At 66.4% G+C, this 105816-nt stretch carries 91 protein-coding genes, 6 tRNA genes and 1 pseudogene; 50 read left to right on the plus strand and 48 right to left on the minus strand.

Features of this window, described 5'->3' with window-relative positions; all coding sequences use genetic code 11:
* The first annotated feature begins 368 nt into the window (after positions 1 to 368).
* Positions 369 to 1013, plus strand: coding sequence for a DUF1707 SHOCT-like domain-containing protein (locus tag CKJ82_RS09695; RefSeq protein WP_095537973.1), 645 nt, complete (start codon positions 369 to 371; stop codon positions 1011 to 1013).
* On the opposite strand, the gene CKJ82_RS09700 is transcribed toward CKJ82_RS09695, so the two are convergent.
* A complete protein-coding gene (locus tag CKJ82_RS09700) occupies positions 1010 to 1774 on the minus strand; it encodes a hypothetical protein (protein ID WP_095537974.1) in 765 nt (254 codons plus the stop codon). The genes CKJ82_RS09695 and CKJ82_RS09700 overlap by 4 nt on opposite strands.
* Positions 1775 to 2019: 245 nt before the next feature.
* Here CKJ82_RS09700 and CKJ82_RS09705 point away from each other — a divergent pair, with 245 nt between their 5' ends.
* The 4 genes from CKJ82_RS09705 (at position 2020) to CKJ82_RS09720 (ending at position 6655) form a co-directional block, all read left to right on the plus strand.
* Positions 2020 to 2985 carry a methylenetetrahydrofolate reductase gene (locus CKJ82_RS09705; protein WP_095275321.1) on the plus strand — a complete coding sequence of 322 codons (966 nt, stop codon included), beginning with the start codon at positions 2020 to 2022 and terminating at the stop codon, positions 2983 to 2985.
* Between the two features lie 44 nt (positions 2986 to 3029).
* Positions 3030 to 5300: a 5-methyltetrahydropteroyltriglutamate--homocysteine S-methyltransferase gene (metE, locus tag CKJ82_RS09710; RefSeq protein ID WP_095537975.1), complete on the plus strand. Its 2271-nt coding sequence runs from the start codon at positions 3030 to 3032 to the stop codon at positions 5298 to 5300.
* Positions 5301 to 5404: 104 nt separating this feature from the next.
* Positions 5405 to 5929 (plus strand): peptidylprolyl isomerase, encoded by a 525-nt coding sequence (locus CKJ82_RS09715; protein ID WP_095537976.1) that lies wholly within the window; start codon positions 5405 to 5407, stop codon positions 5927 to 5929.
* Between the two features lie 63 nt (positions 5930 to 5992).
* Positions 5993 to 6655 carry a rhomboid family intramembrane serine protease gene (locus CKJ82_RS09720; RefSeq protein ID WP_095537977.1) on the plus strand — a complete coding sequence of 221 codons (663 nt, stop codon included), beginning with the start codon at positions 5993 to 5995 and terminating at the stop codon, positions 6653 to 6655.
* A 352-nt stretch (positions 6656 to 7007) separates the two neighbouring features.
* On the opposite strand, the gene CKJ82_RS09725 is transcribed toward CKJ82_RS09720, so the two are convergent.
* The 9 genes from CKJ82_RS09725 to CKJ82_RS09765 form a co-directional block, all read right to left on the minus strand.
* A complete protein-coding gene (locus tag CKJ82_RS09725) occupies positions 7008 to 8453 on the minus strand; it encodes a hypothetical protein (protein WP_095537978.1) in 1446 nt (481 codons plus the stop codon).
* 317 nt (positions 8454 to 8770) lie between these two features.
* Positions 8771 to 9043, minus strand: a complete 273-nt coding sequence (gene crgA, locus CKJ82_RS09730) for a cell division protein CrgA (RefSeq protein ID WP_095275316.1) — start codon at positions 9041 to 9043, stop codon at positions 8771 to 8773.
* An 11-nt stretch (positions 9044 to 9054) separates the two neighbouring features.
* On the minus strand, positions 9055 to 11235 hold the full coding sequence (gene pknB, locus CKJ82_RS09735) for a Stk1 family PASTA domain-containing Ser/Thr kinase (RefSeq protein ID WP_095538040.1): 2181 nt from the start codon (positions 11233 to 11235) through the stop codon (positions 9055 to 9057).
* Positions 11235 to 12824, minus strand: a complete 1590-nt coding sequence (locus CKJ82_RS09740) for a serine/threonine-protein kinase (protein ID WP_095535825.1) — start codon at positions 12822 to 12824, stop codon at positions 11235 to 11237. The genes pknB and CKJ82_RS09740 overlap by 1 nt, the downstream gene beginning before the upstream one ends.
* Before the next feature lie 54 nt (positions 12825 to 12878).
* The gene (locus CKJ82_RS09745; RefSeq protein ID WP_095535826.1) at positions 12879 to 14324 is read right to left on the minus strand and encodes a penicillin-binding transpeptidase domain-containing protein; all 1446 of its coding nucleotides are present in this window, start codon (positions 14322 to 14324) and stop codon (positions 12879 to 12881) included.
* Entirely contained in the window at positions 14321 to 15685 is a 1365-nt protein-coding gene (locus CKJ82_RS09750) for an FtsW/RodA/SpoVE family cell cycle protein (protein WP_095537979.1), read from the minus strand. Before CKJ82_RS09750 ends, CKJ82_RS09745 begins: the two co-directional genes overlap by 4 nt.
* A 1-nt stretch (position 15686) precedes the next feature.
* A complete protein-coding gene (locus tag CKJ82_RS09755) occupies positions 15687 to 17057 on the minus strand; it encodes a PP2C family protein-serine/threonine phosphatase (RefSeq protein ID WP_095537980.1) in 1371 nt (456 codons plus the stop codon).
* The gene (locus tag CKJ82_RS09760; protein ID WP_095275311.1) at positions 17054 to 17503 is read right to left on the minus strand and encodes an FHA domain-containing protein FhaB/FipA; all 450 of its coding nucleotides are present in this window, start codon (positions 17501 to 17503) and stop codon (positions 17054 to 17056) included. Before CKJ82_RS09760 ends, CKJ82_RS09755 begins: the two co-directional genes overlap by 4 nt.
* A 25-nt stretch (positions 17504 to 17528) precedes the next feature.
* Positions 17529 to 18437 carry an FHA domain-containing protein gene (locus CKJ82_RS09765; protein ID WP_095537981.1) on the minus strand — a complete coding sequence of 303 codons (909 nt, stop codon included), beginning with the start codon at positions 18435 to 18437 and terminating at the stop codon, positions 17529 to 17531.
* Between the two features lie 171 nt (positions 18438 to 18608).
* On the opposite strand from CKJ82_RS09765, the gene CKJ82_RS09770 reads away from it, so the two are divergent.
* The 7 genes from CKJ82_RS09770 (at position 18609) to CKJ82_RS09800 (ending at position 25826) form a co-directional block, all read left to right on the plus strand.
* A tRNA-Leu gene (locus tag CKJ82_RS09770) sits at positions 18609 to 18693 on the plus strand.
* 207 nt (positions 18694 to 18900) lie between these two features.
* Complete coding sequence (locus CKJ82_RS09775; RefSeq protein ID WP_095537982.1) at positions 18901 to 20127, plus strand: IS1249 family transposase; 1227 nt, start codon at positions 18901 to 18903, stop codon at positions 20125 to 20127.
* A gap of 165 nt (positions 20128 to 20292) precedes the next feature.
* On the plus strand, positions 20293 to 21294 hold the full coding sequence (locus CKJ82_RS09780) for a S66 family peptidase (protein ID WP_095537983.1): 1002 nt from the start codon (positions 20293 to 20295) through the stop codon (positions 21292 to 21294).
* Positions 21295 to 21383: 89 nt separating this feature from the next.
* The gene (locus tag CKJ82_RS09785; protein WP_095538041.1) at positions 21384 to 22769 is read left to right on the plus strand and encodes an MFS transporter; all 1386 of its coding nucleotides are present in this window, start codon (positions 21384 to 21386) and stop codon (positions 22767 to 22769) included.
* Complete coding sequence (locus CKJ82_RS09790) at positions 22759 to 23289, plus strand: TetR/AcrR family transcriptional regulator (protein WP_095275308.1); 531 nt, start codon at positions 22759 to 22761, stop codon at positions 23287 to 23289. The genes CKJ82_RS09785 and CKJ82_RS09790 overlap by 11 nt, the downstream gene beginning before the upstream one ends.
* 37 nt (positions 23290 to 23326) lie before the next feature.
* Positions 23327 to 24631, plus strand: a complete 1305-nt coding sequence (locus CKJ82_RS09795; protein WP_095537984.1) for a copper oxidase — start codon at positions 23327 to 23329, stop codon at positions 24629 to 24631.
* Between the two features lie 115 nt (positions 24632 to 24746).
* The gene (locus CKJ82_RS09800; RefSeq protein WP_095537985.1) at positions 24747 to 25826 is read left to right on the plus strand and encodes an HNH endonuclease signature motif containing protein; all 1080 of its coding nucleotides are present in this window, start codon (positions 24747 to 24749) and stop codon (positions 25824 to 25826) included.
* Here the strand turns inward: CKJ82_RS09800 and CKJ82_RS09805 are convergent.
* The gene (locus tag CKJ82_RS09805) at positions 25765 to 26964 is read right to left on the minus strand and encodes a multicopper oxidase domain-containing protein (protein WP_095537986.1); all 1200 of its coding nucleotides are present in this window, start codon (positions 26962 to 26964) and stop codon (positions 25765 to 25767) included. The genes CKJ82_RS09800 and CKJ82_RS09805 overlap by 62 nt on opposite strands.
* Positions 26961 to 28016, minus strand: a complete 1056-nt coding sequence (locus tag CKJ82_RS09810) for a hypothetical protein (protein WP_133064064.1) — start codon at positions 28014 to 28016, stop codon at positions 26961 to 26963. The genes CKJ82_RS09805 and CKJ82_RS09810 overlap by 4 nt, the downstream gene beginning before the upstream one ends.
* A 122-nt stretch (positions 28017 to 28138) precedes the next feature.
* Here CKJ82_RS09810 and CKJ82_RS09815 point away from each other — a divergent pair, with 122 nt between their 5' ends.
* Positions 28139 to 28819, plus strand: coding sequence for a helix-turn-helix transcriptional regulator (locus CKJ82_RS09815; RefSeq protein WP_095535842.1), 681 nt, complete (start codon positions 28139 to 28141; stop codon positions 28817 to 28819).
* On the opposite strand, the gene CKJ82_RS09820 is transcribed toward CKJ82_RS09815, so the two are convergent.
* From CKJ82_RS09820 to CKJ82_RS09830, 3 genes are read right to left on the minus strand one after another with little or no spacing between them, the layout of a single operon-like run.
* Positions 28820 to 29992, minus strand: a complete 1173-nt coding sequence (locus tag CKJ82_RS09820) for a globin domain-containing protein (RefSeq protein WP_095537988.1) — start codon at positions 29990 to 29992, stop codon at positions 28820 to 28822.
* A gap of 52 nt (positions 29993 to 30044) precedes the next feature.
* Complete coding sequence (locus tag CKJ82_RS09825; RefSeq protein ID WP_095537989.1) at positions 30045 to 30527, minus strand: hypothetical protein; 483 nt, start codon at positions 30525 to 30527, stop codon at positions 30045 to 30047.
* 6 nt (positions 30528 to 30533) lie between these two features.
* The gene (locus CKJ82_RS09830) at positions 30534 to 30746 is read right to left on the minus strand and encodes a helix-turn-helix transcriptional regulator (protein WP_095535845.1); all 213 of its coding nucleotides are present in this window, start codon (positions 30744 to 30746) and stop codon (positions 30534 to 30536) included.
* Between the two features lie 128 nt (positions 30747 to 30874).
* On the opposite strand from CKJ82_RS09830, the pseudogene CKJ82_RS09835 reads away from it, so the two are divergent.
* A pseudogene (locus CKJ82_RS09835) lies at positions 30875 to 32116 on the plus strand (glutaminase); the annotation flags it as partial.
* Between the two features lie 18 nt (positions 32117 to 32134).
* Positions 32135 to 32542, plus strand: a complete 408-nt coding sequence (locus CKJ82_RS12060) for an SRPBCC domain-containing protein (protein WP_240510756.1) — start codon at positions 32135 to 32137, stop codon at positions 32540 to 32542.
* A 4-nt stretch (positions 32543 to 32546) separates the two neighbouring features.
* On the opposite strand, the gene CKJ82_RS09840 is transcribed toward CKJ82_RS12060, so the two are convergent.
* Positions 32547 to 33140 (minus strand): TetR/AcrR family transcriptional regulator, encoded by a 594-nt coding sequence (locus CKJ82_RS09840; protein WP_095275298.1) that lies wholly within the window; start codon positions 33138 to 33140, stop codon positions 32547 to 32549.
* 87 nt (positions 33141 to 33227) lie between these two features.
* On the opposite strand from CKJ82_RS09840, the gene CKJ82_RS09845 reads away from it, so the two are divergent.
* A complete protein-coding gene (locus CKJ82_RS09845; RefSeq protein ID WP_095537991.1) occupies positions 33228 to 34403 on the plus strand; it encodes an alpha-amylase family protein in 1176 nt (391 codons plus the stop codon).
* Here CKJ82_RS09845 and CKJ82_RS09850 read toward each other — a convergent pair.
* Positions 34400 to 34942: a hypothetical protein gene (locus CKJ82_RS09850; protein ID WP_095538042.1), complete on the minus strand. Its 543-nt coding sequence runs from the start codon at positions 34940 to 34942 to the stop codon at positions 34400 to 34402. The two genes, CKJ82_RS09845 and CKJ82_RS09850, sit on opposite strands and share 4 nt — an antisense overlap.
* A 50-nt stretch (positions 34943 to 34992) precedes the next feature.
* A complete protein-coding gene (locus CKJ82_RS09855; RefSeq protein WP_095537992.1) occupies positions 34993 to 36315 on the minus strand; it encodes a M20/M25/M40 family metallo-hydrolase in 1323 nt (440 codons plus the stop codon).
* Positions 36316 to 36543: 228 nt separating this feature from the next.
* Here CKJ82_RS09855 and CKJ82_RS09860 point away from each other — a divergent pair, with 228 nt between their 5' ends.
* A complete protein-coding gene (locus CKJ82_RS09860) occupies positions 36544 to 37128 on the plus strand; it encodes a TetR/AcrR family transcriptional regulator (protein ID WP_133064065.1) in 585 nt (194 codons plus the stop codon).
* A gap of 22 nt (positions 37129 to 37150) precedes the next feature.
* Positions 37151 to 37744: a TetR/AcrR family transcriptional regulator gene (locus tag CKJ82_RS09865; RefSeq protein ID WP_095537993.1), complete on the plus strand. Its 594-nt coding sequence runs from the start codon at positions 37151 to 37153 to the stop codon at positions 37742 to 37744.
* Here the strand turns inward: CKJ82_RS09865 and CKJ82_RS09870 are convergent.
* Entirely contained in the window at positions 37725 to 38561 is an 837-nt protein-coding gene (locus CKJ82_RS09870) for a serine hydrolase (RefSeq protein ID WP_095537994.1), read from the minus strand. The genes CKJ82_RS09865 and CKJ82_RS09870 overlap by 20 nt on opposite strands.
* On the minus strand, positions 38558 to 39550 hold the full coding sequence (locus tag CKJ82_RS09875) for an App1 family protein phosphatidate phosphatase (RefSeq protein ID WP_095537995.1): 993 nt from the start codon (positions 39548 to 39550) through the stop codon (positions 38558 to 38560). Before CKJ82_RS09875 ends, CKJ82_RS09870 begins: the two co-directional genes overlap by 4 nt.
* 20 nt (positions 39551 to 39570) lie before the next feature.
* Here CKJ82_RS09875 and amn point away from each other — a divergent pair, with 20 nt between their 5' ends.
* The 4 genes from amn to CKJ82_RS11865 all read left to right on the plus strand — a co-directional run bounded on the left by amn (position 39571) and on the right by CKJ82_RS11865 (position 43944).
* The gene (gene amn / locus CKJ82_RS09880) at positions 39571 to 40962 is read left to right on the plus strand and encodes an AMP nucleosidase (protein WP_095537996.1); all 1392 of its coding nucleotides are present in this window, start codon (positions 39571 to 39573) and stop codon (positions 40960 to 40962) included.
* 26 nt (positions 40963 to 40988) lie between these two features.
* On the plus strand, positions 40989 to 41894 hold the full coding sequence (locus tag CKJ82_RS09885; RefSeq protein WP_095538043.1) for a Sir2 family NAD-dependent protein deacetylase: 906 nt from the start codon (positions 40989 to 40991) through the stop codon (positions 41892 to 41894).
* A gap of 56 nt (positions 41895 to 41950) precedes the next feature.
* A complete protein-coding gene (locus CKJ82_RS09890) occupies positions 41951 to 42871 on the plus strand; it encodes a CAP domain-containing protein (RefSeq protein ID WP_095537997.1) in 921 nt (306 codons plus the stop codon).
* Between the two features lie 128 nt (positions 42872 to 42999).
* Positions 43000 to 43944 (plus strand): hypothetical protein, encoded by a 945-nt coding sequence (locus tag CKJ82_RS11865; RefSeq protein WP_095537998.1) that lies wholly within the window; start codon positions 43000 to 43002, stop codon positions 43942 to 43944.
* A 26-nt stretch (positions 43945 to 43970) separates the two neighbouring features.
* Here the strand turns inward: CKJ82_RS11865 and CKJ82_RS09900 are convergent, their stop codons facing one another.
* Positions 43971 to 45269, minus strand: a complete 1299-nt coding sequence (locus CKJ82_RS09900; protein WP_095537999.1) for a dicarboxylate/amino acid:cation symporter — start codon at positions 45267 to 45269, stop codon at positions 43971 to 43973.
* A 164-nt stretch (positions 45270 to 45433) separates the two neighbouring features.
* Between CKJ82_RS09900 and CKJ82_RS09905 the strand changes: the two genes are divergently transcribed.
* Positions 45434 to 45964, plus strand: coding sequence for a gamma carbonic anhydrase family protein (locus CKJ82_RS09905; RefSeq protein WP_095538000.1), 531 nt, complete (start codon positions 45434 to 45436; stop codon positions 45962 to 45964).
* Here CKJ82_RS09905 and CKJ82_RS09910 read toward each other — a convergent pair.
* Positions 45920 to 46990: an ROK family transcriptional regulator gene (locus tag CKJ82_RS09910; RefSeq protein ID WP_095535858.1), complete on the minus strand. Its 1071-nt coding sequence runs from the start codon at positions 46988 to 46990 to the stop codon at positions 45920 to 45922. The two genes, CKJ82_RS09905 and CKJ82_RS09910, sit on opposite strands and share 45 nt — an antisense overlap.
* Before the next feature lie 169 nt (positions 46991 to 47159).
* On the opposite strand from CKJ82_RS09910, the gene CKJ82_RS09915 reads away from it, so the two are divergent.
* Positions 47160 to 48863, plus strand: coding sequence for a DUF885 domain-containing protein (locus tag CKJ82_RS09915; protein ID WP_240510753.1), 1704 nt, complete (start codon positions 47160 to 47162; stop codon positions 48861 to 48863).
* On the opposite strand, the gene CKJ82_RS09920 is transcribed toward CKJ82_RS09915, so the two are convergent.
* Positions 48860 to 49873 carry an AbrB family protein gene (locus CKJ82_RS09920; protein WP_095538002.1) on the minus strand — a complete coding sequence of 338 codons (1014 nt, stop codon included), beginning with the start codon at positions 49871 to 49873 and terminating at the stop codon, positions 48860 to 48862. The genes CKJ82_RS09915 and CKJ82_RS09920 overlap by 4 nt on opposite strands.
* A gap of 26 nt (positions 49874 to 49899) precedes the next feature.
* Between CKJ82_RS09920 and CKJ82_RS09925 the strand changes: the two genes are divergently transcribed.
* Together CKJ82_RS09925 and CKJ82_RS09930 are read left to right on the plus strand one after the other, a co-directional pair.
* Positions 49900 to 50658: a TSUP family transporter gene (locus tag CKJ82_RS09925; RefSeq protein ID WP_095538003.1), complete on the plus strand. Its 759-nt coding sequence runs from the start codon at positions 49900 to 49902 to the stop codon at positions 50656 to 50658.
* Positions 50659 to 50680: 22 nt separating this feature from the next.
* The gene (locus CKJ82_RS09930; protein WP_095538004.1) at positions 50681 to 51283 is read left to right on the plus strand and encodes a TetR/AcrR family transcriptional regulator; all 603 of its coding nucleotides are present in this window, start codon (positions 50681 to 50683) and stop codon (positions 51281 to 51283) included.
* On the opposite strand, the gene CKJ82_RS09935 is transcribed toward CKJ82_RS09930, so the two are convergent.
* A complete protein-coding gene (locus CKJ82_RS09935; RefSeq protein ID WP_095538005.1) occupies positions 51276 to 52739 on the minus strand; it encodes an amino acid permease in 1464 nt (487 codons plus the stop codon). The two genes, CKJ82_RS09930 and CKJ82_RS09935, sit on opposite strands and share 8 nt — an antisense overlap.
* 34 nt (positions 52740 to 52773) lie before the next feature.
* Entirely contained in the window at positions 52774 to 54945 is a 2172-nt protein-coding gene (locus CKJ82_RS09940; protein ID WP_095538044.1) for an ATP-dependent RNA helicase, read from the minus strand.
* 25 nt (positions 54946 to 54970) lie between these two features.
* Between CKJ82_RS09940 and thpR the strand changes: the two genes are divergently transcribed.
* Positions 54971 to 55513, plus strand: coding sequence for an RNA 2',3'-cyclic phosphodiesterase (gene thpR, locus CKJ82_RS09945; RefSeq protein ID WP_095275281.1), 543 nt, complete (start codon positions 54971 to 54973; stop codon positions 55511 to 55513).
* Between the two features lie 6 nt (positions 55514 to 55519).
* On the opposite strand, the gene CKJ82_RS09950 is transcribed toward thpR, so the two are convergent.
* From CKJ82_RS09950 to CKJ82_RS09960, 3 genes are all read right to left on the minus strand, one after another.
* Complete coding sequence (locus CKJ82_RS09950; protein WP_095538006.1) at positions 55520 to 56800, minus strand: esterase-like activity of phytase family protein; 1281 nt, start codon at positions 56798 to 56800, stop codon at positions 55520 to 55522.
* A gap of 85 nt (positions 56801 to 56885) precedes the next feature.
* Positions 56886 to 58232 carry an HNH endonuclease signature motif containing protein gene (locus tag CKJ82_RS09955; RefSeq protein WP_095538007.1) on the minus strand — a complete coding sequence of 449 codons (1347 nt, stop codon included), beginning with the start codon at positions 58230 to 58232 and terminating at the stop codon, positions 56886 to 56888.
* A 116-nt stretch (positions 58233 to 58348) separates the two neighbouring features.
* Positions 58349 to 58651: an LbetaH domain-containing protein gene (locus CKJ82_RS09960; protein WP_095538008.1), complete on the minus strand. Its 303-nt coding sequence runs from the start codon at positions 58649 to 58651 to the stop codon at positions 58349 to 58351.
* A 168-nt stretch (positions 58652 to 58819) separates the two neighbouring features.
* On the opposite strand from CKJ82_RS09960, the gene CKJ82_RS09965 reads away from it, so the two are divergent.
* The 4 genes from CKJ82_RS09965 to CKJ82_RS09980 are packed head-to-tail and all read left to right on the plus strand — an operon-like array spanning position 58820 to position 60882.
* Positions 58820 to 59533, plus strand: a complete 714-nt coding sequence (locus CKJ82_RS09965) for an SDR family oxidoreductase (RefSeq protein ID WP_095538009.1) — start codon at positions 58820 to 58822, stop codon at positions 59531 to 59533.
* 19 nt (positions 59534 to 59552) lie between these two features.
* Positions 59553 to 59846 (plus strand): heavy metal-binding domain-containing protein, encoded by a 294-nt coding sequence (locus tag CKJ82_RS09970; protein ID WP_095275276.1) that lies wholly within the window; start codon positions 59553 to 59555, stop codon positions 59844 to 59846.
* Entirely contained in the window at positions 59839 to 60132 is a 294-nt protein-coding gene (locus tag CKJ82_RS09975) for an RNA-binding S4 domain-containing protein (RefSeq protein WP_165765424.1), read from the plus strand. The genes CKJ82_RS09970 and CKJ82_RS09975 overlap by 8 nt, the downstream gene beginning before the upstream one ends.
* Positions 60133 to 60156: 24 nt before the next feature.
* Positions 60157 to 60882 carry a VOC family protein gene (locus CKJ82_RS09980; protein WP_095538010.1) on the plus strand — a complete coding sequence of 242 codons (726 nt, stop codon included), beginning with the start codon at positions 60157 to 60159 and terminating at the stop codon, positions 60880 to 60882.
* Here the strand turns inward: CKJ82_RS09980 and CKJ82_RS09985 are convergent.
* From CKJ82_RS09985 to CKJ82_RS10015, 7 genes are read right to left on the minus strand one after another with little or no spacing between them, the layout of a single operon-like run.
* Complete coding sequence (locus tag CKJ82_RS09985) at positions 60851 to 61564, minus strand: alpha/beta hydrolase (RefSeq protein ID WP_240510754.1); 714 nt, start codon at positions 61562 to 61564, stop codon at positions 60851 to 60853. The genes CKJ82_RS09980 and CKJ82_RS09985 overlap by 32 nt on opposite strands.
* Positions 61558 to 63405: a M13 family metallopeptidase gene (locus CKJ82_RS09990; protein WP_095538012.1), complete on the minus strand. Its 1848-nt coding sequence runs from the start codon at positions 63403 to 63405 to the stop codon at positions 61558 to 61560. Before CKJ82_RS09990 ends, CKJ82_RS09985 begins: the two co-directional genes overlap by 7 nt.
* 18 nt (positions 63406 to 63423) lie before the next feature.
* Entirely contained in the window at positions 63424 to 64293 is an 870-nt protein-coding gene (locus CKJ82_RS09995; protein ID WP_095538013.1) for a cutinase family protein, read from the minus strand.
* Between the two features lie 5 nt (positions 64294 to 64298).
* Positions 64299 to 67646: an arabinosyltransferase domain-containing protein gene (locus tag CKJ82_RS10000; protein WP_095538014.1), complete on the minus strand. Its 3348-nt coding sequence runs from the start codon at positions 67644 to 67646 to the stop codon at positions 64299 to 64301.
* Positions 67647 to 67674: 28 nt separating this feature from the next.
* Positions 67675 to 69618 (minus strand): galactan 5-O-arabinofuranosyltransferase, encoded by a 1944-nt coding sequence (locus tag CKJ82_RS10005; RefSeq protein WP_095538015.1) that lies wholly within the window; start codon positions 69616 to 69618, stop codon positions 67675 to 67677.
* A 31-nt stretch (positions 69619 to 69649) separates the two neighbouring features.
* Complete coding sequence (locus CKJ82_RS10010; protein ID WP_095538016.1) at positions 69650 to 70303, minus strand: response regulator transcription factor; 654 nt, start codon at positions 70301 to 70303, stop codon at positions 69650 to 69652.
* Positions 70300 to 70992 (minus strand): sensor histidine kinase, encoded by a 693-nt coding sequence (locus CKJ82_RS10015; protein WP_095538017.1) that lies wholly within the window; start codon positions 70990 to 70992, stop codon positions 70300 to 70302. The genes CKJ82_RS10010 and CKJ82_RS10015 overlap by 4 nt, the downstream gene beginning before the upstream one ends.
* Before the next feature lie 93 nt (positions 70993 to 71085).
* On the opposite strand from CKJ82_RS10015, the gene CKJ82_RS10020 reads away from it, so the two are divergent.
* From CKJ82_RS10020 to CKJ82_RS10030, 3 genes are read left to right on the plus strand one after another with little or no spacing between them, the layout of a single operon-like run.
* The gene (locus CKJ82_RS10020; RefSeq protein ID WP_240510755.1) at positions 71086 to 71751 is read left to right on the plus strand and encodes an ABC transporter ATP-binding protein; all 666 of its coding nucleotides are present in this window, start codon (positions 71086 to 71088) and stop codon (positions 71749 to 71751) included.
* Positions 71748 to 73121 (plus strand): FtsX-like permease family protein, encoded by a 1374-nt coding sequence (locus CKJ82_RS10025; protein ID WP_095538018.1) that lies wholly within the window; start codon positions 71748 to 71750, stop codon positions 73119 to 73121. The genes CKJ82_RS10020 and CKJ82_RS10025 overlap by 4 nt, the downstream gene beginning before the upstream one ends.
* 11 nt (positions 73122 to 73132) lie before the next feature.
* On the plus strand, positions 73133 to 73522 hold the full coding sequence (locus tag CKJ82_RS10030) for a DoxX family protein (RefSeq protein WP_095538019.1): 390 nt from the start codon (positions 73133 to 73135) through the stop codon (positions 73520 to 73522).
* Positions 73523 to 73567: 45 nt separating this feature from the next.
* Here the strand turns inward: CKJ82_RS10030 and CKJ82_RS10035 are convergent, their stop codons facing one another.
* From CKJ82_RS10035 to CKJ82_RS10045, 3 genes are all read right to left on the minus strand, one after another.
* The gene (locus CKJ82_RS10035) at positions 73568 to 74332 is read right to left on the minus strand and encodes a decaprenylphospho-beta-D-erythro-pentofuranosid-2-ulose 2-reductase (RefSeq protein WP_095538020.1); all 765 of its coding nucleotides are present in this window, start codon (positions 74330 to 74332) and stop codon (positions 73568 to 73570) included.
* Between the two features lie 13 nt (positions 74333 to 74345).
* The gene (locus CKJ82_RS10040) at positions 74346 to 75725 is read right to left on the minus strand and encodes a decaprenylphosphoryl-beta-D-ribose oxidase (protein ID WP_095538021.1); all 1380 of its coding nucleotides are present in this window, start codon (positions 75723 to 75725) and stop codon (positions 74346 to 74348) included.
* A 109-nt stretch (positions 75726 to 75834) separates the two neighbouring features.
* A complete protein-coding gene (locus tag CKJ82_RS10045) occupies positions 75835 to 76071 on the minus strand; it encodes a hypothetical protein (protein WP_095538022.1) in 237 nt (78 codons plus the stop codon).
* A 44-nt stretch (positions 76072 to 76115) separates the two neighbouring features.
* Between CKJ82_RS10045 and CKJ82_RS10050 the strand changes: the two genes are divergently transcribed.
* Both CKJ82_RS10050 and CKJ82_RS10055 read left to right on the plus strand, forming a co-directional pair.
* Positions 76116 to 76877 (plus strand): hypothetical protein, encoded by a 762-nt coding sequence (locus CKJ82_RS10050; protein ID WP_095538023.1) that lies wholly within the window; start codon positions 76116 to 76118, stop codon positions 76875 to 76877.
* Positions 76878 to 76888: 11 nt separating this feature from the next.
* Complete coding sequence (locus CKJ82_RS10055) at positions 76889 to 77323, plus strand: GtrA family protein (RefSeq protein WP_205691158.1); 435 nt, start codon at positions 76889 to 76891, stop codon at positions 77321 to 77323.
* Here the strand turns inward: CKJ82_RS10055 and glfT1 are convergent.
* Positions 77320 to 78234 carry a galactofuranosyltransferase GlfT1 gene (gene glfT1 / locus CKJ82_RS10060; RefSeq protein ID WP_369825037.1) on the minus strand — a complete coding sequence of 305 codons (915 nt, stop codon included), beginning with the start codon at positions 78232 to 78234 and terminating at the stop codon, positions 77320 to 77322. The two genes, CKJ82_RS10055 and glfT1, sit on opposite strands and share 4 nt — an antisense overlap.
* A gap of 157 nt (positions 78235 to 78391) precedes the next feature.
* Between glfT1 and CKJ82_RS10065 the strand changes: the two genes are divergently transcribed.
* Positions 78392 to 79282, plus strand: coding sequence for a Fic family protein (locus tag CKJ82_RS10065; RefSeq protein ID WP_095538025.1), 891 nt, complete (start codon positions 78392 to 78394; stop codon positions 79280 to 79282).
* Here CKJ82_RS10065 and wzt read toward each other — a convergent pair.
* Positions 79279 to 80073 carry a galactan export ABC transporter ATP-binding subunit Wzt/RfbE gene (gene wzt / locus CKJ82_RS10070; protein WP_095538026.1) on the minus strand — a complete coding sequence of 265 codons (795 nt, stop codon included), beginning with the start codon at positions 80071 to 80073 and terminating at the stop codon, positions 79279 to 79281. The two genes, CKJ82_RS10065 and wzt, sit on opposite strands and share 4 nt — an antisense overlap.
* A gap of 37 nt (positions 80074 to 80110) precedes the next feature.
* On the minus strand, positions 80111 to 80959 hold the full coding sequence (wzm, locus tag CKJ82_RS10075; RefSeq protein WP_205691404.1) for a galactan export ABC transporter permease subunit Wzm/RfbD: 849 nt from the start codon (positions 80957 to 80959) through the stop codon (positions 80111 to 80113).
* 168 nt (positions 80960 to 81127) lie between these two features.
* Between wzm and CKJ82_RS10080 the strand changes: the two genes are divergently transcribed.
* Positions 81128 to 82339, plus strand: coding sequence for an aminotransferase class V-fold PLP-dependent enzyme (locus CKJ82_RS10080; RefSeq protein WP_095538028.1), 1212 nt, complete (start codon positions 81128 to 81130; stop codon positions 82337 to 82339).
* Positions 82340 to 82354: 15 nt separating this feature from the next.
* Here the strand turns inward: CKJ82_RS10080 and CKJ82_RS10085 are convergent, their stop codons facing one another.
* Complete coding sequence (locus CKJ82_RS10085; RefSeq protein ID WP_095538029.1) at positions 82355 to 83317, minus strand: NAD(P)H-quinone oxidoreductase; 963 nt, start codon at positions 83315 to 83317, stop codon at positions 82355 to 82357.
* Between the two features lie 54 nt (positions 83318 to 83371).
* Between CKJ82_RS10085 and CKJ82_RS10090 the strand changes: the two genes are divergently transcribed.
* A tRNA-Ser gene (locus CKJ82_RS10090) sits at positions 83372 to 83459 on the plus strand.
* 6 nt (positions 83460 to 83465) lie between these two features.
* Here CKJ82_RS10090 and CKJ82_RS10095 read toward each other — a convergent pair.
* Both CKJ82_RS10095 and CKJ82_RS10100 read right to left on the minus strand, forming a co-directional pair.
* Positions 83466 to 84599: an aminotransferase class V-fold PLP-dependent enzyme gene (locus tag CKJ82_RS10095; protein WP_095538030.1), complete on the minus strand. Its 1134-nt coding sequence runs from the start codon at positions 84597 to 84599 to the stop codon at positions 83466 to 83468.
* Between the two features lie 47 nt (positions 84600 to 84646).
* A complete protein-coding gene (locus tag CKJ82_RS10100; RefSeq protein ID WP_133064067.1) occupies positions 84647 to 85063 on the minus strand; it encodes a hypothetical protein in 417 nt (138 codons plus the stop codon).
* An 83-nt stretch (positions 85064 to 85146) separates the two neighbouring features.
* On the opposite strand from CKJ82_RS10100, the gene CKJ82_RS10105 reads away from it, so the two are divergent.
* Both CKJ82_RS10105 and CKJ82_RS10110 read left to right on the plus strand, forming a co-directional pair.
* Positions 85147 to 85238 (plus strand) — tRNA-Ser (locus CKJ82_RS10105).
* Positions 85239 to 85240: 2 nt separating this feature from the next.
* Positions 85241 to 85316: transfer RNA gene (locus CKJ82_RS10110), tRNA-Arg, on the plus strand.
* A 44-nt stretch (positions 85317 to 85360) separates the two neighbouring features.
* Here the strand turns inward: CKJ82_RS10110 and CKJ82_RS10115 are convergent.
* Positions 85361 to 87436, minus strand: a complete 2076-nt coding sequence (locus CKJ82_RS10115; protein ID WP_095538032.1) for a hypothetical protein — start codon at positions 87434 to 87436, stop codon at positions 85361 to 85363.
* 275 nt (positions 87437 to 87711) lie between these two features.
* On the opposite strand from CKJ82_RS10115, the gene CKJ82_RS10120 reads away from it, so the two are divergent.
* From CKJ82_RS10120 to CKJ82_RS10130, 3 genes are all read left to right on the plus strand, one after another.
* Positions 87712 to 87784, plus strand: a tRNA-Arg gene (locus CKJ82_RS10120).
* Positions 87785 to 88795: 1011 nt separating this feature from the next.
* Positions 88796 to 95698, plus strand: coding sequence for a carboxypeptidase regulatory-like domain-containing protein (locus tag CKJ82_RS10125; protein ID WP_165765425.1), 6903 nt, complete (start codon positions 88796 to 88798; stop codon positions 95696 to 95698).
* Between the two features lie 169 nt (positions 95699 to 95867).
* Positions 95868 to 98321, plus strand: a complete 2454-nt coding sequence (locus tag CKJ82_RS10130; RefSeq protein ID WP_095538034.1) for an LPXTG cell wall anchor domain-containing protein — start codon at positions 95868 to 95870, stop codon at positions 98319 to 98321.
* A 64-nt stretch (positions 98322 to 98385) separates the two neighbouring features.
* Here CKJ82_RS10130 and CKJ82_RS10135 read toward each other — a convergent pair whose 3' ends face one another.
* Positions 98386 to 99432 carry a prephenate dehydrogenase gene (locus CKJ82_RS10135; protein WP_095538035.1) on the minus strand — a complete coding sequence of 349 codons (1047 nt, stop codon included), beginning with the start codon at positions 99430 to 99432 and terminating at the stop codon, positions 98386 to 98388.
* A 42-nt stretch (positions 99433 to 99474) separates the two neighbouring features.
* Between CKJ82_RS10135 and CKJ82_RS10140 the strand changes: the two genes are divergently transcribed.
* The 4 genes from CKJ82_RS10140 to CKJ82_RS10155 all read left to right on the plus strand — a co-directional run bounded on the left by CKJ82_RS10140 (position 99475) and on the right by CKJ82_RS10155 (position 100818).
* Positions 99475 to 99966 carry a tRNA adenosine deaminase-associated protein gene (locus CKJ82_RS10140; RefSeq protein ID WP_095538036.1) on the plus strand — a complete coding sequence of 164 codons (492 nt, stop codon included), beginning with the start codon at positions 99475 to 99477 and terminating at the stop codon, positions 99964 to 99966.
* Entirely contained in the window at positions 99956 to 100423 is a 468-nt protein-coding gene (locus CKJ82_RS10145) for a nucleoside deaminase (RefSeq protein ID WP_165765426.1), read from the plus strand. The genes CKJ82_RS10140 and CKJ82_RS10145 overlap by 11 nt, the downstream gene beginning before the upstream one ends.
* Positions 100424 to 100467: 44 nt before the next feature.
* Positions 100468 to 100680 (plus strand): CsbD family protein, encoded by a 213-nt coding sequence (locus tag CKJ82_RS10150; RefSeq protein ID WP_095275245.1) that lies wholly within the window; start codon positions 100468 to 100470, stop codon positions 100678 to 100680.
* Between the two features lie 50 nt (positions 100681 to 100730).
* Positions 100731 to 100818: transfer RNA gene (locus CKJ82_RS10155), tRNA-Ser, on the plus strand.
* Between the two features lie 125 nt (positions 100819 to 100943).
* Here CKJ82_RS10155 and CKJ82_RS11560 read toward each other — a convergent pair.
* Positions 100944 to 101237, minus strand: coding sequence for a hypothetical protein (locus CKJ82_RS11560; protein ID WP_109561654.1), 294 nt, complete (start codon positions 101235 to 101237; stop codon positions 100944 to 100946).
* A 17-nt stretch (positions 101238 to 101254) separates the two neighbouring features.
* On the minus strand, positions 101255 to 101503 hold the full coding sequence (locus CKJ82_RS11695; RefSeq protein WP_415528549.1) for a DUF6973 domain-containing protein: 249 nt from the start codon (positions 101501 to 101503) through the stop codon (positions 101255 to 101257).
* 256 nt (positions 101504 to 101759) lie between these two features.
* Here CKJ82_RS11695 and CKJ82_RS10160 point away from each other — a divergent pair, with 256 nt between their 5' ends.
* Positions 101760 to 104183 carry an MMPL family transporter gene (locus CKJ82_RS10160; RefSeq protein WP_095538038.1) on the plus strand — a complete coding sequence of 808 codons (2424 nt, stop codon included), beginning with the start codon at positions 101760 to 101762 and terminating at the stop codon, positions 104181 to 104183.
* Positions 104180 to 105442 (plus strand): tRNA guanosine(34) transglycosylase Tgt, encoded by a 1263-nt coding sequence (tgt, locus tag CKJ82_RS10165; RefSeq protein ID WP_095538039.1) that lies wholly within the window; start codon positions 104180 to 104182, stop codon positions 105440 to 105442. The genes CKJ82_RS10160 and tgt overlap by 4 nt, the downstream gene beginning before the upstream one ends.
* Positions 105443 to 105816 lie beyond the last annotated feature (374 nt).

Raw genomic sequence — 105816 nt, forward strand, 5'->3', positions numbered from 1 at the left:
GTGGAAGGATTGTGATGTGCCGGCGTCACAGTGCGATGCGCATCATATGGTGGAGCATCAGCATGGGGGTGAGACTGAGGTGGGGAATTTGGGGTGGTTGTGTCGGTATCACAATTATCAGGCCGGTAGGCCGTCGCGTGGGCGGACGCAGCGTCGGGATGGGCGGATTGTGTGGGTCTCGCCGTCGGGTCGGGTCACGCCGACTGGGGTGGATCACGTGGCGCGGGCGCCGTTTCGTACCCCGGACCCGCCGGATGGCGGGTAGCGTGTCGTCGCTTTCGAGTCAGCGCCAGTGCCCCTGGCGCCAATACGCATGCCTGCCTGCGAAAATGGCCGCAGAAGACGGCGCCGGGTGTTAGCATCAAGGTATGAGCATTCGGTGTAACCACGACGACCGCAACCGCGCGGCCGAGGTCCTGTCCACTGCGCTTGGCCAGGGGCAGATTGACGTGAACGAGTTCGAGGAGCGTTCCTCGAAGTGCGAGGCGGCCACGACTCGCGACGACCTCGTGGCCCTCATCGCCGACCTTGTCGATGACCCCCAGAACCGCCTCTTCGGCCACCGCGAGCCGGCGCAGATCCCGGGCGCCGAGCTCGCCCCGCCTGTTGAGGCTGCGCTCGCACAGGTGCAGGCGGTCGAGCGCGGTCGGAGCGTCTCGCTCGGCGTGTTCGGCGGGTCGAAAGTCCGCGGCGACGCCATCGCGGCCACGCACACGGCGGTGGGCGTCTTCGGCGGCGTAGACATTGACCTGCGCGGTGCGCAGTTGGCGAAGCCGGTGACCACCATCAATGCGGTCGGCGTCTTCGGCGGTGTCGACGTGTACGTGCCCGAGGGCTTCCGCGTGCGCGTCAACGGGGTCGGGCTCTTCGGCGGCCACGACATGCAACTGGCGCCCGGCGTGATCGACCCGGCGGACCTGCCGGATTCCGCGCCCGAGATCGTGGTGCGCTGCTTCAGCCTGTTTGGCGGCGTCGACGTCCACGTGGTCAGGCGCGGCGACCCGCGCCTTTAGTCCTCGCGCAGCGAGTGGCGGCTCTTGCGGGTGGAGGTGCCGCGGGTGGCCTTGCGCTGGTCGTCCTCGAGCGTGTCCAGGGTGGACAGGCCCTCGCCAGTGCCCTCGGCGTGGTCGCGGGTGTCGTTGAGGCTGGTGGTCAGCACGGTCGAGCCAGTCGAGCCGGCGGAGTCTTTCGCGTGCGCGCCGGTGGCGGTGTCGTTGGCGGTGTCGGGGGAGTACACGCCGGTGCTCTCCTCGGCGTGCAGATCGTCCTCCGTGGTGGTGGAGTAGACCAGCTTCGCCTCGCCGGTGCTGGTGCGCGGCTGGGGGGCGGGCTCGGGGGCGTCGTTAAGCTTGTCCTTGAGCCAGAACTGCCAGCACGCCCAGCCGGCGCCGGCGAGCGCCGCGAGGCCGAAGATGCCGGCCGCGATCTTGCCGCCGTTGCCCTTGGCCTTCTTCTTGTGCTGCTTCGCCTCGGCCTTCCAAGCCTTGCGCTGCTCCTCGCGGGCCGGCAGCGCGGCGTTGAAGGCGGCGCGGCGGCGGTCCAAGCGCTTGTGGGCGGCGCGGGTGACGTCGCCGGCTTGGGTACGGGCGGCGTCGTAAAGCTCCTCCAGCTGCTCCTTGTCCGCAAGGTCGTGCAGGGAGTCGATGTTGTTGTTCTTCAGCGTGTCAACGAGCGAATCGTACAGCTCGCGCTTCTTCTTCTCGTCCTGCCCGCGCAGGTACTTCACGGTGTCGGAGATGCCGGTGAGCAGGACCTGGAAAATTTGCGTGTTCATTGTCGCTCCTCTGTGTAGGGGGTCGAGGTCGGTTCGCCCCAAGGCTACCCAAACCGCCGCCGCGCCCGCCCGGACCAAGCGTTACGCAAAAACATACCAAGCTGTTCATTTCTGCGATTAATATTCACGAATTTAACGCGCGTGGCCTGCCCGGATGTGCCCCCTCGTTGTGCCCCGAAAAACCGGCCCCTAGATTCTTGGACACCGTTGAAAAACGGCCCCAACACAGAGAAAGGCGGAAACCAATGCGCGGCACTTTTGCACCGACGCGGCTGTCTGCCTCCGCGCCGATCGACCGCGTCGGCGAGGACACCACGCAGCAGCGGCGGCGCACGCGCACCGCGTTGAGCTTCGAGCTGATCCCGCCCCGCCACGGCGCGGACGAGGGCAAACTCGACGAGCTCATCGCCGGCCTCGCGGCCTACCGCCCCGACTACGTCTCCGTGACCAGCTCACGGCGCAGCGACTGGCTCACCGGCACGGCCGCGCTCATCGCGCGCGTCGCCGAAACAACCAACCTGCGCCCGATCGCGCACCTCGCCTGCACCGCGGGCACGCGCGAGGAGCTGGTCACGTGGATTCGCACGCTCATCGACGCCGGCGTCCGCGGCTTCCTCGCCCTCCGGGGCGACCTGCCCGAGACCGGCATGCCAGCGGACCACCTCCAACACGCCACGGACCTGCTCAACCTGATCCAGGACGTGGAGGACGAGGAGGCGTTCCGCCTGGCCGCCGGCAAGCTGGCGCTGTCGGTGGCGTGCTACCCGTCGGGGCACGCGGAGTCCAAGAACTTCGACGAAGACCTGGACGTGCTGCTGTCCAAGCAGCGGCTGGGCGCGGATTTCGCCATCACGCAGCTGTTTTTCAACGCGCAGGACTACCTCGACTTTGTTGAGGTGGCCCGACTCGCCGGGGTCCGCATCCCGCTCATCCCCGGCATTATGCCCATGACCAGCCTGAAGCGTGTGCAGCGGATGGGCGAGCTCTCCGGCATCGAGGTGCCGGAGTGCGTGGCCCGTACGCTCGCGCAGGCCACGACGCCGGAGGAGGAGTACGAGCTGGGCATGCAGATGTCCGCGCGGCTCGCCAACACCATCCTGGACGCCGGCACCGGCGGCCTGCACGTGTACACGCACAACAACCTCGCTGTGACCCAGGACCTGTTGTCCCGCATCGGGATCCCGCAGCGGGCAGACCACTCACCCCAATAAACCCGAATTACCCGACCCACCCGTTTCCATGGAAAGGACCTACTGTGTCATCCTCGTCACCGTTCCCCAAGGCCACAATCGAGGGCTACCCGCGCATCGGCGCGAACCGCGAGCTGAAGCGCGCGCTGGAGAGCTACTGGGCGGGCCGCATCGACGCGGACACGTTCCGCTCCACCACGCATGCGCTGCGCATTGACAACTACAACCACCTGCGCGACCTCGGGCTGACCGAGGATTACGCCATCGCCGCCGACGTGGCCTACTACGACCAGGTCCTGGAGACGGCGCTGACCGTCGGCCTGATCCCGGGCGGCACCGACCTGGACGAGGAGTTCGCCCTCGCCCGCGGCAACGACACCCGCGTCCCGCTCGAGATGACCAAGTGGTTCGACACCAACTACCACTACCTCGTCCCGGAGATCGCCGCTGGCCAGGACATCGCGCCCGCCGCGGAGCGCATCGTGCGCATCTTCGAGGAAGCCAAGGAGGCCGGCCACACGGTCCGCCCGTTCCTGGTCGGCCCCGTCACCCTGATTGCCCTGTCCAAGCCGGCCGAGTGGTCGCTGTTGCCCTCGCTTATCGACGCCTACGCCACCGTCCTCGCAGCCCTCAAGGACGCCGGTGCCGAGTGGGTCCAGCTGGCGGAGCCCGCCCTGGTCGCCGACCTGTCCACCCCGGACGCGGAGCTGGCGCAGCACCTGCGCGAGGCGTACACGACGCTCCTCGGCGCGGACAACCGCCCGGCCGTGTACCTGACCACCCCGTACGGCGCGACCCGCGAGGCGCTGCCGGTCCTGGCGGAGCTCGCCCCGGAGGCGCTGCACGTGGACCTGGCGCCGTGGACCCTTGACCAGGACGCCGACTACCCGCAGCGCGTGGCCAAGGCGATCCCGGCGGAGACCCACCTGGTGGCGGGCCTGGTCGACGGCCGCAACGTGTGGGCCGCGAACCTGCGCGAGCGCACCGAGGTCCTCGAGGCCGTGGCCGCCGGCCGCGACGCCGTCTCGGTCTCCACGTCCACCTCGCTGCAGCACGTGCCGCACACCCTGGCCGCGGAGAAGAACCTGCCCGTGGACGTCGCGACCTGGCTGTCGTTTGCCGACGAGAAGGTCGCCGAGATCCAGGCGCTCGTCGCCGGCCCCGAGGCCGCCGAGGAGGCGTTCGCCCAGTCGGATCGTGCGGTCCGGACGAGGGCTGAGAGCGAGAAGATTCACAACGCGGGCGTCGAGAAGCGTGTGCAGGCGCTCCCCGAGGGAGCCGTGCAGCGCCAGCCGGAGTTCTCCGCGCGCCAGGCCGCGCAGCGCGAGGCGCTCGGCCTGCCGACGCTGCCCACGACCACGATCGGCTCGTTCCCGCAGACCCCGGAGATCCGCAAGGCGCGCGCCGACCACAAGGCGGGCGAGCTCGACGACGCCGCCTACCAGGAGGCGCTGCGCACCGAGATCAAAAACGTCATCGAGCTGCAGGAAGAGATCGGCGTCGACGTGCTCGTCCACGGCGAGGCCGAGCGCAACGACATGGTGCAGTACTTCGCCGAGCTGCTCGACGGCTTCGTTGTCACCGAGAACGGCTGGGTCCAGTCCTACGGCTCCCGCTGCACCCGTCCGCCGATCGTCGTCGGCGACGTCTCCCGCGCCGCCGCGATGACGGTCGAGTGGGCGAAGTACGCGCAGTCGCTGTCCGACAAGCCGGTCAAGGGCATGCTCACCGGCCCGGTGACCATCCTGGCCTGGAGCTTCAAGCGCGACGACGTCCCGCTCGCCGTCTCCGCCGACCAGATCGCGCTCGCGCTTGCCGACGAAGTCCGCGACCTCGAGAACGCCGGCATCAAAGTCATCCAGATCGACGAGCCCGCCCTGCGCGAGCTCCTGCCGCTGCGCACCGACGACCGCGCCGCCTACCTCGACTGGGCCGTCCGCGCGTTCCGCCTGGTCGCCCTGGAGGCGCAGCCCGCAACCCAGATCCACACCCACCTCTGCTACTCCGAGTTCGGGCAGATCATCGACGCCGTCGCCGCCCTCGACGCCGACGTCACCTCCATCGAGGCGGCGCGCTCCAAGATGGAGCTGCTCGAGGACCTCGACGAGTCCTTCCACTCCGAGATCGGCCCGGGCGTGTGGGACATCCACTCCCCGCGCGTCCCGTCGCAGGAGGAGATCGCCGGGCTGCTGCGCGCCGCGCTCGAGAACGTGCCGACCGAGCGCCTCTGGGTCAACCCCGACTGCGGCCTGAAGACCCGCGGCTACGCCGAGGTCGAGCCGTCGCTGCGCAACCTGGTCGCCGCGCGCGATGAGGTCGTCGCTGGCCTGAAGTAGGCGCCGCGCCGAACACGCGACCCGGTGGTGTGGGAACGCACCCCGGGTCGCTTTCGTGTGCCACCCTCCGCCACCCGCGCGCGAAAATGCGTATCCTGGGACCCATGACTGATAAGACGCAGACGATGACCCTGCACACCAACCACGGCGACATCGTGATTGACCTGTTTGGCAACCACGCGCCGAAGACCGTGGAGATCATCACCGGCCTGGCCAAGGGCACCCAGGAGTACTCGGCGGCCAACGCCTCCGGCTCCAACGAGGGCCCGTTCTACGACGGTGCGATCTTCCACCGCATCATCCCCGGCTTCATGATCCAGGGCGGCGACCCGACCGGCACCGGCACCGGCGGCCCGGGCTTCAACTTCGCCGACGAGTTCCACCCGGAGCTCACCTTCGACCGCCCGTACCTGCTCGCCATGGCGAATGCCGGCCCGGGCACCAACGGCTCCCAGTTCTTCATCACCGTCGCCGAGACCCCGTGGCTGAACAACCGCCACACCATCTTCGGCGAGGTCACCGACGAGGCTTCGCGCAAGGTCGTCGACGAGCTGGCGAACGTGCAGACCGGCCGCATGGACCGCCCGGTCGAGGACGTCGTCATCAAGTCCGTCGAGGTCTCCGAGTAAGACCGCTTCGACCCTTGCCCCCGCTCAGTGCAGCGGGGGCACTTTTGTATTTGGAGGCCTGACATGCAGAAGATTGCCCAGCAGTTCTTCCGCGGCGCGCCCGTGAGCGTGGCCATTACTGCGCTGTGCGCCCTCGTGTACGCGGTGATGGCGGTGCAGTCGCGCTCGCTGGACAGCGTGGTGTGGGATTCGGTGGGCGCCGAGCTCGTGCTGTGGGGGCCGGAGACGCGGGGCGCGGGGCTCGTGCGCGCGCTCACCGCCGGGTTCGTGCACTTAAGCGCCACACACCTCGTGCTCAACATGCTCATGCTCGCCGTGATCGGCACCGAGGTCGAGCGCGCCGTGGGCAGCGGCCCCTACGCGGTGGCGTACGCGGCGGGGATCCTGGGGTCCTCCGCCGCGGTGCTCCAGTTCGCGTTCCTCACCCCGACCGCGGGGGCGTCGGGCGCGCTCTACGCCCTCATGGCGGTGTTCGTCGCCATCGCCTATCGACGCCACGTCGACCCCCGCCCCGCCCTCATCCTCCTCGCGGGCAACGTGGTGTACACGCTCGTCGCCTCGGACGTGAGCGTGTGGGGGCACGCCGGCGGGCTGGTTGCGGGGGCGCTGATGGCGTGGCCGGTGACGTCGCCAAGCGTGCGCACGCGGTGGGTGGCGGCGTGGGTCGCGCTGGCGGTGTGCACGGTGAGCACTGTGTGCACAGTGTGCACGGCGAGCGCGGGGTAGCTGGCGTGGGGATTGTGGAGAAGTGCGGCGTGTTGTCCACCGGTTATCCCCATGGGGAGTTTTCCACAGATCTATTCACATTGTGGATAGTTACGGGCGTGTAATTCCTCGAACTGGGGGCGGGGTGGCGTCGATTGGCGAGGGCAAAGAGCGTTCGAACAGCCACTTTGTTCGGATTGTGGAAGTAGTGCACAGGTTTATCCACAGGCTGTGGAAAGTGGGGTATGCACAGAGGGATCCACAGCCTGTGGATAACTTCGCCGTTGTGGGCGCAGCAAGAAGCCCGGGCCTCCGTGGTGGAGAGCCCGGGCGGGAGAAGAAATTTCGAAGCGGAACCGCTTAAGCGGTCAGCTTAGAAGGTGCCGTCCAGCTTGCGGCCGAAGTCGGACACGGTTGCCTCGCGGGAGTCGACGTCCTGGTCGTTGTCGTCGGACTCGTCGCCATCGAGACGGCCGGTCTGGGTCGCGGTGATGTAGTTGTGGATGCGGCCCTCGGAGGTGTTGCCGTCGCCGAAGTTGAAGGAAGCAACTGCAACCTCCTCGCCGGACTTGATCGGGTTAGCCAGGGTGACCTCGAAGGTGCGGACGCCCTTCTTGCGGTCGAAGCCCAGGTCGCGGACGTGAGCGCCCTTGTGGCTGTTGGCGGTGATCAGGCGGTCGACGCCCTCCGGGCCCTCAGCGGTCTTGACGTCAACGCGGAAGGTGACAGCCGGGAACTCGCCGTAGTAGCGGTCCTTGCCAACGTTCTTGATGCGCAGCGCGGTGGTGCCAGCGAAGCCGGAGGACTTCCAGGAAGAAGAGGTGAAGTACGGCTCGAGGTCCAGGTCCTGCTGCTCGCGGTCAGCAGCGTCCTCGGCGGTCTCGCCCTCGGTCTCGGTCTCCTCGATGGTCTCCTCGACCTCGGTGTTCTCCTTGTCAGCAACCTCGGTAGCCTCGTCGTCCTCGACGACCTCGGTGCCCTCGTCGGTGATGTCCTTGTTGGTGACGTCAGCGGCCTCGTCGTCGTTGACCTTGGTCACGTCCTCGAGGTCCTCGCCCTCGCGGAGCTTGTTGACCTCGTCCTCGAAGTTCGGGTTTGCATCGTCGACAGGCTTGGTGACCTGTGCGCCCTTGTTCGGAGCCCAGGAAGCAGCCGGGGTGTCGTAGTTCTTGACGCGGACCTCGTTCTTGACCGGCATGTTTGCGATCCACGCGGTCGGGGTCGCCCAGGTGCCGTTCGGGCGGCAGCGCTGCTGGGTACCGGTCATGGTGACGGTGCGGAAGCCGTAGGTAGCCTCGCCGGTGTTGCCGGCCGGAACCTCGTACGGGCCGATCTTCTGGCCGACGGACCAGGACAGGGAGCCGGAGACGTCCCAACCGAGGGACTTGGCCAGGGTGTAGCCGATGGTGCCCTGCAGGCCGTCCTTGGAGCCGGTGCCGCCGATGTTCAGGGTCTCCGTCTTGGAACCGTTGACGGATGCGGAGATCTGCTGGGTGCGGGACAGGTCCTGGGTCAGGTTGACCGGGCTGTCAGACAGGTTAGTGGTGGAGATGGTGCCGACCGGCAGGAAGTTGTCGGTGACCTTGTAGACCACCGTGCGGTAGTCCTCGGTGGAGTTGCAGACCGGGCGAGCGTTGAGCACGTTGGCCTTGATGTGGTCGGAGCCACGGTAGGTGTGGATGATCGGGAGGGAGTCGTTGGTTGCCGGGGTCTCCGGGCGGGACTCCTCGTTGGTCATTGCGTGAGCGGGGGCGGTCAGTGCGCCACCAGCGATGGCGACGGTAGCCACTGCGGCGAAGGCGGTACGGAAGGCGCGCATGTGGTTTTCCTTTCTGAGATTCGAAGTAAGTGCGATTTCGACGCGGTTGACGTCCTGGTAAGTATTTATAGCGACTAAACTGAGATTGCGCTTAATATAGTACGAATATACCCCCAACCGGGGGTGGCGAGGACTTGTAGAAACATCCATAGGAATACTAACTGTGCAGGTCAAGGGATTTTCGGGAAAATCCGCGAATATTAATGATTACCGCGTTTGCTTACCTATCAATTACTCAAATTCTCAGGTTCGTGCTGACGGCGAGCAAAAAAGAAGCGGATACCCGCGAGGGGTATCCGCCTGCAGCGTGGCGTCGATTAGCGCCAGCCCATTGTCATGAGCAAACCGACGATCATCCCGGCGAAGCCGATGGCGTAATTCCACGGGCCCAGCTCCGCGAGGAACGGGATCTGGTCCGCGGCAAGGTAGAAGACGATCAGCCAGGCCAAGCCCAGGATCATCAGGCCAAACATGATGACCTTGTACCACATCGGGGTACCGCCGGTGTTGATCTTGACCGGGGTGCGGGTAGCGCCGGAGGAAGCGGTAGTGACCGGCTTCGCGTCCTTGGTGACTTTTGCTTTCGGCATATTCTTGCTCCTTACAGGCCGAGCCCGCGGATTGCGTCGCCCAGCTGGTTCCCGTTGGCGTTCTGGGGCGATACCTTACCAGGCGTCCGCGAGGCGGCACTATTGTTCAGCGGGTTGAGCTGGGCCGCGTCGAACTCCCACAGGTTGTAGCCGATGGCCTGGTCCTTGCGGATCGTCTCGCCCGCGCCCACGCCCTGGTGGCCGATCATGCCGGCGTCCACCATCGCGCCCGTGGGCACCGGCGGGCCGGCGACGAGGCGGCCGTTCCAGCCGGCCTCGCGCAGCTTCTCATCCGCAGCGTTGACGTCCAGGCGCGTGATCTCCGGCATGGTCATCAGCATCCCGTTGGACACGCGCAGCTCCACGGTCGTACCCGCGTTGACCTCGGTGTTCTCCCCGGCTACGGCGAGGACCTCGCCGTCGGGGCGCTCCGAGTCGATCTTGGTTACCGTTGCGCGCAAGTCTAACGACGACAGCGTCGCCGTCGCCTGGTTCACGTCCAAGCCCACCAGCGACGGGATCTCCACCTGCTTCGGGCCCGAGGACACGGTGATGGTGACCTTGCTGCCCTTGGACAGCTGCGTGCCCGCGGCCGGGTGCTGGGAGATGATCGCACCCTCCGGGACGTCCTCGGACGCCTCGTGGCGGATCTCCTCGTTCAGCTCCAGGCCGCTCTCCTCCAGCAGCGCCTGCGCCTCCTGCGGCGCCATGTCGGTGAGGTCCGGCACGTCCGTGACCTCCTTGCCCGTGGACACGCTCACCGTGATCAGGGTGCCGCGCTGCAGCTCGGAGCCGGCGGTCGGGTTGGTGCCAATCACGTCGCCGCGCGCGAAGTCCGGGCTCGGCTCGTCGCTCACAGCGACCTGGAAGCCCAGGCCCTCGAGCTCGGAGACGGCCTCGTCGCGGTGCTTGCCGGTCACGTCCGGGACCTGCACCATCGACTCCTCCACCGGAGTGTCGGACGAGGTGTCGGGCGTGGAGAAGTACTCGTACGCCAGCCAGGACGCGGCACCGAGCAGGATGAGGCCCAGTAGGGCGGCGATCCACTTCATCCAGGAGATGCGGCGCTTCTCGTGGGAGCGGCGGTGGTCCTCGTAGCGGGTCGTGCCCTGCGGGCGCGGCACTACGCCTTGCGGGCCCTGCGGGCCCTGAGGGCCCTGCGGCGCCTGGGGAGCGTGAGGGCCGGGCACGGCAGTCGCGCCGACGACGGTCGCGTCGGCGGCGTGCGCGCCAGGCTGCTGCTGGCCCAGGTCGTGCTCGGCCGCCGCCAGGTGGGTGCGCGCGGCGTGCGTGACACTGCCGCGCTCCAGAAGCGTGAGGTCCTCGCACATCTGGGTGGCGGACTGGTAGCGGTCGGCCGGGTGCTTCGCCATCGCGGTGAGGATGACGGAGTCGAGGTTCACGGCTTCGTCGTCAGTCAGCGCGTTCGCGGCGTCGGCAGCATTGGCCACGGTGCCGTGCGCGCCGTTGGTGCGGCCCAGCGCGGCGAGGCGCTCGCTCGGCGGCTCCGGGTCCTCCTGGACGTGCATGTACGCCACGCCGAACGGGGACTCGTTCTCAAACGGCGGGGTGCCGGTCACGGCCTCGTACATCACGCAGCCGAGCGCGTAGATGTCGGAGCGGGCGTCCACCGGTTTCCCGCGCGCCTGCTCGGGGGAGAGGTACTGGGCGGTACCGATCACCGCGGAAGTCTGTGTGTGGACGGAGGAGGAATCGTCCACCGCGCGCGCGATGCCAAAGTCCATCACCTTCACCTCGCCGGTGTTGGTGACCATGATGTTGGCCGGCTTGATGTCGCGGTGGATAATGCCCGCGTCGTGGCTGGCCTGCAGGGCGCGCGCCACCGGGATCAGCAGCGACGCCGCCCGATTCGGCGGCAGCGGCCCGTCCTCGCGCACGATGTCGCGCAGGTTCCGGCCGTTGACCCGCTCCATCACGATGAAGGGGACGGCCACGCCGTCGACGTTTTCCGCGCCCGTGTCGTACACCGCCACGATATTCGGGTGGTTCAGGCGTGCAGAGTTCTGCGCCTCCAGGCGGAAGCGCTCGCGGAAGCTCTCGTCCCGCGCCATGTCCATCTTCAGCATCTTGACCGCTACGCCGCGGCCCAGCACTGTGTCGGTCGCCGCGTAGACATCGCTCATGCCGCCGGTGCCAATTACGTCACCGAGCTCGTAGCGATCCGCGATCATCATTGCGCATTACCTCCGAGGATGGAATCAAGGTCAGGCAATTCTATCTCACCTGCGCCGCTGTCCGTTCCAGTGTCGGCGCCTGCGGACGGGGCGGCGGGTGCCGACGGCGCCGGCGTCGCCACGCTCGGCACCTCCTGGGCGCTCGTCGGCGCGCCGGCCGTCTTCGAGCCCTGCGGCGCCGACGGGCGCGCCGCCGAGGTCGGGGCCTCCCGAGAGTGCTTCGGCTGCGTGGGCTCGTCGCTAATGGTCAGCGTCTCGGGGCTCCGCTCGTGGCGCGTCACGGTCTCGCGCTCGCGCGTCGTCGTGTCAGTCTCCGTGTCCTCGTCCTCGCTGGGCGACGGCGTGGATTCCACCGTCTCCGTCTGCGTGACCACGGTCGGGGCCGTGGAAGAGCTCGACGACGCGCCACCGCCGATGCCGTCGAGGACGCCGCTGGTCATCGCCCACGCCGCCGCGCCGCCGACGAGTATCAGGCCGAGGATGCCGGCCACGATTGGGCCGGCCTTGGAGGACTTCTCCGGCTCGCGCGCCGGGGCGGGCGCCTCCCGGTAGGTGCCGGCGCGGGAGGAGGCGGGGGCAGGGGGGCGTCGAGAAGCGACTGCTCGAGCGGCGGAAGGCGGGTACGCGCCCGCGGGACGGGTGGTGCGCTCCTCCGCCACGTCGGCGAGCATCTGGGTCGAGGCGGTGGGGGAGGGCTCCGTGGCAATCACCGCGGTCTGGCCGCCCGGCTGTGCGGGGCGCAGGCCCTGGCGGACCTGCTCGACGGCCAGCTGCATCTCGTTGCCGTCGCGGAAACGCTGGCGCGGGTCCTTGCGCAGCGCGATCTCGATGAGCTCGCGCGCCGGGGCTGAGACGGCGATGGGCAGCGCGGGTGGCTCCGCGGACACGTGCGCGAGCGCGACGGACACGGAGGAATCGCCGGTGAACGGGCGGTTGCCCGAGAGCATCTCGTAGCCCACCACGCCCAGCGAATACACGTCCGACGCGGCGGTGACCTTCATGCCCTGCGCCTGCTCCGGCGACACGTACTGCGCGGTGCCCACGACCATGCCGGTGCGCGTGAGCGGGACCGCCGCCGCGGCCTTCGCGATGCCGAAGTCGGTGATCTTCACCTGCCCGTTCTGCGTGATCATGAGGTTGCCCGGCTTCATGTCGCGGTGGACCAGGCCCATGCGGTGGATCACGGCGAGGCCGTGCGCCGCCTGCTCGAGCACGTCGAGCGCCAGGTTCTCGTCCAGCGCGCCCTCGCGCGCGATGAGGTCCGCGAGCGACTCGCCGCGGATGTACTCCATGACGATGAAGCACATCTGCGCGCCGCTCGGCGACTCCAGCTCGCGGTAGTCGTAGGTGGCCACGACGTTGGGCGAATTGATGCCCTCCGCCGCGAGCGCCTCGTTGCGGAAGCGGGCGAGGAACTCGTCGTTGGAGCTGAACTCCGGCCGCAGGACCTTGAGCGCCACCTCGCGGTCGTGCGCGGGGTCGTCGGCAAGCCACACCGTGGACATGCCGCCGTGGCCGATTACCCACTGCAGTTGGTAATCGTCGCCGATGAGCGACTGCAGTGCTTCGCGGTTCTCAGTGTTCATCGTTCGTATCCTTCTGCTGGGTTCTATTGCTTATCGACGCTACGCAGCCATCCATCACTGCCCCTCCTCCGGAGCCGGCGCCGCGGGTGCCGCGCGCAGGACCGCGCGCCCGAGCGGGCCGGAGACCTGGCCGCCCGTGGCGCCGTTGCCCAGGTGCCCGCCGTTCTTGACCACGACGCCCACCGCGACGTCCTTCGCCGGGTCGAACGCCACGTACCACACGTGCGGGGCGGCGCCCTCGGCGTGCTCGGCGGTGCCCGTCTTGGAGGCGAAGCCGTTGCCGTCGTAGCCCCAGGTGGCGCGCTCGGAGGCGTACATGAGCTCCGTGAGCGTGCCCGCCTCCTCGGGGGTGAGCGCCTCGTTGAGCAGCTCCGGTTTGGTCTCCTCCACGGTGCGCAGGTCCGGGGTGACCACGCGGTTGACCACGTACGGCTTCATCCGTTTGCCGCCGTTGGCCACCACGCCCGCCATGACGGCGGCCTGCAGCGCGGTCATGGTGACGTCGCGCTGGCCGATGGCGGACTGGCCCAGCTCGGCGGCGCCGGGGATGTCGCCCAGCGAGCCGTCCGCGTTGGGGATGCCCAGGTCGTAGTGCTCGCCCACGCCGAAGTCAGCGGCCGCCTTGCGCAGCGGGTCCGCGCCCATGTTCAGCGCCATCTGCACGAAGGCGGTGTTGCAGGACAAGGAGAACGCGGTGGTCAGCGGCACCTGGCCGCCGCCCGCGCAGGCCTGCCCGCCGTAGTTGGTCAGCGGCACGTTGGTGCCCGGCAGCGTGATCTGCGCGTCGCCGGTGAGCATGGACTGCGGCGTGTAGCCGGAGCGCAGGCCCGCGGCGGTGGTGATGATCTTGAAGATGGAGCCCGGCGGCAGCTGCTCCTGCGACGCGTGGTCCAGCAGCGGCTGGCCGGGGTCGTTGGTGAGCTGGGCCCAGGCGTCGTTCGCGGTGGCCGGGTTGGCAATCTGGTTCGGGTCGAACGACGGCGTGGACGCCATCGCGAGTACCTGCCCGCTGGAGGGGCGCAGCGCCACGATCGCGCCGTTGTAGCCGTTGTTGGACAGCTGCTCGTAGGCGAAGGCCTGCAGGTTGGGGTCCATGGACAGCTCGACGGAGTTGCCCACGGCGTCCTCCTCGTGGCCGGTGCGCATGAAGCGGGAGTTGCCCTGGCCGTCGCCGGTCAGCGCGCCGTTGTAGGCGGACTCGACCTGCGAGGTGCCGTAGGTGTCGGACACGTAGCCCACGATCGGGCCGAACGAGTACGGCATGTTGGGGTAGGTGCGCTGGTAGAAGCCGTTGTCGTCGCGGTGGGACTCGGCGAGCACCTGCCCGCCCGCGCTGATCTGGCCGCGGTTGATCTGCTTCAGCTCCAGGAACGTGCGGGAGTTGTGCGGGCTCTGCGCGTACTCGTCCTCGCGGAAGTTCTGGACCACGGTGAAGTTGACCAGCAGCGCCACGGTGAGCAGGAGCGAGAGGATCGCCCCGTATTTCAGCGACTTGTTCATCGGGCGCTCACCGCCTCGGCCACGCCGGTGCCCGGGTGGGACGCCACGGCGGAGGCGTCGTACTCGGTGGGCGTGTTCGCGCTGTTGGAGATGCGCAGCAGCAGCCCGACCAGGATGTAGTTGGCCATAATGGACGACCCGCCCGCCGACATGAACGGCGTGGTCAGACCGGTCATGGGCAGCATCGCGGAGATGCCGCCCGCCACCACGAAGATCTGGATAGCCAGGGTGAGCGCGAGCCCGGAGGCGAGCAGCTTGCCGTAGGAGTCGCGCAGCTGCATCGCGGCGCGGAACCCGCGGGTGACCAGCACGGCGAACAGGCACAGCACGGCGGCGATGCCCACGAAGCCGAGCTCCTCGCCCAGCGCGGCGAGGATGTAGTCCGAGTGCGCGACGGGGACGAGCTCGGGGTGGCCGTAGCCCAGGCCGGTGCCGGTCATGCCGCCCCAGCTCAGGCCGATGAGCGCGTTGGCTGGCTGGTTGCCGGCGCCGTCGAAGTCCTCGAACGGGTTGATGAAGTTGGTAAAGCGCGTCTGGATCTTCTCGCTGACCTGGTAGACGGCGTAGCCGCCCACGGCTACCAGCCCCAGGCCGATGACCAGCCAGGACGTGCGGCCGGTGGCAAAGTACACCATGCCCAGCACGGTAGCGAACAGCAGCAGCGCCGGGCCGAAGTCGTTGGACACGCCCATGATGAGGATGGCGATGGCCCACACCGCCAGAATCGGCGCGAGGTCGCGCAGGCGCGGGAAGGTCATGCCCAGGAAGCGCTTGCCTGCCACGGTGAACAGGGCGCGCTTCTGCGCGAGCAGCTGCGCGAAGAAGATGAGCAGCAGGATCTTGGAAAACTCGCCCGGCTGGATGGAGAACGGGCCCAGCCACAGCCAGATGCGCGCGTCCGCGTAGCCCTCCGGCTGCGGCCACACGAGCGGCAGCGCAAGCAGGATCAGCCCGGCCAGGCCGAGCAGGTAGGAGTAGCGCGATAGCGACTTGTGGTCGCGCACGATCGCCAGCGTCAGCACCATGAGCACGACGCCGACCAGTGACCACAGCACCTGCCGCTCCGCCAGCGGCCCGTAGCCGGGTCGTTCCGCCAGGTCGAGGCGGTAGATGATGACCAGGCCGAGCGCGTTGAGCAGCGAGACCACCGGCAGGATCACCTGGTCGGCGCGCGGCGCGAGCAGCGTGAGCGCGACGTGCGCGATCGCGTACACGCCGACGAAGCCGCCGACCAGGTACAGCATGTCGTTCGACAGTGTTCGCCCCTGGCTCATCTCCAGCCCGAACACCATGAGCAGCAAAAGCCCCGCCGAGCACAGCAGCAGGAGGAGCTCGAGGTTTCGCGAGAATAGCCGCTTCACGTCAGCTCACCGTCCTGCAGGTCTCGGGGTCTTCATGCTTATCGACGCACACCGGCAACGCCTCACCCGCCATGCGGTAGAGCAGGCCGAGGACGTCTTCGTAAGTGCCGCCGCCAAAGTTCTCCGGCACGGAGCGCTGGCTCTCGGGCAGGTCGGATTGGTTGAACACGTGGCAGTCCTCCGGCGTGGAGTCGGCCGAGACGATGCGCAGCCGGTTCCGGTTGTCCAGGCAGGCCTGCTGGATCGGCGCCCGGTCGTCGCGGGAGCCGTGCTCGATGACGTAGTGTCCGTCGCTCGCCGCGGAGACGAAGTACTGGTCAGACGCGCGGTGCTGCACGAACATCAGCCCGGCAGCCACGAGCGCGATCGCCAGCACGAGCGCGCCGACTACCCACGGCCAGACGGTTCGTTTGCCTCGAGGATGATCCTCCTCGTCGGCATCTTCGGCACCGTCGGAGCCGCCAGCGCCGCCGCGGTCGCCCGCGCTGCCGGCCATCTTGGTGGCCTCGCGTTGCTGGTTGGGCGGGATGGTCTCGGACTTGCGCATGATCGCCGCGGCGCGGCTCGCGGACGAGTCCGGGTGCGACTGCTCGAAGTCCGGCGCCAGCGCGCCGGCCTGCACGGGCGCGGTCGGCAGCTCCGGCGCGTCCTTGTCGTCGGTCTCGACGACGTCCGCGACGACCACGGTGATGTTGTCCGGGCCGCCGGAGCGCAGCGCCAGCTCGATGAGCCGCTGCGACGCGACCTCAGGGGTGCCCTGCCCGAGGGCCACCGCGATGGTCTCCGGGGTGACCGGGTCGGACAGGCCGTCGGAGCACAGGAGGACGCGGTCGCCCGGCTGGGTGTTGATCATCTCCAGGTGCGGCTCTACCGGGCGCCCGGTGTACGCCTTCAAGATCAGCGACTTCTGCGGGTGGCTCGACACGTCGGCCGGGTTGAGCTTGCCCTCGTTGACCAGCGACTGGACGAATGTATCGTCTTCGGTGATTTGGGTCAGCGTGCCGTCGCGAAGCAAATAGCCCCGGGAGTCGCCCACGTGGATCATGCCGAAGCCGAGGCCGTTGAACATGAGCGCGGTGAGCGTCGTGCCCATGCCCGCCTGCTCCGGGTGGTGCTTCACGGACTCGGCGATCGACGCGTTCGCGTCCTCCGCCGCCGCCCCGAGCAGGGCGAGCATGTCCGCGTCGCCGGGGTCGCGGTCCAGGTGCTCCATGTGCTCGACCATGAGCTGGGAGGCGACCTCGCCGGCTGCGTGGCCGCCCATGCCGTCGGCAAGCACGAGCAGCTGCGGGCCCGCGTATGCCGAATCCTCGTTGTTGCCCCTGACCAGGCCGCGGTCGGACGCGGCGACGTAGTTTAAGCGCAAACTCATGGCATCAGCCTCACAATCGTGCGTCCCATCTTTATATCCGTGCCCACAGACACCCTTTCCGGCTGGTCAATGCGCGTGCCGTTGACAAACGTGCCGTTGCGCGAATCCATGTCCTCGATGAACCACTCGCTGCCGCGGCGGAACAGGCGCGCGTGCGTGGAGGACGCGAAATCGTCGCCGAGCTGGAAGTCGTTGTCACCGGCCCGCCCGATAGTTAAGTCCTCCAGGCTGGCAATTTCCATGTGGGAGCCTTTGAGGGGCCCCTCAACTACCGCAAGCTCTCGTGCCTTCTCGCGGCGGATGGGAGCGGAGCTCTTCGCTTGTCGACGCACCGCCCCCGCAGCCCGCACCACATCCTTCCGCTGCACCCACAGGACGAGCAAGATGAACACCCACAGCAGTGCGAGCAGGCCGAAGCGGGCGCTGAGAATCACAGCGGAATCCATGGGGCTCCTTTACGGGGTTGCGGTGTTAGGGGCGGAAGAACTCGGTGCTCGGGTGGGCGTCCACCTGGGCCTGCGGGACGTCCTGGTGCGCGTCCGCGGCGGCCGCAGCCTGCGCGAGCGGCTCCACGATGCGCACCTCGATGTGCGAGTGGCCCAGCGTAATCACGTCGCCGTCCGCGAGCATCCAGTTTTCCACCGGCTCCTCGTTGACGGTGGTGCCGTTGGTGGACTGCAGGTCCACCAGGACGGCGACCTCGCCGTCCCACGTGATCTCCGCGTGCTGGCGGGATACCCCGGTGTCCGGCAGGCGGAAGTCCGCGTCGTTGGAGCGGCCCAGGATGTTGGAGCCCTCGTGCACGAGGTAGGTGCGCGAAGACCCGTCCTGTAGCAGCAGGCTCACCGTCGGGGTGCCGCCGGTGGCGGCGGCATCTGTCGTCGGCTCATTCATGTGATCCTCCTGATGGTTGTGATCCGTGGGAACCTGGCTGGCTGCGTGGCGGCGCCGCTTCTTTTTCGGCTCCGCCACGATCGCGTCGAAGCCGCTGACCACGTCGGGCTCCTGGTCGATGTAGGACGACACGCGCAGCTGGCCGGTCCGCAGCCCAGACTCCTCGGCGATACGCACGACGGCGGGCCCGTCCAAAAACCAGCCCAGGTTGCGCACGTACCGCATGAGTTGCTCTGCGAGGTCCGCGGGCAGGTCGCGCTGCTGCGACAGGTTCTCCAGGTCCTTCGACGACACGCCCACCGCAAACACGTTGGGGGAGACGTACTCGTCGCGGTCCGTGACCACGACGGAGTCCTGCGCCTCCTGCTTCACCAGCTCTTCAATCTCGGCCGGCACGACCTTGCCGCCAAACAGCGCGGCCATGGAATTGTCCAGGCCACGCTGCATGGATGAGTCCAGCTTGGCCAAACGATCCATGACACCCATACTGCCCGCACCTCCTTCCCAGCGGCTCTCATTTCGTTCTCACTGATGTCCTATAACCAAGCAAGTATAAGTGCGCAGCGCCCGCAGACCTAGTTCAAAACGCGAAAATGCGGTGTGAACTGGCGATTTGGAGGTACGTTGGGGCGTGGTGTTATATTAATCAAGTCGCCCGCCCGGGTGGCGGAATTGGCAGACGCGCTGGCTTCAGGTGCCAGTGTTCGATAAGGACGTGCGGGTTCAAGTCCCGCCCCGGGCACAACCGGAAGGCCCCGCGAGAGCGGGGCCTTCTTGCATGTTCGGGTTAAGCGACAAAATGTGTGCTTTTTGAGCTATAGATTCCCGGTCTTACCTCCGGCTACGGCGGGAAAGTGCTCGTCGAATCGGGATTCCTGGCTTGCAACATGAAGGTCCACCACTCCAGCCATGAGATGTGCTACTGGCACTGGCTGTTAAACCAGCCTGCATGCCAACTCAACACAGAAAGAGAAAACACAACAGACCCCTGTGCCCGGCATGCCAGCACACCACCATAAAAATGGGCACCACCTCCAGCGGAACACAGCGATGGCGCTGCACACACTGCGGACACACCTTCACCAACCCCAACGCGGCAAAGACCAACGCATACCGGTTTGCCATCTTCATCGACTGGATTACCGGCCAGCGCCCCCTCGATGCTGTCGCTGCAGCCCACAACGTCTCCAGGCGCACACTTATCCGCTGGTTTACCTACTTCTGGTTCATCATCGTCCCGTGCAAACCAGACCCGTACCGCGTCTACGACCAACTTTTTATAGACGGCACCTACTTCCACAAAAAATGCCTGCTTGTCGCCGCAACCAGCGATCACGTCGTCGCCTGGCACTGGTGCACACGAGAAACCGCCTATGACTACGCCAAACTCTTCGACCTGATCGCCGAACCCCTCGTCGTCACCACAGACGGCTCCGGTGGCGCGCACAAAGCCATCAAACAATGCTGGCCAAACGCCTCTATCCAACGCTGCCTCGTCCACGTGCGACGCGACACCATCAAAGACACCACACGCCAACCAACACTGACCGCCCACAAAGCACTCCTTCGCCTCGGCAACCAACTGACCCACATCACCACCCGTGAACAGGCAATTGACTGGGCACTTCGCCTCAACCGTTTCCATGACCTCTACGGCGATTGGCTCAAAGACCGCACCTACCGCGACCAAGTCGCCGCCGAAAAGATCCCAAAACACGTTCGCGACAACCAGCAATGGTGGTACACCCACCCCAGAGCCCGCAGAGCCTACCGCCGGTTCGAGCGCCTCTACCAACAAGGCCACCTCTTCGTCTGGCTCACCCCACCAAACGACACCGCAACCGGACTGAAAACCACCACAAACAGCCTGGAAGGTGGGGTCAACGCACAACTTAAACACCTTGCCCGAGCCCACCGCGGCACATTTGACGAACACCAACGAATCATCATGGACTGGTGGCTCTACCTGCACACCCAGCACCACGATGACCCGCTGGCACTAGCAATCGAGCAAAACTTCGGCCACGTCGGCTACGCACGCGCCCGCCAGGCACACATGCGCCAACGCGACCAAGCCAACTCACCCGACGGCCGGCCGAAAGTCTACGACACCGGCATCGACACCGACTTCAACCCCTCCTGGGCCATCCGACACGGCTGGGCAGGACGAACATAACCCCAGCACAACACACCCAAAAACCACCCATCCCACCCCCAAAAAAGCACACATTTTGTCGCTTAAGTCGACACGCCGAGAAAAGCACACATTTTGTCGCTTAACCCGCATGTTCGGGGCGATTCCGGACACACTTTTCGGCCCCGAGCCCGTAATGTCAGAACAATGACTACCTACCCGCGCCCCCTGCAGGCAGGCGACACCATCCGCGTTGTCGCCCCGTCGCGTTCGTTGACCTACGTGGAGCAGGGGAAGGCGGGGCGCTTCGTCGAAAAGCTTGCGAACGAGCGCCTGGCAACACTGGGCATCAGCGTGACCTTCGGCGACAACGTGCGCGAATCGGATATGTTCTGGTCGTCCTCGGCGGAATCGCGCGCCGCGGACCTGCACGACGCGTTTGCGGACCCCGAGGTGGCGGGCATCATGAGCGTGATCGGCGGCTTTACCAGCAACGAGGTCCTGCCGCACCTGGATTTCGACCTCATCGCGGCGAACCCGAAGTTCATGTGCGGCAACTCGGACATCTCCGCGATCGCCAACGCGGTCTACGCGCGCACCGGCGTGGCCACCTACATCGGCCCGCACTGGTCCACGCTGGGCATGCGCGACCACTCCGAGGTCACGCGCGCCGGGTTCGAGCACGCCGCGTTCAGCCTGGACCCCATCGAGTGGGAGGCCGGCGACTGGTTCACCGACGACGACTGGTTTATCAACCAGGACGGCCGCGTCCGCGAGCCCGACGACGGCTGGTGGCCCATCCAGGCCGGCACGGCGCACGGCGTGGCCCTCGGCGCGAACCTGGGCACGCTCGGCCTGCTCGCCGGCACCGAGTTCATGCCCTCGCTCGAGCGCGCCGTCCTCTTCGCCGAGGTCACCGGCAAGTACAGCGTGATGGATTTCCGTCGCGAGCTCGTCTCCCTGCTGCAGATGCCCGACGGCGAGGGCATCGAGGGCGTGGTCATCGGCCGCTTCCAGACCGCCAGCCGCGTCACGCGCGCGATGCTCGAGGAAACGATCGCGTCGATCCCGGAGCTGGAAGGCAAGCCCGTCATCGCCAACGCCAGCTTCGGCCACACCAACCCGCTGCTCACGTTCCCTGTGGGTGGGGAGGCGCAGGTGCGAGTGCTTGACGACGCCTCCATACGCTTCCCCCGCCTTGAAACCTAAACGGACGGTCATTACAGTTTCGGCGCGTGACACATTCCGCCTCCGCCCAACGCTGGACCTTCTTCGCCGTCGTCTCCACGGGCCTGCTCATGATCGGCCTGGACAACTCGATCCTGTACACCGCGCTGCCGGCCTTGAGCGCTCAGCTGCACGCCACGCCCGCGCAGTCCCTGTGGATCATTAACGCGTACCCGCTGGTGCTCTCCGGGCTGCTGCTGGGCACCGGCACGCTTGGAGACAAAATCGGTCACCGCCTCATGTGGCTCATCGGCCTGGGCATCTTCGGGGTGGCGTCGCTAGCCGCGGCGTTCGCGCCGGGCGCGTGGTGGCTCGTCGCGGCGCGCGGCCTCCTCGGCTTCGGCGCCGCGGTGATGATGCCCGCCACGCTCGCGCTGATCCGCCTCACCTTCCCCAACGAGCGGGAGCGCAACACCGCCATCGGCATCTGGGCCTCCGTCGCGGTCGTTGGCGCCGCGCTCGGGCCCCTGGTCGGCGGTGCGCTGCTCGAGCACTTCTGGTGGGGCTCCGTCTTCCTCATCAACGTGCCGATCGTGCTCGTCGCGCTCATCGCCACGTTCGCCCTCGCGCCGGAGAACGTGCCCAACCCGGCGAAGCACTGGGACATCGTCTCCTCCATCTACGCCTTGTTCGCGCTCTCCGGCCTGACCATGACCATCAAGAGCGTGGCCAACCCGGACCGCTCGGCGGCGCTGGTTGGGGGCGCGGTCGTCGTGTGCCTGCTCGCGGGCTGGCTGTTCGCGCGCCGGCAGCGCGGGCTGGCGGACCCGCTGCTCACCTTCGACATCTTCCGGTCCCGCCTGTTTTCCGGCGGCGTTATCGCGGCGGCCGGCGCGATGTTCGTCCTCGCGGGCGTGGAGCTGATGACCTCGCAGAAACTGCAGCTGGTCAGCGGTTTCTCCCCGCTGCACGCGGGCGCGGTGATCACGGCGATGGCGGTCGCGGCGATCCCGGCCTCCGTGGTCGGCGGCGCGAACCTGCACCGCATCGGCTTCCTCCCGCTCATCGGCGGCGGCTTCCTGGGCGCGGCGGCGGGCACCGCGCTGCTCATCGCCGGCGACTCCGCCGACGGCCTCGCCCTCGAGCTCGCCGCGCTCGTCCTCCTCGGGTTCTCCGCCGGCTCGGTGATGTCGGTGAGCTCGATCGCCATCCTCGGCGCCGCGCCGCGGCACCGCTCGGGCATGGCCGCGGGCGTCGAGGAGGTTTCGTACGAGTTTGGCACTCTGCTCACCGTCGCCGTCACCGGCTCGCTCCTCCCGCTGTGGCTCGAGCGGCGCTTCCCGCAAGGCATGGAGGTGCTGTATAGCGGCCCACCCAGCCCCGCCGCCGTCACCGCCTACGCGGACGCCTACCACGCCGTCCTGCTCCTCCTCGCCGCCGCGGCCCTGGTGTTCGCCGCGGCGACCTGGTGGTGCTTCCGCGACAACCCGAAGTCTGGAGAACTCCATGCCGCGTAAAAGCAAGCGCGCCGAGATCCTGCGCGCCGCCTACGCCATCGTCGCTGGACCGGGCGGTATCGAGGCGGTCACCTACGACCGGCTCGCCGCCGAGACGGACCTGTCCAAGTCCGGCCTGCTCTACCACTTCCCGTCGCGCCACGAGCTCCTCGTCGGGCTGCACGAGTACACCGCGGGCCTGTGGGAGGACAAGGTGCGCGCCCGCGCCGGCGGGGACGCCGCTGACCTCGCCCCGCGCGAGCGCTACCGGGCGATGCTGGTGACCATGAGCGAGCACGAGCCGCTCGCCGAGCTGCTGGTCACCCTCCACGCCCACACCCATCCCGACTACACGCGCCCGTGGCTGGAGGTGGAGGACCGGTGGCTGCCGCGCCCCGACGACACGGCCACGGACCCGGACCTCCTGGCGGCGTCGGTGCTGGCGTCGGGGCTCTGGGCGCACGACCACATCTACGCAAGGCCGCTGGCGGAGGGGAACCGGGCGGTGATCGTCGAGAAGCTGCTCCAGCTCCTCAATTAAATACAACTTTAGTTGGAGTAAATGTTAGGTTAGTGCCATGCCGAAGAAATGGAGCCCGCACGCCTGGCACCGGCGCGCGTCCAGGCCCGTGATGGTCTGGATGGTCGTGTTCATCGTGATCGGGCTTGCGCACCCGCTCGTGCCCGAGCCGCGGTGGCTGCTCATCCACGTGTTCACGCTGGGCATCCTGACCAACTCGGTGGTGCTGTGGTCGCAAAACCTCACCGAACGGTTCCTGCAGCAGCGGCTGCCCGACAGCGCCCGGCCCGCGCAGCTGCGCCGCACCTGGGCGCTCAACGCGGGCGTCGTGTGCGTGCTGGTGGGGCAGTTCCTCGCCGGGTGGTGGCGCGGGCACTACGTGCTGACCTGGGTCGGCGCCGCGATCGTCGCGGGAGTGCTGGGCTGGCACTCGTGGCAGCTGTACGCGCAGGTACGGCGCGCCGGGCGCGACAAGCGGCTCCGTCCGGTGGTGCTCGGCTACGTGGCCAGCGCGGTGTTCCTGCCCGTCGGCGTGGCGTTCGGCTCCGCGCTGTCGTTCGGGCTGCCCGGCGACTGGCAGGAGCGCGTCCGGCTCGCGCACCTGGTCACCAACGTCGGCGGGTTCGTGGGGTTGGCGGCGCTGGCGTCGCTGACCGTGCTGTTCCCCAGCATGTGGCGGGTCAACGGGATGCACGACCGGGCGGGGGTCTCGGTGCCGCTGGCGGTCGCGGGCGTGATCGTGGCCAGCTGCGGCGCGCTCGCGGGGCTGGACCTCCTGGCCAGCGCGGGCACGGTTGTGTACGTCGCCGCGTGGCTGTGGACGTTCCACGGCTTCCTGGTCAACGTCCTCGATGTGCTTCGCGACCCCCGCGGCCGCGTCACCTACGCCGGCCTGAGCGTCTTCGCGTCGCTGATCTGGCTGATTGTCACGCTCATCTGGTTCGCCGTCCGCCTCACCACGCCGGACCTGCCGACGCTCGCGCTCATGCTCGGCTTCGCCGCCCAGCTCCTGATCGGCACGATGAGCTACCTGCTGCCCACGACGATGGGCGGCGGCCCGCGTGCAGTCCGCGCCGGCCTGGCGGAACTGTCGCGCGCCGCGTACTTCCGCGTCGTCTTGTTCAACGGCTCGCTCGCGTGCTGGCTGGCCACGGACAATTCGTGGCTGCGCGTGGCGATGAGCGTCCTCTGCTTCGGCGTGCTCGTCGCGTTTTTGCCGCTCATGGCCCGCGCGATCCGCGCGCAGGTTGGGGTGCTCAAGGGCAAGGATTCGCTTATCGACGCCACACCCACCCAACACCCCGCCACCCAATCCGCCGCCGCGCTCGTCGTGTTGGGCGTGCTCATCGCCGTGCTGAGCTGAAAACCCCCAAACCGTATTAGACGCAGCAACCCGGCCCCCGGTTCCATTTTTGCGGGAACTGGGGGACTTCTCACATTTCCTCATTTTCGCTGCTGTTTCGGATATTGTTGCTGCCATGAACGCACTCGCACAGCTCGCCCGGTTTGACCGCAGCGGTTTCGACTTCGTCGCCGCCGCGGCGGGCAAGTCTGCCCGCGAGGTGCGTGACGAGGGGGTCCAGTACGACCGCGCGAAGCAGCTGGTCGCGGCGGCGCGCACGCTCTGCGGCCGCGCGTCCCACTCGCGCTACCAGCAGCGGGCGCACGACGGGGCGCGGGAGCACGGGCACCGGATCGAGACGCTCGCGTACATTGCGAGGACGGCGAACGGGATCAAGGACGCGACGAAGCGGTGGCGCTACATCGACACGCTGTGCAACACGCCGGGGGACCTGTCGCTGATCCGCAAGCGCGCGGCGGAGCTGAAGGAGGAGCTTCAGCCGCGCGCGCCGCGCACCGCGTGCGCGCGCGTCACCCACCACGGCGACGGCCAGGCCACCCTGCGCGTGACCGGCCCCGCGCTGGACGTCCAGGCAGCCTACGACGCCGCGAAGAACGACGTCGCCGCCTGGCTCGACCAGGACTGCCCGCGGGCCGACTACCTGCTCAAGCTCAGCGTGAACCTGGACCTCGGCGACTACGTCCGGATCGTCTCCGGCGCCGGCGACGACGTGCAGGTCCGCTTCGCCAACGGGGTGGTCATGTCCGGCGAGGAGTTCGTGCGGCAGCGACTCTCGCAGTTCGGGCACATCATCCTCGTCGGCGCGATGGACGGGCCCGTCAACGCCTACGACATGCGCCTGGCCACGCCGAAGCACCGCGAGATGATGCTTGCGGACTCAGCGACGTGCACGTGGAAGGACTGCGACGTGCCGGCCTCGCGCTGCGACGCCCACCACATGACCGAGCACCAGCACGGCGGCGAGACCGCGGTCCACAACCTGGGCTGGCTGTGCCGGTACCACAACTACCAGGCGGGCCGCGCCTCCCGCGGGCGCACGGAGCGGCGGGGCGGGCGGATTGTGTACGTCTCGCCGTCGGGAAGCGTCACGCCCACCGGCGCGGACCACGTGGCCCGCGCGCCGTACCGCACCGTCACGGACGGACCACAAACTGGCCGCGCTGGCCCTTCTCCGCATCCGTCATCTGGTGGTTGACAAAGCTGTAGGTGCCCGGCTCGTCGAAGGTGAACTCCACGAACCCGCCCTGTGCGGCGAGGAGGTCGAGGGCCTGGGAGCCGGTGTCGTGGGCGTCGCGAAGCGAATAGGCGCCTTCCTTGTACACGGTGTCGAAGATTTCTCCGACGACGTGGAAGCTGACCGGGTTGTCGGGCCCGACGTCGAGGACCCAGACGCGGACCGTGTCGCCGACGTGCGCCTCAATCGGGTGCTCGACGTACTGGTTCGGCGTGCCGTTGAACGCGGTGGCGTCGTACTCGCCGCCGGGGATGCTGTCGTCGTCGTGGTAGATCTCGTGTGCGACGAGCGCGTACTCCGCGTCGACGGGGCTGAGGTCCGGCGGGTCGATGATGAGGGCGCCGGCCATCCCCTTCGCAATGTGCAGGCTCATCGGCATCGTGCCGCAGTGGTACATCCAGATGCCGGAGCGCCGCGCGGTGAACTCGTAGACCACCTTGTCGCCCGGCGGGATCTCGCGCATCACCTCGTCGGGGCTGACTTCGCCGGCGTGGAAGTCGATCGAGTGGCTCATCTGCCCGTGGTTTTCCACGGTGATGCGGAACCGGTCGCCCACCTTGCCGCGCAGCGTTGGCCCGGGCGCTTGGTCGGCGAAGGTCCAGGAGTCGCCGTCGTCGTGTACCACCCAGGTCTCCTCGTGGAGTTCGCCGCTCGCGGGCTGCAGCGTGGCGTCGCGGGCAGTGCCTATCGACGCCTCCTCTTCTCCCTTCCCGCTCGTCACCACATCAAAGGTCATGCCCATGGCTTTGTGGCCCGCGATCGTGCACCAGCCCTGGGTGTCCTCGGTGAAGACGCCGAAGTCGTGGGTGACGGTCTCGCCGGGGTCGATGCGGCCGCTGTGCTCGCCGCCGAGCTTCAGGTCGTGCTGCTGCGTGTCCGAGTTGGTGATGTTGAGGACGAGCCGGGTGCCCGGCTCCACCGCGACGCTCGCGGGGACGAACGACATGCCCTGGATGTCCACGTCGATGGTGGTGGCGTCTTCGCTGCTCACCGCCTGTGTGCTGGTGGTGTCGGAGCCACTGAACGCGAGCGTGAGCCCGACGACGACGGCGACCACGAGGGCGATGAGCCCCCAGGCCAGGGATTCGGTTCGTTTCATGGGACAGCTACCTTTCTTGCGTGGAGCGCGAGCCCTACTCCCAGTATGGCAAGCCCGATCCGCGGGCTGACCAGGGCGACGAGCGCGCCGCCGTTGACCACGCCGACTTTGATGAAGCCGTTGTCGGGCTCGCGCGCGCCGCGGGCGAGGACCGGCAGCAGGTGGCCGATCGCGCCCGCGACGACCTGGGCGAGCCCGGCGGCGAGGAGGAACGTGAGCAGATTTGCGGGGAAGCGGACGGCACCGGTGGCGAGTGTTGCGGCGTCGGCAAACATGGCGCCGAGCAGCCAGAGCAGTCCGGCGGCGACGCTCACCGCGGGGGCCGACAGCCCGGGCGTGAACAGCGCGCCGGCGAGGACGGGCTGCAGCGCGTAGGACCACGCGAGCGCGCACACCGCGAGCGCCACCGCGGCGAGCGGCGGGCTGGCCAGGGCCGCGGCGGCTGCGGCTGGCAGCGCGATGCAGTGGGCGAGCAGCGTGCGGGGGAGGCGGGCGCGGGCGGTGGTGGAGGCCCGGTTGCCCGTCATGGTGGGGAGCAGGGTGATGACGGTGCCGGCGATGGTGGTCCACGCGAAGCCCCAGACGGCGAGGCGGGAGTGGGCGGCGATGGTGGCGTCGATAAGCGAGGGCCCCACGTGCCGCGAGCCCACGGCGACGGCGGCGCCGAGGGTGAAGAACGCGGCGGCGACGACGTAGCAGCGGGCGGTGCTGGCGAACGGGCTGGTGAGGCCGCGGCGTAGCTTGCGGGCGATGGACACCCCGTGCCAGCACAGCGCGGCCGCAGCGACGGCGGCCGGAATGGCCAGCGGCGCGCCCAGCAGCAGCGCGACGAGCGCCAGGTTGACCGCCGCGATGCGCACGGCCAGCCCGGCGGGGCGGGAGGCGGTGCGCGTGAGCGCGTCGGCGAAGTGGGTGGAGTAGGCCTGGATGGCGGTCGTGACCACGCCGAGCGTGAGCGGGTGGATCACCGTCCAGCGCGACGCGCCGGCGAGCGCGGCCGCGAGCGAGACGGCGGCCCAGCACGCCACGAGCACGCCCACTACTTTTTGCACGGTAATAATCGTACTAAGCTGGGAGGGGTCAAACAAGGCGGTCAGGGCGTGGTTCATATAATGAACGCACGCAACTGTCCAAGAAGTGCCGCCGCCGAGCGGCCGGCAGAAAGGTGCGAAGCATGGACCGACACCGGACGCCGCGCCCCACTTCCGATCTCACCACCGCGGCCGCGGAGCTGAGCGCGAAGCAGCGCGAGGTCTTCGGCGCGCTGCAGCAGTTCCCGCAGGGCGCGCAGGTGACGGAGCTGGCGAAGGAACTGGGCATGCACATCAACACGGTCCGCGGGCACCTTGACGAGCTCATCGCCCACGGGCTCGTGGTGCGCAGGCAGGCGCGCACGACCGGGCGGGGGCGGCCGTCGCACATCTTTACCGCGCGCGTGGCGCGGAACGCGGACGTGACCAGCGAGTACGTCGAGCTGGTTGACATGCTGGCCACCGCGATCGCCGGCGACGACCTGGAGCGGGCGCGCGAGGTGGGGCGGCAGTGGGCGAAGGAGGCGTCGTCGAGGCACGGCGGCACGCCGCGGGATCTGGACGAGGCGACCGAGAAGGTCGCCCGGATCCTGCGGGATATGGGGTTCGACCCAGCGCTTCGCGACGATGCCGCCACCGACACCTCACGCGAACTCTCCCTCAAGGCGTGCCCGTTTGTCACCGACCCCGGCAGGGCGCCGAGCCCGGCGGTGTGCGCGCTGCACGCCGGCTACGTGGACGGCAAGGCGGGCCGCATGCAGGTGGAGCTTCTGCCGTTCGACCGGCCCCACGAGTGCGGGGCCCGCATCACCGAGGTGGAGTAGCTAGTTGATCAGCCAGTCGTTCGGGCTGAACAGCTCGAAGTAGACGTTGGCGGGCGCCTTGTCGGCGGGCAGCGCCGCGATGTCGTCGCGGATGCCCTGGAGGAAGTTCGCGCCGCCGCAGAGGTAGACGTCCGCGCCGGCGAGGTCGGCCTCGGCGATGTTGACGCGCTGGTCCTGGCTGCGGAAGGTGGCGGTGACGTTGGCGTCGGCAAGCGCTTCCGCGAGGGCGCGGGTCTCGGCCTGCTGCGCCCAGGAATCTTCGGAGTTGTCGGCGTGGAGGTAGGTCACCTTGCGGTCCGAGTGGGTGCGCGAGAGGTGGCCCAGGATGCCCACCATCGGGGTGGAGCCGATGCCGCTGGAGATGAGCACGACCGGGTTGTTGCTGTCCTGGAGGACCAGGTCGCCGGCGGCGAGGGTGGCGTCGACGGTGTCGCCGACCGCCACGTGGTCGCGCAGGAAGGTCGAGACCTCGCCGTCGGTCTCCACGGCGATGCGGTAGGAGTGCTCGTCGCCCTCGATGATGGAGTACTGGCGGAGCTGGCGGGCGCCGTCGTCAAGCGTGACGCCCACGGACGTGTACTGGCCGGGGCGCGGCGCGGTGAAGTCGCCGCTGAGCGTGTAGGCGTAGACGGAGTCCGTGAGCTGCTCCTTGGCCGTGACCTCGGCGCGGCGGAAGACGTCGCCGTCGGTCACGCCGTCGGATTCGTAGAGCTTTGCCTCGTGCTTGATCAGCACGTCGGCCATGAGCCAGTAGACGGCGTCCCAGGCTTCGGCGACTTCGGGGGTGACGGCGTCGCCGAGCACCTCGGCGATCGCGGCCATGAGGTTGTCGTGCACGATCTGGTACTGGTCCTTGCGGATGCCCAGCGAGACGTGCTTGTGGGCGATGCGGTCCAGCATCATGACCGGGTCCGGCGCGTTCGGGTCCACGAGCTGGGTGGCGAAGGTCGCGACCGAGGCCGCGAGCGCCTTCTGCTGCGCGCCCTGCTTCTGGTTGCCGCGGTTGAAGGTGTTGGCGATGAGCTCCGGGTGCGCGGTGAACATCTTGTTGTAGAACGTCTTCGTGATGGTCTCGATGTTCTCACCCACCGGCGGGAGCGTGGCCTTGATGATCTCGGCGTGCTCCTCGCTGAGGTGGTTGAGCTTCGGGTCCGGCTTTTCCTGCAGGTACATGCGGTGTCCTTTCGTGTCGCTGAACGATTAACACCGACTGTACCCGTCAAAACTAGTCCTCGAGGTCCGTGGCGAGGCGCTCCTCGTCGTCGCGGCGCTTGCGGCGCTGGAAGCGCGGGGCGAAGATGGCCGCCGCGCCGCCGCCGATGAGCGCGCCGATGACCATGCCGATGGTGCCGCTGCGGTCGCCGTCGAAGTCGGTGAAGGCGATGCCGGCGAGGGCGATCGCGAAGAGGATCCAGATGGGCAGGGTGGAAAGGGTGAACATCTTGGGCGGGCGGGGCCGCGGGGCGTAGTTCTGCATCCACAGCGCGCCGGCGGTTTGCGCGAGCGTAACGGGCAGCAAGGCCAGCAGCGAGTAGATGGCGGCGCCGTCGGGCAGGACCCACGCGAGGATCGCCATGATGAATGTGGTCGTGTACATGAGCGTCTCCGAGGTCACGGTGTTGGACTGGTGGAGGATCTGCTGCTGGTATTCGTCGTCGGTGCCTTGGTTGGCCAGGGCGACTTTCTTGTCGCCGTACTGCTTCAACATGGGGAGTTATCCTTCCTGGTCGTCGCCGAAGAGGGCTTCGACGGTTTTGCCGAGGGTGTGTGCGATGTCGAGTGCGAGGTGGACGGAGGGGGAGTAGTTGCCTTTTTCAATGTTGGCGATGGTCTGGCGGGACACTCCCACCTGTGCGGCGAGGTCGGCTTGGGAGAGTTCCTGCCACCGCCGCCATTTGCGGACCATGTTTTCGTGTGTGTCTGGCATCAGCGCTCCTTTCGTGTCTCGTAAGCGCCTACGTCAAACTATAAACCAAACACGCCACGATGTAAAGGAAACTAGACAAAAAGGAAATGGGGGAGCGTCGATAAGCGAAAGGCTCTAGACTGGCGCGCATGCCGACGCCAGTGCCTGCCTACCTTGACCGCATCCTTGAGCTCGTCCGCGACGACGACAGCGGCGAGGTCGCCGACTACATCGACGAGCTGGCCGCCGCGGACCCCGACAAGCTGGGCGTGGCGCTGTGCACGACCTCGGGAAACCTGTACTCGGTGGGCGATGACGACTACGAGTTCACCATCCAGTCGATCTCCAAGCCGTTCGTGTACGCGCTCGCGCTGGAGGAGCTCGGCGCCGCGGAGGTGCACAAGTACGTGGGCGTGGAGCCGTCGGGCGAGGCGTTCAACGCGATCTCGCTGGAGGAGGGCACGCACCGCCCCGCGAATCCGATGATCAACGCGGGCGCGATCGCGGTGAACCAGATGATCAACGGCGCCGAGTCCTCGGTGGAGGAGCGGGTAGAGAAGATCCGCGCGTACTTCTCCCGGCTCGCGGGCAGGGAGCTGCGTATCGACGAGTCGCTGGTCCAGTCCGAACTCGGCACCGCCCACCGCAACCTGGCCATCGCGCACCTGCTGCGGGAGTTCGGCATGGTCCAGGACCAGGCGCACGACGCGATCGACTCGTACACGCAGCAGTGCTCCGTGCTGGTGACGGTGCGCGACCTGGCCACCATGGCGGCGACCCTGGCCAACGGCGGCGTGCAGCCGATTACCGGCGAGCGCGTCCTGTCCGCCGGCTCGTGCCGGATCACGCAGGCGGTGATGACGTCGGCCGGCATGTACGACGGGTCGGGGCAGTGGATGGTCAACGTGGGGATCCCGGCGAAATCCGGCGTCGCCGGCGGGTTGATCGGGACGATGCCGGGGCAGTTGGGGTTGGCGTCGTTAAGCCCGCGGCTCAACGAGCAGGGCAACTCGGTGCGCGGGGTGCGGATCTTCCGCGAGATGTCCGACTCGCTCGGGCTGAACCTGATGGGCGCGGACTTCTACGCCGCGCCGGGCATTCGGTCGGTGGAGCGGCGCGAGGACTGCACCGTGGTGGAGCTGCAGGGCATGATCAACTTCACCGCCGCGGAGAACATCCTGCACGACCTGGCCAGCGAGCGCATCGTGGGCGGCACGCTGGTGCTCGACGTGTCCAACGTGACCAGCTTTAACAAGGCCGGGCGCCTGCTGATCAAGGAGGGGATGCGCCACCTGCGCGACACCGGCCTGGACGTGCGCATCTACGACCCCGACGGCGCGATGCCGGACTACGAGTTTTCCGACGGCACGAAGGTCCCCGCCATCAAGGACTTCTCCACTACCTTCACCGTGCCGGGGTCGCGCACCGAGGTCTTCCGGGCGATCTCCGCCCCGCAGGAGTGGTGGGACGAGCACGTCGACTACATCGAGGGCTCGGCCTCCGAGCAGGGCGGCGAGTTCCACTTCGACACCGACGACCAGTACGCGGAATTCCGCGTCGAGGAGTCCGAGGTGGGCGACCGCCTGGTCTGGCACACCGAGACCACGGGCAAGGACAAGGAGGACCGCGACTGGGACGACACCTCGCTCATCTTCGAGCTCAGCGACAGCGAGCAGGAGGACGGCGAAACCCAGGTCACGTTTACCCACCGAGGCATGCACCCGCACGGCGAGGGCTACAAGGAGGCCGTGGAGGCGTGGCGGGAGCGCATCCAGGAGCGGCTCGAGCCGCTGATCCGGCGCCGCGGCGAGCGGTAGCGCGCTAGAGCGCCGCGAGGAAGGCGGCGGAGGCGACGTTGATGAGCAGTTCGCGCTGCTCGGCGGGGCAGCCGTCGTCGACCCAGTCCAGCGCGATGGCGTCGATAAAGCCGATGAGCCCCGAGACGGCGATGCGCGCGCGGTCGTCACTGCGGCCGAGGAAGTCGCACAGCGCCTGCACGGTGGTGTCGTGGCGCTCGATGCGCAGGTGGATCGCCTCGATCGGCTCCTCGCCGCCGCGCTTGCCGGTGGACCACACGAACGGGTGCGTCTCGATGTAGTTGAGGTAGATGTCCAGCCCGCGGCGCACGATTTCCTCGGTGTCGGAGGACTCGAGCCCCTCAGCTGCGGCGATCTGGGCGTTGTGCAGGTTGATGGCCGTGCGCTCGAGGAAGGCGGTGTACAGGCCGGCCTTGGAGTCGAAGTAGTGGAACACCAAGCCTTGGGACACGCCGCAGTGATCGGCGATACGCTGGGTGGGGACCTCGCTGTAGGGCGTGGTGGAGAAGATCTCCGTGGCAGCGTCGAGAATTTCCTGGCGCCGCTCCTCCACGCTCAGGCGCCGCTGTGGCGCGTGCGTCGTGTGGCGTTCTGTCATGCGCTACATCGTACACACGCACAAGTTTTACATGCATTGAATATCAATATAATTCTGAACGTTGTCCGCTGACGAAAGGGAAATACCGTGAAACAGCAGCTCGTAGACGCCATCTGGTGGCACGTCTACCCCCTTGGCGCGACGGGTGCCCCCATTCGCGACGCAAAGGATGCCGCGCACCGCCTTCCCCGCCTCGAGGCGTGGCTGGACTACCTCATCGAGCTCGGCTGCAACGGCATCCTCCTCGGCCCCATCTTCGAGTCCGTCGCGCACGGCTACGACACGCTCGACCACTTCCGCATCGACGCCAGGCTTGGCGACGACGCCGACTTCGACCACTTCGTCGCCGCGTGCCACGAGCGCGGCATCCAGGTCATGCTCGACGGCGTGTTCAACCACGTCGCGCGCACCCACCCGTGGGTGGCCGAGGGCCTCGCCGGCGGCACCGACTGGGAGGGCCACGAGGAGCTGGCCACCCTGCACCACGACGACCCCAGGGTCCAGGACGCGGTAACCGACATCATGCTGCACTGGCTGCGCCGCGGCATCCAAGGCTGGCGCCTCGACGTCGCCTACTCCGTGCCCGCCGAGTTCTGGCGCACAGTGCTTGGGCGGGTACGCGAGGAGTTCCCCGACGTGTGCATCCTCGGCGAGGTCATCCACGGCGACTACGCCGAGATCGCCGAGGCGGGCACGCTCGACTCCGTCACGCAGTACGAGCTGTGGAAGGCGCTCTGGTCCTCCATCTCAGACACCAACTTCTGGGAGCTCGACCACGCGCTGGGCCGCCACCGCGACATTGCTAAGCGGACGCTTCCCAACATCTTCATTGGCAACCACGACGTCGACCGCATCGCCTCCAAGGTGGGCCAGGACGGGGAGATCGTCGCGCTCGCCCTGCTCATGAGCCTGCCCGGCATGCCCAGCATCTACTACGGCGACGAGCAGGGCTTCGAGGGGGTGCGCGGCGAGGGCTTCGCGGCTGACGACGCCATCCGCCCTCCCCTCCCAGCCTCCCCGGCAGAACTCTCCGAGCTGGGCCAGTGGGTCTTCGAGGAACACAAGAAGCTGATCGGCGTGCGCCGCCGCAACCAGTGGCTCACCCACGCCGACGTGGAGGTGCTGGACAAGGAAAACGCCACGATCTCCGTGCGGAGTCGTGGCGAAAACGGCGAGGAGATCCAAACCGACGCGTGGCTCGAGCCCGCGCCGGGCGTGCGCATCCGCGCAGGCGCCGAGGTCCTCTACGAGTGGGGGAGTTAGCGCGGCAGGGAGGAACCCTGCGCGTACTGCGCGAGCAGCTGCTGGACGATCGCGCCCAGGTCCGGCAGTCGCACGGTCGCGACGTTGGCCACCGGCACGTCGATGGTCGGCGCGCCCTGCGGGGCGAGCACGATCACGTTCTGGGGGTTCTGCTGCGCGGCCGGTGCGGGCTGGGCGGGCTGCGTGGCCGGCGCGGGCTGTGCCGGCTGGGCCGGCTGTGCGGGTTGCGCCGGCGCAGCGTTGCTGGTGCCGCCGTTGGTGCCCTTGAGGCCGCAGCGGTTCGCCGCGTTCTCTACGCGGGCGAGGGCGTCGAGGATCTGCGGGCCGCGGCTGTCAAAGCGGGCGATGGTCTGGGCCTGGCGGACCTTGGCGTTGTAGTCGGCGTCGTTGGTCCAGTACTTCTCGGCCTGGGCGCAAGAGATTTCGCCGGCGGGGAGCTTGGCAAGGGCGTCGTCAATCGCGTCGGCGTGGGCGGCGGCCGGGGCCGCGGCGAGCGTGCCCGCGACGGCGGCGGTCATGGCAAGGGAGCGGAGTTTCATGACCGCCAGTATGTCACGGATGTGACGCATGTGAAAGGGGAGCGCGCAAATTACGCGTTCACCATGCGGCGGATCAGGCTGCGGTAGGCCTGCGTCGTGAGCTCCACGTCGGTCAGGTCGACGTACTCGTCGTGGCTGTGCAGGAGGTCGAGCACCTTACCCAGCGTGTTCTCGCGCTTGTGCATGGCAAAGCCGTAGCCCACGCCGCCCTTGCGGCGGGCAAAGCGCAGGTCGGAGCCGCCCGCGGCGAGCGTGGGGACCACGGCCGCTTCGGGGAAGAACTCGGCGAAGGTGTCCACGATGGCGTCGTAAAGCGGGCCCTCGGTGGGGGAGACGGTGGCGTCCTCGGTGATGAGGTGGGTGATCTCCACTTCAGCGGCCAGGTCGCCGAGCGCCTCGCGCAGCAGGTCGTCGATGTCCTCCTGGCTCTGGCCCGGCAGCTGCCGGATGTCCAGCTCGATCGAGGCCTCGGACGGCAGGACGTTGATCGCGCCGCCCGCGCGCAGGACCGTCGGCGCCACGGTGAGGTGGCTCATCGCGTGCGAGTAGCGCTGCAGCTCGCCGAACGCCTCGTAGCCCTCGCCGCGCAGCAGCGCCTGCTCGGTCTCGGGGTCGAACTTCCAGGCGCGCACGTAGCCGGGCCACGGCTCCTCGGAGCTGACCTCCGGCGTCAGGGCGGCGATGCGCTCGGCCACCTTGCCAATCTTGGCAATGGTCAGCTCGCGCCCGTGCGGCGTGGAGCCGTGCCCGGCGTCGCCGTGCACGGTGAGGCGTCGCTGCGCCGCGCCCTTTTCGCCGATAACGACGACCACCGCATCCGACCCGTCCTGCACTGGCAGGTGGGAGCCGCCTTCCTCGGACAGGCAGTTCTTCCAGGAGAACGCGTCCGGTGCGTGCTCCGCCAGCCAGCCCACGCCCAGGCCGCCGCGGGCCTCCTCGTCGGCGCAGCCCACGAAGGTGAGGGTGCCGGTGGGCTGGGTGCCGGACAGGGCCACGTCGCGCACGGTGGCCGCCATCGCGGCGGTGATGTAGAGCATGTCGGTGGCGCCGCGGCCGTACAGGTGGCCGTCGATAATCTGCGCCCCGAACGGGTCCTTGGTCCACTTCGCCTCGTCGACCGGGACCACGTCGGTGTGGCCGAGGAGGGTGAGCGGCTCGGCGGAGGGGTCCGAGCCCTCGATGGTAAACGCGATGGAGGTGCGGCCTGGGTGGGGTTCGAAGCGCTCGACGCGCACGTTCGGCGCGTCCGCGAAGAAGCGCTCGAGGACGTCTGCGGCCTTGGATTCCTGCCCGGAATCGGGGGTGAGATCGTTCACGCAAGAAATTTGGACGAGTTCTTTGAGCAGCGTAATGGTGGTGTCCGCTAAAGTCATACAAATCAGCTTTCTTAAATTTGGCGGATGCGGTAATTTACATCTGTTGCGGTCTAATGTGAAGACTGAACGATATTGAGCAGCGCTGAACCGCACGGTACGGCGCAATATTTGAGGATAACGCGAGACCTGGCCTCACTGAAGAAATCAGGAAAGCTGAGAATTTAAATCAGAACCTGAGTGATCCTGAGGGCGAGGCGAGCAGAAACCCGGGAAGAGGTGGAAGCGGTGGCCCGTAGAGAAGGCAGCATGGACCCGAGGGCGATTCGTACGCGCAACGCCTTCCTGGACGCGGCGGAGACGCTTCAGCGCGAAAAGAAGACCGAGGACATCACGGTGTCCGCGATCGTGGGCCTGGCGGGCATGAGCCGGCAGGTGTTCTACGAGCATTTCGACGGCCGCGACGCCGTCGTCGGCGCGCTCATGGAGCGCACGTTTCGGCCGCTGCTTCAGGAATACGTGAAGACCTACGAGCGCACCGGCGACCCGGAACAGGCCATCGAGGGTCTCGTGGCCGGCATGTACAAGGAGCGCGACCTGCTGCTCAACGTCGTCGGCGGCCCGGCGCTCACCTACACCCTCAAGCTCTTTACTACCCCGGAGCAGCCGATGCTGCGCGGGGTGGTGGACGCGATCCTGGAGCGCCAGGGCGAGCTCGAGCCGAGCCTGCTGGAAGGCGTGGAGGACTTCCTCCGCGCCGGCGCCTTCCGCCTCCTGGTCGCCTCGGTGCGCGAGGCGGATTCGGCAGAAGACGCGGCGAAGCGCGCCAATAGCGTGCTTGGACTCTTGCGCGCGTCGATCGTGGGCAGCTAGCTCCGAAGGAAGATGAATTGTTATGGCACGTCGTGAATCGAGCTCCGACCCCCGCGCGGTACGCACCCGCGAGGCGTTGATCTCCGCCACCATCGCGTTGCTGGTTGACCACAAGGTGGAAGACCTTTCCGTCTCCGGCATCGTGAAGGCGGCGCAGGTGAGCCGCCAGGTGTTCTACGAGCACTTCCAGGACCGCGATAGCGTGGTCATCGCCGCGGGCGAAGCGGTCCTTGGGCCGGCGTACCGCGACTTTGCCTACAACTTCGACGGCGACACCGACTACTCCGCGCAGGTGCACAAGCTCGCCGAGGTGCTCGAGCCGCACGAGTGCATGATCCGCCACCTCATCGACTCGCCCGTGCACGGCAAACTCAACCAGATGATCTGCGAGCTCATGTTCCCGCCGATCCGTGCGAACCTGTGGAAGTCGCTGGAGCGCGGCGGCATCCAGGCCACCGACGAGGTCATCGATGATGCAGCGATGTTCATCGTGGCGGGCACCCAGCACCTCTTCGTCACCGCGTACCGCGACGAGATCGACGTCGGCGTGACCGCCGCGCGCGTCGACCGGGTGCACGACCTGATGGGGCAGCTGCTTACTCGGAAGCGGGGCTAACGCTGGCGAGTGCCTCGGCGAGCTCGTCCAGCGCGTCGGTGGTGTCCTCGAAGGAGCCGTCCTCGCTGATCGCGGCCATGGAGACACCGTAGCGCTTGTCGGCGAACTGCCCGAAGCCCAGCTGCCGCGACTGCCAGGAGCCGTCGGTGTCGTCGCTCCACCCGCCCTTGAACGGGATGCCCAGGGCGCCGAGGCCCCAGGACTGCGACTTATCCACGTGCACCATCTTGTCCAGGACCGCGTTGTCGGGCTTCCGGTCGGAAAGTTCCGCGAGGTAGTGGGCGTAGCGGGCCTGGGAGTTCAGCGACCACTCGCTCGTGCCCCAGGCCTCCTCGAGCGTGGCCGTCGCGCCCGCCTTGGCCAGCTCGTCGGCGACCAGCTTCTTCGCGCCGCCCGCGGCCGCCAGGCACATCCAGAGCTGGTCCGCCGACCCGTTGTCGGAGACCTCGATCGTGGAGGTGATGAGGGTGTCCAGCACTTCCTCGCTCGCGTCGCAGTGTTCCGTGGCGGCCATTGCGACCGGCACCTTGATCGTGGACCACGCCGCGAGGCTGGTGACGTCGCCTGCGGTGACGGCGGCGTCATCGTCGTCGATAAGCACGATGCCCATGCTCGTGTCCGTGTCCGCCTCGATCCTTTCCACCTCCGCCTCGAGCCAGTCGGGGTCGACGCCGACGGTGTCGTCCACCTCGGTGAGTCGGCGCGAGAGCGCGTCCGAGTCGGGCTCGGCGGGGGTGTGCGCGATGCGCACGAACGACGCCGCGACCAGCAGGATCACGACGCCGGCGAAGGCGAGGGCGAACGGTTTGCGGCTCACAGGTGCCGGTATTCCTCGAGCAAGTCAAAGCCGGTGTGGCCGTGGATCGACTTGATGGTGCGGTAGTTGCCCGGCTGCGAGATCGTGGTGGTGGTGCCGTGGGCCAGCATGTGCTCGGAGCGGCTGAGCTCGCGGATGGCCACGAGCCGCACGCGGTCGGGGTGCTCCTGCACCAGGTCGGAGTAGAGCATCGGGTCGTGCTGGCCGTCGTCGCCCACCAGCGTCCAGCGGATGTTGGGGAAGTCCACGATGAGGTTGCGCAGCGCCACCCGCTTGTGCTCCTTGCCGCTGCGGAACAGGCCGGTCGGGGTGGGGCCCCAGTCCGTGAGCAGCAGCGGGCCGCGCGGCAGCTTCTCGCGCGCGATGAAGTCGGTGAGCGTGTCGTAGGTGTTCCAGGCGCCCGTAGAGACGTAGAAGGTGGGCTCGTCGGGGCCGAGGACGGCGCCGTAGAAGTCGTCCATGCCCGCGATCGGCTGGCGGGTGTTCGTCTTTTTCACCCACGAGTTCCAGGCGGCGAGCATGGCGCGCGGCAGCATGGTCACCATGATCGTGTCATCCACATCGGAGATCAGGCCGTGGGTGACGTCGTCCGAAATGATCTGCACCTGCGCTTCGCTCGGTTCCGCGCTCAGCGGTGTGCGCACCGTGGCGGTGTGCCAGCCGGGCTCCAGCCCGTGGTCCAGGATGAGGACCTCGAGGTAGCCGTTGCCGTTCGTCTGCGCAGTCACTGTCTGCGCGCCCAGCGTCACGGTGACCTCGATGTCGGGCACCTGGGTGGTGAAGAACTGGCGGTAGCCGCGCTCCACCTCCGTTTTCGGTTCCCGCTCCGGGTCCGCCATGAGCACGCGCCCAAGCACGCGGGCGCGCTCGGAGTTGCCGTAGCCGGTAAAACCCGTGACCTGTGGCGCCCAGCCCCGGCGGGCCTTCGCTTTCACGTCCGCGTTATTGATGCGGTGCTCCGCCCAGCGGACCACGTCTGAAAATCCCATAAGCCAGTAGTCTAGGCGCTATGGACAGAGTCGAGAGTGCGCACGTGGCCGTCGAGAAGCTCATTGAGCTCTACACCGCATCGTGTGAGCTCGCGCGAGACGCGCTCACCAGCGGCGACTACGCGCGCTACAAGGACGTGTACTACCCCAAGCTCTCCGTGGAGATCGGGCAATGGGTGCCAGTGGACCGCTCCGAGCCCTTCGGCTACGTCGACGAGGCCGGCACCTACTCGGCGGTGCTGTCGCGGCCCGACCTCATGGCGCCGTACCTGCGCTCGCAGCTCGAGGCGCTGACCGCCAACTACGAGTGCGAGATCCGCGTCGGCTACTCGGAGACCCGCATCCCGCCCGAGTACATCCGCGGCACCGGCCCGCGCCCCGCGAACACGGAGAACGCAGTGTTCGTGCCTCGCCCCACCCTTGACGAGGTGCACGACGCAATTATCGACGGCCACTGGGACGCCTTCCACGGCGAAGAGAAGCCCCTCTTCCACTTCGGTCCGCAGCGCTTCGACCTCGCGCTGGCCCGGCTGGAACACTACACAGGCATCCAGGTGGAGTCGCTGCAGAAATTCATCCTGTTTACCAACTACGCCATGCACGTCACCGAGTTTGTGCGCTTCGGCGTCGCGGAGCTGGCGCGCGAGGGCTCGCGCTACACGCGCCTCGTGCTGCCCAGCGGCGAGACCATCTCCGACACGGTGGCGGTGGAGAACCTGGAGCTGGGCTCGAAGTTCCAGATGCCGCGCTACGACCTGGTCACCGAGGACGGCGACGGCATCACCATGATCAACATCGGCGTCGGCCCGTCGAACGCAAAAACAATTACGGACTCGCTGGCGGTGCTGCGCCCCGAAGCGTGGATCATGATCGGCCACTGCGCCGGCATGGACGCGCGCATGCGCATCGGCGACCTCATCCTGGGCAACGCCTACGAGCGCAAAGACAACGTGCTTGACGAGCACATCCGTCCCGACTCGCCCATCCCCGCCGTTCCGGAGATCCAGCGCACCCTGGAGAAGGCGGTGGCGAAGATCTACGGCGACGACACCTCGCTCATGCGCACCGGCACCGTCCTTTCCACCAGCGACCGCAACTGGGAATGGAAGGCGCCGCGCGACCTGTGGGAGTGGCTGCGCGGCTCCACCGCGGCGGCCGTGGACATGGAGTCCTGCACCATCGCGGCAAACGGCTACCGCTACCGCGTGCCCTACGGTGCGCTGCTCGCGGTCTCCGACCTGCCGCTGCACGCGGTGCCGAAGCTGCCCGCGGCCGCCCAGACCTTCTATTCCAATTCCAAGGAGGCGCACGTGATGTGCGCGGTGCGCGCGATGGAGAAGCTGGCCAAGAACCCGCAGCGCCTGCGCACCCGCAAGCTGCGCCGCACGATCGGAGAGCTCCCATTCCGTTGAGCTCCTTCGACGATCCGGCCGTGCAGATGGCGCACCGCAGCGCCGTGCGCTCCATCGAGCGAGTCGTCCACGAAACCACCGCGCCCACCGACCCGGACCTCGCGCTCGAGCGCGTCGTCGCGCAGCTGCGCCGCGGCAACGTCCTGGTCATCACCGGCGCGGGCGTGTCCACCGATTCCGGCATCCCCGACTACCGCAGCGCCGGCGGCCGCCTGACCAAGGGCCGCCCGATGACGTACCAGGAGTTCGCGCACTCGCCCGCCCAGGTCCACCGCTACTGGGCGCGCGCCTTCGTGGGCATGCAATTCATGCGCGCCGCCGCGCCCAACCGCACCCACTTCGCCCTGGTCGAGTTCGAGCGCGCCGGGTTGCTCACCGGTATTGTCACCCAGAATGTCGACGGCCTCCACCTCGCCGCCGGCTCCCACGACGTCATCGCCCTGCACGGGGATATGGAGCACGTCGTGTGCCTGGACTGCGGGGCGCGCCACGCTCGTTCGCTTATCGACGCCATGCTCACCCACGCCAACCCCAACTTTTTCAATTCCGTGGAAGTCACCGGCAACATGATCAACCCGGACGGCGACGTGGAGCTGCGCGCCAGCGACGTGGAGCGGTTCCACATGATCGCCTGCCCCGCGTGCGGCGGCCAACGGCTGAAGCCGGACGTGGTGTACTTCGGCGAGAATGTGCCGACGGGGCGCAGACAAGCAGCCCGGGCGTGGCTGGACGAGTCCGCTTCGGTCCTGGCGCTGGGCACGTCGCTGGCTGTGATGAGCGGGTACCGATTCGTCCTGGACGCCCGCAAACAGGGAAAGCCCGTCGCGGTGGTCAACGGCGGGCCGGGGCGCGCCGACCCGAAGGCCACGACGCTGTGGCGCACCGGGGTCGCCGACGCGATGGACGCAATTCTGGACGAGCTGGATCTCTAGGAGTTGTAGGGTGAAGGGGTAACTTTTGCCCGAAAACTTGCTGAAAGGCCCCTGACATGCGTTTTCGTTCCCTCGCAATCGCAGCATGCGCCGCGACCGCCCTTGCCGTCGCGCCCGCCGCTTCCGCCGACCCCGCTCCGGTTACCGGCGTGGAGCTGAACCAGCTCGCCGACCAGGTCGTCACTTTTGAGGCGAAGTTTGACCTCACCCGCGACAACGAGATCGCCCTGCAGAAGGTGCGCGAGCTGCGCGCCGACATGTGGGACCGCAACGTGCCGTTCAACGGCGAGACCCTGCAGTACGCGGCGAAGGTGAACGGTCTGAAGACGAAGGAAGCCTACGTCAACGACGTGAGGATCGACCACGGCTACGCGCTCATCGCCCTGCAGCGCGCGCTGGAAGAGGCCGGCGGGATCGACCACACACGCCCGTACAACGGAACGTGCAGCAACGAGTGTGGTTCGCTGTGGACCGCGACGATTCAGGGCGAGCAGCCGTTCGGCGAGAACCTCTCCGGCGAAGAAGACATGGCGAAAGCCATGCGCGGCTGGGGCTACGACGAGCTGGACGCCCTCTACGACTCGAATGGCCAGTTCAACAACGCCAACGGCCACCTCTACAACCTGATTAACCCGGACCGCACGTGGTTCGGCGTGGCGTCGGTGCGTACGGCCGAGGGCACCGCTAGCGCGTGGGAAGCCGCGGGCAAGGCCTCCGGCGTGACCGCGTTCCCCGAGGGCGCGCGCACCGAGGCGCTGGCGCGCCCGGCGAACAACGGCGAGACGCCGTCGACGAAGGCGGTTCCGTTGCCGAAGAAGAGCACCCCGAGCAGGGGGCAGGGCACTCAGGGCACTGTGTCGCTCGGCGGTGGTTCCGAAACCGAGAAGATCATCGGCATCATCTTCGCCATCATCGGCGTCCTGGCCGGCATCTACTCCTTTGTGAAGCAGTACCTGCCGGACGTGCTGCCGAAGTAGGGGTAAATTCCATTCTGGCAGCTGACAGATAATGGACGCACAGCAAGTGTGAATAAAACGGGCAGCCAACACTCAAGGGGTGTATATACTTCAGACGGTTTTCGTTTCCCGTCTGTAAGGAGAACACTTTGAAGAAGAAAGCGACCGCGCTGGTAGTCGCGGCCTCGGTGGCTATGTCGGCGCTCGTCAACCCCGTGGGCCTCACGGCGCAGGAGATAACGGCAGCGGACTTGTACGAGCCGAGCATCACTCCGATCGGGGCTTTGGAAGCTGGTCCAACTGAGGAGCTGTCGTTTTTCTTGTCCGATGAGGGCCCCGAGTTCCTGGATATGGAAATCCTTGAGTTCGATTCACCGTATCCGGTGACGTATCGAGTGGAAACCCTCAATGGATTCCGTGAGTACATCAACATCACCCTCGAGAAGAAGAAGATCTACCCTGCGGCTTTCAATGTTCCGGTAAAAGTCCGCGTGAACTACACTGACGGTAGCTCTGAAATAGTCACTGGGGACTTCCCGATCCACCCGCTTGCCTCGCTAGTGGCTGACAGTCCAGCAGCTCCGAAGTCGTCGACGCAGCAGACTACTGCTCCGGTGACGAAGACTGTGACAAAGACGGTGACCCCAGCACCTGTGGCAGCTCCGACGACAAAGGTGATTACGACGACGGTGACCCCGGCGCCGGTGACGACGACGGTGACCCCGGTACCGGTGACGACGACGGTGACCCCGGCACCTGTAACGACGACGGTGACCCCGGCAGCTCCGGCGGCAAAGACGGAGATGGCCGCTGTGACGGTTACTGAGACCGCTACGGAAACTGTGAGTCAGCCGGCACCGGTGATTACGGAAGCCGCGGAAAAGCAAGCGCCGACTGTGACTGTTACGGCCCCCGCCACTACGGTAACGAAAACCGTTGAAAAACCTGCGAAGCCGAATGCTCAGCAGGACAAAGGCTCGAGCCTGAGCACTGGTGCCATTGTTGGCATCGTTCTAGCGATTCTGGCAGCTGCCGGCGGTGCCGCCGCGGCAGTCGCTGGTGACGTGCTGCCCGCCGGCATTTTGCCACGCTAGAGCGTTATCAATTTTTCGCCGAAAAGTTAGTTGACCGAGGCTGGGATGCCTTTTCCGGCCTCCTTGCCCGCGTCCCAGACGTCCTTGTCCAGGATCTTCTCGCGCGTGGACACCACGGCGGCCACGACGGCCTGGCCGGTGACGTTGACGGCGGTGCGGCCCATGTCGATGATCGGCTCGATGGCCAGCAGCAGGCCGACGCCCGCCAGCGGCAGGCCGAGGGTGGAAAGGGTGAGCGTCAGCATGACGGTCGCGCCGGTGGTGCCCGCGGTGGCCGCGGAACCCAGCACGGAGACGATGACGATGAGCAGGTAGTCCATCATTCCCAGGTCGACGCCGTAGAACTGCGCGACGAACAGGGCGGCGATTGCGGGGTAGACAGAGGCGCAGCCGTCCATCTTGGTCGCCGCGCCCAGCGGCATGGCAAAGGACGCGTACTCGGAGGGCACGCCCATGGACTGCTCGACGGTGCGCTGGTTCACCGGCATCACGCCCATGGAGGAGCGGGTGACAAAGCCCAGTGCGGTGACGGGCCAGACGCGCTGGAAAAACTCGACCACGTTGATCTTGTTCGCGGCCAGCACGATCGGGTAGAGCACGAAGATGACCAGGGCGAGGCCGATGTAGATGGCCAGGACGAACTGGCCCAGGTTGCTCAGGGCCTCCCAGCCGTAGGTGGCGACTGCGTTGCCGATCAGGGCCGCAGTGCCGATCGGAGCGAGGCGGATGACCCACCACAGCACGACCTGAACCACCTTGAGCAGCGACTCGGAAAACTTAATAAACGGTTCGGCGGACTTGCCCGCCTTCACCGCGGCGACGCCGATGAGCAGGGAGACCACGAGGATCTGCAGCACGTTGAAGTTCACCGACGCGCCCGACTCGGTGACCTTGGCGGTCAGGCCAAGGAAGTTCGACGGGACGACGGAATCCAGGAAGCCCATCCAGGAGCCGGTGGTCGACGGCTCGGCGGCCTCGGCCGCGTCCACGGTGGAGTTCGCGCCGGGCTTGAGCACGGCGCCGACGACGATGCCGATGATGACGGAGAAGAACGCGGTGATGGCGAACCACACCAGCGTTTGCACGGCCAGGCGGGCCGCGTTGGAGACCTGGCGAAGGTTGGCAATCGAGGTCACCACGGCGGTGAACACCAGCGGCGGGATGAGCAGCTTGAGCAGCTGGACGTAGGTGCCGCCGACCCAGTCGAGCAGCCCGGAGAGCCACTCGACGTCGCTACCTGCGGCGATGAAGCCGAGGATGAGGCCGATAATCAGGCCGTAAATCACTTGGGCGCCAAATCCGGTCGCCCACTTTGGAAGAGACATGCGCGCTCCAATGCGTTGAAAGAATCTATACAGGTCTGTACTTACTCAACGCAGAGTAGCAGCGTGTCGCCTAAAAATTAATTCGCTCAACAGACAGACAGGACGGTCTACCTGGGCGTTTTGACTACGCTCGGAGGGCACACCCAACACAGTGAGGAGCACCAATGTCCAGTATCTACTCGTTCGAGGGGAAGACCCCGCGCATCCACCCCAGCGCCTACATCGCCCCCGGGGCCACCATCATCGGCGACGTCACTATCGCCGAGGACGTCAATATCTGGCCGGGCGCGGTGCTGCGTGGCGACGTCGGCGCTATCGAGATCGGGGCGCGCTCCAACGTCCAGGACGGCTCGGTCATCCACGTGGAGACGGGAAGCACGACCGTCCTCGGGGAGGACGTCACGGTTGGGCACATGGCAATGGTCCACGGCTGCACCGTGGAGCCGGCCTGCCTGATCGGGATGAGCGCGACGGTGCTCTCCGGCGCGCGCGTGGGCGAGGGCAGCATCGTCGGCGGCGGGGCGGTGGTCCTGGAGGGGCAGGTCGTCCCGCCATTTTCCGTTGCGGCCGGGGTGCCAGCGAAGGTGCGCAAGCAGCTGGACGCGGAAACCCGCGAACAGCGGGTGCGCCACGCCGCGGGCTACGTGGAGCTAGCTCGCCGCTACCGTGAGGGGCTCGCGGAGCACGAGGTCTAGCGCCGCGGCGCGGGCGATGTCGCGCACCACCTCAGCGTGGGTGGGGATCATGCGCAGCTCGGGCGCCTGCTCCATTTCGGCGCGCACGGTGCGGGCGAAAGGAGCGGGGGCGTGGGGGTCGTCGATAAACGCGCTCCCCGCGATGACCACCGTGGACGGCGCGTGCTCGGTGCTGAGCTTGGCCACCAGGCTGCCCAGGTCGCGGGCGCGTTCGTCCAGCGCGGTGCGGGTGTCGGGGCTGGAATCCTGGACGGCGTCGAGCAGCGTGGCAAGCCCCGGCTTGTGAATACGCTCGAGCAGGCCGCGCGTGGTCAGCTCGTGCCGCTTCACGCGGATCGGCTGCACGCCGTCGCCGGTGGACACCGCGCAGCCGATCGAGTCGTCCGCGAACAGCGCCATGATCGGCCCGTCGCCAAGGTCCAGGTTCGACTGCATCTCGGAGCCGATGATCGCAGCGCTAATCGACGTCACCTCAACCGGCACAGAAAACTGCTCCCGCAACTGCCCGGCGAGGTCCACGCCGTCCCAGCCCAGGTTCACGGCGATGACGGTGCCGTCCTCCGTCACGGTGCCCGACGTGGTCACGCCGAGGGCGGCGAGGCGCCGCTGCATGCCCGCGGTGAGGCGGTTGAGTGCCGCCATGAGGTGCTGGATGACGTCGTCGGGCGTCATGCTGGCGACGGGCAGCTCGAGGTCGACGCAGCGCAGGGTGCGACCGCGCAGGTCGAAGACGGCGACGTAGGTGAAGTCGGTGCCCACGGCGATGCCGCCGTAGATGGGGTCGGGCTCGGCGAGCTCCAGGGGGATCGTCGGCCGACCGCGCCCGGTGGAGCGGGTGAGGTCGGTTCGCTCGTTGACCAGCCCGGCCTCCGTGAGCGCGGCGATGGCGCGCGTGACGGTCGGCTGGGAGAGCCCGGTGGCTTGCACGAGTTCACTGCGGGACGTGAGGTCCTGCAGGCGAATGAGGTGGAGACACTTCGCCGCGGGGGTCGTCGGGCGAGTGAACGGCAATGTTGTGCAAGTCATGTGAATATATTTACTCACTGGCAGACTGCTTTGTCCAGTCGTCGCCCTAAAAATGGCCGAAAAATGCCGTCTCACCATATGAAAACGTGTGCTCTGAGCAGGACAGACAGCTTGGTTCAAAAGATTTCCGATCGCAGGAAAATTCGCAGGTGGGTTAGAATCCCCAATCATGACGTCAGTTCTCCCGACCGAGCCCACACCCGAGCACGCGCCAGGTGCGATGCCTGGCCGAGAGCCATCGCTTCTCGACGCCACGTGTGAGGACTTCGTCTACGACTACGCCCAGCTCACGCCCACCCTGGGCACGCAGATCGGGCTCGAAGGCTTCGACGCCGACCTCCAGGACTTCAGCCCCGAGTACTGGGACGCGACGGCGGATCGCATCCGCGACCTCATCGCGGACGTCGACGCGCTCAATGACTCCACTGACGCCTCCGACGACGAGGATGACTTCGACGAGGTGGACAGCCTCACCGCCACGATCCTGCGCGACCGGCTGGCCTACCACCTGGAGCTGCACCACCAGGGCGAGTTCCTGCGCCGGCTGAACAACATCGAGTCGCCCGTCCAGACGATCCGCGACTCCTTCCTGCTCATGCCCAAGGTGACGGAGGAGGACTTTGACAACGTCGCGGCCCGCCTGAGCAAGGTGCCCGACGCGCTGTGCGGCTACACCGAATCCCTCTCCGAGGCGGCGAACACCGGCAACGTGGCGTCGCACCGCCAGATCGACGCGGTGATCAACCAGTGCGAGACGCTCGGTGAGTCCGGCTCAACCCTGGACTACCTGGGACTGCCGCCGGAGTCGAAGGTGGTGGAGGAAGCCAAGGAGGCGTTTGCCAAGTTCGCGGACTGGCTCTCCACCGAGCTGTCGCCGCAGGCCAACCACGAGGACGGGGTGGGCCGCGACCGCTACGAGCTGTTCTCCGAGTACTTCTTGGGCTGCGAAGTGGACCTCGATGAGGCGTACGCGTGGGCGGAAGACGAGTTGCGGGTGACCGTCGATAAGCAACAAGCCCTGGCGCGACAGCTGTACGGCGCGGAGACGAGCGTGCCGGCGGCGTACCGGCGCCTCAACGAGGATGACCGGTACACGCTGCACGGCACCGACGCGCTGCTGGAGTGGCTGGACAAGGTGAACGCGGAGGTCGTCGAGTGCTTCGCCGGCAGCGAGCTCGACATCCCGGAGGACATGCCAGGCGTCCAGACCGCGATCGACCGGGCCGGGTCCGGTGGCGTCTTCTACACCCCGCCGAGCGACGACATGCTGCGCCCCGGCACCATGTGGTGGTCCGTGCCGGAGGGGCAGGAGACCTTCCACACCTGGCAGGAGCTGTCCACCGTGTTCCACGAGGGCATCCCCGGCCACCACCTGCAGCACGGCGCTGCGCTGCTCAACCGCAACGAGCTCAACCTGTGGCGGCGCTCCGTGTGCTTCAACTCCGCGCACGGCGAGGGGTGGGCGCTCTATGCCGAGCACCTCATGGAGAACTTCGGCTGGTTCGAGGACCCCGGCTACCTGATGGGGCTGCTGGACTCGCGGCGCCTGCGCCTGGCCCGCGTGATGGTGGACATCGGCGTCCACCTGAGGAAGCTCTCGCCGGACGGCAGCGGCACCTGGGACGCCCAGTACGCGAAGGCGTTCCTGCGCGACAACTGCGCCATGCCGGAGACGCGCATCTCGTTCGAGCTGGACCGCTACATGGGGTGGCCGGGGCAGGCGCCGTCGTACGCCATCGGCTACCGCGACTGGTGCACGCTGCGCGAACGCGCGCTGGCCCAGGGAATGACTGCCGCCCAGTTCCACACCAAGGCGCTCGGCCTCGGGTCAATGCCCATGGACATGCTCGCCCACGAGGTGCTCAACCACTAGCGCGAAAGCTTCCGCAGCAGGTTGGGCAGGTAGCCGGCGACGATGAGGATGCACACCAGCCGGATGATCTGCAGCGACACCACCGCCGGGCCCGCGCCGCCCTCCGCGGACAGCGCGAGCGCGGTCTCCAGCGCGCCCGGCGTGGTGGCCAGGTAGCCCTCGTAGAGCGAGAGCCCGAGCCACTTGGACATCACCCAGCCGGACGCCGCGCACGCCGCCATGAGCAGCACGATGTAGGCGAGCGTGGCCGGCAGCAGCCGGCTGAACTGCCGCAGCGCCGGCACGGAGAGCCCGCCGCCGCACATCCAGCCGAGGCAGAGGAACGCCCCCACCATGAGCGGCTGCGGCGGGATGATCTGGAACGGGGTGAGCGAACCGAGGAGCGCGGTGAGCAGCATCGGGCCGAACACGCTGGAGTTGGGCAGGCGCAACAGCTTGCCCAGCGGCTGGCCCACCAGCACGATCGCCGGCACGAGCAGCCACATCCACCAGTACGGGTCCGTTTCCTCCGGGGCGTGCGTCTGCGGTGCGCTGAGCAGCCCCGCCACCAGCGGCAGAGTCATAGAGACCACGAGCAGGCGGAGGTACTGCGTGAGGGTCACGTAGCGCACGTCGGCCCCGACGTCCTTCGCAATCGCGGGCATTAACGACGCCCCACCCGCCAGCAATGACAGCACCCCGGTCTCCCGCGACACACCGTGGTTAGCCAGCACGAAGCCGCCGGCGAACGCCAGCACGATCACGAACGCGGCGGCGGCGATGCCAGGAAGGAGAAAAGGTAGCAGCTCCCTCGGCGGGATGCCCACCAGCGGCAACGCCGCCATCACGCCGACTGCACCGCGGGCGAGCCGGAACACGCGGTCATCCAGCGGCAGGTCGCTGCCGGTGATCAGCGCCGCGGCGCCGGAGGCGATGATGGCGCCGAGGATCCAGGCTGCGGGCACATGGAGCGCGGAGAGCACCCAGCCCAGCAACACCGAAGCCGGGGCCACAAACATCCAACGCTGCATAGGACCTCATAGTAGCGTTTACTGCCATGGGCACACTTCTCCTGCTCGCGATGGCGTCGGCGGCCGCCGGGTGGATCGACGCCGTCGTCGGTGGGGGCGGACTCGTCCTCATCCCAGTCCTCATGTCCGCGACCGGAATGCCGGCGGCGAGCGTGCTGGCCACCAACAAGGTCGCGGCGGTGACCGGCACCGCCTCCGCCGCGGCGACGCTGGTGCGCAAGGTTGGCGTCCCGCGGGTGACCTGGGGGTACGCGGTGGCGGCGGGGTGTGCGTCGGCAGGCGGGGCCCTGGCGGTCGCCCTGATCAGCGACTCCGTCATCCGCCCCGCGATCATCGCCCTGCTGCTGGCCGTGGGTGTCTTCATCACGCTTAAGCCCGAGTTCGGGGCGGAGGGAAACCGGCTGATCACCCGGCGGCGCGCGCTCATCGGGCTGGCCATCGCGGCCGCGGTCGGCTTCTACGACGGCATCTTTGGCCCCGGCACCGGCATGTTCCTCATCATGGGGTTTACGGCCGTGTTCACCCAGTCGTTCCTGCAGTCCGCCGCGATGGCGAAGGTGATCAACACCGCGACGAACACCGGGGCGCTCGCCGTGTTCATCGCGGGCGGCTTTGTTGAGTGGAAGTTAGCGCTCGTGCTTGCTGCGGCGAACGTGGTGGGCGCCCAACTGGGGGCAAGGACCGTATTGAGCGGCGGTTCAAAACTCGTGCGTATCGCGCTTTTGGTGCTCGTTGTGGTGCTCTGCCTGCGCCTCGGGTGGCAGGAACTGCTGACGCGCTCCTAGGGATATGCCAGAATATTGACGTATGGCACACATTGATCGTGACGCAAAAGGAAACGGTTCCGCCAAGAAGCTCACCACCGAGGAGCGGATCTACGCATCCGTGCTCCGCATCGCGCAGCGCGAGGGGTTTAGCGCAACCTCCATCGACGCGGTCGTCGCCGATTCCGGTGTGGCCAAAACGACCATCTACCGTCGCTACGCGGACCGCAAAGAGATGCTGGTCGACGCGCTGGACAACATCGCCATCTCCATCCCCAACATCGTGGACTACTACTCCGAGGATGACGCGCTGACCAAGGAGGCGTTCCGCGAGTACATCACGGAGCTCGGTTCCTTCATCGAGGACAATGTGGGCACCCGCGTCTTCGGCTCGCTCATCGCCTCTGCCGACCCGCTCGTGGTCGCGTGGCGCGAGCGCTTCGAAGAGGCGTTCTACGACAGGTTCATCGAGGACATCGAGGACGCCCAGACGAAGGGCACCCTGCGCCCCGAGGCCGACCCGGGCGTCGTCGGCGCAATGGTCGTCGGTGCCGTGATTCTGCGCTCCACTTTTAACGTGGGCAGCGCGAAGCTGCAGGCCAAGCGCATCACCGAGGTGTTGTGGCCGGTGATTGGCGTTAGCTGAGGGTGAGTGTGCCGTCGATAAGCCTGAGCACCGCGAACGTGGCGCCGACGACAACGATGGCGACGACGACCCACTCGAACGCATTGAACAGGCGCTCCTTGTTGTGCAGGCGCGTCCACACGTACGGCACGATGCACGGCAGGACCGCGAGCGCGCCCAGCAGCACGTAGACCGGGTCCGCGGCGTAGACGAGCCACAGCGAGTAGACGAACCCGACCACGCCGATGATGAGGCTGCGGCGGTCGTCCGCGCGGGTGGTGGCCGGCCCGGAGTCGTCGAAACGCTCGCCCGCGTGCGGGTGGCTCAGGCCCTTGCCGCGCGAGGCCAGCAGGATCAGGTACAGCGAGGAGAAGATGTACGGCAGCAGGTACATGATGGTGGCCAGCTGCACCATCGCGTTATAGGAGGCCTCGTTGGCAAAGAAGATGATGACAAAGAGCTGGATCACCACCGTGGAGATGAGCTGCGCGCGGAACGGGGAGCCCTCGTTGTTCGTCTTGCCCAGGGCCTTGGGCAGCAGGCCGTCGTTGGCCATGAGCACGATCGGCTCCGCGCACAGCATCTGCCACGACACGTAGGCGCCGAGCACCGACAGACACAGGCCGATGGAGATGAACACGCCGCCCCAGGGGCCGACGACCGCCTCGAGGACCGCGCCCATCGAGTTTTCCGGCAGCGCCGCCAGCTCCGGCTGGGTGAGCACGCCGTAGGACAGCGTCGACACCGCGACCAGCAGCAGGAGGACGGAGAGGAAGCCGATGATGGTGGCGCGGCCGACGTCCGTGCGCGTGCGCGCCTGCTTGGAGTACACCGAGGCGCCCTCGATACCGATGAACACCCACACCGTGTACAGCATGATGCCCTGCAGCTGCTGGGAAAACGGGATCGAAGAACTTTCGCCCCAAAAGTCCAACGTGAATTTGTCCCAGGAAAAGCCGAGGAAGGCGACGAGGACCACGAAGCACAAAATCGGCACCAGCTTGGCCACCGTGGTGATCACGTTCATCACCGCGGCCTGCTTCACCCCGCGCGTGAGCATGGCAAAGATCGTCCAGGTCAGGACGGTCACCGCGCCGGCCAGCACCCAGTCGTTTTTAAACGCGGGCACGTAGTAGCCGATGGTGGAGAAGAACAGGGTGGCGTAGCCCACCTGCGCCATCACGGAGCCCAGCCAGTACCCTAACCCGCTGGTAAAGCCGATGAAGTCGCCCAGGCCCGCGCGCACGTAGGAGTACACGCCGGAGTCCAGGTGCGGCTTGCGACGCGCCAGGATCTGGAACACAAACGCGACAGAGAGCATGCCCACGCCGGCGATCACCCAGCCGATCAGCATCGCCCCGGGGCTGGCCACCGAGCCGATGTTTTGCGGCAGGGCAAAGATGCCGGAGCCGATGGTGGAGCCGATGATCAGGGAGACCAAAGTCCACATAGTTACAGTGTGGGCGCGGGTAGTCATGGCGAATAAGTTACCCGGCGAGCCCCGAAATCTGTTAGTTTTGGTGCTTTTTTGTGCGCGCAGTCGGCGTCGCGCTCCACGGGTCCTCCGGCCACGGGTGCTTGGGGTAGCGGCCGCGCATCTCCTTGCGCACGTCCTGATACGGGCCGTCCCAGAAGCTGCGGAGGTCGTCGGTGACGGCCAGCTCCCGCCCGGCCGGCGACAGCAGATGGAAGAGAAGTTTGCGCCCCGCGATCACCGGCGAGTCCGCCAGCCCGAACGCCAGCTGCAGCTTCACCCGCACGAGCGGTCGCCCCGTCGAGTAATCGATCCTGCCGATCGGCAGCCGCTCCGGCGCCAGCTCGTCCAGCTTCGCGGCCTCGGGCCACGGCAGCTGCCGCATGAGTGCGTTGCGCATGTTGAGCTCGCTTATCGACGCCCCACCCGCCAGCTCGCCAACCTCCACCGAATAGTCGCCACGCGACACCTCGGGCCACGGACTGCCAAGCGCCTCGTGCAGGAAGTCCAGACGCTGCTTGAGCTTCTGCGCGGCGTCGTCGAGTTGGAGATCCTCCAGGGAAATCCCTTTGAGCGCCCCCTGCGCCTCTTCCGGCGACAGTTTCACTGGCGTCGACGACAGCTCGATCGCGCCGACCGCCCGAACCTTCCTGCCGCGAACCTTCCCGTTGTGCAAGGTTGCTCGGACGGTCTCCTCGATCCGCGCTTCCGGCAGGTGGTACGGCGCGGCCTCGCGGATGATGGCGCCGCGGGACGTCCTCTGCACCTCGGCGGCGGCGATCCACTCTTCTTTTCCCGCAAAAGTTGCGCGGGTGCCGCTGGCCAGCAGGTACTCGTCGCCGACCCGCTTTGCCACCCACTGCGGGAACGCAGTCGCAATCACGTCGCCGTCGGGGACCTTTGGGGTGTGTGGCACGAGGCGGGCGAGCCGCTTCGCGTCCATGTCGCCGAGCCTGGCGACGCACTCCGCCGCCCCCGACCCGTACTCCAGCAGCGCCGCCCCGAGCCGGGGGTCCAGCGGCAGGCTCACCAGTTTTCGGCCAAAAGTGGTGATGGCGTTGTCGGCGTCGAGGGCTCCGAGTTGGCGGAGGGTGGTGTGGGCGTCGGCAAGCGACTGCTCCGGCGGCTGATCGAGCAACGGCAGGTCGGGGGAGCCCCACGCCGCGATGGCGAGCGCGGCGCCGGTGAGGTCGCTGGTGGCAATTTCCGGCGAAATGTCTGCCGCGAATTTTTGGAAGTCATCGCGGGAAAATGCTCGAATGACGTGCCCCGGCCCGAGCCTACCAGCGCGGCCCGCCCGCTGCTCCGCACTCGTGACGGCCTCCGAGACCGTGACCAGCCCCGTCATGCCGCGGTTGTCGCGCTTGGGCACGCGGGAGAGCCCCGCGTCGACGACCCGGCGCACGCCCGGCACCGTGATCGAGGACTCCGCAATACTCGTTGCGACGACGACTTGGGAGCTCCCGTTCAGCGCCTCGTCCTGCTCGGCGGAGGAAAGCCGCCCGTGCAGAGGTTTTGCGTCCTCACACGCGCCGCACACCAGGTCCACCTCGCGCGCGCCGGGGACGAACACGAGGGTGCGCGTTGTGCTGGCCTGCGCCAACTGCGCAACGTGGCGGTAGAAGTCGCGCGTGCCCTGGACGCGCTCCGGGTGTGGCGCGTACTCGATGTCCAGCGGGTGGGTCACCGCTTCCGTGGACATGACGCGCGCGCCCATGTGCTGGGCGAACGTGCCCGCGTCGAGGGTGGCGGACATGGCGGCGAGGTAGAGATCGTCGCGAAGCACGGCGACCTCCATGCACATGGCCAGCACCAGGTCGGTGTCCAGCTGGCGCTCGTGGACCTCGTCGAGGATGACTGCATTGACTCCCTCAAGCCCCGGATCCTTGAGCAGGCGGTTGAGGAGTACACCCGGGGTGACGAACTCGACGAGGCTGCCGTCGGCATGCTCGCCGCGGATGGAGTAGCCAACTTTTTGGCCCAAAGCTGAACCGTCCAGGTGCGCCAGCCTCCTCGCCGCCGATCGCACCGCGACTCGCCTCGGCGCGGTGACGATGGTCTTGCCAACCTTGTTTGCAATCGCCGGCGGCAGCAGCGTCGTCTTACCCGTTCCGGGTGGGGCTTGTACGACGAGCGGGCCGGAATCGGGCAGCTGGTCCAGGGAATCCGCTACTGGCAGACCCTTTCCGATTTTCGCAAGGTCAAACATGAGCTTCCAGGGTAGCGTGAGGGGCATGAGACGTCTCTTCGCAGCGATCGTCCCACCGGCCGAGGTCACGGAGCACCTCATTACCGCCCTGCGCCCGATCCGGGAGTTCTCCGGCACGGAGGTGCGCTGGACGGACCCGGACAACTGGCACATCACGTGCGCGTTTTACGGCAGCCAGCCGAACGACGCCGCCGCGGTGAGCGACCACCTTTCGCAGGCGACGGCGTTTACCCGCCCGCTGCGCCTGCACCTGCGCGGCGCCGGCTGCTTCGACCGCCGCACGCTGTGGATCGGCGTCGGCGGGGACAAGGCGCCGCTCAAGGACCTCATGGCGGACTGCCAGCTCGACCCGGAGCAGTGGCGGCGCCAGCGCGCCCACCTGTCCGTCGCCCGCAGGGGGACGAGGACGCGGGACATGCTGCTTCTCGACGACCACGCCCACGCCCTCTCCATCTACTCCGGCCCCGACTTCACCGTCGACGAGGTGCTCCTCATGGAGTCGCACCGTGGGCAAGGTCGAAGCGGCGGCCCGAAGTACGAGGTCGTGGACCGGTTCTACCTGCGGTAGGGGGCGCTACTTGATGGAGAAGATGAGCATCTCGGTGTCGTCCGGCTTGCCGCGGTAGCGGCCGTCGTTGCCCGGGAAGTTGTTGTCCAGGGCAGTGAGGTAGCGGCCGTCCTTGAGCTGGACGATGGTTTCCACGCTGACCAGCGGGAAGGAGAAGGGGTCGCCGACGCCGTACGCTCGGGCGTCGGACACCATGCCGATCTTGCCCGGGTTTGCAATGTTGAGCAGGTCCACCATCAGGTCCTTCTCCAGGGTGCTGCCCGGCTCCGCATCCTTGAAGCCCTTGACCTCGAAGACCTTCTTCAGCTTTGCGTCGGAGCCCAGGTTGTCGTCGCGCTCGAGGACGAGGAGGCGGCCGTCCTCGGTGAGGAAGGCGTCGCCCAGGTTCGCGTCCTCGGTGTCGGCGACGTAGTTCCAGGTCTTTCCGGTGTACTTGCCTTCCTCGGTGTCGAACTGGGAGATGACGCGGACGTGCTTGTCGGTGGCGTCGTCAAGATAGCCCTCGAAGATGGGGTAGAGGTAGCGCCCGTCGGTGGCCATGGACTCGAAACCCTTGGAGTTACGCAGGTTGGGGGTTTCCCCGTCCTTCAAGGCCGGGTTGGACGGGCTGGTGACGCCGGGGTAGGGGAACGGGGCGTCGAGAAGCGTGCCGTCCTTGTCAAGGTGCAGGATGTACGGGCCGAACTCCTCGCCGACCCAGAAGGTGCCGTCCTCGGCCTGGACGAAGGATTCGGGGTCGAAATCCGCGCCGGTGAGGAGGCGGTCCTCCGTGTCGTTGTTGACGATCTCCCACGGGATCTTGTGGTTCGGGTCCTTCATCCCGGCGAAGTCGAGTACCTCGACGCCGCCGACGCCCTGCGGGTCCTTGGCGGTTTCCGCGGTCTCCCAATTTGGCCTGACGTGGTAGATGCGCAGCAGGAAGTCGGAGGAGTTGTCCTTGGCGCCGAAGCCGTTATCGGGCAGGCCGTAGAAAGAGCCGTCGCCGATCTCGATCATGCCGGAGAAGCCGGGGATGACCTGGCCCTTGAACGGGTGCGTCTGGCCGTTGCCGTCGAACGCGTCCTTACCGGAGTCCGGACCCGGCGCCTGGTAGAGGGCGTCGAGCTTCGCGCGGGCTTCCAGGGTCGGGCCGGTGGAAGTCTCGGTGTTCTGGGTGTTCTGGGTGGCGATCGCGCTGATCGCGCCGCCGATGAGGCCGCCGGCGACGAACACGCCGGCGATGGCGGCGATGACCTGTTCGAGCGTGGCGTCCTTGACCATCTGGTTGAGGGGTGCGGGGAGTTGCATGTGGTGCTACCTCGTTTTTCGTTGCATGGTGGGTCGTGCCCAGCGAAGTTTAGGGCGCGTATTCACTTCGCGCTCGGTGAAAGGACTAGCTCGGGAAAATCATTCCGTATTCCCGCTCGAGCGCCGCGATCCGCGCGTGAGCTTTCTCCTCGTCGTGGTCGCGGTCGAGCTCGTCCAGGATCGCGTGGCCCTTGGCGGCGAACTCGGCGGCGCGTGCCCGATTCCTTCGCACGCTGTCCAGGCTGGACCTCCATCGCGGGTGCGTCGGCACGGCTTCCTGGTTGAGGAGCCCCTCGGACTCGGCGAACTCGTACGTCCCGTCGGCGAACAGCCAGACCACCTCACCGGTCGCCCGGTCGACCAGGTACGTGGCCCGCTTATCGGTTTTCAGGTTGTGATGGTGCTGGCAGAGCGCGAAGAGGTTGTCCGGCGTCGTCGTGCCACCCCGGTCGAAGGGGATGCGGTGGTCCAGTTGACAGTCCGCCGCCGACCGGTGGCACCCCGGGAAAATACATGTGCCGTCGCGCGCCACGACGTAGCTGCGCATCTCCGCGGTCGGCGTGTAGCTCTCGGTACTTTTCCGCGAAATCTCGTCCAGGTCCACCTCGCGCGCACCGGCCCGCGCGATCCACTCGTCCAGCGCCGCCGTCGCCTCCGGCCCCGTCCACCCGCTCCCGGGCAGCTGCACCGGGTCGCCCGCCGCGCGCCCCTTCGGCGCGTAGACGTGGAGCACCGGGCTTACCGACGCCACCACCTCCCCCGTCAACAGCCGCACCACCGTCTCGGCCAACGTCAGCTTCTGCTCGCGCGCCACACGGAGAATGCTCTTCTTGCACCGGGCCGCGGTCACCTCGTCCGTGTTGAGCTGGACCACGGACTGCGACACCCCGCCCAGGACGAAGTCTGCGAACGTGACTGATGGTCCCGCAGCGGCTCGCTCCCGGCGGCGCTTCGGGTCGTAGGCGCGCTCCGGGTCGATCTGGCGGATAAGCTCGCGGATGCGTCTGGTGACGGTGTGTCTCCGGGGCATGTGCTGATCGGTTTTGGAGGGCGTGAAGAGGGCGGCCAAGGTGTCGTCGATAAGCGCGAAAGCCTCAGGGTCGACCTCCTCCCCGAGCTCGGCGAGCACCCGCTCGATGGCGGTGAGGTGCGACATGTCGAGCAGCTTCGTGCGGCAGTGGATCTCCTGGAGCTGGGGGAGGTGCCGCAGCGTGGCGTAGGCGAAGATGCCGTGTTCGACGAAGCCCTTGGACCACCCGGTGGCCTGCTGGATTTGGGTAACACGCAGGTCGAAGTCCTCGATGTCGCCGTCGATGTACGGGGCGAAGACGGCGAAGTGGGCTTCGCGGGTGGCCTGGGCGGCGGAACTGAGTGGGTCGTCTGGTCGTTGGGTGCGGAAATAGGTCGGTGGCGATGCGGTTGCGGTGGTCATGGTGTCCCCAATCGAAGTGAAGTTTCCATCATGCTACCGAACGCACATACGACACGCAAGGGTTTTAGTGTGGCGACTCTGGCGACCAGGCAATATAGTGTTCGAAATGGTGTGGATTAGATGTTGCGTTTAACAGTTGCGAGCACACCCGCCACGAGGGAGTCCACGGTGATGGGCTGGCAGCCGGGACCGAACAGGGTGCGCGCCCCGATGTCCAGGATGGTGCAGTTGAAGTTCATGTAGCAGTCCGGTCCGAAGTGCGTATTCGTGCCGTACTCCAGGTGGATCGCGGCCCACACGCTGGGGGTTTCGCCGTTAGGGAACAATTCGGCCAAAAGTTCGCGGGCGCGCTTTGGGTCGGTATTGCTCGGCGCATTAAAGTCGCGGACCAGCGCCCAACCTGGCCCGTGGTCGGGCATATCTTTGGGGGTGGTGCCAGTCTGGATCGCGGCGATTGCCAGCCCTGTTCCAGCGCATCCGGGTGGGGACGAAGGATCGGTGCGCTGGGAATCATGGCGGGCAACACGGCGTGTACCTCGCGTGGATGATTTTCAGTGGGGCGAAATCGATCCTGTTAGGCTGATCACATGGGAAAGCAGCGAGTTGCAGTAGTTACTGGCGGTTCCGCGGGTATTGGCGCGGCGGCGGCCCGCGCGCTGGCGAAGGACGGGTGGCGCGTGGTCGTCGCGGCACGCCGGCTGGACCGGTGCCGAGCGGTCGCCGAGGAGATCGGCGGGGTGGCGGCGGAGTTGGATGTGACGGATCAGGGGAGCGTCGATAGGCTTGCGGCCCAGCTGGAACGCGTTGACCTGGTAGTCAACAACGCGGGCGGCGCGAAGCAGCTGGACTATCTCAGGGACGCGAGCGATGCGGACTGGGAATGGATGTTTGCCACCAACGTGATGGGCACGATGCGCGTCACCCGCGCGCTGTATCCGCAGCTCAGGGAGTCGCAGGGGCTGGTGATCAACATCGGGTCGGTCGCGGGCACGGACGCCTACAAGGGTGGGGCCGGCTATAACGCGGCGAAGTACGGCCTGCGCGGCGCCACTCGCGCGTTCCGACGCGAGGAGGCCGACCAGCGCATCCGCGTGACCGAGATCGACCCCGGCCGGGTGAAGACGGACTTTTCACTCAATCGATTCGCCGGTGACCAGGAGAAAGCCGACGCGGTGTACGAGGGCAAACTCAATCTGTCCGCCGAGGACGTCGCGGAGGCGATCCGCTGGGTGGCCAGCTTGCCGCCGCACGTGAACATCGACAGTCTCAACATCATGCCGGTGGATCAGGCCGAGCGCTGACCTCGGCTAGAATGACTGCATGATCTTGACTACGACTCCGACCGTTGAAGGTCGCACTATTAGTGAATACATGCGCGTTATTGGCGGCGAGACCGTCATTGGCATCAACCTCTACCGCAGCATGAGCGCCGGCTACAACCGCCCCGTGGAGATCGCGCAGGCCCGCGACGCCGCGCTCAACGAGCTGTGGAAGCGCGGCGAGGAGCTCGGCGCCGACGGCGTCATCTCCGTGGCCATCGACTACGAGCCGCTCGGCCCGGACGGCGGCGCCATGCTCGTCTCCGCGACCGGCACCGCGGTGAAGCTTGCCTAGTATGGACGTTTCCATTTCCGGCGACTCCATCCGCCTCGGCCAGTTTCTCAAGCTGGCCAACCTCGTCGAGTCCGGCGGCCACGCCAAGGAGGCTATCGCTGCGGGCGACGTCGCCGTCAACGGGGAGGTGGTGACGTCGAGAAGCCATTTGCTTTACGACGCCGACGTGGTCTCCCTCGACTCCACCACCGCCACCGTCGTCTGCGGCGGGGAGGACGACGACTACTTCGATGAACGCACCGCCAACGACGACTTCGACCCGGAGAAGTGGCGCAACCTCCCCTAACCCGAACCTGCAAAGGAGCCTTGCATGCCCGCTTTCAGCGCGGAACCCGGTATGCCGTACTGGCAGGACCTGCTCACGCCTGACGTGCAGAAATCCACCTACTTTTACTCCAAACTCCTCGGCTGGGAGACCTCCGGCGAGGACTACCTGGTGGCCAAGAAGGAGGGACTCCCGGTCGCGGGCATCGTGCCGGGCGAGAAGCCGGCGTGGGTGACCTATTTCCTGGGCGGTGCCCCGGTGGAAAAGTTTGGCGGAAAAGTTGTGGCGTCCTCCGAGGTCTCCCTGGGCCGGATGCAGGTGTGCCAGGACCCGGCGGGCGGCCTGTTCGGTCTGATCGACCCGGCCGGTGAGGAGCAGTTCGTCGCTGCCGGCGAGCCGGGCGTGCCGGTCTGGTACGAGTACAGCGCCCCGGATCTCGCGGCGATTGACTTCTACGGCGACTTGTTTGACTGGGAGATCAAGGAGTCGGACGGCTACTACCTGGCGCTCGCGGAGGGCGCGCCGTTTTTGGGCATGCGCGTGCAGGAGCAGCACGCGGGCTGGCAGAGCTTCTTCGGCGTGGCGAACATTTCGCAGGCGCGCCAGGAGGTCGGCATGCTGGGCGGGGAGGTGCTCGCCGGACCTGGCGATAGCCCCTTCGGGCCGATGCTGGCCATGCGCGACTCCGCCGGCGCCGCCTCCTTCCTCGTCGAGGCCCCCGAGCCCGCCCCGGAGGACTTCAGCGAGGCCGACTCGGTCCTAGATTTCTAAAGAACTCCGCGAGGTCCCGGACGCGACGCCGGGCCTCAGCCGGGGTCTGGATGTAGTGCGTCGAGTGGTACTCGTGGGCGTCGGAAATCTTTGCCCCGAGCTCGTCCTTCGTCCCCACCTGGAGAAACGTGGGCACGCCCAGGTCCGCAACTTTTGTGGGAAAAGTGAGGGCTAGGGCATCGACGTCGCGTGGCAGCCGCTCGCTGCCCGTGGAAAACGCCCACACCGCGACCGTTTCCGCGCCCTGCTCGCGGGCGAATGCCACCGCGTCGTCAGGCCTGTCCGACACCAGCACGGTGGCGCCCGACAGCTGCGCCACCGCCGCCGCCTCCGGCCGGAACCAGTGCTCCATCGCGCTGTCCGGCCCGTCCCACAGCGCGATCACCCAGGTCGCGGCGTCGTCGCCGTACAGCTCGCCGAGCGGGCAGCTTCTCGACGCCACCTCGCCCGTATACGCAACGCCCGGCATCGTATGGTCCACCGCGGACCCCAGCATGAGCATGGCCGCGTGCGTGATCCTGTCCGGCAGCAGCGCCAGGTACTGGGGCGAGTCCGGGTCGTACGTCGCCTCGATGTAGGAGACGAGCTGCTCCAACTGCAGCGCGTCCGGCAGCGGGCGGTCCACGCCGCCGACGTTGAAGTCCGGGTCGCCCTGGACGTTCTCCGGGTACTCGTCTACCAAATCTTCACCCTGTCCTCGGGGGCGATCCACATGGCGGAGCCCTCCTCGACGTCGAAGGCCTGGTACAGCTCGTCGATATTTGCGGCGATCACGTTGCAGCGGAACTCGTTCGGGGCGTGCGGGTCGATGGCCAGCAGCTGCGCGGCCATCTCCGGGCGGGTCTTGGAGCGCCACACGCGCGCCCACGCCTTGAACAGCGCCTCGAAGTCGGGGTTCTGCTCGTAGTTGCGGTACGCCACGACGGCGATGCCGAGCCCGCCGAGGTCACCAATGTTCTCGCCGAGGGTGAACTCGCCGTTGACGCCCTGGGAGCCTTCGTCGAGCACGGACGGTACGAGGCCGTTGAACTGCTCGACCAGCTTGGCGGTCAGGGCCTCGAAGGCCTCGCGGTCCTCGTCGGTCCACCAGGAGTTGAGGTTGCCCGCGCCGTCGTAACGCGAGCCCTGGTCATCAAAGCCGTGACCGATCTCGTGGCCGATCACCGCGCCGATCGCGCCGAAGTTCTCGGCCGCGCTGGCGTCCGGGTCGAAGAAGGGCGGCTGCAGGATCGCGGCCGGGAAGGTGATGTCATTGACCACCGGGTTGTAGAAGGCGTTGACGGTCTGCGGGGTGGTGACCCACTCGTTGCGGTCCGCCGGCTTGCCAATCTTGCCCAGCTGGTAGTCGTGCTCGAAGGCGGAGCCGCGGCGCACGTTGGCCACCAGGTCGGCGCCGCTGGTGGAGAACTCGAGCCCGTCGAAGCTGCGCCAGTTGTCGGGGTAGCCGATCTTGGCGGTGAACTGGTCCAGTTTTTCCAGCGCGCGCTCGCGGGTGCCGTCTGTCATCCAGTCCAGCGCCGAGATCCGCTCGCGGTACGCGGCGACCAGGTAGTCCACCAGCTTGAGCATGTGCTCCTTGCTGGAGGGCGGGAAGTGCTTCTCCACGTAGCGTTGCCCAATCTCCTCGCCCACGAGGGACTCGGCTAGCCCGACGGCGCGCTTCCAGCGGTCCCGCTGCTCGGTCGCGCCGGATAGCGTGGTGCCGTAGAACTCGAAGTTCGCGGCGCCGATCTCCTCGGTGAGGAGGCCAGCGCGGGTGCGCAGGATGTTCCAGACGGCCCACAGCTGCCAATCGGCGAGCGTCTCCGGGCGCAGCATGCCCTCGAGGTCCTCGGTGTAGGACGGCATCATGTTGATCACGGTGCCGTCGGGAAGCCCGGAGGCGCGCAGCAGCGCCTGCACGTTGGCGGGCAGCGCGTCGAGCGTGGTCGGGTTGTAGGTGGCCATGGCGTCGCGGGAGCGCACCACGTCCCAGTGGCTGCCCGCCAGCTGCGTCTCCAGGTTGAGGATGCGCTCGGCCGCCAGCGCCGGCGTCAGGCCGAGCAGGTACTTCGGGTCCAGCACGCCGAGCATGCGCGTCACGTGCTCCTTGTATGCGGCGAGCGTTTCGGCGTGTTCCTCGGAGCGGTAGTAGGCCTCATCGGGCAGTCCCAGGCCGGACTGGATGAGGTACGGCACGGAGTCCTCGCCCTGCGAGTCCTTCGCTACCCAGTAGGTCAGCGGGCCGCCGACGCCGCTGCGCTCGAGGGCGCCGAGCGCAGCGACGAACTCCTCGACGGTGGTCACGGACAGCGCGTCCAGGTCCTCCTGGAGCGGGGCCGTGCCAGCGGCGTTGATGGCGTCGGTGTCCATGAAGGAGGTGTACAGGTCGCCCCCGCGGCCCGCGCCCTCCTGCAGCAGCGCGTGGACGTCCTCCTCCGACTTGTCGCGCAGCGCGTAGAAGGATCCGTCGATGCCGCGGTCGGCGGGGATCTCGTGCTCGCGCACCCAGTCCCCGTTGACTAGCTCAAATAGGTCATGCATGCCCCCACTGTAACGGGTTTAGGCGTGCGAGATGATCCAGTTCGACGCTTCCTGCTGGTCCGCCAGCGTGTACTGGCCGTGGGCGCCCATGCCGGTGAACACGCCCAGCGCGCCGATGCCCAGGTTGCTCAGCAGGACGTTGAACTTTTTCAGCGGAAGTTTGCCGGCGCGCAGGTCGGTGGCCAGTGCGGGCTCGACAAGCGGGCGGTACTGGGCGTCGGTGGAGCAGACGATGTCGCGCGGGTTGCAGATCTCCAGGACCCGCTCGCCGAGCTCGCCGTAGCCGCCTTTGAGCTCGCCGAGCGCGCCGCGGGACTCGGGGGCCGTGATGCGGGAGAGGACCGCGCCGTTGCCGCCCTGGTACGGGTTGGCAAACAGGGCGGCGGAGTCGACCCGGTCCGGGGTAATCGGGCCGTTGCCGTGGGCGATGTCGCGCATGAGGCGCGACGCAATGTCCGCGCCGAGCGAGTAGCCGGTGAAGCTGAAGGTGGCGCCCGGGCAGGAGGCGGAGAGGCGCTTCACGGTGCGCACCGTCTCGTTGTACCCGTCCGCGGAGGATGCGTAGTAGTTGTTCGCCGCAAACGGGGTGGCGCTGTAGGACACCCACAGCGGCTGGACGGTTCCGCCCGTCCCCAGCTGGGTGAAGATGCCGGTGAGGAACACGTTGCCGCCGTGCGGCACCGCGTTGGGGATGCCGGGGACGGTGTTGGCACCGCCTGGGATGGCAATGAGATACTGGTCGGTGCAGCCCTGCTGCTCCACCAGCTGGCCCGCGTTGTCGGACGGCTGGATGGGCGCGGGGACCGCTTGCTCATCGGCCGCGGCGGCGGTCGGCGCCAGGGCGATGAGGGCAGCGGCAACTGCGGCAGCGAGACGGGAACGGCGCATTCGTCTTACTCTTCCGGGTCACGGATCTTCATCGGGCCCGGAGTCCACCAGCCCGATCGGACGACCTCATCGTAGTCTATCTGGGCGTTGTTTGGGATGTCACCGACGGAGTTCGTCCTGCGCTCGTACTTCGCGGCGGAACCCCAGTCGCGCTGCCAGTCGTTGCGCAGGTAGCCGGGGATCTCGTAGGAGTAGTTCACGGCCTCCGCGGTGGACAGCGCGCCGCCGCCCAAGAAGTCCATGAAGCCGGACAGCTGCTGCTTGCCCGGGGCGTCCGGCATGATGCGGTACTCCGGGATCTCGGTCACGCCGGCGTAGTGGCTAAACGTGCGCTGGCACGGGTACTGGAAGGCGACGGACCAGTCGAGCAGGCCGGGGGTGTTGCCGTCGAAGCGCTCGTTGAGCGGGGACAGGTGCGGGTTGCGCAGCGGGGTGATGGCCAGCCAGTCCTCCTCGGCCAGCGAGGCGTCCTCGGCCACCAGGCGCGCCACGTCCGCGTCCTCCGGCAGGTCCGCCAGCGGCAGGCGCAGGTTGCGCCACAGCGGGGTCGGGCCCTGGTCCAGCATTTCCTTCTCGCCCAGCTTGGTGATGCTGCCGTCGTCGGCGCGCTTGCCGTACTCCAGGACCAGCTCGGTGCCCTCCTGCTCGACGCCGTTGATGTCGTGGTGCTTGATGCGGCCGGCGACGGAGGTGACGAGGAGCGGGGAATCGTCGTGAAGCTCGGGCAGCTCGTACCAGGAGGTCTTGATCTTGGCGGACGCCTTCGGCTCGTCCTCGAAGGTGCCCAGCACCGGCACGCGCGTGTAGTCCAGGTTGAACGGCAGGCGGACGGTGGAGCCGTTGATGCCGCGCATGGACTTCGGGCGGTTGCCCTGCGTGTGCGTCGTGGTGGTGGATTGCGCCTCCTCGGTCAGGTCCTTGGAGTCCGGCGCGTCCTCCTCCGTCTCCGTGCCGTCGGTGCCAGCGCTTGTCGACGACGCGTCCTTCTCCACCGCCGACGCCTCCGAGCGCGAATCCTGCTGCGTATCGGAGGAGTTCGCGTTCTCGCTGACGATGAAGGCCGGCACGCCGTCGGGCGTGAACCCGCGGTTCTCGTCGCCGGAGTCGAGCGACTTGCCCAGCGGGACGCCGTCGGCCGGGGTGAGGAAGGAATCGTTGGTGTCGTCCTCCAGCAGTACATCGTTTGCAAGCGCGCAGGTGTCGCCGGCAAACGACTTCACGTTGCCCATGCCCACCGAGTACGCGGGGGCCTGGGACGCGAACGCCTTAGCAAAGGTGAGGCAGGAGAAGGCGACCATCGCCACCGCCATCACGGCGATGGGGGCAGCCATGATGCCGGTCCAGGCCCCGCCGACGCGCTTCTCGGTCTGGTCCTTGCGGAAGGACTGGACCACGCCCACCAGGGCAACGAGCAGGGCGAGGATGAGCACGACCTTATTCGCCTCGACCGCCTTGAGCTGGACCGTCTTATCCCACCACGGGACGCCGAAGGAGGAGACGTACCACCAGGCGTTCCAGCCGGCGAGGGTGAGCGCCATGAGGAACAGGACCGCGGCGATAGCGAAGGTGCGGTTGCGCTTGGACTGCAGCGCGATGTGGGAAAGTACCACGGCACCGAGCGCGGCGACCGCGCCGCCCAGGCCCGCGTAGATGCCAAAGTGGTGGGTCCACTTCGTCGGCGTGAACATGAGGAAGAACGTGGACAGGCCCACGATCAGCAGCATCCGCAGCGTCACGTCCTTGGCCACCCCGGGCACCTTGCCAAAGCGGGCGACCGCCCAGGAGATAAGGATGAGGCAGAAGAAGAACACGAACATGGGGAAGCGGCGCGACATCGCGCCGTCCACGGACTGCTGGAAGAGCGTGCCGTAGCGGACCCACTCGGAGAACCACTCGAGGGCCGGACCGACCTGGCTGCGCACCGACGTGGACTCGAGCACGGTGGCCAGCGTCTGGTCCTTGAAGATGGGCACGAACACCGCCAGGCCGGCACCCAGGAACACGGCCACGTAGGCCAGGCCGGGGGCGATGTGGCGGCGCCGGTTCATGATGCGGAACACGGCTGGCAGGCTGACCAGGAAGATGCCCACGGCGGCGAGGCCGGTCGGGCCGCAGGCCAGGGTGATCGCCGCGGCCACGGTGCCCCACGCGGCGGGGGCGAGCCGGTCGGAGGCGATGGAGCGCTCGAACATGGCCCAGGTGGCAATCACGCCGAGCGCGATGATCGGCTCCGGGCGCAGCCCGTTGTTGTACGGCAGCCAGAACGCCAGGAAGACGAAGGCGGCGGTCCAGTGGGCCACCTTGCGGTCTGCCACCACCGAGCCGAGGCGGGGGAGGATCTCGCGCGAGAGGATCCACCAGGTGAGGATTGCGGCGAGCAGCGTGGGCAGGCGCATCCACATGGACGCGGTGGTCACCTTGGACAGCAGGGCGAGGATGTCGTAGAACGGGGAGCCGAACGGGGCCTCGGGCACGCCGTACCAGCGGTAGTAGTTCGCCATGTAGTCCGAGTCGTTGGACACGCGGGCCATGGTGAGCAGGAAGCCGTCGTCGGAGGTGTTCGCGCCGAAGACGTGCCAGAACGCGAGGATGGCGAGCACGACGGCGTCGAGAAGCGTGAAGGTGCGCCAGCGGGGGCCGAAGGCGGGCAGGCGCTTCCCGTCGTAGCGGTCCAGGCGGCGCAGGGCCCACAGGCCGATCAGGGCGGCGATGAGGCCGCCGACCATGCTGAGCAGCTTGACGGTGGTGGGGGAGGAGGTGAAGCGAGAGTTCACGTCGACGGTGGCGGTGAGGCCGGCGTCGATAAGCTTCTGTGAAGCCTCGGGCTTGAGCTCGGTGTACAGGCCGGTGAGCTGGGGCCGGTAGTCATCGTCCGACTCCTCCACGAAGGTGGTGCCGGGGATGGCGGCGGTCATGCCCTCGTCGGTCTGGCGGATCTCCAGGCGCGCGTCGGCGGGCAGGGAGCGGACCTCGTCGGGGGTCAGCTCGAAGACGACGTCATTGAGCGAGGAGACCACCAGGCCGCCCTCGGGGGCGGTGATGAACAGGCCGCGGTCTGTCGCCTCCTTGGAGGATTCCGGGAGGGTGGACAGGATCGTGGTCTGGCCATCGCGCAGCTCGTCGACCGCGCTGAGCGGGATGGTCAGCGACACGTCCTGCGGCGCGAGCGAGATCAGCGGCGCGTTGACGGAGGCGACGCTGCCCTGCTGCGGCCAGGAAATCTTCGACTGCACCTGGTTGACGGGCAGGAATGGGGTGAGGACCAGCAGGACGAAGGCGATCAGACCGGAAACGATCGCGGTGTAGACCAGCGACTTCGGAGCTTTTGGTTGAACATTTGAAACGGTTGCCACGAACAGTCACCTTACTGTGACTGACGCGCTATGTACGCACCACTACCGCGAACGGGCCGATCTGCTCCACGTCCCAGTCGCCGCCCTCGAACGCCTTCGGGTTGAAGAAGATGCCCTCGTAGCGGACGTTCGGCTGGTTGGGGAAGATGTCGTGCGCGATGTGCGTCTTGAACCCGGCCTCCGGGTCGTCCACGTCGCCGCGGAAGATGAAGGCGGCGGGCGGCTCCCACTTCGCGCCGTCGATGGCCGCGGTGAGCTCCTCGGGGTGGTCCCAGGACAGCTGCGACCAGGCGGACAGGGCGTCGTTGCGCTGGTCGTACTCGCCGAGCGGGTTGGCGTAGTGGCTGGTAAACGCGTTGAAGCCGAAGAAGGGGTGGAACGCCATGAAGTTGATCTCATCGGTGTAGACCACCGCCTGGTTGGGGGCGTGCCCGTGCGACTCGATCAGCTCCGAGATTTCGCCGTAGTACTTCGCCGCGTTCGGCGGGAAGCGGTCGGCGCGCTCGCCGAAGCCGTCAGTGTCCGCGTAGGCCTGGTCGATGTGCGACTCGTTCTCGGCCGGGATCTGCTGCACGTACGCCAGGCACGCGCCGGCGAGCACGACCATGACGATGGCCATGATGCCGCGGATGGACTCCGGGGAGAACCGCGCCGGGTAGAAGTAGTCCAGCCCGACCAGGCAGGCGTCCATCACGCCGATCACGCCCGCGGTCGCGAACACCTCGATCACCAGCACCTCGATGCGGAACCCGAGCAGTGAGGTGCCCACCAGGGTGGCGGACATGGACGCCAGGCACCAGGCGTAGCAAACAATCGCGGCAATGCCTAACGACGCCACCTCTTTGTCCACCGCGCGCACCACCAGAAAGATCAGACCGAAGAAGGAAAGGACGCCGATAACGGAGAAGGACAGGAACGGCAGCGGGTAGGCCGTGCCTTCCTCCGGCAGGAAGTGGTTGGCGGTGGACTTCACCTCGTAGTCGCCGAACAGGACGTTGTAGAGGTACGGCGCCCAGCTCAGCAGCGCGATGACCATGGAGCACACGCCAATGACGCACAGCCGGCCGATCACCCGGAAGTTGCGGTCCTGCATGACGCACTCCACCCCCGCGAGCACGACCACCAGCAGCGCGGCGACCGCGGTGAACAGGGTGTAGAAGCAGGCGGAAAGGCCCAGGTAGAGCACCATGAAGATGATGGCGTTGCGGGAGCCGAGGAGCGCGCGGCGGGCGATGATGGCGGCTGCGGGGAAGAACATGGCGACGATGGCCGCGTACGGCTCGTCCGGCGTCTCCGTCAGGACGATCGCGGTGGTGACGGTGGCGATGGTGCACGCGACCGGCAGCGAGCCGGTGATCTTCTGCCAGATCGGGGTGAGCATGGCTGCGCCTGCCGCCAGGGTGATCAGCGCCCAGGGCTGGAAGACCTCCCAGCCCGGGATGCCCAGCAGGTCCGCCACGCGCCCGCCGGCCCAGAACCAGCCCATTGGGTAGAAGGTGGGCAGGTCCTTGTAGCTCATGTCCGCGTTCGCCGCGGTCTCCGTCATGCGCGACAGGAACTGGGTGCGGAAGCCCTGGTCCACCTGGATGCCATCCAGCCACAGGCGGGTCGCCGCCAGCGGGATGGCCAGCGAGGTGATCACCAGCGCTGGGGCAGTGACATACATCATCACCGCCTTCGGCCAGGTGCGCTTGCCGCGCAGCCAGCCGATGCAGCAGACCAGGGTGGCGCCGAGGATGACAAACGAGCCCGCCGTGGACAGCGCGCGCGTGGACATGGACCGGTTGAACGCCGGCAGGGAGATGGAGTGGAGCACAAACCAGGCGAGTGTGGTCACCGCGGCGGCCGCGAACCCGGCGGCGAGGGTGAGGATGAGCGTCTTCCGCGCGGAAAGTGCGTCGGGTTCATAGCCGGTGGTGCGCAGCCCAAACGTGGGGTCTACCGAAGTTTCAGGTGCAACTGTCGTGCTCATGCCCTCTAGTTTCGCACAAACCTGGCGGGTGCTACTCGACACCTCGCTCAGACAGGAACATCAAGATGGCGCGCACCCGTCGATTGTCCTCGTCCGGGGTGAGACCCAGCTTGGAAAAGATGCTGGAGACGTGCTTCGCCACCGCCGCCGACGAGAGATACAGTTTGGCCGAAATTTCGGCGTTGGACAGCCCCTCCGCCATGAGCTCGAGGACCTCGAGCTCGCGCGGGGTCAGCGCGCGCAGCCACGGGGCGCTGGCGTGCATGAGGGAGCTGGCCACCTCCGGGTCGATGACCACGCCGCCGCCGGCGACGGTTTCGCAGGTGGTGATGAAGTCCGCCACCTCGGCGACCCGGTCCTTGAGCAGGTAGCCCGTGCCGCCGCCGAACTTTTGGCCGAAAAGTTCGCGGGCGTACGGCGCGGCGACGTATTGGGACAGGACCAGCACGTTTAGGCCCGGGTGGCGCTCGCGGAGCTCCAGGGCGGTGGTGAGCCCGTCGTCGCGCATGTTCGGTGGCATGCGGACATCGGTGATGAGGAGGTCGGGGAGGGGTGTGGCGTCGATAAGCGAGGCGAGCTCCGTCGCGCTTGAGGCCTGGCCGACGATGTCGTGGCCGCGCCGGGTGAGCAGGCCGGCGACGCCCTCGCGCAGCAGCGCGGAGTCGTCCGCGATCACGAGCTTCACGCGCCCACCCCGCTTTCGCCGCGGAAGAGCAAAAGCGGGATGCGCGCCGCCACCGTGGTCGGGCCGCCAGCCGGGGAATTCAGTTCAAGGTTTCCGCCGAACGCGGCAACGCGCTCGCGCATCCCGTCGAGGCCGCCGCCCGGAAGGAAGTGCGCGCCGCCGTCGCCCTGGTCCGTGACCACGACGTTGAGCGTGTCGTCGCAGGTGATAAGGATGTGGACGGGCGCATCTTCCGCATATTTCGCCGCGTTCGTGAGCGCCTCGGTGGCGAAGAAGTAGGCGGCGGCGAGCACGGACGCGTCAATCGCAGGCAGCGGGTGCGGGGCGCGGACCCGCACGTGGGGGCCGTACTGGGAAGCTGCAGTCTCCACCGCCGCGACCAGGCCCCGGTCGGTGAGCTCGCTGGGGTGGATTCCGCGGACGGTGCGTCGCAAGGTGTCGAGGCCGCGCTTGAGGTCGGCCGCGGCGTCGTCGAGAAGCGCCCGGGTGCTCCCGTCAGTGTCGATCCGCGCCTCGCCCACCTTCATCGCAGCGGCGACGAAGTGTTGCTGCGCGCCGTCGTGCAGGTCGCGCTCGATGCGTAGCCGCTCCACCTCGTAGGCCTCGGCGATCCTGCGCCGAGATGCCGTGAGCTGGTGAACTCGTCTGGCGGCCGTGCCCTCGTTGCTCGCTCGTTTCCTCCACCTCATACCTGCATACAGTAGCGAGGTAGTGCTAGCACTACCCGAATTTTGGGCGCGAGCACCATGGTGAAACTTTTCGGCCAAAAGTTGAATGGAAGCATGCTCACTCTCACAGACATCACAAAATCATTCACCAGGCAGCGCGTCCTCGAGGGCGTAAGTCTTCAGGTCCAAGCCGGCGAATCGCTCGCCGTGATGGGGCCGTCGGGCTCCGGCAAGTCGACGCTCTTGCACTGCATGTCCGGCGTGCTCACCCCGGACTCCGGCGAGGTGGTCTTCGATGGCACCAATATCGCAGCGCTTGACGACGCCGCGCGGTCCAAACTTCGCCTCAACCACTTCGGCTTCATCTTTCAGGATGGTCAGCTGCTGCCGGAACTCACCGCCACCGAGAACGTGGCGCTGCCTCAGATCATGCGGGGCACCTCCAGAAAAGAGGCCCACGAGCAGGCGGACGACATGCTCACGCGGCTGGGCTTGGGGAACTTCACGTCAAGGTTCCCAGGCCAGCTTTCCGGCGGGCAGGCGCAAAGAGTCGCGATCGCTCGGGCGCTCGCCGGCCCGCCGAAGGTGGTCTTCGCCGACGAGCCGACCGCGGCGCTGGACCAGGCCACCGGGCATGAGGTGATGCAGGAGATCGTGGCGGTGGCGCAGAAATTCGGCGTCACGCTCGTCCTGGTCACGCACGACCCGAAGATCGCGGCCTGGTGTAACCGGCGCATCGAGATCCGCGACGGTCTCATTCACTCGGAGGTGGCGGCGTGAGCGCGACCACACTTCTCAAGGCGACCAACGTGCAGTCGAAGGACGCGCTGGCGCAGAAGCACTCCGGCGAGCGCTGGGTGCGGACACTTTCCGTAGTTGCGCTGGCGGTGGCGACGTGGATGCTGTGCACACTCGCCGGCGGCACGTGGATGTTCGTGGAGCGCGACAGGCAATACCCGGACATCGGCGGCGACATCGACATACCGCTGCTCTACATCGGGCTCGCACTCTTCGCGTGCGCGCTGCTCGTCCCCACCCTGCTCACCCTGCTCACGCAGGCGGCGCGGGCAGACCTGAGCGGGCGCGAGCAACAGCTAGCGGTGTTAAGGCTTATCGGCGCGACCGCAGGTGAGGTGCGAGGCATGATGATCCTGGAGGCGCTACGCAGGGCCTTCGTCGGGTTGAGCATCGGCACGGCGGCCTACGTAGCGAGCGTGCCAGCCTGGTCAGCGCTTTCCTTTCAAGGAGCACAGATCGGCACTTGGGAAATGTTCACCTGGTGGGTCGTGCCGATCGCGTGGACGGCCATCGCGCTGCTCGCCGCGGGTTCCGTGTGGCGCGCGCTGCAGCAGGTGGCGGTGACGCCGCTCGGCGTGACCAAGCGCGTGCCGCACCCCGGGCAGAAGGTAATCACCACGGTGTGCGCTGTCGCCGCAGCAATCGCGCTGTACATCTGGCTTGATCGGCACCCGATCGCGCCGGGGGCCGATTTCGCGGACGTCCTGGTGGCGCTCGTCGTCTTCATCGGGTTCTTGGTGGTGAATACGCTGATCGCCGTCGGAGTGATTCAGATTGTGGCGCGCTTAAGCTACCGAATCCCAGGCGCGTACAACTACGTAGCGACACGCCGAGTGGGCCGCGGCGCGAAGAACACGTGGCGCAGGTGCAGCGCGCTGTTCTTCGTCGCGTTCACTGCCGGGGTGGCCGGGGCGTTCCAAGGCATCGCGGAAAGTGAGGTGGCCCCCGAGGAGGCGCTCATCGTGCAAGATCTGCCCAAGGGCATCGCCATCACGGTGATCTTCGGCGCGGTACTACTGGTGCTGTTCACGCTGTTGACGCAGGCGCTCGCGGTGGTGGAGCAGAAGCAGTTGACCAAGTCGCTCCACTTCATCGGTGCGGCACCAACTTTTCACACAAAAGTTGCGGTGCGCGAAATTGGCGTGCCGATGGTGGTCGCAGCGCTGCTGGGATTTGGTCAAGGCGTGCTCGTCGGCCTGGTCATGGTCGGGGCAACGCCCGACGGGATCGCAACCGTACTGTTTTTCGGCGCGCTCATCGCGCTCGCTCTGGTCGGCTGCCTTGGTGCCGTGGTTGCCACCGGCCGTCTCCGCGCAAAGGTGCTCGCGGAAACCGGCAGGGCAAAGGATTAGTATCGGCGCGTATGAGTAAGCAAAGCCAAAATTTGACCGCAATCGCCCTCGGGTCCGCGATGACGTTCGCCGGAATCTCCCACCTCACCTTCAAACGCGAAGAGTTCCAGGCACAGGTGCCCAACTGGTTCCCCATGGACAAGGACGCCGTGGTTCTGGGCTCGGGCGTGGCAGAGATCGCGCTTGGCGCCGGGCTGCTCGCGTGGAAGAAGCGGCGCCGCGAGGTGGGCACCGCGCTCGCCGCCTTTTACGCCGCTATCTACCCGGGCAACATCGGCCAGTACGCCGAGCGTCACGACGGGTTCGGGCTGGACACCGACGGTAAGCGCCTGGCTCGCCTGTTCTTCCAGCCGGCGCTGATCGCCGGGGCACTCCACGCCGCTGGCCTGCCCGAGAAATAGCAAAAGTCCTGCTCCGAAACCGGGGCAGGACTTTTCGCCGAAAAGTTAGAAGTTCAGCTTGCGCATGATCGGGGCCGGGATGGCCTTGAGCACCATGGAGATCGGGCCGAACAGCTTGTGTACGAACACGTTGGACTTGCCGCCAAGCGCAGCCTCGACGGCGGCCTCAGCAACGTCCTCCTTGTTCACGGTCAGCGGCGCCTCGTCGAGGCCCTCGGTCATCTTGGTGCGGACCTGGCCCGGGCGGACCACGGTGACCTTCACACCGCTGTCGCGCAGTGCCTCACCGAGCTGGGTGTAGAAGCCGTCCATGCCGGCCTTGGATGCGCCGTAGACAAAGTTGGAGCGGCGCACCTTCTGGCCAGCTACCGAGCTCATGGCGATGATGTGGCCGTGACCTTGGGCTTTGAACTTTTGGCCCAAAAGTACGCCGACCGAGATCGGGGCGGTGTAGTTCGTCTGCGCGGAGGCGACGGCGGCGGCCTGGTCTTGCCAGAGCTGTTCCTGGTCGCCGAGCGTGCCGAACGCGACGACCGCCACGTCAACGTCGCCGTCCTCGAAGGCGGCGTCGATCACGCCGGGGTGGGCGTCGAAGTCGGTGGCGTCGAAGTCGATGAGGCGCACCTTGGAGGCGCCGGCGGCGGAGACTTTCTGCACCGCGGCGTCGATACGCGAAGAGCCCTTGCGCGCGGCGAGGGTGACGGTGGGGTTGCCGCCGCGGGAGGCGAGCTCGGAGACGATCGCGAGACCGATCTCCGAGGTGCCACCGAGCAGCAAAATGTTCTGGGCTTGGCCTACTGCATTCAGCATTGGGGATTCCTTTCTAGTGCAGCTCGAGGCGGCGGGACATGTCGGAGGCGAAGACGCCGGTCGGGTCGATGTCGTGGCGGGTCTTCAGCCAGCCGGGAAGCTCCGGGTACATCTTGTGGAACTTCTCTGCGCTGGTGCGGGACTCCTTCGCCAGGTAGAGGCGACCACCGAACTCCATGACCTGGTCGTCCAGGCGGTCGAGGAACTCGTTGAGGCCCGGACGGATCGGGAAGTCCACGCACACGTTCCAGCCCTTCATGGGGTAGGACAGCGGCGCGCGGTTACCCTCGCCGAACAGCTTAAACACGTTCAGCGCGGTGTAGTGGCCGGAGGACTGGATCTGGTAGATGATGTCCTTGAACGGCTCGACCGCGTCCGTGGGCACCACGAACTGGTACTGCAGGAACCCCTTCGATCCGTAGCCGCGGTTCCACTCGCCGATCAGGTCGAGCGGCTGGTAGAACTGCGTGAGGTTCTTGATGTCGTTCTTCGACGGCGCGCCCATCATGTAGTAGGCCTCGCCGATCGCGGACAGGGTCAGCTTGTTCATGGTCCAGGACGGGAAGATGTCCGGCACCGTCATCAGCTGCGGTGCCTTGAACTTCAGCGGGTCCTTCGCCAGCTTCGGCGCGAACTCCTTGAGCTGGTCCAGGGTGGCCAGCGAGCCGCGGGAGATGGTGGAACGGCCGGTCTTCGGCGGTGCGGAGATCGCGTCGAACCACGCGGAGGAGTAGGTGTAGCCCTCCTCCTGGCCGTGGGAGTGCTCCTCGATCGTCTCGTCGAGGGTCGTGGTGCGCACCGTGTCGGAGATGAAGTAGGCGGTCTCCGTCTTCGTCATCTTGATACGGGCGCGCAGGATGATGCCGGTCAGGCCCATGCCGCCGACGGTGGCCCAGAACAGTTCGCTGGTCTCGCCCTCCGGCTCGAGGTGGAGCACGCGGCCGTCGGCCACGAGCAGCTCCATGGAGACGACGTGGTCGCCGAAGGAGCCTGCGGAGTGGTGGTTCTTACCGTGGATGTCCGGGCCGATGGCGCCGCCGATGGTGACCTGGCGGGTGCCGGGCAGGACGGGGACCCACAGGCCGTAGGGCAGAGCAGCCTTCATCAGCTGGTCCAGGGTCACGCCAGCGTCCACGTCCACGATGCCGGTGTCCGGGTCGATGGAGTGGATCTGGTTGAGCTCCTGCATGTCGATGACCAGACCGCCACCGTTTTGGGCGGGGTCGCCGTAGGAGCGGCCCATGCCGCGGGCGATGACGCCGCGGCCGCTCTCGGCTGCCACCTGGACGGCCTTGGCGATGGTGTCCACGTCCGGGGTGGACAGCACGTGCGCCGTGGACGGCGCGGTGCGGCCCCAACCGTAGAGGGATTTCAGTTCGGTGTGAAGTTCCATGTCTCCGCTTCTCTTCATACAACTAAAGGTGGAAAAGCTTGCGTTCTTCGAGCCTACTCACAACAGGCCGAACTTCCCTCATTGAAAGGTGTGATCTATTTCTCGTGTCTTAGAGGTCCATGATCTCGCGGATCTCCTGTGGCAGTTCCTCCTGCGACGTGATAGTCGGTTTACCTGATGCTTTGTGCTCTCGGAGGAGCTCGTAGATGCGCCCGCGGCCCACGGAATCCACAAAAGGTAGCTCTTCCGCGAAGACGCGGACCATGAAGTCGGACAGGGGCACGTCGACACGCTGTGCCGCCTCGTGGATCGCGTTCGGGTCGTCGCCCTTGTAATGCTTCCTCATGCCATTCACCCTAGCGGGTGCCAAAAACCTCTATTGTGGGCGCCATGGGCAGCACGCTGTACTCCGAACACCTGGCGCCGGTGATTCAACTTTCCCCCGGCGCCACGTTCATGGTGCGCGTGGCACTCGCCTCGGATGAAGAGGTCTACCGCTGGGTCGGCCTGGACTCCACCACCACGATCGATGAGTGCCGCGAAATCATCGCCGCGCTTTTTGGCATCGAGGAAAAGGTCGGCACGCCAGAGCAGGGCATGCTTATCGACGTCCTCTCGTCCCCCGGCGACACCGCCACCTTTACCTGGGGCCTGTGGCAGTTCACCATGCAGCTCGCCGACATCTACCCCGGCACCAGCGACGGGCCCGTCTGCGTGGCGGGCGAGGGCGCATTCGGCGGTGCTGACCTGGACCTGGACGCCGTGCGCCAGCAGCTGGCGGCGAGCCAGCTGCGCCCCGAGGTGCGCGAGGTGATCCACCGCGCCGAGTCCTTCGACTTTGTGCCGCTCCTCCAGGTGATCGCCGACGGGGAGCCCTCCTCGCCGGCGCAGGAGCGCGCGAGGCTTGCAGCCCTGCTCCCGGAATCGGCGGGCAAGACGAGCGACGCGTTCTGGGTCCACGTGCTGGTGATGGCGTGCTTTGCCGACGAGCCGACGACCCGCAAGCTGGCGCTCGGGCTCATGCGCGCACTCGGCTGGGAGGACACGGACGCCGACGAAGTGTTCACGTTAAGCCGGGCCGGCGAGGCGTTCGTGGGTGCTCTCTCCGCCGTGGACAGGTTGGAAATACTGCGCGAGCTGCTTCACGGGTAGACTGGTCCGCCGTGTCTTCCACAGTATTCAAACAGTTGGTCCCGTTTCTGATCATCGGAATCGGCTGCGCGGTCATTGACTTCGGCATTACCTACTCGCTCCACGAGTTCGTGGACATCCAGCGCGACCTGTCCAAGGTCGTCGGCTGGATCTTTGGCACGCTCATTGCGTACCTGCTCAACTCCAAGTTTGCGTTCCAGGCCGAGGTGAACGCGAAGAAGGCCGGCGCGGTGTTCATCCTCTATGCCGTGACGTTCGTGGTGCAGATCCTGCTCTACCGCTGGACCGAGGGCCCGCTCATCTCGATGGGTCTGGTCAACCCGTGGAAGGACGGCGTCTCCTTCGTCATCGCTCAGGGCGTGGCCACCGTGACTAACTTTGTGCTGCAGCGCCGCGTGATCTTCCGGGAGGAGACGAAGATCATCGCGCAGCAGGACCCGATTTAGGGTCGGCGGAAGTCCTCGCGGGCGCCGCGGCGCAGCAGCTTCAGCCACTGGAAGAACTCGCGGGGGCTCTTGCGCTCGAGCAAGAAGAACCAGCCGAAGCGCACCACTTCCTGCAGCTGCATCTTCTTCATCCCGCGCTGGTTAATGATGTAGCCGCGGTTGCGGTACGTGAAGTAGCGCTTCGTGGGGTTATCCGGCCACTGCGCGTGCGCGCGACCGCCCATGATGGGGTGGAACTCGCTCGACCCGTCCGGGTGCAGGTAGCTGGTGGTCAGCGCCGTGCCGTACTTCAGGCCCGACTGCGCCAGGCGGCGGTGGTACTCCACCTCGTCGCCGCGGATGAACAGGCGGTAGTCGGGCACGCCGATGCGTTCCATCGCTCGCGCGCTGATCAGGGCGCCATTGAACAGCGAGGCGTATTGGGGTAGGAAATCGCCGGTCAGCTCGTCGACTCGCCGGTGCCAGACGGTGCCCTGGCGCAGCGGGAATGCGAGGGCTTCGGGGTCGTTGATGTTGGCCACGATCGGGCTGACCTCGTGCAGAGCGTGCGCCTCTGCCACGCGGTAGAGCTCGCCCAGCACGTGCTCGTCGGCGGGGCGGCCGTCATCGTCCGCGCACCAGATCGCGTCCGCGCCGAGGGCAAGCGCGTGCAGGAAGCCGTAGGCGAACCCGCCCGCGCCGCCCAGGTTGGTGCGGCTGGGCAGGTAGACAGCGCGGTCGCCCGCAAGCTCTTCGAGCAGGTCCCTGACCTGGTCCTCCGCGCCGTTGTCCACCACAATCACCCACTGCACTGGGTGGGTCTGGTTCACCACCTGTTCCAGGGAAGCGCGCAAAAGTTCCACGCGCTGGTGGGTGACGATCACAGCGGCCGTTTCTCCGGCCGGGGACAGGGTGGCAGTCATGCCTTCCATTCTGCCACTCAACCACCGAACTGAGGCGTGTGACATGGAGGTGGCGAAGGTTTAGGCGTTGAATCCTGGAATCTTGAGGAAACCGGCTGATCGCAACAGGTTCCGTGAAAGCAGTTTATGTTCCATGACTTTTCACGGAAACTTGTAGAATATTGGCATGCTGAACGCGCGGACCACCTCAAAAATCGACGCTCTTCTTGATACGTATGCAGCGTTGCGGGAGGACAACCCCGAGGCCATCGCGGAGATTGCGCGCGCAGAGGTGGCGGAGGCGGTGTATAACTCGAACGCCATTGAGAATTCCACTTTGACTTTGGAAGACACCGAGAACATCCTGGCGGGGTTCACTGCTAGAGCGCACGATGTGCGGGAAGTCTTTGAGGCTAAGAACCTGGCTGAGGTGACTGAGGAGCTAATTCGAGGCGTCGGTAAGCTCGATGCAAACCTCATTCTGCGACTGCATGGCATGTTGCTTCGCGGTATCAACGATGACTGGGCTGGCCGGTTCCGTCGGCGGGGAGAATGGGTACGAGTAGGGGCACATATGGGTGCTAATCCTGAGTACGTAGACCGGCTGGTAGAGACCATCATCACTGAGTACTACGAGGATGAGAACTATTTCATCGATCGCGTCGCGCGGTTCCACGCAGAATTTGAAACCATCCACCCATTCTCAGACGGCAATGGACGCGTAGGGCGCGTCATTATCAATCAACAACTCTTGGAGTTAGGGGTGCCGCCCATCATCATTCCGAACAAAGGAAAAGAGCGCCACTACTACCCAGTGTTCCGCGGCTATCCAGTAAGTGGTGATTATTCAGCGCTGAGCACGCTCATCGCGCGGCAACTCATTGAGTCACTGAACAAACGTATTACGCTCATCACCGCGCCGAAGGTGATTCGCCTATCGGAGTGGGCAAAGGTTAACGGTGTTTCTGGGTCTGTCGCCGCCAATAAGGCGGCGAGGGGCACCATCCCGGCATTCCGACAGCGCGGAACGTGGATGATCGACGCACACTATGGCAACGACGCAGAGGGCAGCGTCTAGGCTTCTTCCCCGTGGAATCGTTCCACCAGCTCGGCGACGTACTCGCCGGTCTCCGGGCCCTCGTAGGCGGCCACCACGTCGGAGACCAGGCCCGCCTGGCGGATCTCGCCCTTGTCCACCCACAGGGCGGTGTTGCACAGCTGGGCGAGGAAGTCGTTGGAGTGCGAGGCGAACACGAGGATGCCGGAGCGTTTCACCATCTCGGCCAACCGGACGCGTGCTTTGGCCATGAAGGCGGCGTCGACGGCGCCGATGCCCTCGTCGAGAAGCAAAATCTCCGGCTCGATCGAGGTGACCACGCCGAGGGCGAGGCGGACGCGCATGCCGGTGGAGTAGGTGCGCAGCGGCATGTTGAGGTAGTCGCCGAGCTCGGAGAACTCCGCGATCTCGTCCATCTTGTCCTTCATCTGCTTGCGGGTCTGGCCGAGGAAGAGGCCGCGGATGATGATGTTCTCGTAGCCGGAGATTTCCGGGTCCATGCCCACGCCGAGGTCGAAGACGGGGGCGACGCGGCCGCGCACGTCGGCGACGCCGCGGGTGGGCTCGTAGATGCCGGACAGGAGGCGCAGCAGCGTGGATTTGCCGGCGCCGTTGTGGCCGACCAGGCCGACGCGGTCGCCCTCGCGCAGGTGCAGGTTGATGTCTTTGAGCGCCTCGACGACGACGGTGTTGGAGGCGTTCTTGCCAATCTTGCCGCCGGCCGAGGACATGACGGCCTTCTTCAGCGAGCGGGACTTGGCGTCGAAGATGGGGAAGTCGACGCAGGCGTTATAGGTGTCGATGGAAACCATGGGGAGACTCCTTCCTTAAACCCCGAGTTAGACCCTGTTAGACCCAGTACGGCACGCGGAAGCGCATCTGGCGCATGGCCAGCAGGGTGATGAGCAGGCCGACGGCGGTGCAGATGGCCACGATGCCCCAGTGGTAGGCGTCGACAGGCTGGTTGATCATGGGGGCGCGGACGATCTCCAGGTAGTGGTAGAGCGGGTTGATCTCCGCGAGCAGCGCGCGCTGGGCCACCTCGCCGCCCTGCTCCTTGAGCGTCTGCGTGGTCCACACGATCGGGGTGACGTAGAAGAGCAGCTGCACGAGCGCCTCGAGCAGCGGGGCGACATCGCGGAAGCGGGTGGCGATGATGCCGAAGAGCATGGTCACCCACACGCCGTTGAGCACGAGCAGGAGCAGCGCGGGGATGGCCAGCAGCGTCTGCCAGGTCAACGGAATGCGGAAGATGATCACCAGCAGCACCCAGATGACAACGTTGTGTGCGAAGAAGAGCAGCTGGCGCCACACCAGGCGGTACACGTGCACCGACAGGGCGGAGGGCAGTTGCTTGATCAGGCCCTCGTTCTCAATGAAGACGTTGGCGCCGTCCTTAATGCAGCCGGAGATGAACCCCCAGACGATGAAGCCGACGGTGACGTGCGGGAGGAACTCGCGCACGTCGATTTGAAACAGCATGGAGTACAGCAGGCCGAGGGCGAGCGCCATGACGCCGGTGGCGATGGTGATCCATAGCGGGCCGAGCGTGGAGCGTCGGTACCGCTGCTTGATGTCCTGCCACCCGAGCTGCAGCCAGAGCTCGTATTGGCTCCAGCCGCGTACGAGGTCGCGGAAGGACATCCCCATCGTCTTGGACTTGGACGGCGGGGTTTCGTGGTCTGCGTCGCTGGTCATGCGCGTGACGTCCGCGCGGAGTTGTTCAAAGTCCTGCACCTTACTCACCCTAGCGTTAAGAGCGTGCTTTGCAGGATTTTGCCCCGGAGCAGGCAGTGTGCGCGGTAGGGGTGGAACGGGCATAATTGGTTCCGATCTCAACCACTGGAGCGAAGTAAGGGGTGTGGCATGGCGTTCGATGTCGCCAGTATTCGTGGCCTGTACACCTCGCTTGGCGACGGATGGACGTACCTCAACGCCCACGACACGCCCCAAATCCCGGAGCGTGTTTCCGCGGCGGTGTCGCGCTCGTTCCGCCTCTCCGCGTCGGTGGCCCTGCCGGAGCCGGGGGCGGGCACCCACTCGCGCGAGCAGCTAGGCCGCCCGGAGGGCGAGTCGTACGTGCAGCAGGCGCGTTCCGCGGTGGCGGACCTGGTCGGCGCTGCCCCCGGGCGCGTGGTGCTCGGTCCGAGCCTGCCCGCGCTCTACGCGTCGCTGGCGGTGGCGCTGAAGCCGCTGTTCCGCCGCGATTCTTCCCTGGTGCTCAACGGGGTGGACCGCCCCGAGCTCACCGGAGCCCTGGCCCGCATTGACGCCCCCACGAAGTACGCACAGGCAGACCTTGCCACGGGCGACCTGCCCGCCTGGCAGTTCGGTGACCTGGTGGACGGCGCGACCCGCCTCGTCTCGGTCCCTGCGGCGCACGCGGAGCTGGGCACCATCATCGGCGTCGGCGACGTCGTCGAGCGGGTGCGGGAGCGCTCGAGGGCTTGGGTGCTTGTCGACGTCTCCGCCTACGCCCCCTACAAACCGATCACCTTCGACGCGTGGGGTGCGGACATCCTGGCGATCGACCTCGCCGAGCTCGGCGGGCCGCAGCTGGGCGCCCTGGTTTTCCGCGACGAGGCCATGTTCGGCCGCCTCGACGCGTCCGCGCTGGACATGCAGGTGTCCACGGGGCTCGCCGGTGGCGTGCCCGCGGTGGTGGAGCATTACGCCTCCCTCGTGGAGGGCGCGCAGGGCCGCCCGACCCGCCGCAACCGGCTGACGCACTCGATGGGGGAGACCGCCACCTACTTCAACCGGCTGCGCGATGACCTGGACACGTTCCTGGGGACGCTGCCTGCGGTCCACATCGTCGGCGTCTCGGGCGAGGCGGCGGAGGACGCGGCGATTGAGCGCATTCCCCGGCTGATGTTTGGGGTGCGGGGCGTGCCGTCGACAATGGTGCACCAGCGTCTCTTCGCCCACGGCATCGTCTCCACGATGGCGCGGCCGAGCCAGCTGATCAGCGACATGGGCGTCGCCGAGATGGGCGGCGCCGTCACCGTCGGCCTCGCGCCCTTCAACACCGAGACCGACATCGAGCAGCTCATCCGCACCGTCGCGTCGCTGGCGTAACTTTTCGCCGAAAAGTTACTCACCCACCGTGAGCACGACCTTTCCGGTGTGAGCGCCGGAATCGAGGTACTCGTGCGCGGCGGCGGCGTGGGCAAGCGGGAACGTCTTGGTCACGTTGGGGGCGATCTGGCCGGACTCGATGAGCGGCCACACGTGCTTGACGGTGTCTTCCACAATCCGTGCCTTCATCGGGCGCGGCCGGGCGCGCAGGGTGGTGGCGTGCACCGACTGGCGCCGCGGCATCATCCGGCCCAGCGACAGCGTGCCCTTCGCGCCTCCCTGCAGTGCGATGACGACGAGTCGGCCGTCCACGGCCAGCGACTTGATGTTCGCCTCCAGGTACTCGCCGCCCACCACGTCCAGGATGATGTCGGCCCAGCCCTTGAGCTCCTCCTCGAAGTGCTGCGTGCGGTAGTTGATGCAGATGTCGGCGCCCAGCTCGCGGCAGTAGGCGAGCTTCTCGTCGCTGCCTGCCGTGACGGCGACCTCCGCGCCCAGCGCCTTGCACAGCTGGATGGCAAAGGAGCCGATGCCGCCGGCGCCGCCGTGGATGAGCACCTTGTCGCCCGCTTGCAGGCCAGCGACCATGCCCAGGTTGGACCACACGGTGCAGGCGGCCTCTACCACGGCGGCGGTCTCCATCAGGCTCAGGTTGGATGGTTTGGGCGTGAGCTGCCCCTCCGGCACCGCGACGTACTCGGCGTAGCCACCCCCAGCCAGCAGGCAGCCGACCTCCTCGCCTTTAGTGCGGCCGGTGGTGCCGGGGTCCACGATCACGCCGGCGCACTCCAGGCCGATGGTGTCCGGTTCGCCCTTCGGCGGCGGGTAGTTGCCCTGCGCCTGGACGAGGTCGGCGCGGTTGACGCCGGCGGCGGTGACGCGGACGAGCACGCAGCCGTGATCGAGTGCGGGCTCGGGTGCGTCGGCAAGAGCGAGGGAGCGGGGATTGTCGGGGTCAGTGAGTGCAATTGCTTTCATGCCCACCCAGGATAATGGAGTCGGTGGGGCCATACTGTAAGCTTTTCACCCGTTGGAGACGTGGCAGAGCGGCCGAATGCACCGGTCTTGAAAACCGGCGAGGGTCACACCTCCAGGGGTTCAAATCCCCTCGTCTCCGCCAAATGTTTTACAGGGCGTCCAGCACGTCGATGAAGCGCTGGGCCGCCGCCTGCGGGTCCGCCCACTTGTCTAGGCCGAAGAGGCCGATGCGGAAGGTGGAGAAGCCGTCGCCTTCGCCAATCTGCAGCGGCACGCCAGACGCAATCTGCAGGCCCTTGGGCTTAAACGCGGCGCCGGACTGCTGCTCCGGGTTCTGCGCGTAGAGCACGACCACGCCGTTGGACTCGAAGCCGTCCGCGGCCACGGAGCGGAACCCGCGCTGGTAAGCGGCCTCGCGCACGAGGCGGCCGAGCGTTTCCTGGTGCTGCGCCAGTACGCCCAGTCCCACCTTGGCGGATTCGCGCATGATCTCCAGGTTGTGCAGGATCGTGTCCGTGGGCAGGGTGGAGTGGTAGCCGGCCTTACCGTCGCGGTAGCCGTCGAAGATGCCCAGCCATTTCTTCAGGTCCAGGGTGAATGAAGTGGATTCGCTGGCCAGCACCGCCTCGCGGCCCTTCGGCGAGAGCAGGACGTAGCCCGTCGACGGCGAGCCCGACCACGACTTTTGCGGCGCCGAGACCAGTACGTCGATGCCCTGGGACTCCATGTTGGGGAAGGAGGCGCCCGCAGCGATGCAGTCCAGCACGAACAGCGCGCCGTTGTCCTTGGCAATCTCGCCTAGGCCCGCGATGTAGTCGTCCGGCAGGGTCAGCCCCGCCGCGGTCTCGGTGTGGGCGGTCACGATGACGTCGGGCTGGTGCTTCTCGACGATTCCCCGCACCTCCTCCAGCGCCGGCGGCGCGAATGAGGGCTGCGACTCCTGGCTGGTCGGCTGCGCGTTGAGCACGCGGACGGAGTCCGGGTCCGTGATCTGGCCGGACTCGATGATCTGGCTCCAGCGGTACGTAAAGAGGCCGGAGCGCAGGATGAGCACCTTCTTGCCCGTGAACAGTTGTCGCGCCACCGCCTCCATCGCGGCGGTGCCGCCGCCGGGGATGAGTGCGGCGGAGTCTGCGCCGTAGGTGGAGGTCAGCAGCGTGAGCATCTCCTGCGTAGCGGAGATGAACTTCTGCGACATGTGGTTCAGGGAGCGGTCGGTGAAGACAACCGAGTATTCGAGCAGGCCGTCAGCGTCGATGTCGGGGCGAGGAAGTTGAGTCATGCCCCACAGCGTAGCTGGAAGTGTGTCGTGGGATACCCGTTTTGGGTTTAGGTCTCCGGGAAAAGCTCCGGGGTGGTGTGGAACTGGATCCGGTCCGCGCCGAGCAAGTCCTTCGCGCGCTTTACGGTCGCACGGTCCGCACCGGCGATGACGACGACGTCCTTCAGCGAGAGTGCGGCGGAGGGGGCAACGGAGGCGTCGCCCGGGTGGCGCGGGTCCACGTCCGCAAGTTCCGCGCCCGCGATTTCACTGAGCGGGACGCCGAGGAGGACGGTGGAGGTGGAGAGGCGCTCGGGGGTGGCGTGTTTGGGGGAGAGGAACAAGGGGGCGTCGATAAGCATCTGCTCCGAAACGGCGTCGATGTCCGTGACGGCCCAGACGATCCAGTCGGAGCGGTTGGCGGCGGCGGGGCCGAGGTCACCGCGGGTGGCGACGCCGGCGAGAAGGTCCGAGTTGAGTTTCATGCGCACCACTATACGGATTGGCGGCGCGGTTAGGCAGCGCATTTGGTTGTGTGGCTGCGTGTGGGTAGGATGGGCAAAGGCCTGGAGACGTGCCAGAGCGGCCGAATGGGGCTCCCTGCTAAGGAGTTGCCCTCTTTGCGGAGGGCCGCAGGTTCAAATCCTGTCGTCTCCGCCACCGCGCCCGTAGCTCAACGGATAGAGCATCTGACTACGGATCAGAAGGTTGGGGGTTCGAATCCCTCCGGGCGCACCAAGAAAACCCCAGCTCAGGGAGCTGGGGTTTCGTGCTTTCCGCTCCTAGTCGGTCTTCACCACCGGTGCGACCGTGGAGGTCGTGGACGGGGTCTCGCCGGAGCCGGAGGAACCGACGGTGATGTCCACATCGCGGACGCTCGGGACGCAGGTGCGTGCGCCGACGATGGCGAGGACGGCGGTAGCCAGGCCGATCACGCCAGCACCGGCGGCGGTGAGTGCCTCGGGCTGGACGCCGAAGTTACGTGCAGCGTCATTGAGCGTGCGGGTCAGCTGGGCGCCGACCGACTCGAGGCCGGGCACCGTCAGTTGGGTTGCCAGCGCGAGCGGGATGATCGCCAGGATCGGCACCGCCAGGCCGGCGAGGGTCGCCGCGCAGCGCGGGTCGGAGGAGCCGCCCTCGACGCCCACGTTTGCGCCAACCTCCGGGCCCTCGCCCTCCTGGCCGAACGCGGAGGAGCCGCCGCCGGAAGACGCCGGAATGCCGTCCACCTTGCCGTTGTCCGTGACCTTCACATCGGGGTTGCCGTTGTCCGTGACATTGACGTCCGCCTTGGCGTTGTCGGTGACCTTCACGTCCGCCTTGGCGTTGTCGGAGATCTTCACATCCGGGTTGCCGTTGTTGTTGGCGTTGTCCTTGATCTCTGCCTTGGCGTTGTCGGTGACCTTGACGTCGACGGTGGCCTTGGCGTTGTCGGAGATCTTGACGTCCGGGTTGCCGTTGTTGTTGGCGTTGTCCTTGATCTCTGCCTTGGCGTTGTCGGTGACCTTGACGTCGATGGTGGCCTTGGCGTTGTCGGAGATCTTGACGTCCGGGTTGCCGTTGTTGGTCAGGTTGTCGCGCGGGTTGGCGTTGTCCGTGATGTCGACGGTGGCCTTGGCGTTGTCCTTGATGTCTGCCTTGGCGTTGTCGGAGATCTTGACGTCCGGGTTGCCGTTGTTGGACAGGTTGTCGCGCGGGTTGGCGTTGTCCGTGATCACCACGGTGGCCTTGGCGTTGTCGGAAATCTTCACGTCCGGGTTGCCGTTGTTGGACAGGTTGTCCTTGATCTCAGCCTTGGCGTTGTCCGTGATCACCGGGTTGCCGTTGTTAGACAGATTGTCCTTGATCTCGGCCTTGGCGTTGTCCGTGATCACCGGGTTGCCGTTGTTGGCCAGGTTGTCCTTGATCTCAGCCTTCGCGTTGTCCGTGATGACCACGCTCGGGTTGCCGTTGTTGGACGCGATGTTGATGTTCACACCGCCGCCGCCCTTGCCGTCTCCGGAGCCAGAGCCAGAGCCCGTGCCAGAACCCGAGCCGCCACCGGTCAGGCCGCCGAGCAGCCCGCCACCGGTTGCGCCGCCAACGATGCCGCCGAGGATCTTGCCAAGCACATCACCGGCGATGCCGGCGACCTCGCCACTCGAGGTCTGCGGGTTGGACGCGTTGATCTTCAGCGTGCGCTTCACGGTAGTGGTGCCGTCGGAGAACTCGACCGGCAGGTCTTGCGTGCCCGCAACGAAGTTGCTCGGCGCGGTGATCAGGACCTTTCCGTCCTTGGTGGACACGCCCCACAACGGCTTGCCCGTACCTTTCTTCACGGTCACGCCCTCGGGCAGTGTGATCTCGTCGACGGTCTTGGAAAGTTTGCCCTCAAAGTCCACGTCGTAGGGGCTGCCTAAGTCCGGCAGGTCCGCCACCCACGCCGCATCGTTTTTGGACACGTTGACCTTGAGCGTCACGTTCTGCTGCTCCTCGCCCGGCAGCGTCACCTTCGCGGGGATGCTCTGCAGTCCGTCCCTGAACGCGACGTCGCTCTGCGGGCGGGTCAGCTTAACGGAGCCGTCGTCGTTTGCAGCCAGCTTCCAGTTGAACAGTGTCGCTGCCGCGGCCTCGATTGTCGAGCCCTCCGGCAGCACAAGGCCCTCGACGGTCGCGGGCTCATTGCCGGCAAAGTTCGCGTCGTATTCCTTCTCCCAATCCACGGCGCTGTCCGGAACGCTCGTGGCGGAGGTCGCAGTCGTTTCGGTGGTCGTGGTGTCCTGCGCGTAGCCGTTCGGCACGACGATGGATGGCGCGGTCAGCGCGAGGGACAGGGCGCTCGCGGCGACGAGCGCGCGGCGGCGCGGAGTGTGGGCCATGGAGGTTCCTTTACGGTTGGGTGGGCACGTGCGTGCCCTGAGCTGGCAAGAGTTGGACAGAGTTGCAAGTACCTTAATATTTCTAGCACCTTACTGCCTGCGCGTATAGCGTTCCGCACATTCGCGTCGACCTTCTACATACATTCGGGGGCTATTGCTTATCGACGCCCCATCGCCCCTCACCTTCCATCAACCCCGCTTTCACCTGGCGTTTTGGCGCTTTGCAAGCAACGGTGTAACGTATCTCTTCGTTGTCAGAGAGAATCTGGCAGGAAGCGCCCGTAGCTCAACGGATAGAGCATCTGACTACGGATCAGAAGGTTGGGGGTTCGAATCCCTCCGGGCGCACAAGTTGGAACCCCGCTCCGGCGGGGTTTTCTTCTGCCCGGTCAGGCGGGCGGAAACGCGGGATGTTAAGGGTCGGGGGCTCGCACTTATGCAGATCGAGGCTCAGTAAATATTGCATGAGTGAATCTTAAGTGTATCCTTAGGCGTAAAAGTTGGCATACGCCTGTCTACGGCATTATTGTCAATGGAGAAAAAATGGAGACTTTTCCCAGCTCCATAAGTGGCCCTTACGCACAACCCCAAGTATTGGAGAAAACTATGCGCGGAAACAATAAGCCTGCACGCGGGCTGTTTTCCGGAATGAAAAGGACCGTCGTTGCCTCGGCGACGGCCCTTTCGCTTGCCATTGGAGGCATGGCCGTGCCGGCTATCCCGACCCCCGCGGGGGATAGCTTGTTGCCGACGGCTTCGGCGCAGTGGACTGACGCTGACGTGCCCGATCTCGTAGATCCTTTGAAGGAATTGAACAAAACGCAAACTAAAGGGGTCGCGGGAAACACCTCTGCGTCTTTCGAAAATGCGGACCCTCTCACAAATTACGGAGAGAATTGGGCTCAGGCCCCAGAAGTATTGCGTGAGCTTTCTCAAAATGGGCAGACCGGGTATCGAGTTGAGATACTTGGAAGGGACGATAAAGAAATCCGTTTGCACGGCGTTGAGCTTTACGGCCCGTTAGTACTAAAAAAGGACGAATACAAAAGGGATTACTACGGGCCAGAGCAACAGAGTCGCGCCTTTGAGGAGGGGGATTACTACGTCTGGGTTGATGAGGCTCGCGCAGGCGAATATCGCGTCCTAGGCGACGGCCAAGATCGCGTGTTCAAGGTTAAGGCGACCGCCACGCAAGACGAGGAATATGGCGCCGAAGGTTACGGCAACGGGTTGCGGCTTGAGTTTCCGAGGGAGTTGACGATCCCGAAGAGCGGTGGCGGTTCAAACGTTAGGCTAAACATATTCGGCCCGGGCTTAGGCGGTCCGGAGCTTCAGCGACTGAACAATTATGTTAAGCATGTGACAGAGCCTCAACGAGCTGTGATCAACGGCGTTGTCAAGGGGGCACCTGCTGACGGCGCGCGTGTCCTTGTCAATGACCAGGATATGGGCCCCGTTGCCGACGGGAAGTTCTCGATTGAAGGCCTCGAACCAGGTTCGTACAAGGTACAGATCGGTGCGACCGAAACGACCGAGGAATCTGCGGCCCAGACCATCTCCGTGAGCGCTGGGGAGTCCCCGACTCTGGAATTCCCCGTCAACGCGAAGACCGGCACCGTTTCGGTTACGGTGACAGCGCCGAAGAGCTTTACCGATACCCCGAAGGTCGAGCTCCTGGACCAGGACGGTAACCCGGTCGGGCAGCCGGAACGTGTTGGTCCCGGGGATTTCGATTACAAGTTCAGTGATGTGCCGGTGGGCGAGTACTCCGTGCAGGTCTCCACGCTGGTTGACGGGTTTTACGGCGAAAAGCAGGGCCCATTCAAACTGAGGCACAACGCGAACGAAACGCATGACCTGACCATCAAGGCGAATGCCGCCACGATTCGTGGCAAGGTCGTCGATGAAAACGGAAACACTGTTAAGGATGCGACAGTGAAGCTTCGTGGTACGAACCATGAAGACACCACTGGCAGCGACGGCCTGTTCACGCTGTCGGGCATCACGGATCTCGACACTGCGAGCGGCGAGTACACGCTTGATGTCGGTCAAACTGAGAAGACTGAAGCGGGTACGAAGACGGTCACCGTGAACGTCGGGAAGCCGACGAACGCCGGAGAAGTTCGCGTCGATCTGCGTAAGGGCTCGGTCTTCGGCCGAGTCACCAATGAGGCTGGGGAAACCGTCAATGGTGCGGAGGTACGCCTTGTCGGTGCTGGTCAGGAAGAGAAAGTCACGTCCACAGACGCTGATGGTAACTACACCTTCGGCGACGTAACTCCGGGTGAGTACGACGTACGCGTCGAAGAGACGGCGCAGAACGGGGAGGGCGGTGCCAGCGCTGTGGTGAGCCCGAACCAGCCATTCGAAGCAAACGTTGTGGTCTCGCGGAACAAGGGGTCCGTCTCCGGCACCGCAAAGTACGAAGGCACCAACGAAACTGCCTCTGACATCCCAGTTGTGCTGTACCGGGGTGCTGATGTAGTGAAGCGCACCAGCACGGGTTCGGACGGTACCTTTAATCTCTCTGGCCTGGACGCGGGAGATTATGACATTGAGTTCGAAGCAACAGAGTCGACGAAGAGCACGGGTAGGGGACGCCTGACCGTTCCCGCAGGCGGCGGAAAGAACGTCAATGCGACTATTCCGTACAAGCCGGCGACGATTGGTGGTCAGGTCAACCTGGACGGCCTTCCCCTTGGTAACGTCGAGGTGACTGTCGAAGGTGACGGCGGCACTTTCACGGCGGAGACCAATGCTCAAGGTTTCTACGAGGTGCCGGATCTGAAACATGGCGACTACACGGCCTCGATCGCGGGGGCCAATACCTATAAAGGTATTACCGTCGGCCCGAAGTACGCAGGCCCGGGCAAGACTCTTGATTTGACCCTCAGCGCGGTTTCCCTGCCTGGCACCATCACCGGCACGGTTGTTGATGACGCGGGTAAGCCAGTTGAAGGCGCTGAGGTTTCCGCGGGTGGCAAGAAAGCCACGACGGACGGCGACGGCAAGTACACCATCCCCGGCGTTGTCCCTGGCGAGAAGACCGTGACCGTCACCGACGGAAACAACTTCACTGGTAACTTCACCGACGTCACCGTGAAGCCGAATGAAACCATCACGGCAAAAGACATCACGGTGACCCGAGCAAACGGCTCCATTGTGGGCAAGATTGTCGACGACGCCGGTAACCCCGTCTCCCCGGATAACGTCACTGTGACGCGACCGGATGGAACGAGAGTCCCCGTATCGGTGGTAAACGGCGAGTTCGAGCTCAAGGATCAGAAGCCGGGTGAGTACAAGATCCAGGTCGGTAAGACGAAACTGACGAAGCAGCACACCGAAGAGGTGACTGTAGAGCCGAACGAGACGGCCAGGCCCACGATCAAGGTTGAGCGGTTTAACCCTGGATACACGGTCACCGTGCTCAATGACCTCGGCGAACCCGTGGAAAACGCCGAAGTAATCCTTTCCCGCGACGGCCGGGAGCTCGAGCGTAAGCCGGCAGACGCGAATGGCAATGTTGATTTCCCGAACCAGGCCCCTGGAGCCGGTTACTCTGTCGCCGTTGTCCCAGGCGAGGACTATGTAAACGTCAAGGACAACAAGCTGCCCGACCTGGTGGAGGACGCCAACGTCACCTGGAAGATCAGCGTGGCACCGCAGCCCGGGTCGGTTACCGGCGCGATCACCGATGACGCGGGTAACCCGGTCACGGGAGCAACGGTTGTCATCGACGGTGAGCGTCGCGCTAAGGACGCGCCTGACGCCGAATTCAAGACCTCGACCACGACTGGCCAGGACGGTACCTACAAGTTCGCAAGCGTTCCTGCAGGTGAGTTCAGCGTTTCGGTAGAGCCCACCAACGCACGCAGCGGCGAACCCAAGGACGTCACGGTGCGCCCCAACCGTCCGTCGACCGCGGACATTCAGCTCACCCGGGCGCCGGGCAACCTCGAGGGTGTAGTCACCAACGATGCTGGCGAATCTGTCAACGACGCCAAGGTGATCCTCAAGGACGCCGACGGCAACGAGGTGGCCTCCGCGCAGACGGACGCCAACGGCAAGTACCAGTTCAACGAGCAGAAGGCTGGCTCGTACACGGTTGCCGTCGAGGCGGGCACCGCTCACGAGGCAAACACCGTGGACGCGACCATCACCCCTGCGAACACTGAAGTTGCTGATGTCCAGGTCAAGCGCACCAACGGCTGGGCCGAGGGCACTGTAGTGGACGAAACCGGTACACCGGTTGAAGGCGCAACCGTCACCATTGACGGCGCTGACACCTACACCACCGACGCAAACGGCAAGTTCACCACGGACAAGTTGAACCCGGGCCCGCACGAGGCGACCGTTACAAAGACTGACGAGTACGGCGGTTATGTCAGGGGCTTCGACGTGAACCCAGGTGTGAAGACCGACGTCGACCTGAAGGTGCACCGTGCGACGGACACCGTCAATGGCTTCGTGAAGGATGACAGCGGCAAGCCGATCGAGGATGTGGACGTTGTGATCCAACGCGGCGGGCAGACCGTCGACACCGTCAAGGCCAATAGCGATGGCCTGTTCTCCATGGACTCCGTGACGCCGGGCGACTACACCGCGGTTGTTGCGGGCACCGACGAATACAAGGAAGGCAAGACTGCTTTCACCGTTGTCGCCGGTACCCACACCGACCCGGTTGAGGTCGAGGTGCAGCGTAACCCTGGTTCGGTCGATGGCTCCGTGAAGGACTCCACTGGTCAGCCGCTGGAAAACATCAGCCTGACGCTGACCCGTGGCGATGAAGAGCGCAATGCGGCAACCGCGAAGAACGGCTCCTTCAACTTCGATGGTGTTCCTGCAGGTCAGTGGACGCTCAGTGTCGACGCACCGAAGACCTATAAGAAGGTCTCCAACATCGTGGTGAACGTCCCGGCGAACGGGAAGGACACTGAGGGCATCACGTTGACGTCGACAATCGGCTCCGTGCACGGCGTAGTCACGGGCGCGAAGAACGCGCCGATTGAGGGCGCGACCGTGACCATCACGGACGTTGAGAACGGCGCAAGCTACGAATCCACCACCGACAAGGACGGTAAGTACTCGCGCGGCGATCTGGCTGTTGGCCAGTACCGCGTCGAGGTCCGTGCGGCGGACTACGAGTCGCCCGAGGCGCAGGTAGTGGATGTCACGCCGAGCGCGAACGTACAGAAAGATTTCCAGCTGGAGAAGACTCCGGACACGCCGCAGACGGGTACCGTCAAGGGCTCCGTGCGTGACGCCGACGGCAACGCAATTGACGGCGAAGTCGCTGTCGTGCTGGAGAACGTGGACACCGGCGACGTCATCCCGGCAACGGTTGACGCCAACGGCGACTACACCGCGGCTGACGTGCCGGCCGGTAACTACAGGGCGAAGGCGAGCGCGAACGGGTACCGCCCGACCAGCGCGCCGACCGTGACCGTCAACGTTGGCAAGACCAGCTCGGTCCAACCGATCGAGATGGCGAAGGTCGCCGCCAAGGACGCCAAGGTGTCCGGCAAGGTCACCAACACGGCCGGCGACCCGATCGAGGGTGCCGTCGTGGAGATGGTTGATGACAACGACTCGGAGAAGTTCGTGGTGTTTGTCACCAATGAGAAGGGCGAGTTCTCCGGTGAGGCTGCCCTGGGCGCCTACACCGCGACCGTGTCCAAGGACGACGGCAATTACGTGGCCAAGAGCGGTCTGAAGTGGGACGTTACCGACGCTGACGGTCACTCCTTTAACGTCGTGCTCGACTCCAAGCCGAGCGATCACCCGAACAACACGGGTAACTTCGAGGGCGGCGTGCGTGACCAGGAGGGCAAGCCCGTCCCGGGCACCACGGCCACGGTCCGTCACCCGGACGGTTCCACCTCGGAGCTGGAGATTGACCCCACGACCGGCGATTTCACGTCGGACGACCTGGAGCCGGGCGACTACGTTGTCGTTGTGGATCCCGCCGACGGCCACCGCACCCCGCGCTACACCGAGGTGACGGTCAAGGACGGCGAGAAGGTGACGGTGCCGCGCATCATCACCCCGACGACGAAGAAGCCGATCAAGGCGGACAAGGGCGAGCCCGGCACCATCAACGGCTGGCTCGTTGATGACTTGAACGAGCAGATCCCGGGTGCCAAGGTCATTGTGAAGGGTAAGGGCACGGATGCCGACGGCAACCCGACCGAGACCTTCCCGGCGGTGACCGTGGACAAGGACGGTCACTTCACCACCGATAAGCTGCCTGCCGGCGACTACGAGGTTGACCTCGAGCTGCCGGAGGGCTGGACCAAGCCGAAGGATTGGCCGAAGAAGGTCAAGGTCACCGACGACAAGCCGGCGCACCAGGGCATTGTCAACGTCAAGGCACCACGCTCTGAGATCAAGGGCCAGGTTGTCGACGGCGACGGTAAGCCGATCGACGGCGTGCTGGTCACTGTCACCGACTCCCACGGCGATACCAAGGAAGTTCCGGTGGACAAGAACGGCAACTACACCATGGATGTGGTGCCGGGCGACGCCATCGTGGAAATCTTCACGCCGGACGGCGTGCAGAAGGTCGACCCGATGTACATCCCGGTCCGCCCGGGCAAGGACGTCGAGCTGCCGACGGTCAACCTGACCAAGAAGGTGCTGAAGCTGGAGAAGCGCGTGCGCGGCTACGACGCCAACACGCCTGACGACGCTCCGGGCCTGCCCAACGACGAGGACCTCATCTACGGCTTCATCGTCACCAACGAGTCCGACGTGACGGTCCACGACATCGAGATCGAGGACCCGTTCGCGCAGGGTGCCATCAAGGCACCGAAGGGCTGGGACGGCACCCTGAAGCCGGGCGAGTACAAGGTGTTCTCCGCGGTCATGGCACCGCCGGTGGACAAGGGCGCGTTTGCCAACATCGCGGTCGCGCGCGGTAAGGACGATCAGGACAAGATGGTCGCCTCCACGCCGAACGAGGCATACGTGAAGTTCATGGACATGAGCATGCAGAAGAAGGTCAACGCCCGCTTTGCTACCAACGCGAACGACCCGGTCCACATGGCCGCGGACGAAGACCTCTACTTCACCTACGAGGTGGTAAACACCGGTTCCACCCGTATGGAGAACGTGACGGTAAACGACACCATCTACGAAGGCGACGAGAAGAGCTTCGACCCGAAGCACCCGGGTAAGGGCAAGCCGATGGAGATCATCCCGCCGAAGGGCTTCACCGGCACCCTGATGCCGGGCGAGCGCGTCGTGTTCAAGGGCATCCTGCCTCCGCTGGCCAAGGGCAAGCGCCACCACAACGCGGCAGAAGCCGCGGGCCAGGCCCCGGAGCCGCCGAAGCGCTCGAAGATCTTCGAGGACGAGCCGGATTACGGCGACGACCCGTCGGGTCTGCTCGTGGTCTCCCCGAAGGAGAACATCGACGGCAACGCCCACATCGTTGTTGAAGAGGGGGCGCCACTGCCCGCTGTCACCGACATCAACGGCTCGCTGTTCGTCGACGTCAACGAGAACGGAAAGCGCGACGAAGGCGACAAACCGTACGGTGGCATGGAGGTCACCCTCCACTCCTCCGATGGCCTGCCGGCCGTCACGGAGACGTCGGATAGCAATGGCGAGTTCGTCTTCAAGGGCGTCAACGAGGGCAACTACACCCTGCAGATGCGCAACCCGGGTGGCGTGATCCTCGCGGAGCCGCTGGACCCGGACAAGAACGAGAACGGCATCGGCGCAACGCTGGAGTCGAAGGAGTTCGAGATCACCGGCGACGAGGAGAAGATGGACGTTGACGTCCGACTCCTCGACCGCCCGATCGAGTACACCGAGACGACCACCCCGGCACCGGAGCCGGAGGGCAGCTCGCTGGGCAAGTGCCTGGCGGACACCTCCTCGGTCTCCAACCCGACCACCTGGCTAATCCCGATCGGCATCTTGATCGCGGCCATGGGCGGTGCGGCGGTCCTGTTCGAGGACGAGTTCAACGCAGCAGCGGCGCAGTTCAACCAGGCCATGCCGAGCCTGAACATCCAGCGCCCGGAGTGGATGAACGAGATCTCCCGCCAGCTGGCGCAGATCGACCCGGCCGTCCCGGCGGGCGTCCTCGCGGCAGGCATCATCGGCCTGGGCGCGCTCGCGCTCGGCCTGACCTACGCCTCCTGCCAGTCCGGCGGAGAGATGGGCAGCAGCACGGGTGACGCGAAGGGCTCCTCCTCCAAGAAGGAAGAGAAGACCCTCACCACGGCCGCTGAGCCGACCAAGGTCAACGCCTAACGCCAGGCACCACTGAGGCGAAAGCCCGTCGCGGAAACGCGGCGGGCTTTACGCTTATATACAGCTAAGAAACTGAGCGGCGCTGCGTATTGAGAACGCCTGCCAACACGGATACATTAGTAATGGTTTTTGGGCTGAGTGCGCCCGCAATAACGCTGAGAGGTACCACATGAATTTGAAGAAGCACACTGGCAAACTGAGCTGCGTCGCGCTCGCGGCGGCGGTCGCGGGCACGGTTGCCCTCACGCCCGTCGCGAGCGCGCAGGACCCGTCGCTCGCTGCGGGCCTGGCAGACCTCGCCTCGAAGGCGAACGAGGCGCTCCCCTCCGTGCAGGAAGCACCCGCCGGCACGGGCTCCTACCAGGCACACTTCACCTCCGGCGGCTGGGCCTACACCGCACTCGCACTCAACCCGTTCAATGACCGGGTTTACGCGGTGTCGAAAGCCGAGCAGGGCAAGCCGGCCAACCACCTCCTGCGTATCCACCCCGTCACCGGTGAGGTGCTCGACATGGGGCCTTTGGCGCTTGACGACGCCACGTCGACCCCCACCATCACCTCCGCCGCCTTCACCCGCGCCGGTGACCTCGTGCTCAACACCGGCGACGCCATCCACACCCTGGACCTCTCACAGGATGCGGCAGGCAGACCCCACGAAGGCGCCCTCACCTTTGACTTCCACGCACTGGAGCAGCGCGGCGAGACCGACGCGAAGGCACCGCACGCGTGGGGCTCCCTCGGGGGCGACGCGGATGCCAACACCCTCTACGCCGTCTCTACCGGCAAGGACCCCAAGACGAAGAAGGAGGTCCCCTTCCTGTGGACGCTTGACGTGCGCGAGGCCACCGTCAGCGCCGAGCCGCTCGCCGTGGCGAAGGGCGTCGACGCTGCCAAGGTGGGCGACCTGAACTACGCCTACACCAACCGCGCCGGCAACCTGGTCTTCGCGGACGACAAGGCCTCAACCGTCGAGGTGAGAGACGCGGCCACCAAGCCGCTGCTCATCGCCGCGACCACCGAGGGCACCCGCGTCACCGACAACTTCCTCAACCTGGCCAGCTTGCGCGCCGGCGCCTGGTACAAGCCGGTGACGGAGCCGCAGAAGCCGTCCGCCGAGCCGGCGGCACCCCGCGTCGCTACCGGTACCCCCACCGAGCCGACCGTGAAGGCCGCCGAGCAGCCATCCCCGAGCGCGAAGGAGCCCGCTCCGGCGCCGACCCCGGCCGTGCCTACGGAGGTGGCGGAAGTGACGGAGCCGAGCTCGTCGGTAAGCACTGAAGCCCCGGCGCCCAAGGCCGAGGCGCGCGACGTGTTGGTGACCGTGATGGACGAGAACGCGCACGCGGTGGATGACTACGAAGTGATTGTGGACGAAGACCCTTCGATCTACGCCAAGACGGACCGCGAGGGTCAGGCGCGCCTGTCGCTGCCCGAGGGCATGGGCGACGTGAAGGTCGCGGCTGGTGACGAGCTGTTCCCCGTCGCTGCGGGCGAGACCTCGCTGCGCGTGCAGTTCAACGCGGGCGAGGCAGATGGGACCGCGACTGGCACCACTTCGGAGACCGCCCCGGTGACCACGACCGAGGGCGACGAGAGCCAGACCAGCACAACCACGACGACCGAGGATGCCGACCTCGAAGCGGCGAAGGTGAAGCTCACGCTGCTGGACGAGGACGACAAGCCGGTGAAGCGCGTGCGGCTGGTGTCTCAGAACGGCAAAAGGCTCGGGACTACGAACAGCAAGGGTGACGTGACCATCACGATTCCGGCTGGTGAAGAGTTCCTGAACGTCAAGATGAACGAGAAGGACGTGCCGAAGGGTTACGAGAACTCCTACTTCGCCGTCGACCGTGAGATGGACGGCGAGGAGATCCTGCTGACCAAGGACTCCAACTCTGCTGACGGCAAGTACCCGGAGAAGAACGCGCGCATCACCGTCGTGGACGAGGACGACAACCCGGTAGAGAGCGCCGTCCTGGTGTCGGGTGAGTCTATCCTCGGCGTCACCAACGCCAACGGCGTGGCCGACGTGGTGATCCCGTCCGGCGACGAGCGCTTCGTGCGCATCACCCTGGATGAGGTCCCGGATGGCTACAGCAACAAGGAGCTCGTGTTCAGCCGCGAAAACAACTCCGGCGAGATCGTGCTGAAGAAGAAGGGGAGCACCACCTCCACCAAGTCCAAGCCGAAGGAGATCCTGGAGGTCATGGATGAGGTCAAGCCGCTGCTTGCCGGCATCCTCGGCCCGGTGGGCGCCGCGGCCGGCGCGCTGGGTGGCGGCAAGGCCGGCAGCAAGACGACGGGCACCAAGTCCACCTCCACTTCCACCTCCGGTACGTCCACGGAGAGCACCAGCTACTCCCGCGCGAACCTTACCGGCGGCGTGTCCACCGGGCGCACCACCAGCGTGGAGCAGAAGCAGTCCGTGGTGAAGCGCACGGTGAGCAACAAGAAGTCCGGCTCCTCCAAGGACGATTCGGACGAGACCACCAAGTCCTCCAGCCGCGACGGCGATCTGGCGGAGACCGGTACGCCGATGACCACCGTTATCACCCTCGGCCTCCTGCTGCTCCTGGCCGGTGGCGCCTACATGTACATGGGCCGCCGCCGCGAGGGCGAGTAGCGCCGGACGCAGACCAGAACCCCCAGACACCGTGTCTGGGGGTTCTTCGTGTCTCAGGGCACTGCTAGAACACCTCGACGCGCCCGCCCAGGGATTCGATCTGCTGGAGCTGGCGCACCCACCCCGGCGCACCCGGGTGCAGGCGCATGACGGGCCGCGAGGAGATCTTCACCGGGGAGACGGACTCGCGGCGGGCGCCGGAGCGGGCGCTCATCCGGGTGTAGGCGCGGTGGCCGGACTCGGCGAGCTGCTTCATCGACGGCGTGGCGCCGGCGAGGTCGGCGCGTGCGGTGTGGAGGACCTCGATGTACTCGTCAAGCACGCGGACCAGGGATTCCGCGTTCGTCTCGCACATGTTGCGCACCAGGACCGGGTCGGTGCCCGCCACGCGCGTGCCGCCCTTGTAGGAACCGGCGGCCAGCGACTGCGCGAGGGTCCCGCCCTTGTCGCCCACCAGGGCGAGTGCCTCCGCGAGCACGTGCGGCAGGTGGGACACGCGGGCGACCGCCTCGTCGTGCGGGTTCACCCGCACCGGCACTGCCTCGGCGCCGGCGGCGGCCGCCAGCTTGCACACCTGGGCGAACAGCTGCGACCAGCACTCCGGCACGCGGTCCACTTCCAGGGCGTAGTCGTAGGTGACCACCCAGGCGGCGCGGGAGAACAGGCCCTCCTGGGACGCCACCCAGCCGGAGTGCTCGGTGCCCGCCATCGGGTGCCCGCCCACGTAGCGCTCGCCCATCCCGCGCGCGAGGACGAGGTCGTACACCGGCTTTTTCACCGAGACGACGTCCGTAAAGCCGCAGCTCGGGGCGTACTGGGCGATGGCGTCCAGCACGTCGGCTACTGCCTCGAAGGGGACGGCGATGACGATGAGGGCGTCGTCGCGCTGGGCGCGCTGGAGGACGTCGATAAGCGAATTGGTTGCGTCGAACCCGTCGCGCTGCGCGGCGCGGGTGCCATTGCGGGAGTGGGTGTAGCCGTAGGCGGTGTGTCCCTGGGCTACGAGGTCGCGGAGGAGGGAGCCGCCGATGAGCCCGAGGCCGACGATGCAGACGGGCTTGAGGCGGGTGCTGGGGATCCGGGATGCGTCGCTGAGATTCACGCCCCTCATTCTAATGACAACGGGCCGCCGTGCCGACTACTGTGGGCGAACATGAGCGAGGATTACACGGACGGCTGGGCCGTGACGGTGGCGCAGCACAACGGGGTGTGGAATGTCCGTGGGTACGCGGATGATTTTGGGGACATGGGGGCGTCGATAAGCGCGGTGCGCGCGCTGCGCAACGAGGGGCCGGCGTTTGCGATGCTCAACGTTGAGGACGATTACCTGGTGGTCGTGCGGCCCGGGCCGGTGCGCGCGCGGGTGCTGCTGTCGGACGCGACGATGGCCGTGGATGACGAGTTCGCGGAGTCCGTGCTCGCGGAGGCGGGGATCGACGCGCCCGACATCGACCCCGATGAGCTGGACATGGTCGACGCGTGGGGCGACGGCGACTTTGACATCTTTGCGGACCTCGGGGTTTCCAGCGAGCAGATCAGTGTGCTTATCGACGAAGACGCGGACCCCGAAGACCTCGCCTTCATGCTCGCCGACGAGCTCGGCTTCGGCGACGACCTCGCGGACGCACTCGGGGATGCGGACTAGCGCACCGCAGCGCCGCGCCGAGGCCCGCATGCGCGAGGCGCTGGACCTGGCGCGCACGACCCCGGCCGGCGACGTCCCCGTCGGCGCGCTCGTCTTTGATGCGTCGGGGCGCGTCGTGGGCAGGGGAGTCAACCGCAGGGAGACGGACGGCGACCCGACCGCGCACGCCGAGGTGGAAGCGATCCGCGCCGCCGCCCGTGAGCTGGGCACGTGGCGCCTGGACGGCTGCGAGCTGGTGGTCACACTGGAGCCGTGCACGATGTGCGCCGGCGCCATCCTCGGCGCGCGCGTCGCCTCCCTGGTCTTCGGCGCGTGGGAGCCCAAGACCGGGGCGGTGGGCTCGCTTTTCGACGCCCTCCGCGACCCCCACCACCTGCACACCGTCGAGGTGCGCGCGGGGGTGCTGGCGGAGGAAAACGCGGCGCTGCTGGGGACGTTCTTCCGGGACCTTCGGTAAGCTGGGCAGCGTTAGCAACAGACTCGACCGAAAAGGAGACCGTCATGGGTTTTGAGGACAAGGCAGACCAGCTCAAGGGCAAGGCCAAGGAGGCAGCCGGCGAGGTTACGGACAACGAAAGCCTGGAGAACGAGGGCAAGGCCGACCAGCTCAAGGGCGGCGTGCGCGAGAAGCTCGAGGACGCTGGCGACGCAGTGAAGGACAAGTTCAACGAGGTCGCTGGCAAGGTCCAGGACCGCGTCGACGGCGAGAAGTAAGCTGCGGGCGGATTTGGTCTCCGGCGCACCCTACCGTTATTCTGTTTCACGGTAGCGTGTCCGAGCGGCCGAAGGTGCTCGCCTCGAAAGCGAGTGAGGGTCAAACCTCCGCGGGTTCAAATCCCGCCGCTACCGCCAAAGAAAAGTGGCGCATCCCCGGATGTTGGGGGTGCGCCACTTTTTGCGTTCGTACTTGTTTGAGCCTCTAGACTTCAATCTAGAGGCTAACTATATTGGCCTTACAGCGGTTCCATATCTATAGACTATGCGAAGTTTCCATAGCCAGAAATTGTGCTCACCCATAAGAACGCTGATACGACGAAAAACGCGGCGAATGTGAAGGCAAAAGCACGCCATGCTCGGTCGCTAAGCCGATCCTTTTTCAACATGTAGACAGACATGGCTAATACGCCCAACACCACCAATGAAGGTAGAGGTAGCCCATAGAAAACGAAAGGTGTTGGAAGCCATGTGGACAGGAGCACTCCGCCATAAAGGGTTGCGAAGCCCAAGACAATTCCAAAAAGCACTTCCGGAATGATCGTTCTTTCTTTCACAACAAATTCCTTACCAATCAGTTTATCTTGATCAGACCACCGTTTTTAGCCTGCGCATGACATTCATTGATGGCGCCCGCTTCATCTCCTTCGTGTCGCAATCCAATGTCTCGACCAATGGCATTGTTTGTTTGATCCATGTGCCCAGCTTCAGGAGAACCAGGATGGTCTGTTTCGTGGGCATCGCCAATTTTTCGTGCAAAATCTGCGTTAACCCGGATCGTTGTCAGCGCCTGCCACACACAATGCCTATCAGCGTCCTGAATGTTATTCTGCCGAGTTCAAAGAGCGAGTTCAAAGAGAAGGCGGTCCATTGCCACTAACTGCACAAACAAAAGAGCCTGTTTGACGAGATCCCCGTGACGAGCCCCTTGCGGTTCGGGACCCGCATCTTCGTCAACCCGTCCTCGTCATCTGAGTTGTGACCCCTTTGGCCCAGCGTGCCCGACCACTATGATTGGCCGAGTACTTGAAACGTACGCAAGACCTCTCTTTCCCAACACCCGAAGGGCCGTGTGATCTGTGGCGAAGCTCCTCTTCCGGCTAGGACGATGGTCCTACCTGCGCAAATGGCGGGTGATCGTGGCGTGGCTGTGCATCCTCGGCGCGACCGCGGCGGGCGCCCTCTCGCTGATGCGGCCGTTTACCTCCGAGTTCTCCATCTCCGGCACGCCCGCCATCTCCGCGCTGGACACGTTGGAGGAGAACTTCCCCGGTGAGGGCAACGTGGCCACCGCGCCGGGCGTCAACCTGGTGTTCGCCGCGCCCGACGGCCAGTCGCTGGACAGCCCGGAATACATGCGGGCGATGGACGACACGGTCGGCTACATCGAAGACAACCTCGAGGGGCTGAGCGGCACCGACCGCTTTGGCAACCCGGTCGAGGTCAACCGCGAGCTGCAGGACATGATCGTCACCCAGATGACGGACATGGGCCTGCCGGAAGAGACGGCGAAGGCGGACGCGCACAACCTGCGCATGGTCTCGGACGACGGCCGGATCGGCTACACCACCTTCGAGTTTGGGGCCGAGTCCTCCATGACGGTGGAGCAGGCAGACCGCGACGTGGTGAACCAGGCGATGCAGATCGGCCGCGACGCCGGCCTGGAGGTGGAGGCCGGCGGCGCCGGCTTCGGCGACCCGATCGAGATCAACACCACCTCCGAGCTCATCGGCCTCGGCGTCGCCTTCCTGGTCCTGCTCATCACGTTTGGCTCCCTCGCGGCTTCCACGATCCCACTCATCACTGCGGTGGTGGGCGTGGGCATCGGCGCGCTCGCCATCGTGCTGACCACGCACTGGGTGGACCTGAACAACGTCACCCCGGTGCTCGCCGTGATGATCGGCCTGGCGGTGGGGATTGACTACGCCCTGTTCATCCTGTCCCGCTACCGCCAGGAGCGCAGGACGCTGCCCGGGCCCGACGCGGCCGGCATGGCGGTGGGCACCGCCGGGTCCTCCGTCGTGTTCGCGGGCACGACCGTGTTCGTCGCCCTGGTCGCGCTGGTGTTGGCGGGGATCGAGTTCCTCTCCTGGATGGGCCTCGCCGCCGCGCTGACGCTGCTGGTCTCCGTGCTCGTGGCGCTCACGCTCCTGCCCGCGCTGCTCGGCCTGTGGGGCGACCGCGCGTTCGCGGGCCGCATCCCGGGCGTTGCCGGCCAGCCCGGCCCCGGGAAGCGCCCCGCGAAAGATTTGGACGAAAAGTCCATGGGCCGCACCTGGGTCAACTTCGTGCGGAAGTTCCCGGCCGTGGTCATGGCGTGCGTGGTCCTGGGCCTGGGCGCGCTGGCTGCACCGGTGCTGGACTTGGAGATGGCGCTGCCGTCGGATAGCACCTCGAACCTCGACACCACCCAGCGCAAGTCGGCGGAGCTCATGGCGGAAGGCTTCGGACCTGGCGTGAACGCGCCGTTCCTCGTCGTGGTGGACGCGCACGCGGCGAACCCCGACTCGGAGATCCTGCGGCCGTACATGGACGCGATCCCGGACGAGCAGGGCGGCGACGCCGAGAAGGCGGCGCTTGCTTCCTTCCTCTACGCCGTTGGCGAGGCCGGCACGGTCAGCGGCATCCAGCACGCGCAGCTCATCGGTGTCAACGACGACATGACCGCGGCGCAGATGGTGGCCTACCCGCAGGGCGGCCCGGAGGAGGAGTACACGCTCGAGGTCGCGCACGGCCTGCGCGAGACCCTGCACCAGGTCGAGGACGCCACCGGCGTGACCATTGGCCTGACGGGGCTGACCGCGGTACAGATGGACATCACCGAGGAGCTCAGCGGCGCGATGCCGCTCTACCTGGCGATCGTGGTCGGGCTGGCGATCCTGCTGCTCATGATCGTGTTCCGCTCCATCCTCGTGCCCGTGGTCGCGGGCCTGGGCTTCCTGCTCTCGGTCGGCGCGGCCTTCGGCGTCACGGTCCTGTTCTGGCAGGAGGGCTTCCTGGGCCTGGTCAACACGCCGACCCCGATTCTGTCCTTCCTGCCCATCTTCCTCATCGGCGTCACCTTCGGCCTGGCCATGGACTACCAGGTCTTCCTGGTCACGCGCATCCGCGAGCACTACCTCAAGCTGCGCCGCGAGGGCGACCCCGACGCGGAAATCCACGCCGTCCAGCACTCCACCGTCGACGGCTTCGCGCAGGGCGCGCGCGTGGTCACGGCAGCCGCGATCATCATGATCGCCGTCTTCGTGGCCTTCATCAACCAGCCGCTCCCATTCATCCAGATCTTCGGCTTTGCGCTCGGCGTCGCAGTGCTTTTCGACGCTTTCTTCGTCCGGATGGCACTCGTCCCGGCCACCATGTTCATCCTCGGTCGTTCGACCTGGTGGATGCCCCGCTGGCTTGACCGGATCCTGCCGCACGTGGACGTGGAGGGCACCGGCCTGGAGCGCGAGTTTCACCCAAACACCCACCCCGACACTGCAGAACTGGAGCCCTCCCGATGAACCCCGCACACACCGATCTTTCCTACACCGTCGGCACTGAGCTCGAGCCCGCGCCGGGCCGCCACGGCCGCACGGGCACGATCCACACTCCGCACGGTGACATCCAGACGCCCGCGTTCATTCCCGTGGCCACGAAGGCGACGGTGAAGACGCTGACCCCGGAGCAGATCCACCAGACCGGCGCCCAGGCCATCCTGTCCAACGCCTACCACCTGTACCTGCAGCCGGGCCCGGACATCGTCGACGAGGCGGGCGGCGTGGCCGCGTTTGAGCACTGGGACGGGCCGACCTACACGGACTCCGGCGGCTTCCAGGTGATGAGCCTGGGCGTCGGCTTCAAGAAAGTGCTGGCGATGGACATCGCGGACCTGGACGAGAGCGACATCCGCGCAGCCAACAAGGACCGCATGGCGCGTGTCGACGACGACGGCGTCGACTTTAAGTCCGTCATCGACGGCTCCTCGCACCGCTTCACCCCTGAGGTGAGCATGCAGATCCAGCACCAGCTGGGCGCGGACATCATGTTCGCCTTCGACGAGCTGACCACCCTGGTGGACACCCGCGACTACCAGGAGCACTCCGTGGAGCGCACCCGCCGCTGGGCGAAGCGCTGCTTGGACGAGCACGACCGCCTCACTTTGGCGCGCGACGGCAAGCCCCTGCAGTCCCTGTGGGGCGTGGTGCAGGGCGCGCAGTACGAGGACCTGCGCCGCTCCGCGGTGCGCGGCCTGCTAGACCTGGACCGTGAGGCCCGAGAGGAGGGTAAGCGCGGCTTCGGCGGCTTCGGCATCGGTGGCGCCCTGGAGAAGGAGAACCTGGGCACCATCGTCGGCTGGGTCACCGACGAGTTGCCCGCTGACAAGCCCCGCCACCTCCTCGGTATCTCCGAGCCGGACGACATCTTTACCGCCGTGGAGGCGGGCGCAGACACCTTCGACTGCGTCGCGCCGACCCGCCTGGGGCGCCGCGGCGGCGTGTACACCCTGGATGGGCGCATGAACCTCACCGCGGCCCGCTTCAAGCGCGACTTCGCCGGCGTGGACGAGGAGTTCGGCGGCTACGTCTCGCAGAACTACTCCCGCGCGTACATCCACCACCTGCTCAAGGCGAAGGAGTTCCTCGCTGGCACGCTGTGCACCATGCACAACCTGGAGTTCATGATCCGGCTGGTGGACAACATTCGTGCCGCCATCGACGCCGGCGAGTACAAGGCGTACCGCGACGAGTTCATGGGGCGCTACTACGCCAAGCAGCGATAGACCAAGACAATTTCGCGGGGGGGCGATGTGGGAGAGCACACGGCAGTGGAAAATTGAGATCTACGACGGTGGAAATTTTTCCAGGTTTTTCGACCGCATAGGGGATGCAGAACGCGCAGTCGTACAGGCCGCGATCGAGCATGTTTTGAGGCGAAAAGGTATTGATATTTGTGCGGGAGAGTGGGGGAAACCTTGGACATGGACTATACGAGCCTAATGTTCACAGCTTTTTCATCCCCCATTCCCTTCCCCCACGATCAGCATCAGGAGAGGGGGGAGCGTAGCAATGGGAAATCTTTGAAGCGTGAAAGTAGTCCGTGAACGGCTTTTGCTCAAGATGCACACATTCCTCAGAGTCCCATTCGAACGATGCC

The sequence above is a fragment of the Corynebacterium gottingense genome (assembly GCF_002285125.1).
GTDB classification, from domain to species: Bacteria; Actinomycetota; Actinomycetes; order Mycobacteriales; family Mycobacteriaceae; genus Corynebacterium; species Corynebacterium gottingense.

Excerpts from the sequence above, each read along its gene's own strand:
- CKJ82_RS09695 (WP_095537973.1), top strand. The coding sequence starts at position 369 with ATGAGCATTCGGTGTAACCACGACGACCGCAACCGCGCGGCCGAGGTC.
- CKJ82_RS09700 (WP_095537974.1), bottom strand. The coding sequence starts at position 1,774 with ATGAACACGCAAATTTTCCAGGTCCTGCTCACCGGCATCTCCGACACC.
- CKJ82_RS09705 (WP_095275321.1), top strand. The coding sequence starts at position 2,020 with ATGCGCGGCACTTTTGCACCGACGCGGCTGTCTGCCTCCGCGCCGATC.
- CKJ82_RS09715 (WP_095537976.1), top strand. The coding sequence starts at position 5,405 with ATGACTGATAAGACGCAGACGATGACCCTGCACACCAACCACGGCGAC.
- CKJ82_RS09720 (WP_095537977.1), top strand. The coding sequence starts at position 5,993 with ATGCAGAAGATTGCCCAGCAGTTCTTCCGCGGCGCGCCCGTGAGCGTG.
- CKJ82_RS09725 (WP_095537978.1), bottom strand. The coding sequence starts at position 8,453 with ATGCGCGCCTTCCGTACCGCCTTCGCCGCAGTGGCTACCGTCGCCATC.
- crgA (WP_095275316.1), bottom strand. The coding sequence starts at position 9,043 with ATGCCGAAAGCAAAAGTCACCAAGGACGCGAAGCCGGTCACTACCGCT.
- pknB (WP_095538040.1), bottom strand. The coding sequence starts at position 11,235 with ATGATCGCGGATCGCTACGAGCTCGGTGACGTAATTGGCACCGGCGGC.
- CKJ82_RS09740 (WP_095535825.1), bottom strand. The coding sequence starts at position 12,824 with ATGAACACTGAGAACCGCGAAGCACTGCAGTCGCTCATCGGCGACGAT.
- CKJ82_RS09745 (WP_095535826.1), bottom strand. The coding sequence starts at position 14,324 with ATGAACAAGTCGCTGAAATACGGGGCGATCCTCTCGCTCCTGCTCACC.
- CKJ82_RS09755 (WP_095537980.1), bottom strand. The coding sequence starts at position 17,057 with ATGAGTTTGCGCTTAAACTACGTCGCCGCGTCCGACCGCGGCCTGGTC.
- CKJ82_RS09760 (WP_095275311.1), bottom strand. The coding sequence starts at position 17,503 with ATGGATTCCGCTGTGATTCTCAGCGCCCGCTTCGGCCTGCTCGCACTG.
- CKJ82_RS09765 (WP_095537981.1), bottom strand. The coding sequence starts at position 18,437 with ATGGGTGTCATGGATCGTTTGGCCAAGCTGGACTCATCCATGCAGCGT.
- CKJ82_RS09775 (WP_095537982.1), top strand. The coding sequence starts at position 18,901 with ATGCCAACTCAACACAGAAAGAGAAAACACAACAGACCCCTGTGCCCG.
- CKJ82_RS09780 (WP_095537983.1), top strand. The coding sequence starts at position 20,293 with ATGACTACCTACCCGCGCCCCCTGCAGGCAGGCGACACCATCCGCGTT.
- CKJ82_RS09785 (WP_095538041.1), top strand. The coding sequence starts at position 21,384 with ATGATCGGCCTGGACAACTCGATCCTGTACACCGCGCTGCCGGCCTTG.
- CKJ82_RS09790 (WP_095275308.1), top strand. The coding sequence starts at position 22,759 with ATGCCGCGTAAAAGCAAGCGCGCCGAGATCCTGCGCGCCGCCTACGCC.
- CKJ82_RS09795 (WP_095537984.1), top strand. The coding sequence starts at position 23,327 with ATGCCGAAGAAATGGAGCCCGCACGCCTGGCACCGGCGCGCGTCCAGG.
- CKJ82_RS09800 (WP_095537985.1), top strand. The coding sequence starts at position 24,747 with ATGAACGCACTCGCACAGCTCGCCCGGTTTGACCGCAGCGGTTTCGAC.
- CKJ82_RS09805 (WP_095537986.1), bottom strand. The coding sequence starts at position 26,964 with ATGAAACGAACCGAATCCCTGGCCTGGGGGCTCATCGCCCTCGTGGTC.
- CKJ82_RS09815 (WP_095535842.1), top strand. The coding sequence starts at position 28,139 with ATGGACCGACACCGGACGCCGCGCCCCACTTCCGATCTCACCACCGCG.
- CKJ82_RS09820 (WP_095537988.1), bottom strand. The coding sequence starts at position 29,992 with ATGTACCTGCAGGAAAAGCCGGACCCGAAGCTCAACCACCTCAGCGAG.
- CKJ82_RS09825 (WP_095537989.1), bottom strand. The coding sequence starts at position 30,527 with ATGTTGAAGCAGTACGGCGACAAGAAAGTCGCCCTGGCCAACCAAGGC.
- CKJ82_RS09830 (WP_095535845.1), bottom strand. The coding sequence starts at position 30,746 with ATGCCAGACACACACGAAAACATGGTCCGCAAATGGCGGCGGTGGCAG.
- CKJ82_RS09840 (WP_095275298.1), bottom strand. The coding sequence starts at position 33,140 with ATGACAGAACGCCACACGACGCACGCGCCACAGCGGCGCCTGAGCGTG.
- CKJ82_RS09850 (WP_095538042.1), bottom strand. The coding sequence starts at position 34,942 with ATGAAACTCCGCTCCCTTGCCATGACCGCCGCCGTCGCGGGCACGCTC.
- CKJ82_RS09855 (WP_095537992.1), bottom strand. The coding sequence starts at position 36,315 with ATGACTTTAGCGGACACCACCATTACGCTGCTCAAAGAACTCGTCCAA.
- CKJ82_RS09865 (WP_095537993.1), top strand. The coding sequence starts at position 37,151 with ATGGCACGTCGTGAATCGAGCTCCGACCCCCGCGCGGTACGCACCCGC.
- CKJ82_RS09875 (WP_095537995.1), bottom strand. The coding sequence starts at position 39,550 with ATGGGATTTTCAGACGTGGTCCGCTGGGCGGAGCACCGCATCAATAAC.
- amn (WP_095537996.1), top strand. The coding sequence starts at position 39,571 with ATGGACAGAGTCGAGAGTGCGCACGTGGCCGTCGAGAAGCTCATTGAG.
- CKJ82_RS09885 (WP_095538043.1), top strand. The coding sequence starts at position 40,989 with ATGGCGCACCGCAGCGCCGTGCGCTCCATCGAGCGAGTCGTCCACGAA.
- CKJ82_RS09890 (WP_095537997.1), top strand. The coding sequence starts at position 41,951 with ATGCGTTTTCGTTCCCTCGCAATCGCAGCATGCGCCGCGACCGCCCTT.
- CKJ82_RS09900 (WP_095537999.1), bottom strand. The coding sequence starts at position 45,269 with ATGTCTCTTCCAAAGTGGGCGACCGGATTTGGCGCCCAAGTGATTTAC.
- CKJ82_RS09905 (WP_095538000.1), top strand. The coding sequence starts at position 45,434 with ATGTCCAGTATCTACTCGTTCGAGGGGAAGACCCCGCGCATCCACCCC.
- CKJ82_RS09910 (WP_095535858.1), bottom strand. The coding sequence starts at position 46,990 with ATGACTTGCACAACATTGCCGTTCACTCGCCCGACGACCCCCGCGGCG.
- CKJ82_RS09915 (WP_240510753.1), top strand. The coding sequence starts at position 47,160 with ATGACGTCAGTTCTCCCGACCGAGCCCACACCCGAGCACGCGCCAGGT.
- CKJ82_RS09920 (WP_095538002.1), bottom strand. The coding sequence starts at position 49,873 with ATGCAGCGTTGGATGTTTGTGGCCCCGGCTTCGGTGTTGCTGGGCTGG.
- CKJ82_RS09925 (WP_095538003.1), top strand. The coding sequence starts at position 49,900 with ATGGGCACACTTCTCCTGCTCGCGATGGCGTCGGCGGCCGCCGGGTGG.
- CKJ82_RS09930 (WP_095538004.1), top strand. The coding sequence starts at position 50,681 with ATGGCACACATTGATCGTGACGCAAAAGGAAACGGTTCCGCCAAGAAG.
- CKJ82_RS09935 (WP_095538005.1), bottom strand. The coding sequence starts at position 52,739 with ATGACTACCCGCGCCCACACTGTAACTATGTGGACTTTGGTCTCCCTG.
- CKJ82_RS09940 (WP_095538044.1), bottom strand. The coding sequence starts at position 54,945 with ATGTTTGACCTTGCGAAAATCGGAAAGGGTCTGCCAGTAGCGGATTCC.
- thpR (WP_095275281.1), top strand. The coding sequence starts at position 54,971 with ATGAGACGTCTCTTCGCAGCGATCGTCCCACCGGCCGAGGTCACGGAG.
- CKJ82_RS09950 (WP_095538006.1), bottom strand. The coding sequence starts at position 56,800 with ATGCAACTCCCCGCACCCCTCAACCAGATGGTCAAGGACGCCACGCTC.
- CKJ82_RS09955 (WP_095538007.1), bottom strand. The coding sequence starts at position 58,232 with ATGACCACCGCAACCGCATCGCCACCGACCTATTTCCGCACCCAACGA.
- CKJ82_RS09960 (WP_095538008.1), bottom strand. The coding sequence starts at position 58,651 with ATGCCCGACCACGGGCCAGGTTGGGCGCTGGTCCGCGACTTTAATGCG.
- CKJ82_RS09965 (WP_095538009.1), top strand. The coding sequence starts at position 58,820 with ATGGGAAAGCAGCGAGTTGCAGTAGTTACTGGCGGTTCCGCGGGTATT.
- CKJ82_RS09970 (WP_095275276.1), top strand. The coding sequence starts at position 59,553 with ATGATCTTGACTACGACTCCGACCGTTGAAGGTCGCACTATTAGTGAA.
- CKJ82_RS09980 (WP_095538010.1), top strand. The coding sequence starts at position 60,157 with ATGCCCGCTTTCAGCGCGGAACCCGGTATGCCGTACTGGCAGGACCTG.
- CKJ82_RS09990 (WP_095538012.1), bottom strand. The coding sequence starts at position 63,405 with ATGCATGACCTATTTGAGCTAGTCAACGGGGACTGGGTGCGCGAGCAC.
- CKJ82_RS09995 (WP_095538013.1), bottom strand. The coding sequence starts at position 64,293 with ATGCGCCGTTCCCGTCTCGCTGCCGCAGTTGCCGCTGCCCTCATCGCC.
- CKJ82_RS10005 (WP_095538015.1), bottom strand. The coding sequence starts at position 69,618 with ATGAGCACGACAGTTGCACCTGAAACTTCGGTAGACCCCACGTTTGGG.
- CKJ82_RS10015 (WP_095538017.1), bottom strand. The coding sequence starts at position 70,992 with ATGAGGTGGAGGAAACGAGCGAGCAACGAGGGCACGGCCGCCAGACGA.
- CKJ82_RS10020 (WP_240510755.1), top strand. The coding sequence starts at position 71,086 with ATGCTCACTCTCACAGACATCACAAAATCATTCACCAGGCAGCGCGTC.
- CKJ82_RS10030 (WP_095538019.1), top strand. The coding sequence starts at position 73,133 with ATGAGTAAGCAAAGCCAAAATTTGACCGCAATCGCCCTCGGGTCCGCG.
- CKJ82_RS10035 (WP_095538020.1), bottom strand. The coding sequence starts at position 74,332 with ATGCTGAATGCAGTAGGCCAAGCCCAGAACATTTTGCTGCTCGGTGGC.
- CKJ82_RS10040 (WP_095538021.1), bottom strand. The coding sequence starts at position 75,725 with ATGGAACTTCACACCGAACTGAAATCCCTCTACGGTTGGGGCCGCACC.
- CKJ82_RS10045 (WP_095538022.1), bottom strand. The coding sequence starts at position 76,071 with ATGAGGAAGCATTACAAGGGCGACGACCCGAACGCGATCCACGAGGCG.
- CKJ82_RS10050 (WP_095538023.1), top strand. The coding sequence starts at position 76,116 with ATGGGCAGCACGCTGTACTCCGAACACCTGGCGCCGGTGATTCAACTT.
- glfT1 (WP_369825037.1), bottom strand. The coding sequence starts at position 78,234 with ATGGAAGGCATGACTGCCACCCTGTCCCCGGCCGGAGAAACGGCCGCT.
- CKJ82_RS10065 (WP_095538025.1), top strand. The coding sequence starts at position 78,392 with ATGCTGAACGCGCGGACCACCTCAAAAATCGACGCTCTTCTTGATACG.
- wzt (WP_095538026.1), bottom strand. The coding sequence starts at position 80,073 with ATGGTTTCCATCGACACCTATAACGCCTGCGTCGACTTCCCCATCTTC.
- wzm (WP_205691404.1), bottom strand. The coding sequence starts at position 80,959 with ATGACCAGCGACGCAGACCACGAAACCCCGCCGTCCAAGTCCAAGACG.
- CKJ82_RS10080 (WP_095538028.1), top strand. The coding sequence starts at position 81,128 with ATGGCGTTCGATGTCGCCAGTATTCGTGGCCTGTACACCTCGCTTGGC.
- CKJ82_RS10085 (WP_095538029.1), bottom strand. The coding sequence starts at position 83,317 with ATGAAAGCAATTGCACTCACTGACCCCGACAATCCCCGCTCCCTCGCT.
- CKJ82_RS10095 (WP_095538030.1), bottom strand. The coding sequence starts at position 84,599 with ATGACTCAACTTCCTCGCCCCGACATCGACGCTGACGGCCTGCTCGAA.
- CKJ82_RS10100 (WP_133064067.1), bottom strand. The coding sequence starts at position 85,063 with ATGAAACTCAACTCGGACCTTCTCGCCGGCGTCGCCACCCGCGGTGAC.
- CKJ82_RS10115 (WP_095538032.1), bottom strand. The coding sequence starts at position 87,436 with ATGGCCCACACTCCGCGCCGCCGCGCGCTCGTCGCCGCGAGCGCCCTG.
- CKJ82_RS10130 (WP_095538034.1), top strand. The coding sequence starts at position 95,868 with ATGAATTTGAAGAAGCACACTGGCAAACTGAGCTGCGTCGCGCTCGCG.
- CKJ82_RS10135 (WP_095538035.1), bottom strand. The coding sequence starts at position 99,432 with ATGAGGGGCGTGAATCTCAGCGACGCATCCCGGATCCCCAGCACCCGC.
- CKJ82_RS10140 (WP_095538036.1), top strand. The coding sequence starts at position 99,475 with ATGAGCGAGGATTACACGGACGGCTGGGCCGTGACGGTGGCGCAGCAC.
- CKJ82_RS10145 (WP_165765426.1), top strand. The coding sequence starts at position 99,956 with ATGCGGACTAGCGCACCGCAGCGCCGCGCCGAGGCCCGCATGCGCGAG.
- CKJ82_RS10150 (WP_095275245.1), top strand. The coding sequence starts at position 100,468 with ATGGGTTTTGAGGACAAGGCAGACCAGCTCAAGGGCAAGGCCAAGGAG.
- tgt (WP_095538039.1), top strand. The coding sequence starts at position 104,180 with ATGAACCCCGCACACACCGATCTTTCCTACACCGTCGGCACTGAGCTC.